We start from the raw sequence: 115,076 nt of genomic DNA, 5'->3' as shown, positions 1-115,076 counted from the left end.
GCGGCCCATGCCGAAATCGGCATAAGCCTTGGCGCCCTCGGCGAGGATGAAGGGGATGGCCGCGAACGACAGCACGTTGTTGATGACGGTGGGCTTGCCGAACAGGCCGTGATGGGCCGGCAGCGGCGGCTTGGCGCGCACGATGCCGCGGCGGCCTTCGAGGCTTTCCAGCAACGAGGTCTCCTCGCCGCAGACATAGGCGCCCGCGCCGACCCGCACCTCGAGATCGAAGGTTTGCTTGGAGCCGCCGATCTTGTCGCCGAGATAGCCGCCGCGCTTCGCGGCCTGGATCGCGACATTCATGGCTTCCACAGCGTGCGGATATTCGCTGCGGATGTAGATGTAGCCCTTGGTCGCGCCGACGGTGAGGCCGGCGATGGTCATGCCTTCGATCACCAGGAAGGGATCGCCTTCCATGATCATGCGGTCGGCAAAGGTGCCGCTGTCGCCCTCGTCGGCGTTGCAGACGATAAACTTGCGGTCGGCCTTCGCCTGCGCGACGGTCTTCCACTTGATCCCGGTCGGGAAGCCGGCACCGCCGCGGCCGCGCAGGCCCGATGCGGTGACTTCGGTGAGGATCGCATCCGAGCCAAGCGACAGAGCCCGTGCGAGGCCCTTGTAGCCGCCATGGCCGCGGTAGTCGTCGAGTGAGCGCGGATCGATCACGCCGCAACGGGCGAAGGTGAGGCGGGTCTGGCGCTTCAGCCAGGGGATCTCGTCGGTGGCCCCTAACCGCAAGAGATGCGGCGTGTTGTTTGCGAGTGCGTTGAGCAGGGAGGGCACATCTGCTTCCGCCACCGGGCCGAAGGCGATGCGTCCCTGCGGCGTTGCGACCTCGACCAGCGGCTCCAGCCAGTACATTCCGCGCGAGCCGGTCCTGACGATCTCGATGGCAACGCCGCGCCTGGCGGCGGCCTGCTCCAGCGCCAGGGCGACCTCGTCGGCACCGACGGCGACCGCGCCGGCGTCACGTGAGACGTAGAAACGCATGCTCATCGCTGCGCCTCCGCAACCAGCGCATCGAGGCGTTTCTGGTCGAGCCGGCCGATCAGGCGGCCGTCGAGCATGGCGGATGGCGCGGTCGCGCACAGGCCGAGGCAGTAGATCGGCTCCAGCGTGACGCGCTCGTCGGGCGTCGTGTTGCCGAACGACACGCCGAGCTTCGCCTCGGCCCGCGCAGCCAGCGTATCGCCGCCGGCAGCCTGGCAGGCCTCGGCGCGGCACAGCTTCAGCACATGGCGGCCGGCGGGCTTGTGGCGGAAATCATGGTAGAAGGTGAAAACGCCGTGCACTTCGGCGCGCGACAAATTGAGCGCCTGCGCCACCATGGGAATCGCCGCCTCCGGCACGTAGCCGAACGCCTCTTGAAGCGCATGCAGGATGACGAGCGTCGCGCCTTCCTGCCCGGCATGTTCGGCGATGATCTCGGCGCCGCGCGTCTCGTTCCAAGGCTCATAAACCGCTGTCATTCCTCGTTCTCAACCAGAGCGTTTCCTTCGCCGCAAACTAGTTGGAATCATTCGCAGATCAATAAAGCTGTCCCGTGCTGCGATTGCGGATTCTGATCGATTTGCAACCGCGATTGATCGATATGGATTGGTAATGAAAGTTGGACCGGCTGCGGGTTTTTACGTGTTGGTGCAGGTCCGGCGTGCTAACTTGCATGCCAAGATAGAATCCGAGGGGACGACCGGTTGATCGACAAGCTTGAACTATTGCTGGCGCTGGCGAAGGAGCGGCATTTCGGCCGCGCGGCCGAGGCCTGCGGCGTGACGCAACCGACGATGTCGACCGGGCTCAAGCAGCTCGAGGAAATTCTCGGCGTGATGCTGGTCCAACGCGGCTCGCGCTTTCAGGGTTTTACGCCGGAAGGCGAGCGGGCGCTCGACTGGGCGCGGCGGATCGTGGGCGATGCCCGCGCGATGCGCGACGAGATCAACGGGCTGAAGCATCAGCTCTCCGGCGAGATCCGCATCGCGGCGGTCCCGACCGTGCTCGGCATGGTCGCCGCGCTGACCACGCCGTTCCGTGCGAAGCATCCGGAGGTGCGCTTCCGCATCCAGTCCACCACCTCGTCCGAGGTGCTGGGCCTGCTCGAAAATCTCGAGGTCGATGCGGGGCTGACCTATATCGAGAACGAGCCGATCGGCAAGGTGCGCACCATCCCGCTCTACAACGAGAGCTATCGCCTGCTCACCGCGCCGGACGCGATGTTCGGCGACCGCGAGACGGTGACCTGGACCGAGGTCGGGCAGGTGCCGCTGTGCCTCTTGACCCCCGACATGCAGAACCGCCGCATCATCGACCGCGCATTGCGATCGGTCGGCGCGGAGGCGACGCCGACGTTGACGTCGAACTCGCTGCTGGTGCTGTTCACGCACGTCAAGACCGGGCGCTGGGCCAGCGTGATGCCGGCCAAGCTCGCCGAGACGCTCGGCCTGTCCGACACCGTCCGCTCGATCCCGATCGTCGACCCCGAAGTCAATTACAGCATCGGCCTGGTGATCCCGCAGCGCGATCCCATGACGCCGCTGATTGCAGCTTTGGTCAATGTCGCGCGCGAAGTCGCGCCCTCGCTGCAGCTGTAGGGGCCTGAGCAAGCGCCTCGTCCTTCGAGACGCCCGCTTCGCGGGCTCCTCAGGATGAGGCTCCATTGCATCGGTGTTTCGTTGAAACTGCTGCCCCGCATTCCGCCCTCATCCTGAGGGCCCGCCGGAGGCGGGCGTCGCGCAGGATGGCCGCAAGCGAGCTTCCCGCCGTGCGTTAGGCCGCAGCCGATATCCCCGATCCCGCCTTCACCGCATCCCGCGGCAGGGTCACGCGCACGACGGTGCCGACCTCGATCTTCGAGCGCAGGCGCATCGAGCCGCCGTGGAGCTGCGCCAGCGAGCGGGCGATGGCAAGGCCGAGGCCCGAGCCGTGATAGGTTTTGGTGAGCTGGCTCTCGACCTGCTCGAAGGGGCGCCCGAGCCGCGCCAGCGAATGCGGTGCGATGCCGATGCCGGTGTCGGCGATCATCAGCACGATCCTGTCGTCGAGCTGCCGGCTGCGCACCACGACGCGTCCGCCGTCCGGCGTGAACTTCACGGCGTTGGAGAGCAGGTTGACGATGATCTGCTTGGTGGCGCGGCGGTCGGCGACGACCGAGATGGATTTTGCGATGTCGGCATCCAGCGTCAGGTGCTTGTCCTGCGCACGGCCGGTGACGACCCGCAAGGATTCGGCGAGCGTCTGCGCGAGGTCGAGCTGTTCCATGTCGAGCTTCATGCGGCCGGCCTCGATTTTGGACATGTCGAGGATGTCGTTGATGACCTCGAGCAGATAATGACCGCTGGTCAGGATGTCCTGGCAATATTCCTGGTACTTCTCGCTGCCGAGCTCGCCGAACATGCCCGACCCCATGATCTCGGAGAAGCCGATGATGGCATTGAGCGGCGTGCGCAGCTCGTGGCTCATATTGGCGAGGAATTTCGACTTGGTCTGGTTGGCTTCCTCGGCGCGGGTCTTCTCGCGCTGGTACTTTTCGGCGAGGTCGGCGAGCTCGACCGCCTGGCGCTCCAGCGCGGCCTGCGAGCGCTTGAGGTCGATGACGGTGGCGCGCAGGCGCAGATCATTGTCGACCAGCTTCTGCTCGTGCTCCTTGATGCGGGTGATGTCGGTGCCGACCGAGACGTAGCCGCCGTCCTTGGTGCGGCGCTCGCTGATGTGCAGCCAGCTGCCGTCATCGAGCTGCGCCTCGAAGGTGCGCGCGCCCGGGCCCTGGGCCGCGGTCTCGTTGTGGCGGGTGCGCACCTCCGGCATGCGGCCGACCTCGAGCACGGTCTCGTAGGAGGTGCCGGGGATGACCGCGGTGTCGGGCAGCTTGTGCAGGCGCTGGAAGTGCGAGTTGCAGAGCACCAGACGGTCGCTCGCATCCCACAGCACGAAGGCCTCCGGAATGGTCTCGATCGCGTCGCGCAGGCGGAGGTCGGCTTCCACGGTCTTTTCGGCGAGGCTCTTCTGCTCGGTGATGTCGACGGCGATCCCGATCAGGTGGACGCTGGAATCGGTCGCCCCGCGGGTCTTCTCGCAGCGGACGCGGAGCCAGATCCAGTGGCCATCGACATGCTGCATGCGGAAGGTCTGGTCGATGTGGTCGATCTTCTCGGAGATGAGCTGGTCGGCGATCGCGAACAGATCGATGTCGTCGGACTTCACCAGCGCGTTGACCTCGCCGAAGGTGAGGAGCTCGTGGCGGCCGTCGAGGCCGAGCATCGAGAACATCGATTGCGACCAGAAGATCCTGCCGCGCGACAGGTCCCAGTCCCACAGCCCGCAACGGCCGCGGTTGAGCGCGGTGTCGATGCGGCCGCGCACCGCGTCGTTGATGAGATCGCCTTCGCGGGCGCGGGTGGACTGCCAGTGGAAGGCGAAGCCCAGGATCAGGACGACGAAGCCTGTGGTCGCCGACAGCGTCACCGAAAGCGCGGCGTCCGAGCCCCAGATCGGCTCGTTGCGCTCCTGGATCACGGTGACGAAGCCGGGCAATGACTTGATCTGCCGCGAGGTCGCCATCGCCGCGTTGCCGCTCGGCAGCGTCATGTCGGCGACGTTGGCGTCGCGCGGCGGTGCCGCGACCAGCTGCGCGGTCGTGATCGCATCGAGCAGGCGGTCGTTGCCGATCGGGTCGCTGTCGACCGGAATGCGAGCGAGGATGCGGCGGTCGATGCCGGCGGAGGTGACGATGACGTGGCGGCCCGAGGCCGTGGCCCAGGACGGAATGAGATCGGGCAGCAGCGTCGGCAGGCTCTCGATGTTCTTGAGCCGCTCCTGCCGAACCGAGGTGAGGCGATCGATGCGCTCGGCGAGTAGGTCGGCGAGGGCCGATATGTCGTGGCGGATCACCAGCCGCTTCTGGCGCGTCTGATCGACCACCTGCACGAAGGCACCAAGGCAGATCGTGATCAGGAAGGCGATGATGAGCGTCGGCACGGCGCGACGAAGCGCTGGCTCCGCGATCAGGAGCCGGTGATAGGCAGGTTTCGCGATCGATTGCGCCAATCCCTTGATCGAATCGGATTGGACGCACGCGCTCGCGGCGTCTGCACGCGACATGCCTTCGGCCCCCTGAAAACCAGCTTGCAACTGAAGTCCGGAAGCAGCCCCACGTCACTTCCGAATCACACCGATTTGAATCCAGTTTTCGCGGGCTGTCGAGAGTCAACGAATCGTTAACGCGAAATTATTCTTATCCAACACGCAGTTTGTGCATCGCGCGTCCGCAAACGCACGGGTGCAACGAGTCCGAAACGAGAACGTGTGACTCGCCGCGCATTCTTCGTCACGCCCGCGGCGGCTCGGCGTGGCTGATGACGCGCTTCACGCTCGGGAACGCGCGCCGCAACGCACGCTCGATCGCGTCGACATGCTCGTGCACCTTGATCACGCTCATCGACGCTGTTGCGCGGCAGTGGAAGTTGACGATCTCGCCGGCGTCGGTGTTGCGGACCCGCACATTGTGGATGTCGTGGATCTCGCTGCCGGCGGCATATTCCGTCAGCGCGGCGGCGATGGTCCGCACCCGGTCCGGCGTGGCATCGACCCCGAACGGAAGTTCCGGTTCCAGCGGCTCGATGTGCACGTCGACCTCGACGTCCTCGCCGAACTCCTCCTGGATGTTGCGCTCCAGCGTGTTGGCGATGTCGTGCGCGGCCTCGAGCTGCATGTTGGCATCGACCTCGAGGTCGATGCTGACGATCAGCTTGACGCCGAGATCGTGCACCGTGACGTGGTGGACGGCGAGGGCGGAATTGCGCGCGATCACCATGATGCGGTCGCGCACGGTCTCGTTGTCGCGCGCGACGGGCACTGCGGCGAAGGTAAGGTCGGCATCGCCGAAAGCCTTGGCGACGGCGGCCTGCGCGTTGCGCTTGATGTCCTCGACCCGGTCGATCGGATAGGTCCGCGGCACCTTCGCGATGGTGTCGATGAACGTGGTCGCTCCGACCATGCGCACGCGCAAGCGTTCGACGTCGATCACGCCGGGCACGCTGCGGATCGCCGCTTTGGCCTTCTCCTGCGCGCCTTCGGGAGCGCGATCGACCAGCGTCTGCACGGTCGAGCCGGCCATGCGCAGGCCGAGCGCTGCGATCATCACGGCAACCGCTGCGGCCGCCGCGGCGTCACCCCACCAGAAGCCGAGCCCAGCCAGGATCAGGCCCACGATCACGGCGCAGGAGCCCATCACGTCCGAGGCGAAATGCAGCGCGTCGGCCGCCAAGGCCTGGCTTCTGGTCTCCCGCGCGGCACGGTGCAGGGCGCGGGCGCGCCAGAGATTGACGGCGATATCGATCACCAGCACCACGAACGGCACGGCCGAGATGGTCGGCGGCGGGGTTCCTTCGCGCAGCCTGCTATAGGCCTCGACCAGGATGCCGCCGGCCAGCACGTAGAGCAGGGCGGTGACGCCGAGCGCGGAGATGCTTTCCAGCTTGCCGTGGCCGTAATGGTGCTCCTCGTCCGCGGGCTTGTCGGACACCCGCACCACCGCCCAGGTGATGATGGTCGCAACCAGGTCGATCAGGGAATGCAGGGCTTCCGAGATCAGCGCCAGCGAGCCGATCGCGATCCCGACCGCGAACTTGGCCGCCGCCATGCCGCCGCTGGCGAAGATCGAGATCGCCGCGACCGAGGTTTTGTCATGCTGGGAGGTCATGGGCGGGGATTTAGCAGCCCCGTGTGGGACATCAAGCGATGATCCACAGGATGTAGTCGCTAGTGAGTTGCAGGAGCGAAGTGATTGCGAATGCTTCTGAATTGAATGCTCGCTCATGCACTCGCTCCGTCATGCCCGGGCTTGTCCCGGGCATCCACGTCTTTCGTGCCATGTCCCAAAGACGTGGATGGCCGGGTCAAGCCCGGCCATGACGTGTGGAGGGAGGCGGGGCATGTTGTTCCGCCCGCGCGCGTCCCCTACACCGTCACCACGATCTTCCCCAGATGCTTGTTCGCTTCCATGTGCTCGAACGCCTGGTCGATGTCGTCGAACGCGAACACCTTGTCGATCGGCAGTTGCAGCTTGCGCGATTCCACCGCGCCCCAGATGTCCCTGCGGACCTCGGCAAAGATCTCGCGGACCTCCTCGATGGTACGGGTACGGAAGGTGACGCCGACATAGTCGATGCGGCGGGCCGCGTGCAGGTCGAAATTGAAGTCGGCATGGGTGCCGCCGAGGCGGCCGACATTGACGATGCGGCCCTTGATCTTCGTCGCGGCTAGGTTCTGATTGGCGACCTTGCCCGAGACCTGGTCGACGACGAGGTCGACGCCTTCGCCGTTCGTCGCCTTCAGCGCCTCGTCGACCCATTTCGGATCCGAGCTGTCGACGGCGAGGTCGGCGCCATACTCCTTCAGCCGGCCGCGGCGATACGCGTCGGTGGACGAGCCGATCACCAGCTTCGCGCCCTTGAGCCGGGCGATCTGCATCGCCATCAGCCCGACGCCGGAGCTCGCGCCCTGCACCAGCACGCTCTGGCCAGCCTGCACCCCGCCGATCGTGACGACGGCGTTGTGCATGGTCGCGAGCGCGACGGGGAGGGTGGCGGCCTCCTCGAAATTCATGTTCGAGGGCGTGTGGAGCAGCCGGCCGTGATCGGCCAGCGTATACTCGGCGAACGCCGCGCCGCCCGATCCCATGATACGGTCGCCGATCTTCACGCCCTTCGCATCGGGCCCGAGCTCGGCGATCTCGCCGGCCCATTCCATGCCCAGCACGGTGCCGACGCCGCCGGCCGCGCCATGGGCGTGGCCCTTGCGCATGCCGGTGTCGGCCCGGTTGAGGCCGCAGGCGCGAACGCGGACGAGCACCTGCGTGCCTTTGGGCTTTGGTTGAGCGACGTCGGAAATCCTCGCGCCTTCAGGGCCGTAGACGTAGGCTTTCATGCAATACTCTCACGTCTTGCAGTGATTATTCCGCCGCTTCGCGTTGTGGCTGAACGATCATCCCCTCGAGCCGGCTGCGAATGATCGCCTCCGCCTCGCGCACGATGCGGGAGACGAGCTCGGCACAGCTCGGGATGTCCTGGATCAGGCCCTGCACCTGGCCGGCCGACCAGATGCCTTCGTCGGAATTGCCGGTGGCATAGACCATCTTGCCGCGGGCACCGGCGACGAGCTCGCGGATGTCCTCGAACTTGGCGCCTTCCTTCTCCATCGCGACGACCTTGGTCGAGACGGCATTCTTGGCCACGCGCGAGGTGTTGCGCATGGTGCGGAAGATCAGCTCGGTCTCGCGCTCGTCATTGGCGACGATCTTCTCCTTGATGAGCTGATGGATCGGACTCTCCTTGGTGGCCATGAAACGGGTGCCCATGTTGATGCCCTCGGCTCCCAGCGCCAGCGCTGCGACGAGGCCGCGGCCATCGGCAAAGCCGCCCGAGGCGATCATCGGGATCTTGATCTTGTTGGCGGCGGCGGGAATCAGGATCAGGCCGGGCGTGTCGTCCTCGCCGGGGTGGCCGGCGCATTCGAAGCCGTCGATCGAGATGGCGTCGACGCCCATGCGTTCGGCCGAGAGCGCGTGGCGGACGCTGGTGCATTTGTGCACGACCTTGACGCCGTGCTTCCTGAACTCGTCGACATGCTCCTGCGGCTTGTTGCCGGCGGTCTCGACCACCTTGATGCCGCTCTCGATGATCGCGGCGCGGTATTCGGCATAGGGCGGCGGTTTGATCGCCGGCAGGATCGTAAGGTTGACGCCGAACGGCTTGTCGGTGAGGTCACGGCAGCGCGCGATCTCCTTGGTCAGGTCCTCCGGCGTCGGCTGGGTCAGCGCGGTGATGAAACCGAGCGCGCCGGCATTGGCAACGCCGGCGACCAGCTCGGCGCGTCCGACCCATTGCATGCCGCCCTGAACGATCGGGTGCTGGACGCCGACGAGCTTGGTGAACCGTGTCTGCAACATGATCTGTTTCCCCCGCGCCCCGCGTGGCGCCCTGTTATCCATTGGCTGGCGGGAGGATGCCGCTGGGGGTGGGAAAAGTCTATTGCGCGGCGGGGCGGGGCGACCATGCAGGAGGCGAGGAGATTCCGCGGGGCGGATAATTGGGGTGCGCTGCTGCCTGACGAGGGCAAGCTCTTTCCTCAAACTCCGCCGTCATACCCCGCGAAGGCGGGGTATCCAGTACGCCGCGACCTCTCGGCTCTACCCTCGCAGTCTCTGGAATACTGGATTGCCCGCCTCCGCGGGCAATGACACCGAGTATGGGGCGAAGAGCTACTTCGTCGACAACCGCACCATCTGGCGCCCGCCGTTCATTTCCTTGAGGCTGTTGACGAAGTTTTCCGGGCGCTGCCAGCGATGGGGGACCTTCAATCCCATGAACTCCGCGATGTCGCCGATGAAGCCGGTACAGTTTATGGTCTCGGCATTCCAGACCGGAGAGCTGGCCTGCAACTCCTTGATGTAGGCGAATACGCGCTTGGCGTCGGCTTCGTTGAGATAGACCCGATAGCTCGCGGTCAGATATTCCGGATCGAGATCGCCATAGCTGGCACCGGTCTCGGATGGCACAAAGGTGATGTGACCGAGCACGTAAGCGAGCGTGTCGCCGGCCGGTGTCAGGCCCGCAACCTCGACGGCCTTCTCGCTGGTCTTGCCGTACCAGACGAAGGCATGGCCCCAGCTCGCGGCCGTGCGGGCGCGGAAGTCGACGTAATAAGGGCCTTTCTCCGCACGCGCGACCGAGCGCCGCGTCGATTGCGGCTGAGGCCGCGAGGCGGTGTCGGTCGTAGCAAGCGCGTTCGCATCGGCAACGCGCCTGTCGGTCTGCTTGTCGGTCTCATGGGCCGAGGCCGAGGGCGTTGTGCATGAGAGCATAGCCGCAAGAGCGAAGCCCGCGAGGATGCAGGATCCCGATCGACCAGCTTTGTTCGTCACGCTATTCCCCCTCGACCATGGGCCGCAAATGTGGCGCGTCCTTTGCCGCGCGTCAGTAGCGCGCGGCGACCGGGCCCGGCGCCTTGCCGATCGGGGCCTTTCCAATCGGGCTCTTGCCGATCGGCATCTTGCCGATTGGCGCCTGCTCGCCCGGATAGGCTGGCACCGGCTGCCGGCGCGGCAGATCCGCAGCGTTCGCGGCCGTCGCAAAAGCAAGCGTGGCACCCAGAGCAAATACAATCTTCTTCACAGCGATACCCCTAGAAGGTTTGGTCCAAACACGGTCATGCCGTGCCCCCAGACACGCCTTCCAAAAGGGCGGCCGAATGCGTCCAAGTTGCGGCGCGCACGGGACATGTTGGCGGCATTGCTCGGGCGCGCGAAGATGTGATGTGACTGGATGTTTCGGAGCGCGACCAACCTTGGTGCCGACAGGGGCCCGCTGGCTTGCCGGGAGAGCGCAGCACCGGGATTTCGTCAACGCCAGGCGCTGCGGGAAGATGCGAGGTGGCGCGCACGTCCCTGTGCCGGCCCGCGTGCACCCAGGCCAGCCGCCAGCGCCAGGACGAAGCAACGTGCCCTGGGGCTATCGCTTGCCGAGCAAGTTCGACCGGATCTTGTCGGCGAACCAGACCACGAAGATCGCGGCGAACGAGAGAGCGAAGTACAGCACGGTCCACAGCAGTGCGTTGCCGGCATTCGTCATTGCGTCCTCCCTTGCATCAGAAATCAATCTTTTGCCGGGGAGGGTAGCCTTGGCCGCGACGGCGCGATTTGCGCCAGATCAATTTTGCTGCTCTGCGGCGGCGAAAAAGTCTACAGCCGAAACTCGTTGGTGAGTTCGCCAATGCCGTCGATCGCGACGGTCACCGTGTTGACGGGCTCCTTCATCACGCCGACGCCGACCGAGGTGCCGACCGCGATGAGGTCGCCGGGCAAGAGGGTCATGTCGTGGGAGATCCTGCTCACCAGCTCCTGTGCGCTGAAGATCATGTCCGAGATCGGGTAGCTCTGCCGCTCAGCGCCGTTGAGGATGGTGCGCACGGTGAGTTTTGCCGGATCGAGACCGGTCGCGATCACAGGGCCGAACGGACCGTAATCGTCAATGCCCTTGGCGCGGGCCCATTGGGCGAAGGTGGGGTCGCGCGTCAGGATGTCGTTGGCGGTAATGTCGTTGACGCAGGTGTAGCCGAAGATGCAGCCGTCGGCCTCATCTGGCGAGACACGGGCGCAGGTCCTGCCGATGACAATGCCGAGTTCGCCCTCATAGGTGGTCTTGCCGTCGTAATAGGACGGGCGGCGGATCACGGCGCCGGGTGTGGCGATGCTGGTGGTGGCCTTGAGCAGGTACAGCGGCTCCGGCGGTTCGGGCTGGTTCAGCTTGGCCGCGAGCGCGTGGAAATTATTCCAGAGCGCGACGATCTTGCTGGGCACGCAGGGCGCAAGCAGCTCGACCTCCGAGAGCGCCAAAATCTTGCCCGTTGCGGCGTTGCGACCGAACATGTCGCCCTCGTGCACGGTGATGCCGGAGGACGTCAGCGTGCCGAAGCCCGTCGTTCCGGCATGGCGGAAGCGCAGCCATTTGGTCACGCTCGTCATCACGCCACCGCCAGTGCGCGCGGATCAGCCGGTGTCGAGACGCCGTCATAGAGGCCGGCGATGCGGGCGCGCTGCGTCACCATGGCCAGCACCGAATCGAGCGCGGGCGTGGCAATGCCGGTGAGCCGGCCCATCTCCTGCACCACGGTGACGAGCGGATCGATCTCCATCGGGCGACCGCGCTCGAGATCCTGCAGCATCGAGGTCTTGTGCGCGCCAACCTTGCGCGCCCCCTCGATGCGGCGCTCGACGTCGACGCGAAACTTGACGCCGAAGCTCTCGGCGATGGCTTGCGTCTCCACCATGATCGCGCGAGACAGCGCGCGCGTGGCGGGATCGGTGCAGATCACGTCGAGCGTGGCGTGGGTCAGCGCGCTGATCGGGTTGAAGCAGACATTGCCCCAGAGCTTCAGCCAGATCTCGTCGCGGATGCGGTCGAGCACGGGAGCTTTCAGGCCGGCGGCGACGAAGAGATCGGCGAGGCGCAGCACGTCGGAGGTGATCTCGCCCGAGGGCTCGCCGAGCGGAAAGTTGTTGCCGTAGACGTGGCGGATCACGCCGGGCGCCTCGATCTCGGTGGCGGGATAGACGATGCAGCCGATGGCGCGCTCGGCCCCCAGCTCACCCCACTGCCGGCCGCCGGGATCGATGCTCTCCAGCGTCGAGTTCTCATATTGGCCGCCGTGCTTGTAGAAGTACCAGTAGGGAATGCCGTTGACGGCGGTGACGATGCGGGTGTGAGGCCCGAGCAGCGGCTGCATCTTTTCGATTACGCCGGTGATCGAATGGGCCTTCAGCGTGATGATGATGAAGTCCTGCACGCCGAGTTCAGTGGGGTCATCGGTGCAGCGCGGATGAACGGTGTGCTTTTCCTCGCCCGCGAGCAGTGTCAGGCCGCGCTCGCGCATGGCGGCAAGGTGCGCGCCGCGTGCGATCAGGCTGACGTCAGCGCCCGCGCGCGCGAACTGAACCCCGAGGTATCCGCCGATCGCGCCGGCGCCGTAGATGCAGATCTTCATGAAATCCTCGCGAGCAGAGACGGATTTTGGGACGAAAGATCCGGTCCGGCTCGGAAGGATCCGAGCCGGGGCCGGCAGTCGCAGGGGGAAGTTTTGCCGCTCTAAAGCGCGCTGCGCTTTAGTCTATTGTTTGAGCATTGATCTTGTCGGAAAACCGCTGCGCACTTTTCCGGATCATGCTTTTAAGCCGCCGCTTGCGGCGTGCCGTTGAGCGCCTCGTCCATCGCCGCGGCGATGTCGCGCATGCTGATGACGGAGACGAGGCTGTAATCGTCGATCACGGGCAGATGGCGGATATGATGACGGTTCATCAGATGCCGGACGTGCTCGATCGTGTCGGTGGAGGTGCAGGACACCAGCTGCTGCACCGAGACCAGCTGGGAGACCTTGACGTTGACGGCGCCCGCACCGTGCTCGGCGACGGCGCGCACCACGTCGCGCTCGGTGAACATGCCAACCGCGGTGTTGCCCTCGGAGCGGACCACATCCTTGACCACCAGCGCGCTGATATTGTTGGCGCGCATCAGCTTGGCCGCGATCCCCACCGTTTCGTTCATACGCACCGTGACAACGCGCGGCGTCTTCTTGCGCAGAATGTCTCCGACCAGCATTGCATCCTCCTGGGTGAGTGGTGAGGAAGTGTGGTATACATAATGCCAATCGTCAAGCGCTGGATTTGGCGGATCCGAAAAATCTTGCGACAGGCGTACTGACATTATCGCCGTGCCAAAAAGAAAGGGCCGCATCGCTGCGCCCCTTCGCAAGCCGGCAAGGTTCAGCCGCTCACGCCGTCTTGGTCTTGGCAGTGCCGGTCGCCTTGTCCGTGCGCTCGGCTTCCTGGCCGTGGATGAAGGCGCGGCGCATCGGCTTGATCACGAGCAGCGCCATCAGCGCCGCCATGGCGTTCAGTCCCACCGCCAGCACGAACACGGCCTTCCAGCCATAGGCGGTCGAGATCACGCTCGCGAGCGGGACGAGCAGGGAAGCCGTGCCCTTCGCAGTGTAGAGCATGCCGTTGTTGGTGGTTGCGAACTTCGCACCGAAGGTGTCGCCGCAGGTTGCGGGGAACAGCGAATAGATCTCGCCGAACACGCCGAAATACACCGCGGTCGCCAGCACGAAAACGACAGGCACCCGGCCATAGGCCGAGAGCGTCAGCAGCATCAAGGCGGCGGTGCCGAAGGCGATGAACATGGTGGGCTCGCGGCCGATCGTGTCGGAGACCCAGCCGAAGAAGGGTCGCCCGAATCCGTCGAAGATGCGGTCGAGCGAGATCGCGAAGGTCAGCGCCGCCATCTGAAAGCCGGCGAGCGTCACCGGTGTGTCGGCAATCCCGTAGTCGTGCGCGATCGGGGCGATCTGCGCCGCCGTCATCAGCCCGCCGGAAGCGACGATGACGAAGACGAGATACATCGCCCAGAAAACTGGGCTGCGCAGCACTTGCGGCGGGGTGAAATCGATCCTGGTCTGCGGCAGGTTGAGCTGCTTCTTCTTCGGCGGAATGGAGAGGCGCGGCGGCTGGATGAAGAAGGCGAGCACGAACACGACGAGGCCCTGGGCGATGCCGAAGGTGAGGAAGGCGTGCTGATAGCCGCTCGAGGCGATCATGCTCGCGATCGGCACGATGGTGATCGCGGCCCCTGCGCCGAAGCCGGCGGCGGTCGCGCCCGCCGCGAGGCCGCGGCGGTCGGGAAACCATTTCAGCGCGTTGCCGACGCAGGTGCCGTACACGGCACCCGCGCCCATGCCGCCGACGATCGCCGCCGCATAGAGCACGGTGAGGCTGTCGGCGGAGGCGTTGAGGATCCAGGACAGTGCGATCATCACGCCGCCGAACATGATGACGATGCGCGGGCCGTATTTGTCGACGAACCAGGCCTCGACCGGCACCAGCCAGGTCTCGGTAACGACGAAGATGGTGAAGGCGAGCTGGATCGCGGTGCGCCCCCAGTGGTGGGCGGCATCGATCGGATCGACGAACAGCGTCCAGCCATATTGCAGATTGGCGATCATCGCCATGCAGACGATGCCCATGCCGAGCTGGAGCCAGCGGAAACCGGAGCGAAGCGGCGCGGCGGTGGCGGCGCCGCCCGGGCTGGAAATCATCGAGAACCTCCCAAACCGCCTGATTGTCTGTGACACAGGATCGCAAGACGACCTGATGTCGCGAGTATTGTGGCTTATCGTCGCAGGCGTGGCGCGGAGATTGGTATACGATATTCCAGATTGCAAGCCCTAACTTGTCACTTCTTGGTGGCTCGCCCGCGCCCCGGCGAGACGATGCGGCGATCGCCAAAGAAAAACGCCCGGCCGTGAGGCCGGGCGTCGTGCTTGCTGAATTGTACCGCCGGTCAGATCGTCGATTTCGCGACCACGATCTTGCGCCAGGGCTTGAGCACCGCGATCGCCAGCACCGAAGCCAGGATGTTGGCGCCGGCCGCGATGATGAACACGCTGTCCCAGGTCCCCGATGTCTGCTGCATGTAGTTGGCGATCGGCACCAACAGCGCGGCGGTGCCCTTCGCGGTGTAGAGCAGGCCGGCATTGGTGGTCGCGAACTTGGTGCCGAACGTGTCGGTGCAGGTCGAGGGGAATAGCGAGTAGATCTCACCCCAGGCGAAGAACACGAAGCCCGAGAGCAGCACGAACCAGACCGGATCGTGGCCCCAGAGGTAGAGCATCCAGATGCCGAACCCTTCCATGCCGAAGGCGATGAACATCGTGTTCTCGCGGCCGATCATGTCGGAGATCCAGCCGAAGAACGGACGCGTCAGGCCGTTGAGCACGCGGTCGATCGTGGCCGCGAAGGTCACCGCCGTCATCGTCACCGCCATCAGCGTCACCGGGACGCTGTCGACCTTCCAGTCAACCGCGATCGGCTTCAGGTTCGCGGTGACCATCAGTCCACCCGCGCCAACGATCACGAACATGAAGTACATCAGCCAGAAGATCGGCTGGCGCAGCACTTCGGTCGGCTGATAGTTGCGCCGGGTCTGGATGATATTGGCATTCGCCACCACGTTCGGCACTTGACCCGCTTTCGGCGCGAGCAGGAAGAAGGCGAGGAGGCAGATGATGATGCCTTGTCCGAGGCCGAAATAGAGGAAGGTGGTCTGGAATCCGCTGTCCTTGATCATGGCCTGGATCGGCGCCACGGTCAGCGCGGAGCCTGCCCCGAAGCCGGCCGCCGTGATGCCGGCCGCAAGACCGCGCTTGTCCGGAAACCATTTCAGCGCGTTGCCGACGCAGGTGCCGTAGACGCCCCCGGCGCCGATGCCTGCGATGATCATGCCGAGATAGTAGCCGTTCAGCGAGGTCGCCTGCGCGTTGATCGCCCAGCCGATGGCGCAGAGCACGCCGCCGACCAGCACTACGATGCGCGGGCCGTATTTGTCGACGAACCATCCTTCAACCGGCACCAGCCAGGTCTCGAACAACACGAAGAGCGTGAAGGCCCATTGGATCGAGGCGCGATCCCAGCCGAACGTCTTCTGGATGTCGGGGACGAAGAACGTCCAGCCATATTGGTAGTTGGCGATCATCACCATCGCCGCCACACCGATCGCCAATTGCGCCCAGCGATAGGCATCGCTTACGCGCGCGGCACTCGGGGCCGCTGCTGCCGACTGCACCATGTCCGTCATCAAAAACCCTCCCAAACGCGCCCATCATTGTTATGCATGCGCTGGCGCGCACTCTGGTATGCAATATGCCAAGATTCAAGCGATCGAGGGGAGAGTGCGGCGAAATAGCGCAGGCTTGTTCACATGCGCCATGGTCGCGGGCTTGTAAAGCCCGAATTGTTGCCAGTGCCGGCGCCAGCTCGAGCTTTGCCCATGCAATGTATTGATTTTACGATATTTATTCTGTCAGGGCGTGTGGCCGAGATCTCTGCTGGCAGTTGCGCTCTCGGAGGTTTCTCTACCTGCGCGCTGGCTCGCGGGCAAAGGCGCGGGGCGTCTACCGACGCGCCACTCCCTGGAATTCTATATTCCAGAAGTCTGGAGTGCGGCAATTTGGCGTCGGTAGCGATGCGGATTGCGCAGATCCCGCCTCACGCCATCGACGTGCGCAGCCGGCTGTAGCCTTCCTGGATCGCGGACCAGAACAGGGCGACCAAGCCGAGCGCCATGATGGTGCTGACGAGGCCGTTGGAGAAGAACACCCCGAGCGAGCCTTGCGAGCCCAGCAGCGATTGCCGGAAGGCTTCCTCGGCCTTGTCGCCGAGCACGATGGCGAGCACCAGGGGCGCGAGCGGGTAATTGCACTTCTTCAAGAGATAGCCGAGCACCCCGAACACCAGCATCAGCATCACGTCGAAGGTGCTGTTGTGCACCGAGTAGGCGCCGATCGCGCAGAGCACCAGGATCAGCGGCGCGATGATGCCGAACGGCACGCGCAGGATCGCGGCGAAGATCGGCACGCAGGTGAGCACGACGATGAGGCCGGCGAGATTGCCGAGATACATCGAGGCGATCAGGCCCCAGACGAATTCCTTCTGCTCGACGAACAACATGGGCCCGGGCTGCAGGCCCCAGATCAGCAATCCGCCGAGCAGCACGGCGGCGGTCGGCGAGCCGGGCACGCCAAGCGACAGCATCGGCAGCAGCGCCGAGGTGCCGGCGGCATGTGCGGCCGTCTCCGGCGCGATCACGCCTTCGATCTCGCCCTTGCCGAAATTGTTGCCGCGCCGCGCCAGGCGCTTGGCGATGCCGTAGCTCATGAAGGAGGCCGGCGTCGCGCCGGCCGGCGTGACGCCCATCCAGCAGCCGATCAGGCAGGACCGCAGCGAGGTCATCCAATAGGCGGGCAGCTCGCGCCAGGTCTGGAGCACGACACGAAGGTTGATGCTGGCCTTGCCGCCGCGGAAGGCGAGCCCTTCCTCCATGGTCAGCAGGATCTCGCCGATGCCGAACAGGCCGATCACGGCAATCAGGAAGTCGAATCCGTTGAGCAATTCGGTGACACCGAAGGTCAGCCGCAATTGCCCGGTGATCGAGTCCAGTCCGACGGCCGCGAGCGCAAAGCCTATCATCATCGCGGCGATGGTCTTGAACGGCGGCTCCTTGCTGAGGCCGACGAAGGAGCAGAAGGCGAGGAAATACACCGCGAACTTCTCCGCCGGACCAAATCGCAGCGCAAAGCCCGCGACGAGCGGCGCGACCAGCGTGATCATGATGACGGCAAACAGCGCGCCGATGAAGGAGGAGGTGAAGGCCGCCGTCAGGGCTTCGCCGGGCTTGCCCTGTTGCGCCATCGGATAGCCGTCGAAGGTGGTCGCTACCGACCATGGCTCGCCGGGAATGTTGAACAGGATCGAGGTGATGGCGCCGCCGAACAATGCGCCCCAATAGATGCAGGACAGCATGATGATCGCCGATGTCGGCGGCATGCTGAAGGTCAGCGGAAGCAGGATCGCGACGCCGTTGGCTCCCCCTAGCCCCGGCAGCACGCCGATGATGACGCCGAGCGTGATGCCGATCACCATCAGCATGATGTTGTAGGGCTGCAGGGCGACCGCGAAGCCGTGAAACAGATTGGCCAACTCTTCCATGTCAAAACGTCCTGCAGCTGCAATTGAACGAATGCGTGGCTCTCACAGACCGAGCCATTCCTCGAGCGGACCCTTGGGCAGCGGCACCAGGAACCAGCGTTCGAAAACCAGATAGGTGACGACCGGCATGCCGATCGCGATCGCGGCCACCGTCAGCCAGCGATAGCCGCCGAGCCAGCGCATGAACCAGGCGATGAAGACCATCGAGGCGACGTAGAGTCCGATGAACGGCATCGAACCGACATAGATCGCGGTCGGCACCACGACGCTCAAGACCTGGCGCAGCTGCCCCCATTCTGCGAACAGCCGGCCATCGTCGTCGCGCTGCGCATGCCAGAGATTGAGGGCGCTCGCACCGACGATTGCGGCGCCGACGTAAAAGGGAAAGAAGCCGGCGCGCGGCCCCTCTGCGCCCCAGTTGATGCCGGCCTTCAGGCTGCCGAAGATCACGATGAGGCCGAACACGCCGATCAGCAGCGCCATGCCGATTTCCAGCGTCTTGTGTGCGGGGCCGGATTCGGATCGGGATCGTTCAGTCATGAAGCCTCCAGGCGGAAATGCAGTCTTTCGCAGTCGCTGCCGGCGCGAGGACGCGCAGCATCCTCGGCCGTCATCGATGCCAGGCTCAATTCGATGCGAGGAAGCCGGCTTCCTTCATCAGGCTTTCGTGCCGCTTCTCCTCCGCCTCGATCCACTTGGCGTAATCGGCGCCGGTCAGGAAGGTCGTGTTGAAGGCGCCGCTCTTCATGAACTCCTGCCATTCCGGCGTGGCGCGCACCTTCTTGAACAGCTCGATGTAATATTCGACCTGGTCCTTCGTGGCCTTGGGCGACATGAAGATGCCGCGCAGCATGAGATATTCCATCGCAAGGCCCTGCGACTTGCAGGTCGGAATGTCCTTCCAGGCCTTGCCGTCGGCGATCGGCTCGTCATAGGCCATCGGCTGGGCGTCGAACACGCAGAGCGGACGGAGCTTGCCGCCGCGCCATTGCGCGACCGCCTCGATCGGGTTGTTGACGGTCGAATCGACGTGGTTGCCGACGAGCTGCACCGCGACTTCGCCGCCGCCCTTGTAGGGAATGTAGGTGAACTTGGCGTCGATCGCCTTCTCGATGCCGACCGTGATGATCTGGTCTTCCTGCTTGGATCCAGTGCCGCCCATCTTGAACGTGCCGCTCGGCGCCTTCTTCGCGGCCTCGACATAGTCCTTGACGGAATTGTACGGCTTCTCGGCATTGACCCAGAGCACGAACTCGTCGAGCGCCAGCATCGCGACCGGAGTCAAATCCTTCCAGTTGAAGGGGATGCCCGTCGCCAGCGGCGTCGTGAACAGGTTCGACAGCGTGATGATGATCTTGTGCGGATTGTTCGCCGACGTCTTCACATCGAGGAAGCCTTCACCGCCTGCGCCGCCGGCCTTGTTGATGACGACCAGCGGCTGCTTCATCAGATTGTGCTTGGTGACGATGCCCTGGATGGTGCGCGCCATCTGATCGGCGCCGCCGCCAGTGCCCGCGGGCACGATGAACTCGACCGGACGGACCGGCTCCCAGGCGGCACGGCTTGCGGTGCTGCTCGCGCACGACATCACCATTGCCGCCAACGCGACATTCAGAACGAATGGCTTCATCTTGTTCACTCCCTGTCGAACCCTCAACGCAGCCGCTCTTTGTCGGCTTGCGTCAGCCCATCCCGAGTCACATGCCCCGGGATTACCCTTGCGGTCTAGCACCCATGGCAGTCCCGATAGAAACTGTATGAGCAGGGATAACGCGCGGCATCCGCATCTTTCGGCTAAGGCTTCGCCAAGGGCGCGGCAAACTTGCCACTCGGCCTTCCGTCCTGCGTTACGCTTCCCCGTCCTTACACTTTTGAATCGTGCAACCATTCTTGTTTGAATGGATGGTATGCGAAATGCCAGTAGACAAACAACCGGAATCGTCGGTTGGCCTCGGCGGACTAATCGTCGCAGTTCCGCTCGCCTGCGAGGGAGGGCGCTGCCAAACAGAAATGGCCCCGACAGGCGGGGCCATTTGGTCAAACAACGTGTTTTTGGCTTCTGTGCCGTCGCCCGTTCGGTGAGGCAGCGAAGGCCTTCTTACAGGCCGAAACGTGGCAAGTCCCCGTTGCGATTGGAGATTTCGGCACTCGCCAGCAGCAAGCCGTCGATCGCGGCCATCAGGCGGGCGAACAGCGAGGCGGAGGGGGCGAGAGCAACGGACGCGGTCTTGGACATCGGAAATCCCTTTCTTGAGAACAGTCAGTCTTGCTGCCTCATTTCTGGGAACACATTATGTATGCCAGATGCCAGCGTCCATGGTCTTGTTTGCATAGCAGCATTCTTTCTTCCGCATTGCGGCATAGGCGGTGAACCCCTGGGCGGGCCGAGCGCCTTGACACGGTCAGTCGAATAAAGAATGTAATGTTATAACATTACATAGTGAGATGCCGTGTCTCGTCGTCCTCGACCCATTCCCCTCAAGAGGCTGTTCGATCTCCATGCCCAAACTCCCCGTCACCGTCTTGTCCGGCTTCCTCGGGGCTGGAAAGACCACTTTGCTGAATCACGTCCTGAACAATCGGCACGGCTTGAAAGTGGCGGTAATCGTGAACGACATGAGCGAGGTGAACATCGATGCGGATCTGGTCCGCGATGGTGGTGCCAACCTCTCGCGGACTGATGAGAAACTGGTGGAGATGACCAACGGTTGCATCTGCTGCACCCTGCGCGACGATCTCCTGAGGGAAGTACGTGCGCTCGCCGAAAGCGGGCGCTTCGATTATCTGCTGATCGAATCGACGGGCATTTCGGAGCCGCTCCCGGTCGCAGCGACGTTCGATTTCCGCTCGGAAGAGGGCGAAAGCCTCTCCGACATCGCCCACCTGGACACGATGGTGACGGTGGTCGACGCCGCCAACCTGCTGAAGGACTATTCCTCGACCGAGTTCCTCGGCGAGCGCGGCGAGGCGCTGGACGGCGACAAGCGGACGCTGGTCGATCTCCTCGTGGAGCAGATCGAGTTCGCCGACGTGATCGTCCTCAACAAGGTGGACGATGCCTCGCCGCAACAGCGCGAGGCGGCACGGCAGATCATCCGCTCGTTGAATCCCGAAGCCGACATCATCGAGGCCAATCACAGCCGCGTGCCGTTCGACCGCGTGCTCAACACCGGCCGGTTCGACTTCGAGAAGGCCCAGCAGCATCCGCTCTGGTACAAGGAGCTCTATGGTTTCGCCGACCACGTGCCTGAAACGCAGGAATATGGCGTGAAGAACTTCGTCTACCGCGCCCGCCGGCCGTTCGATCCGGCGAAGTTCGACAAGTTCGTCAAGGCATCCTGGCCAGGCGTGATCCGGGCGAAGGGTCACTTCTGGCTGGCGACGAGGCCGCAATGGCTCGGCGAGATCAGCCAGGCGGGAGCGATCGTGAGGACCGAAGCGCTGGGGTTCTGGTGGGCGAGCGTTCCAAAGGAGCGGTGGCCGAACGATGAGGCCTGGCGCAAGCGGCTCCGCCAGTATTGGGACAAGCTGTACGGCGATCGTCGCCAGGAGATCGTGTTCATCGGCACCGGCATGGACGAAGCCGAGATCCGTGGCAGGCTGGACGCATGCCTTGTCCCTGATACGTCCACCATGGACATCGCCGCATGGTCCGCTCTCGCCGATCCGTTTCCGGCCTGGCGTCGAGGCGATCAGTCCAACTGATCGACGTGCCTGCCAGCCACCCGGCGTGAGGTCCGGGCTTGACCATCTCGGACCAGGTCTTGCAAGGGGACGGCAAAGCCGTTAGTGCTCTGCCCCCTTTCCAAGCATCATTCAGAGTGGTTCATGTCGAGCGCCTCGCCCGCCGTCTCGATCGGCATCGATTTTGGCACCAGCAACACGGTCGTTGCGCTGGCGGCGGACGACCGTCGGGTCGAGGCCATTCGCTTCGACCATGGCGGGCAACGCCACAGCGTCTACGTGTCGGCCCTGTGCTTCTGGGAGGACCGGCCGGGCGCCGGTGCCCAGGCCGAGGGCGGGCCATGGGCGATCGAGCAGTTTCTCGAAGGACGCCACGTCTACCGCTTCCTGCAATCGTTCAAGACCTTCGCAGCGAGCTCCAGCTTCAGCACCACGCAAGTCTTCCGGCAGCGCTACAAATTCGAGGACATCCTGGCGGCATTCCTGCGCACGCTGGCGCGCCACGGCGGGGACAAGTTCGGCTTCGAGGCGGCGAACATCACGGTCGGCCGCCCGGTCCGCTTTGCCGGCGGCAATCCCGACGAGGCGCTGGCGATGCAGCGCTACCGCGCCGCGTTCGAGCGCTTGGGCGCCGGCCACGCGCGCTATGTCTACGAGCCCGTCGGCGCGGCGTTCTCGTTTGCGCGCAGGCTGGAGCGCGATGCCACCGTGCTGGTAGCCGATTTCGGCGGCGGCACCAGCGACTTTTCCGTGATGCGTTTCTCGCGTGCGGGCGGCGTTCTTCGCGCCGAGCCGCTCGGCCACGCTGGTATCGGCGTTGCCGGCGACACCTTCGACTATCGCATCGTCGACCACATCGTCTCGCCGCGGCTCGGCAAGGGCTCCAGCTTTCGCTCGTTCGACAAGGTGCTGCCGGTCCCGACCGGGCACTACACGAACCTGGCGCGCTGGCATCAGCTCGCGATGATGAAGAGCAACGGCGATCTGCGCGAGCTCCGCGAGCTCCAGCGCACCGCGCTGAAGCCCGAGCTGCTCGAGGACTTCATCACTATCGTCGATCTCGACCTCGGCTTTGCGCTTTACCGCGCGGTGTCCGACGCCAAGGTGGCGCTCTCGGCGCAGGACGAGGTGGACTTCCGCTTTAGGGGCGGCGGCGTCGAGATCGGCGCGGCCATCACGCGGAAGAAATTCGAAGCCTGGATTGCCGACGACATCGCCCGGTTAGGTGCCACCGTCGACAAGGTGTTGGCCGAGGCCCGCATCGCCTCGCGCGAGGTGGAGAAGGTGTTTCTGACCGGCGGCACCTCGTTTGTGCCTGCGGTCCGAAAATTGTTCGCCGACCGCTTCGGCAACGAGCGGCTGATGTCCGGCGACCAGTTCGAGTCGATCGCCTATGGCCTGGCGCTGATCGGGCACAGTCCGGATCCCGACCGCTGGACGGCAGGCGGGGGGCCTGCTCCTCGCAATGGCGACGTGGGGAGATCTGTCAATCGAATCGAATAGTGCCGTAGGGTGGGCAAAGGCGCGGAGCGCCGTGCCCACCATCCTGCAAGCTCGAGAGAGCATCGGTGGGCACGCTGCGCTTTGCCCACCCTACGATAGTGATGTTGTCGCTACTGGTTGATCTCCGGCTCGACGAGCTTGGCCAGATTGCGCAGCGATTCCTGCCAGCCGAGATAGCACGCCTCCGGTGGAATGACGTCGGGGATACCGGCCTGCGTGATGTCGATCTCGGTACCAACAGAGACCTTCTTCAGGTTCACCGTCACCTCGATCAGGCCCGGCAGGTTGGGGTCGTCGAACCTGTCGGTGTAGCGGAGACGTTCGCCCGGCACGAGCTCGAGATATTCGCCGCCGAACGAATGGCTGTTGCCCGTGGTGAAGTTCCGGAACGACATCTTGAACGTGCCGCCGACCTTGGGCTCGAAATGATGAACGGTGCAGGTAAAGCCGTTCGGCGGAAGCCATTTCGCCATCGCGTCGGCTTCCAGGAAGGCGCGATAGACCTTCTCCGGGCTGGTGGCGAGAACGCGGTGCAGGCGGACAGTATTGGGCATGGTTGTTATCCTTCGATGATTGATGGGCCCGAGCTGGCCTCTATGGCCCATTCATGTCACGAGGACGACGGGCAAGCCGCCGATCCGACAGGGGTCTTGCAGATTATTTGTCGCAGGGGCGGTCAACCTCGCGAGCCCGCCAATCGCCTGACTCGTCCGCCCTTGCTCTAAGGGCCTGATCCCTTCTGCGCAAAGGGGTATCGCATTTGCACATTCACCAGAGGTCGTCATGCGGGACAAGCCCCGCCATGACGACGTGGAGACTCCAGGTTTAACCACTGCAGGTGAGGAACACGGAGCGTTGCGACGTGTTGTTCGCGATCAGAACAGGAGACAGTCAGATGATCAAGAAGCTCATGCTGGGCGCAGTGATCGCCTCGATCATGGGATCCACCGCAATGGCGCAACCCAGTCAGCAACAAGGAGGCGCGCAATCCGGGGTGGGCGGAACAAGCGACACCACGAAGAACAATGACAAAACCAAAGGCGGCATGACGACCGGGACCTCGTCGACCGGCACCACGGACGGCTCAGGCAGCAGCACCCCTGGCGGACAATCTACCAAGAAGAGCTCGACGCCCAAATGAATTCAGGAGGCGCTCATTGTTCGGTCTACGACCAAACGATGGGCGCAAACTTCAAGCCGCGGCAAAGAAGTTCTTCGCGAAGCAGCGGCGCGCTCCTTGATCGGCTCCGGCCTATGCCGCAACGTCATTCGGTGTCATTGAGAACGCCAACTTGTAACGACCGAGCGTCGGACCATCCTGCGCGCCCGCTCTTTGAAGCGATGGCGGCGAGAGCTGTCCGGCGATGACAGCGTCAACCGCATCGCTATCGTAACCTGACACCAGAATGATCCAGTCGGCGGCACCATCATTGCCGCGGATCTGCTGTTCAGTCGTGGGCGAACTCGTCTTGGGCGTATCGGTCAGCAGGAGGTGGGCTCCCGTCAGCCCCGGCTTCGAGGCAAGGGTGCCGAGCGTATCGAGAAGGTGGGCCTGCAGCTCGGCGGCGCGTCCGACGTGGGGCGACAGCCTGATGGTGGCGAGCGCGCCTGCGATGCCGCCGCCAAAGCTCGCGGCAATCCGGCACTGGCTGCGCACCATGCCGAGATGATGTGGCATCATCTTCGTCGACCACGGCGTCGGCGCATTGAGCCGGTCGAGATAGCCCTTCGACGTGAGGACGTCGTAGTGCTCGAGTTCGTAGAGCACGAAGAAGCCCTCGGCGTCCGTCGTGCTGGTCCAGCGTGACCCCCGCCGAAAGCCGGGAATGCTCATCCGCTCGGGAAAGTGCTCGTGCGAATGCCAGTCGCCGAACTCGCTGCGCTGCTCCGGGCGGACGCTCCACCACATCGCAACGGCGGCCTTGCCGAGCAGTGACATGTTGACCTCCCTGCCTTGCGCGGGGCTATCGCATTTGAAAGCTTCTCCTTGCGGCCATCCTTCGAGACGCCCCGCTTTAGGCGGGCTCTCAGGATGAGGGCGGAGTGCGCGCAGGCCGCCACTAGTCATATGCGATAGCCCTGACTTTCTTGCGGACACTTTGCCTCAACACCAACAGCGGCGGCAAGGTGTCTCCGCCTGGCAAGCCGCAGCCACGACGCGATCGAAGGCTATCATGGTGCAGGTAAACGCGAGCCAGCGGATCGCCTGACTGCGCGTCCGATCACATCGGCTCGCCGACATCGCTGCGATAATGCCTCGGCGAAGTTCCGAAGCGGCGGCGGAAACAGCGGTTGAAGTACGACACCTCGTTGAATCCGCAGGCATAGGCGATATCGCTGATCTTCGATCGGTTGTAGCGCGAGTCGAGCAGCATCTTCCGTGCCTTCTGCAGCCGCAGCTCAGTGACACGTTCGGTAAAGCTCGATCCGGTCTCCTGGAGCAGTTCCTGAACGTAACGCGGCGAAAGCCCTAAATGGCGCGCAAGCTCGCTCGGCGAAAACGACGGATCAGCGAAACGCCCCCTGATATCTGCGATCACGTCCTGCAGCCGCGCGGCACGCAACCCGCGGCGCGTCGCAAGTTCGGCTGAATCGCCGCGGGCGCCGAGGACCAGCGCGACCAGATCGATGAGATGCGTACTGATGTTCTCCTTCAGCACAAGGTCGGCATCGATATCGGAGTCGATGACGATGGCGAGATAGCGCTCCAGGTGACGCAAGGCCGGCGATGCAGCCAACGGCTTCACGGCAAGGTCCTCGAAATTCGGCAGCCGCTCGGCCAGCAGCGCGCGCGGCACCGTGACGCAGCGAATAGCGACCGGCCCGTCGTGCTGCGCCGCGATCGGCGCTGCGTTGGTATAGAGCATCGCCTGCCCGACGCCGCGAATGGCTTCGCGGCCCTCCTGCCTGATCAGCGAACTCGTACCGTTGAGCATGGTGCCGATGATGTAGTCGCCGCGGCTGTCAGCTTCGACGTGACGCTGGGTACGCACTGCCGTCTGAATATTGGAGTCGAGCTGGCTGACCGCGATATCGCCGAATTTCAGGAATTCGGACCGCGAATAAAACGGCGCATCGGGAAAGAACGAAATGTCCGCCGCGCACAAATGATCGGTGAACAGGTCGAGCCACAGCCGTTGGCGCGAACGTTCGTCAAGATGCGCGGGAAGCTGATCCGAAGCGAATACGACCTTGGACATCGTTGCACGGCAAAGCTGTGGATGTAGCGCGATACCGCGGCAGAGTTGGTCGCGGCGCAAGCGTTACAGATGCGGTAAAGCGCCGCACGCTCTGCCGGAACTGATTGGCTGTTCGCCCCAGTCCTAGTCAGGCGCCGTTGTCCAACTTCGTCATGCGCTGAGCCCCGCAAATGTGTCCGCCGAGCAACATGGGCGTCCGAAAAGACGAGACGATGCGGGATCGTCCAACTCGGGTGCAGGCCAGGACAAGAAGCCTATGCTATTTCGTGTCAGTAACTTAGCCGTGAAACGAAGGCGGCAAAGGCGTGGTGCACTACGCCTTGCGACCGGAGGCGCTCCTGTAGTTTGGAGCAGCTTCCTTGGAATTGGAATTGGGGGTTGGAGTGAAAAAGCTGACACTGACGGGCGCTTCATTGGCTGGCGCCTCGATCATGGTTTCTGCAGGAGCTCTGGCCGCCGACCTGCCGATCAAGGCGCCGCCCCGACCGGCTTGGATCGATAGCTGGGCAGGGCCGTATATCGGCGCTTATTTCGGCGCGGGTGCCGGACGTGTGACGGAATCCTCGACCGGCAGTTTCGGTAGCAGTTCTGTCTCGACCAACGCCGGCGTGGTGACGTCGAGCTCGACCTTGGTCGGAACGACTGCGAGCAATCTTTCGGGCGACGTGACCGGTTCGATGGTCGACCTGTTCGCGGGATATAATTGGCAGGCCGGGAATATCGTGGCGGGCGGGCAGGTCGAAGGCACGGTCTTTTCCGATGTCGCGATGAAGCCGTTCGGCAACCAGACGCTCAACAGCGTCAGCACCAACGTGCTGCTCGGGGCGGTGACCTCGACGACTGCCGGCACGGCAATCGTGCAGAGCAACCAGCAGCTGCGCTCGCGGGTCGGGCTGATCGGCCGGGTCGGTTTTCTCGCTCGTCCGGATCTGCTGCTGTATGGCCTCGGCGGCCTCGAGCTCGGTCACTTTACCTTTGCCGACGGCGCCGATCCTTTCGGCGGTGACAACAACAAATGGGTGGCCGGCTACACGGTCGGCGCCGGCGGCGAGTTGAAGCTGACCGGCAATTGGTCGCTGCGCGGCGAGTATCGGTATCTGAACTTTGGCTTCAACCGGAGCGCAGCCAGCAGCGCAACATCCAGCTCGGCGACGGGCGCAACCACTTTTGTGTCGACCAGCAGCGAAGCCTCTTCGTCACGTACAGATGCCGATTTCCACCTGGCCAAGATCGGTCTGGTCTACCAATTCGGTGATCCCGGACCGCTGTCCGCAATGGCGGCGATACCGCCGGCAGCACGCGGGTCTTCATTCGCAAGCGCCTGGGGTGACAGCTGGGCCGGCCCCTATATCGGTGCTTACTTCGGCGCCGGCGTCGGGCGCGCAAGGCAGACCTCCACGAGAATCGACGACGAAGGCAGTGTCAGCACTCTCGGGGGGACGTCTGCGTTCACGCAATCAGGATTCGGCAATCTCGCCGGCGACATGACCGGTTCGATGGTCGATCTGTTCGCGGGCTACAATTGGCGAACCGGCAATGTCGTGGTCGGCGGGCAGATCGAAGGCACCCTGTTCAGCGACGTCACCACGAAGACGGTCGGTAACGAGGCATACAGCTCGGTTTCGAGCGACAACGGCGTCGTCACCTCGACAAGATCGGGGACGAACAGCATCGAGGACCGGCAGCAATTGCGCTCGAACGTCGGCGTGATCGGCCGGGCCGGTTATCTGGTGACACCGAATGTGCTGCTGTATGGCCTCGGCGGCCTGGCGCTGGGGCACCTGACCTATCCCGACAGTTTTCCCGATTCGGAAGCGCAGGTCGGCGGCAAGAACGGCAAATGGGTGGCCGGTTATGTCGCGGGCGCCGGCGGCGAGGTCAAGCTGACGGACAGCTGGTCGCTGCGCGGCGAATACCGCTACATGCATTTCGGATATGACCGCAACGAACCGTGGGGCAACTCGCAGACGTCCGTATCGGGTGGCGGCACCACCACGTCCACCAACAGCACTGTCAACCGGCGGCATATCGATGCCGATTTCCACGTCGGCAAGGTTGGACTGGTTTACCAATTCGGCGCGTCAGGAGCGCGGTCGGCGGTGGCGGCACTGCCGGGCCCGGCCTGGAGCGACGGCTGGGCGGGACCCTATATCGGTGCCTATTTCGGTGCCGGTGCCGGACGTGCCGCGGAAACCATCGCGGGCACCAGCAGCAGCACGAGCACTTCCACCTTCGTCGGGACCACGACGTCCACCGGCACCCAATCGACGGCCGGCCGTCCCGTCGGCGACGTGACCGGCTCGATGGTCGATCTTTTCGCGGGCTACAATTGGCGCGCCGGCAATGTCGTGGCCGGAGGTCAGATCGAAGGCTCGGTCTTTTCCGACGTTACGTTCAAGACCATCGGCCCTCACTCATTCTCCTCCGTCGATACCACGAATGGCGTCGTCACCACGACAACCACAGGTTCGCAAACCGCCGGCAACCAAATCCAGCAGCAGTTGCGTTCGAACGTCGGCCTGATCGGCCGGGCCGGTTATCTGGTGACGCCGGACGTGCTGCTCTACGGCCTCGGTGGCCTGGCGCTGGGCCATTTCACCTACCCTGATGGCGACTTCAGCCGCAGCGACGCCAACGGCAAGTGGGTGGCCGGCTATACGTTAGGCGCCGGCGGTGAGGTGAAGCTCGCAGGCAACTGGTCGCTGCGCGGCGAATATCGCTATACGCATTACGGCTTCAGCCGTAACGAGACCAGCAGCTTCTCATCGAGCTCGCAATCGACGGGATCCTCCAGCGCCTCTTCGTCCGTCGACAGCACCAACCGTCAGATCAATGCCGACTTCCACACCGGAAGGATCGGTATGGTCTACCGGTTCGGTGAAGGAGGACCTCGCTCGGCCATGGCGGCGCTGCCCGGCGCCCCCAGCGATCACTGGGCTGGCCCTTATCTCGGCGCCTATTTTGCCGCCGGCGCAGGCCGCGCGCGGCAAATCCTCGCTTCGACTGCTGACTCTGCCCAGCAGAACTTCAACGGCGCGGTGCTGACGACGGATTTTGTCAGCAACACGACGAGCCGTGGCAGTGCCGTCGGTGACACGACGGGCTCGATGGTCGATCTGTTCGCAGGCTACAATTGGCGGGCCGGCAATATCGTGGCCGGCGGTCAGATCGAAGGCACGCTGTTCTCGGATGTTGCCTTCAAGATGACCGGCGAGCAAACGAGCAACACCCGTCAAGTTCTCAACGGTGTCGTGACCACAAGGGTCAATCCGAGCACGATGCAAGCCAGTGAGCAGCTGCGTTCGAACGTCGGGGTGATCGGCCGGGCCGGCTATCTCGTGACCCCGAAGCTGATGCTCTACGGTCTCGGCGGCCTGGCGCTGGGTCATTTCACCTTTCCCGACCCCGGCGGCGTCAACGGGCCGAACGGCAAGTGGGTGGCGGGCTATACAGCTGGCGCGGGCGGCGAATTCAAGCTCACTCAACGATGGTCACTGCGCGGCGAATATCGCTACATGCATTTCGACATCGACCGCAACGAGACACGGACCAGCTCGAGCACGCAGATCCAGGGCGCCACGACCATTCTCAGGTCGAACGCAGACACCACGTCGCGAAAGACCAGTGCAGATATTCACATTGCGAAGATCGGCGCGGTTTATGGCTTCTGCTATTGCGACTAGGTGCACGGTGGCAAACGCGCATGCAGACGGTGGTTGCGATCACCTCTATGAAATAGGCCGGCGAAAAGCCGCTACTGAGTCGTTCCATGGGTGCGCCGCCTCTCGGCGCGATTTGAGGGAAGTCATGAAATCCATCGTCTCCGGTACTCTCCTGGTCTCGGCTCTCTGTCTCTCCCACGCCGCCTTCGCGGCCGATCTCGGCAGGGCTTACACCAAGGCGCCGCCCGCGCCGGTCGCATTCAGCTGGACCGGTTTTTATGCTGGCGTGCATGGTGGTTATGGCTGGAGCGATCCGACCGCGACCTTCGATCCCGGCGCGCTCGCAACCGGGACGGTGCCCGGCTATGTCGTCACGGGCGGGACTGGGCCGTTCACCCTGGATGTGAGCCCCAAGGGCGGATTCGGCGGCGGCCAAATCGGCTATAACTGGCAGTCCGGCGCGTTCGTGTACGGTCTGGAAGCGGATGTCAGCGGCGCTGCCATCAGGGAAACGGCGAGCCGCCCCTTCAGCGTCACCGGAACGATCGGCGGCGACAATGGCGCCTTCACCGGCGTATTCAATCTCAAGCAGGAAATCGATGTGTTCGGCACGGTCCGCGGACGTCTCGGATACGCGGCGAACAATGTGCTGATCTACGGTACCGGTGGCTTCGCCTGGGGCTACGTCAAGAACAGCATCTTCACCTCAAATCTCGCCACGCCGAACATTGCCAATTTCAACGGCTTCTTCCCGGCGCTGACGCGAAGCGCGTCCTCGTCCGACGTCCAGGTCGGTTTCTCCGCGGGCGGCGGCCTGGAATGGGCTTTCGACCCGCGCTGGACCTTCAAGGCCGAGTACATCTACATCAATCTCGGAAAGTCGAACGGCAATGCTCTTGCATTCCCCGGAGCGTCGTTCACGGACACCGAGGTTCAGCTTCATACGGCCAAGGGCGGCATCAACTATCGGTTTTGACTGAATGGATTTGGTGGTGCTAGTGGTGGTAACGCAGGCGCGCCTAGTAGCGAACCACGGGCAGGGCAGAGCAAGTCTGCTCTGCCCTGAACTCAGACGTCAACTTGTTCGGCTATCGCGAGAGCGTCATCGAATCCGATGTCGAAATAATCGAACGGTACTCTCGGTCTTCCGAGTCTAGCCGCTGAGCAAAAGAGGAGTCCGAGTCAATCGGTGGTGCCGGATGAACGAGTTATCAAGCACTTTCGACGGCCTCTTCAAAAGCGAATTTTCGATCAATCAAGCGGTTGGACGGAGCGTCACGTATGTGCGCCGGGGCAAGTTGCTGGGCGGTAATTCCGGGTTTGCTCATATTGGGAATTACCATGTCGAAGGGGACTCAATCCGTGTCGAAGTGACCAGCCGACGACACAATTTTGGTGCCGATCATCAGTCTCTACTCGGTTCCGACGTCTCGTCAATTTCAGTCGTTGGAAGAGCCGTTGGTAAGGCGTTTCACTTCGAGGGCAGTTCCCCGCAGGTGCCCGGCGCCGTCTTTCGATCCATCATGACACCCCTGGATGAAAGCGATCTTCCGGCGCCCGGGATGATTGGTGAAGGTGGCATTTCCAACGGATTGTACTCCATCCATTTGAAAATCTTGGACGGCGTCCCCGGCGGCCTGACTGGGGTGATGCTATTGAACAACGGCCGCATCTTGGGTGGCGATGCTTTCTTCTACTATCTGGGGTCATATTCCTCCTCCAGCGGTCGATGGAGAGGGCAGATGGTCAATCAAGAGCATACGCCAGCGCGAGGGGAAGACCCGGTATTCGGCGGACACGAGATTGGAATTGGTTTTTCCGGGACGTGCGATGCCAAGGGCGGTTTCCTCGAGGGCACGGCGCTTGCGGGCAAGCGCAGCATCAGGTTCGAAGCTGATCTGAAATTGATCTGCGCTGCTTAAGGGGCGCGAAAGCTGATGCGCGCAGCTGCCGGGCGACGCTAGAAGATCGATTTCGCTCGGAGTTGGTCCGTCGGCGTCAATATGCTTAGCACTGAGCGTTGCAAGGGAGGCGAGAAGTGCTCTCGAAGGAAAAAACGAGCACTACTCTATTGAAGGTGATCTTAGGGCTCATCTCAGTCTGGGGGGGTCGGCTGGATTGAGGAGAAGCTGTTCGGCCACTGGACCAACCTAGGCATCTTTATCGGGTGGATTGTCGGAGTGATGATCGCCTATGGCATAGATCACTTCCGAAATTCGAAACGGGACGCCATTGAGGGGGAGCGCCGCGGAGCCGGAGAGCAGTGAACGTCAGCCTGAAGGCAATGCATCAGCTCCCTCGAGAGGAGTGACGGCGAGTGAAAGTTGCGTATTGGCTCGTCGCTGACGTCCTTGCGCCTCGCGAGCCTGCGATGCCGCCGCCAAAGCTCGCGGCGATCCGGCACTGGCTGCGCACCATGCCGAGACGATGCGGCATCATCTTTGTCGACCACGGTGTCGGCGCATTGAGCTGGTCGAGATAGCCAACGAGCACTGACGCCGATGAGCCTCATCCTGAGGAGGCGCGTGAGCGCCGTCTCGAAGGACGAGGCGTGCGCGCGGGCCGGCACCAGTCAATGCGATAGCGCTTATCTTCGTGCGGACACTTTGCTTCAACACCGACAGCGGCGGCAAGGTGTCCCTGCTCGACAAGGCCGATACGGGATGTGCGCATTCGCGCCGCCGTCATCGTTGATCCTGCACCGGCCACCCTGACGCGGGAGAATCTCGCTCTCGTCAAAGTGCCTTTCCAGTTCTGGCGCTCGCAGTTCGGCGGGCCTGGAGTTGGCGATGGCTCGGGCAACGCACGCGTCGCCGAGGGCTTGCCGGGCAAGCCTGACATGCACGTCGTGCCGGCCGGCCACTATGCGTTCCTCGCTCCATGCTCGGCCGCTCTCGCCGCAGCCGTCCCGCGCATCTGCACCGACGTGCCCGCAGGGTTCGACCGGGCAGGGTTTCATCGCGAGCTCAACGCGGCGGTGGTGAAGTATTTTCGCGAACAATTGGCGGTGGGAGATCGCTGAGGGTCTTCGAAGTACGGTGTGACAGTGTTGGACTGCACCCCTGAAGTGAGACACGATATTTTATAGTGACAGTGCGGTTGCCATGATGCGTTATCGTGCCTTGTTTTGCGCGAACGCGGTTTCGAACTCAAGAGGCGATTGGTAGCCGAGCGCCGAATGCAAGCGCTCCTTGTTGTAGACCTCGATAGCAGCCCTTAGCGGAGTCCAGCGGCTGTCGAGCGGGCCACCCTAAAGGTCCACTTCTGGCCAATGAGACATCAGGACGACTTGCTTTCCTTGGTAGTTTCGTCAATATCGTACTCATGACTGTCGTCGTGATCACTTTCGCGAACTTGTGGTGGCGCTCCACTTAGGAGCGGCACGGCTTTGTCATTACCCAACCGTCGCCGCCGTTCATCGGCTTGCGAGGTTACTTTCATCAAAAGTCCGATTGACCGGCGGCTCCTAATTTGGAGAACCGCGATGCAAGATTCGTCAGCTACCCTCCCTGTTATCTTGACCGGCGACAGAACAACCGGACCGTTGCACCTAGGGCACTATGTCGGTTCGTTGAAGAACCGCGTCGCCTTACAGACAACGCACCGGCAGTACCTGCTGCTGGCGGATACCCAGGCACTCACCGACGCGCGCAATCCCAGTCGGGTGCGTGACAATGTCCTTGAGATCGCGACAGACTACCTCGCTGTCGGCATCGACCCGGACCAGAGCACGATCTGTCTTCAATCACATCTTCCGGCATTGGCCGATTTGACCCTGCTGTACATGAACTTTGTCACGGTGGCGCGGCTTGAGCGCAACCCAACCATCAAGGACGAAATTCAGGCGCGAGGTTTCGGCAGAGATATTCTTGCAGGCTTTCTCTGCTATCCCGTCGCCCAGGCCGCAGACATCACCGGTTTCAAAGCGACGATTGTCCCGGTTGGACAAGATCAAGCGCCATTGGTTGAGCTAACGAATGAGGTTGTTCGCCGCATCAATCGCCAAGCTGGTGTTGACGTGTTGCCAGAAGCCCACGCCCTTATTCCTCGCGTCGCACGTCTTCCTGGCATCGACGGCAAAGCCAAGATGAGCAAGTCGCAGGGAAATACGGTTCAGCTATCAGCAACGGCTGATGAGATACGTGAGGCCGTACGGCGTATGTTCACTGATCCAAACCATCTAAAGGCGTCCGATCCCGGTTGCGTCCAAGGCAACGTGGTGTTTACGTACTTGGATGCGTTCGACGAAGATCACCTCACGGTTGAGGATTTGAAGGCACGCTATATCCGCGGCGGTTTGGGCGACAGCGTTGTCAAGAGACGTCTGGAGGACGTGCTGCAGGCTCTTCTCGCGCCAATCCGAGACCGTCGCTGCGCACTGGCTCGTGATCCTGGCTATGTGCTGCAAGTCGTCAAGCGCGGCACCGCGCGAGCGCGTGAGATAACAGAAACCACTTTGCGCGATGTTCGCGCTGCGCTTGGTCTATTCGCCCTGAATTAATCGGATTGGAGGACAAGCCAAGCCATGTCCGGATTCAGCCCTTGCAGACCAAGCTGCCGGGGCTCTCGACGGTCAGTTCATGACCCACCGCAGGATGTCCCGAGCGGCCACACACGCCATTGCGGTGGATCATTCTTAGCGTGTAACCCCGACGTTTCCATCTTAATCCATCGACCTAAAAATTAATGCCGGGACGAAGTGACGAATTCTGACCGGCGGCGTGCTCCCCACGGATTATCCTGTTGCCTCACCAGAGGAGGTGACCATGGTACGATTTATTCCGACTTCCATCACACGACGAAGCATGGTCGCAGGAATGGCGCTGACCGCCGCCCCGACGACTGTATTGCAGGGAGCGAATAAGGCATACGCGCAGGCCCAGCAAACCTCGCCTGAGAAGAGTCTGTATGAGCGGCTGGGCGGCGTTTTTGCTATTGCGGCCGTCGTGGATCACTTCAGCGACGCTGTCGTGAAGAATCCCGTCGTGGGCCAGAAGTCCAAGAATCCGCAACTACGAGAATGGCACACCAAGAACCTGACAAGGTTGCCGGGCCTCAAGTTCATGCGGACGCTGTGGGTCTGCGACGTTTCGGGCGGGCCCCTTAAGTTCGCGGCCACCAAGCCTGGCGCGACGCCGCTCGGACTTGAGGAAGCGCACCGCAATCTCAGAATATCTCCGGCAGAGTTCGATGAGGTCGCGGCGGAACTCGGGCGGAGCCTCGACTTTGCCAAGGTCCCTAAGCGCGAGAAAGCCGAGGTGCTGGCTGCGTTTGCCGCGCATAAGGACGAGGTTACCGCCGGGTCTGCGACCGTCGGCAAGCGCGGCTGAAGGGTGATCTCCCGGTCTTCGCTAGCACCGACTGGCTCCGGCTGGGCGGGCACGTTGGATCGCGCCGCCAATCCGTCCGGTTGTGGGCCCATTGCTGACGTTCCTCGCGCTGACGTCCGATAAGCGCCCTTGGACTCCAGATCTCTGCGGCCGGAGATCCGTCCGATGTGCAGCAGCGAGCGCCCGATGTGCGCTCCCGGCATGATATCCACGATGGCATAATACCCCTGTTTTGCCCGACGGGTCAGAATTTTTTCGTCGAATCAGAAATATCGTTGCGGACCAATGGGATGGCTACTGTGCATGGGGTTGTTTTCCAGTTTTGATCTTGAGCCTGCGATTGCAGCCTTCACAAGCAAAAGGGGCCGCCCCTTCGGACAGCCCCTTGGTCTCGTGAAATGTGGCCCGCTTACTCCGCGGCCTGCTTCTGCGGCGGGTCGAGCGCGCCGGACTTGTGGATCTCGGCGACCTGGTGATCGCTGAAGCCGAGCACCGAGCGCAGGATCTCGTCGGTGTGCTCGCCAAGCAGCGGGGAGCGCTGCACGTCGCTCGGGCTATCCGACAGCTTGATCGGGTTGCCGACCGAGACGTACTTGCCGCGGGTGGGGTGGTCGACCTCGACGACGGTGCCGGTCGCGCGCAGCGATTGGTCTTCCGCGATCTCCTTCATCGACAGGATCGGGCCGCACGGGATGTCGTCCTTGTTGAGGATCTCCATCGCCTCGAACTTGGTCTTCGTCATCGTCCACTGCTCGATGCGGGCGAATATCTCGTTCAGGCGCGGCAGGCGCGCGGCCGGCTTGGCGTAGTTCGGATCGGTCTTCCAGGTGGGCTCGCCGATGACGTCGCATATCTTCTCCCAGACGGGAGCCTGGGTGATGAAGTAGATGTAGGCGTTGGGATCGGTCTCCCATCCCTTGCACTTCAGGATGCGGCCGGGCTGGCCGCCGCCGGAATCGTTGCCGGCGCGCGGCACGGCATCGCCGAACGGCACGCCTTCGCCGAACTGGCTGTATTCCTTGAGCGGGCCGTGCGCGAGGCGCTGCTGGTCGCGCAACTTGACGCGGCAGAGGTTGAGCACGCCGTCCTGCATCGCCGCGGTGACGCGCTGGCCCTTGCCGGTGTGGGTGCGCTGGTAGAGCGCGGTGACGATACCGAGCGCGAGATGCAGGCCGGTGCCGCTGTCGCCGATCTGCGCGCCGGTGACGAGCGGCACGCCGTCGCGGAAGCCGGTGGTGGAGGCGGCGCCGCCGGTGCACTGGGCGACGTTCTCATAGACCTTGCAGTCTTCGTACGGTCCAGGGCCAAAACCCTTGATCGAGGCGACGATCATCTTCGGGTTGATCGACTGGATCTTCTCCCAGGGAAAGCCCATGCGGTCGAGCACGCCGGGGCCGAAATTCTCCACCAGCACGTCGCACTTCTTGATCAGCTCGGTGAGGACTTCCTTGCCCTTGGGGTTCTTGGTGTCGAGCGTGATCGAGCGCTTGTTGTGGTTGAGCATGGTGAAATACAGGCTGTCCACGTTCGGGATGTCCTGCAGCTGGCCGCGGGTGATGTCACCCACGCCCGGGCGTTCCACCTTGATCACGTCGGCGCCGAACCATGCCAGCAACTGCGTGCAGGTCGGTCCTGACTGGACGTGGGTGAAGTCGAGAATGCGAACGCCCTCGAGCGCTTTGGTCATCGTGTTTGCTCCGTACTCTGTCTGCCCCTGCACCCGGCAGGGCGTAATGGGTTTAAGGGGTGGACTTACTTCTTCTTCTGCAGAACGCTCTGCGGATTGAGGTTGCCGATGCGGCCGCTCTCCGAGCCCGCGGCCGGATCGATCACCGCGTTGATGAGCGTCGGCTTGCCGGACTTCATGGCGTCGTTGACGGCGCGCTTCAGCTCGTCCGGCGAGGTCGCGTTGACGCCGACGCCGCCGAAGGCTTCCATCATCTTGTCGTAGCGCGCGCCCTTGACGAACACGGTGGTCGCCGGATCGGAGTTGGCGCCGTTGACGTCGGTGCCGCGATAGATGCCGTCATTGTTGAAGATAACGACGCAGATCGGAAGGTTGTAGCGGCAGATGGTCTCGACCTCCATGCCGGAGAAGCCGAACGCGGAGTCGCCTTCAACAGCGAGCACGGGGTGGCCGGTCTCGAGCGCGGCCGCGATCGCCTGGCCCATGCCGATGCCCATCACGCCCCAGGTGCCGACGTCGAGACGCTTGCGCGGGCGGTACATGTCGATGACGCCGCGGGCGAGGTCGAGCGTGTTGGCGCCTTCGTTGACGAGGATCGCCTCGGGATAGTCCTTGATGACGTTCTTCAGCACGCCGAGCGCGCCGTGATAGTCCATCGGCGATTTGTTGTTCATGAGCTTCGGCGCCATCTTGGCGACGTTCTCTTCGCGCTTGGTCGAAACGGCCTTGGTCCATTCGGCGGGCGGCGCGGTCCAGGATGATCCCATCGCCTGGTTGAAGGCGGATACCACCGAGCCGATGTCGCCGACGACTGGCGCGACGATCTCGACGTTGGAATCCATCTCCTTCGGCTCGATGTCGACCTGGATGAATTTCTTCGGTGCCTCGCCCCAGCTCTTGCCCTTGCCGTGCGAGAGCAGCCAGTTCAGCCGCGCGCCGATCAGCATGACGACGTCGGACTCCTTCAGCACGGTCGAGCGGGCCGCACCGGCGCATTGCGGATGCGTGTCGGGGAGCAGGCCCTTGGCCATGCTCATGGGCAGGAACGGCACGCCACTCTTCTCGACGAAGCTCTTGATCTCCTCGTCGGCCTGCGCATAGGCCGCGCCCTTGCCGAGGATGATGAGCGGACGCTTGGCGCTCTTGAGCACGTCGAGCGCGCGCTTCACGGATGCGGGCGAGGGGATCTGCGCGGGCGCAGCATCAATCACCTTGACCAGCGACTTCTGGCCAGCCTCGGCGTTCATGACCTGGCCGAACAGCTTGGCCGGTAGGTCGAGATAGACGCCGCCCGGACGGCCTGAGACCGCAGCGCGGATGGCGCGGGCGAAGCCGATACCGATGTCCTGGGCGTGCAGCACGCGATAGGCCGCCTTGCACAGCGGCTTTGCGATCGCGAGCTGGTCCATCTCCTCGTAGTCGCCCTGCTGGAGGTCGACGATCTCGCGCTCGGAAGAGCCGGAGACGAGGATCATCGGGTAGCAATTGGTGGTGGCATGGGCGAGGGCGGTGAGACCATTGAGGAAGCCGGGCGCCGACACCGTGAGACAGACGCCGGGCTTCTTGGTGAGATAGCCAGCGATGCCGGCGGCGTAGCCGGCGTTCTGCTCGTGGCGGAAGGAGATCACGCGGATACCCGCGGCCTGCGCCATGCGGCCCAAATCCGTGATCGGGATGCCCGGCACATTATAGATGGTGTTGATGCCGTTCAGCTTGAGCGCGTCGATGACGAGATGGAAGCCATCCGTCAGTTCCTGCTCGGTGCCCGGTGCTTCGGACTTGGTCGCGGTATTCAGCATGGGCCTTGTCTCCCTGGTCTCAAGGTCGTTGGGGCGAATTGTTCGCCCTTCTGGTGAACGTTGCTTAAGTGAACAGTTACGTAAACAGTTCTTGGCCGTGCGCTTCGACGTAAGCGGCAAGGCCGAGGGTGTGATCGCGGGCGCGCTTCTCGGCAAGCTCGGTGTCGCGCGCTTCCAGCGCTTCGATGATGCCGAGATGCTCGGGCAGTGACGTGGCGGTGCGGTCCTTGCGTCCGATGGTCAGCTGGCGATAGCCGCGCACGTGCAAGAGGAGGTCGTTGGTGAGATCGACCAGCACGGGGGATTCCGACAGCGAGATCAGCGCCTGGTGGAAGGCGATGTTGGCGCGCGAATATTCCTCGACGTGATCCTCGGGCAGTCGGTCCTTGCCGAAATCCTTGAAATAGTCGCGCAGCGCCGTGATGTCCTTCTTGCGCGCGGTGGTGGTGATGAGGCGGGCGGCCATGCTCTCCAGCGCCGCCCAGGCGCGGATCATGTCGACGATCTCGCTCTTGGTCCTGCGCACCACCATGATGCCGCGGCGGGGAACGGTCTTCACGAAACCGTCCTGCTCCAGCATCGCGATCGCTTCGCGGATCGGCGTGCGGCTGACGCCGAGCCGTTCGGACAGCGCGCGCTCGTCGAGCATCACCGGCTCGGGCGTCGAGTAGATGTCCATCTTGAGGATGGCTTCCTTCAAGGCGTCATACGCCTTGTTCTTGAAGCTGCTCTCCGGGGCAATACGAACGATTGCGATGTCTGCCTCGGCCATGTTCGGCAACGCCTTGGTTGGTTTCCGTAGTGACACGACGAATCTCCTCCAGTGGGGAGTCGTCTTTTACAGGAATATTAACTGGAAAGTTTTTGGCATACCACATGCCAGAATGTCAAGCTGCCTATTTTTTGCGGCCTTCTAGGCCATGCACCAGCTTGACAAGTTGGCTTCTGGCATACCAAATGCCATCGCCAGCCATTTTTGATCCATGCCGGCGGAGTAGTCTTGAGGCTTATGCCACTCCGTACCGCCGCATGGAACAGAGCGCGGCGAATGGCAAGCATCATGGGCAGCCGCAAACACGCGCGCGCTTTGAAAAGAACGAACTGAGGTCAAGGGAGAAGCCACATGTCCAATTCCAAAGATGCCGTCCGCAAGGTGCTTGACCAGGTCAAGGCGGACAATCGCACCAGCCTGACGGCCCCGGAAGGCAAGCTGGTCTGCGACGCCTACGGCATTCCGGTGCCGAAGGAGGGCGTGGCCAAGTCGGCGGGCGAGGCCGGCAAGATGGCTTCGTCCATGGGCTTCCCCGTCGTGATGAAGATCGTCTCGCCGGACATTCTCCACAAAACCGAAGCCGGCGGCGTCATCGTCGGCCTCAAGACGACCGAGGAGGCCGAGAAGGCCTACGAGACCATCCTCGGCAACGCAAAGAAATATAAGTCCGATGCCAAGATCGAAGGTGTGCAGGTGCAGCAGATGCTGGCCGGCGGAACCGAGGTCATCGTCGGCTCGATCACCGACGGCTCGTTTGGCAAGCTGGTCGCCTTCGGCCTCGGCGGCGTGCTCGTCGAGGTGCTCAAGGACATCACCTTCCGCCTCGCGCCGGCGACCAAGGAAGACGCGCTCTCGATGCTCGACGGCATCCAGGCGCACGAGATCCTGAAAGGCGTGCGCGGCGGCGAGCCGGTGAACCGCAACGCGCTCGCCGACGTCATCGTCAAGGTCTCGCAGCTCGTCACCGATTTCCCTGAGATCGTCGAGCTCGACCTCAACCCGGTGTTCGCGACGCCGAAGGATGCCACGGCCGCAGACGTCCGCATCGTGGTCGACTTCGCCTACAAGCCCAAGCCGAAGCCGCGTCCGACCGATGAGATCGTCGCGGCGATGAACCGCATCATGCAGCCGAAGGCGGTCGCCGTGGTCGGCGCCTCCGCGGAGGACGGCAAGATCGGCAATTCCGTGATGAAGAACCTCATCAACGGCGGCTACAAGGGCGAGATCTATCCGATCCATCCCAAGGCCGCCGAGATCCTCGGCTACAAGGCCTACAAGAGCGTCAAGGACGTGCCGGGTGTGATCGACGTCGCCGTGTTCGCAATCCCCGCGAAATTCGTCGCGGCCGCGCTGACCGAATGCGGCGAGAAGAAGATCCCGGGCGCGGTGCTGATTCCGTCGGGCTTCGCTGAAGCTGGCGCGCCGGAGCTGCAGGCCGAGATCGTCGAGGTCGGCAAGAAGTACGACATCCGTCTGATGGGGCCGAACATCTACGGCTTCTATTATACGCCCGCCAACCTCTGCGCGACCTTCTGCACCGCCTATGACGTCAAGGGCCATGCGGCGCTGTCGTCGCAATCGGGCGGCATCGGCATGGCCATCATCGGCTTCTCGCGCTCGGCCAAGATGGGCGTCTCGGCGATCGTCGGCCTCGGCAACAAGTCCGATATCGACGAGGACGATCTGCTCGCCTTCTTCGAGCAGGACCCGAACACCAATCTGATCGCCCAGCACTGCGAAGATCTCAAGGACGGCCGCGCCTTCGCGGAAGCCGCAAAGCGCGTGTCCAAGAAGAAGCCGGTGGTGGTGCTCAAGGCCGGCCGGACCTCGGCCGGCGCGAAGGCGGCGTCGTCCCACACCGGCGCGCTCGCCGGCAACGATCGCATCTATGAGGACGTGTTCAAGCAGTCCGGCGTGATCCGTGCCCGCTCACTTCGCCAGTTGCTCGAATTCGCCCGCGGCGTACCGGTGCTGCCGACGCCGAAGGGCGAGAACGTTCTCATCATCACCGGTGCCGGCGGCTCGGGCGTGCTGCTGTCGGACTCCTGCGTCGATAACGGCCTGTCGCTGATGTCGATGCCGCCGGATCTCGATGCGGCCTTCCGCAAGTTCATCCCGCCGTTTGGAGCGGCCGGCAATCCCGTGGATATCACCGGCGGCGAGCCGCCGATCACCTACGTCAACACCGTGAAGCTCGGCCTGTCGGATGAGCGCATCCACGCGCTGATCCTCGGCTATTGGCACACCATCGTCACGCCGCCGATGGTGTTCGCCCGCAACATGGTCGAGGTGAAGAAGGAGATGGAGGCCAAGGGCTTCGTGAAGCCGATGGTCGCCTCGCTCGCTGGCGACGTCGAGGTCGAGGAGGCCGCCGAATATCTCTATCAGAACGGCATCCCGGCTTACGCCTATTCGACCGAGCTGCCGGTCGAGGTGCTTGGCGCCAAGTACAAGTGGGCGCGCGGGGCAGGGCTGCTCTGAGCTTGCGTTCACCTCTCCCCGCTTGCGGGGAGAGGCCGAATTGCGAAGCAATTCGGGTGAGGGGACTCTCCACGAATCCGTCTCTCACCGTCTTTGCGGAGACTCCCCTCACCCCGACCCTCTCCCCGCAAGCGGGGCGAGGGAGAACGGTCAGGTCGCGATGAGCAAGAACGTGATCAGGCGCAAATCGCTCGAGCCCAAATCGGCCTCGGAGGCCGATCACGAGAGCCGCGACGGTGGCGTGCAATCGGTCGACCGCGCACTGTCGATCATCGAGACGTTGGCCGAGGACGACGAAGGCTATCGTCTGAGCGATCTCGCGATCCGCACCGGCCTGTCGGCGTCCACCGTGCACCGGCTGCTCGCAACGCTCGAAAGCCGCCGTTTCGTGCAGTTCGACCGTGGCGAATCCAAATGGCACGTCGGCGTGCGCAGCTTCACGGTCGGCGCCAGCTTTGCGCGGCGACGCAATTTCTCCGCACAGGCAATTCCATATTTGCGTAAGCTGCGCGATCTTACCCGCGAGACGGCCAATCTCGCCGTGGTCGACGATGAATTCATCATCGTGCTGACTCGTATGGAAAGCCGCGAGATCATGCGCTCGCTGACCAAGGTCGGTGGCCGCGTCCCCATGGTGACCTCCGGCGTCGGCAAAGCGGTGCTCGCAACCTATTCAGACGAGGACGTCGGCGCCGTCATCCGCCATCACGGCATGCCCCGCCTGACCGAGAAGTCGATCGTGCGGCCGAGCGACCTGTTCAGGGAGCTCGAGAAAATCCGCAAGCAGGGCTTTGCTGTTGACGATGAGGAGGCGCAGATCGGGCTACGCTGCGTCGCCGCGGTGGTATACAACGCACTGGCTGAACCGCTTGCCGCGATCTCCGTATCCGGCATGACCAGCCGCGTTACCGACGAACGGTTGCCGGAGATCGGGCAGATCGTCCGGGAAGTTGCGGCCGAATTGACGGCCGCGCTTGGCGGGGTGATCCCAGCGCCCCGCTAAAGGGGCTCTTGGGGATCTCACTGGACAGCATCGGCCGTTTTGGTTGATATGCGACCAAACGACACAATGCGGCAAACGTCCGCATGAGCCTGGAGATGCCCTCATGTTCCGATTTCCCGCGCGCCTTGTCGGCGCAGCCGTTGCGTTGACCCTGGCGGCAGCCAATCCGGGTTTTGCCCAGCAGCTCGAGCTCAAGCTGATGGCGCCGGCGGCTCCGGGCGGAGGCTGGGACCAGACCGCGCGCTCGATGCAGCAGGCGCTGGTGGCTGCGGGCGTCGCCCGCAGCGTGCAGGTCACCAATGTTCCCGGTGCAGGTGGCAGCGTCGGCATCGCGCAGTTCGTCAACGGCGCCAAGGGCGACGGCAACCAGATGATGGTCAACGGCTTCGTCATGGTCGGCGCGCTCGCCATGAACAAGTCGCCGGTGACGCTGGAGCAGGTGACGCCGATCGCGCGGCTCACCGAGGAAATTCAGGTGATCGTGGTTCCCACGAATTCGCCGATCAAGACCGCGCAGGACCTGGCCGCCGCGGTGAAGGCCGATATCGCGAAGGTCACCTTTGCCGGCGGTTCGGCCGGCGGCGTCGACCATGTGATGGCGGCCTTGTTCGCCGGCGCCGTCGGTGCTGACGCCAAGAAGATCAATTACATCCCGTTCTCCGGCGGCGGCGAGTCGCTGGCGGCGATCCTCGGTGGCAAGGTCACCGCGGGCATTTCGGGGCTGAGCGAATATGAAGGGCAGATCAAGTCCGGCAAGCTGCGCGCGATCGGCGTGACCTCGGAGAAGCGCATCGCAGGAAGCGACATCCCCACCTTCAAGGAGCAGGGCATCGACCTCGTGATCGCCAATTGGCGTTCGGTGGTCGCGCCTCCCGGCATCACACCGGAGCAGCGCAAGACCTTGAACGATGCGGTCGAGAAGATGGCGAAGTCTGACGCCTGGAAGGAGATCCTCAAGCAAAAAGGCTGGGAGGACGCCTATCTCGGCGGCGACGCTTTTGCCGACTTCCTGAAGAAAGAAACGGCCCGGGTCACCGACGTGCTGAAATCGGTCGGCTTGGTCAAGTCATGACCTCGGGCGATCCCGTCCAGCCGCCGCGGCGTGTCGACCGCGCCGGCCTCGTCATCGCGGCATCGCTTGCGGTGCTCGCCGCCGTGCTGGTCTGGGACGCGCGCGGCCTGCAATCCGCCGCGATGTACGGGATGGGACCGGAGGCGATGCCGGTCGTGGTCGCCTGCGGCCTTGCGCTGCTTGCGATCGGCAATTTCATCGACGCGCTGCGCGGCAATTTGCCGGCACGCGAGAGCGCCGATCCCGTTCCTGTGGTTCTGATTCTCGTCGGTCTGGCGCTGCTGATCGCCATCATCGGCTCTGGCGGCGGCTTCATCCTGGCGACCTCGGCCCTGTTCGTGACGACCTCGGCGGCCTTCGGACGCCGTGCCATCCTCATCGACGCCGTCATCGCTCTCGTGATGTCGACCCTCATCTATCTCGCGTTCGACCGGTTGTTGACGCTGAGCCTGCCTGCCGGCCCGCTGGAGCGACTGCTGTGATGGATACCTTTGCCGCGCTGGCTCACGGCATGGCGGTCGCCGTCCAGCCGATGAACCTGCTTTACGCGCTGATCGGCGTGTTCCTCGGCACGGCCGTGGGCGTTCTGCCCGGCATCGGCCCGGCATTGACGGTCGCGCTGCTGCTGCCGGTGACCTACAAGCTCGACCCCGGCGGCTCGCTGATCATGTTCGCCGGCATCTATTATGGCGGCATGTACGGCGGATCGACCACAGCGATCCTCATCAACACGCCCGGCGAGAGCGCCTCGATGGCGACTGCGCTCGAAGGCAACAAAATGGCCAAGGCCGGCCGCGGCGGGCCGGCGCTCGCGACCTCGGCAATCGGTTCCTTCGTCGCCGGCACCATCGCCACCATTGGCTTGGCTTTCCTTGCGCCATGGCTGGTCGATGTCGCCGTGCGCTTCGGCCCCGAGGATTACTTTGCGCTGATGTGCGTCGCCTTCGTCACGGTGTCGGCGACCTTCGGCGATTCCCCAGTCCGCGGCCTGACCAGCCTGTTCATCGGTCTGACACTCGGTCTCGTCGGCATCGACAAGTTGACCGGTCAGGCGCGGCTTGCGTTCGGCGTTCCTGAATTGCTCGACGGCGTTGAAGTCACAACGCTCGCGGTCGGCCTGTTCGCGGTGGGCGAGGCACTCTACGTCGCATCGCGCCGCCACCACACCGAGGAGAAGCTGGAGCCGGTGCGCGGCTCGCTGTGGATGACCAAGGAGGACTGGAAGCGGTCTTGGAAGCCATGGCTGCGCGGGACCATGTTCGGCTTCCCGATCGGTGCGCTGCCGGCCGGCGGCGCGGAGATCCCGACCTTCCTGTCTTATTCGACTGAGAAGCGGCTGACGAAGCATCCCGAAGAATTCGGCAAGGGCGCGATCGAAGGGGTCGCCGGCCCCGAAGCTGCCAACAACGCCTCTGCCGCCGGCACGCTGGTGCCGCTCTTGACGCTGGGCCTGCCGACCTCGGCGACGGCCGCGATGATGCTGGCGGGCTTCCAGCAATATGGTCTCAATCCGGGCCCGCTGCTGTTCGCCGAGCGGCCCGACCTCGTGTGGGGCCTGATCGCCAGCCTGTTCATCGCCAACATGATGCTGCTGGTGCTCAACCTGCCGCTGGTCGGCCTGTGGGTACGGCTGCTCGCGATCCCGCAGCCCTGGCTCTATGCCGGCATCCTCGTGTTCGCGACCATGGGCACCATCGCGGCAAAGCCGTCGGTCGTGGAATTGTCGATGCTGGCCGGTTTCGGCGTGCTCGGCTTCCTGATGCGTCGGTTCGATTTCCCGATCGCGCCCGTCGTCGTCGGCCTCATCCTCGGTCCTATCGCCGAAAGCCAGCTCCGCCGCGCGCTTGCGATCAGCCTCGGCGATCCCATGACGCTGCTGCAGAGCCCGATCTCGGCGACGCTGCTCGGCGTCGCGCTGATCGCACTGGTGGCGCCGTTCGTCTTGAGGGGGCTCGGCCGGTTCAAGGCGAACGAGGATTAGCCGTTCTGACGCACACATGTTCTAATGCTGCGTCTGCCCTGGGGAATTGTCATGCCATCGGAAGTTCGCTCGCCTCGTCTGGCCGTCCTGATCGATGCCGACAATGCCTCCGCCAAAATCGCGGATGGGCTATTCGAGGAGATTGCCAAGATCGGCGAGGCCAGCGTTCGCCGCATTTATGGCGACTTCTCCAATGCCCGTTCCAGGGGCTGGGCCGACATTCTGTCGAAACACGCCATCATTCCGCAGCAGCAGTTCGCCTACACGACCGGCAAGAATGCATCCGACATCACCCTTGTCATCGATGCGATGGACCTGCTTCACAGCGGACGCTTCGATGGCTTTTGCCTGGTGTCGTCCGACAGCGACTTTACGCGCCTTGCCGCACGCATCCGAGAGCAGGGCATCGATGTGTTTGGTTTCGGCGAGCAGAAGACGCCGGAGAGTTTCCGGCAGGCCTGCCGAAGATTCGTCTATACGGAGAATCTGCTTGCCGCGCCGGTGAACAATCAGGATGCCGTCGTAAGGCCGACGTCGCTTCAACCGCCTGATGCCGCCGTGCCCGTGATCAAGAAGGTCATCACCCAGATGGAGAGCGAGGACGGCTGGGTGACGCTCGGAGAGGTCGGCCGGCAACTCGCCAATCTCGCCTCCGATTTCGATCCGAGAACGTATGGTTTCCGCAAGCTGAGCGACCTGGTGCGCAAAACCAATTCGTTCGAGATCGACGAGCCGAAGGGCCGGTCGATGCGGATTCGGGTTAAACCCGCCACTGCGGCGGCGCCGAGAGCGCGGAACCCGCGTCGACGTGCAAGGCCAGCCAGCGCTGCTGCGCCTAAGACGTAAGCAGGACGCGCCGCCATATTTGAGCTTGCCCGGTGTGGCGCGGGGCGTAACCATGGCTTGCCCGTAACGCCATGCGAGGTTCCCATGACCAAGCTCACCCGCTTCACCGTCGCGCCGCTGCACAGCATGACGCGGCGCCTCGCCGACGTCGCTTCAGTTCGTGTCGCGCCGGATCTCGTCGTCACGGGGGCGCGCGTGCTCTCGACCTATTCCGAGCGTATCCATCCGGGGCGCGAGGTCTGGATCACCGGCGGCCGCATCGCGGCGGTGAAGCCGGCCGGTACAGCGAAGAAGGCCTGGAGCGATATTCCGCTTTATGACGCGGCCGGCGGCATCATCGCGCCGGGCCTCGTCGATCCGCACATTCACATCGAATCCTCGATGGTGACGGCCTGCGCCTATGCAGAGGCCGCGCTCCTCAACGGCACCACGACGATCTTCTGCGACAGCCACGAGATCGGCAACGTCATGGATGTCGCCGGTGTCGAGGCGATGCTGGAGGACGCGCGCGAGGCGCCGCTTTCTATCTTCTTGACCGTGCCGAGCACCGTCCCCGCGACTTCGGCGGAACTGGAGACGGCAGGCGGCGACCTCACGCCGGACAAGATAGCCGGCCTGTTCGACCGCTGGCCCGAAGCGGTGGCGCTTGGCGAGAAGATGGATTTCGTGCCTGTCACGATGGGCGACGAGCGCAGCCATGCCATCCTCGCCGCAGCCTTGAAGCGGGGGCGTCCCGTGTCCGGGCATGTCTATGGCCGCGAATTCGTCGCGGCCTATGCGGCATCCGGCGTCACCGACACCCATGAGGCGATCGACCGCGACATCGCCGATGATCTGCTCGATGCCGGCGTCTGGGTGTTTTTGCGCGGCGGGCCGCCGACCACGCCCTGGCATTCGCTGCCGCAAGCAATCCGAACGATCACCGAGCTCGGGGCCTCGCACAAGCGCACCGCCGTGTGCACGGACGATCGTGACGCCGACGATCTCCTGCTGTTCGGTCTCGACTGGGTGGTGCGGGAAGCCGTGAAGGCGGGGATGTCGCCGGAGCAGGCCTGGTCGATGGGCTCGCTGCATGGCGCGACGCGCTTCGGAATGGAAGGCGATATCGGCGGGCTCGGCGGCGGCCGCCGCGCCGATCTCGTGCTGATGGACGATCAGCTCAAGCCGCAATGCACCTGGTACGGCGGCGAGCTCGTGGTCGAGCACGGCAAGATCACGCCGCGTCTCGATCAGGCGCTGTCGCAGCGCTATCAATATCCCACGGTAGCCTATGCGACCGTCAAGCTGCCGAAGACGATGAAGCTCACGCCCGAATTGCCGGCCAAGGCCTGCACCGTGAACGCGATCAAGACCGCGCTGCCTGGCATCACGCTGATCCACGACAAGGTCGCGATCGAACCGGCCAAGGACTGGCCCTCGCTGTTCGCGCGCTATGGCCTCTGCTTCGTCGCGGTGGTCGAGCGTCATGGCAAATCCGCGGGCAACGTCGCCCATGGCCTCTTGAAGGATTTCGGCCTGAAGCGCGGCGCGGTCGCGTCCAGCGTCGGGCACGACAGCCATAATCTCATCGTCGCCGGCACCAACGAGGGCGACATGCAGGTCGCCATCGCCGCCATCAAGGAGCGGCAGGGTGGCGTTTGCGTCGTCGTCGACGGCGAGGTGAGGGCGCTGGTTCCGCTGCCAATCGCCGGCCTCCTCTCCGACAAGCGCGTCACGGTGGTGGCCGAAGAGGTCAAGGCGCTGAAGAAGGAATGGGCCGAGGCCGGCTGCACCATCCCGTACATGGGCTTCAATTTGATTCCGCTATCGGTCATTCCGGAAATTCGCATCACCGATAAGGGCCTCGTGCTGGTGCCGCAGATGCAGTTGGCGCCACTGTTCGAGTGAGGCGCTTTCACGCATCTGTTGATCTAACCGATTGAGACGTCCACGATTTTCTCGTGGTTGCCGCATCGTGGAAAATAAAATCGGTCTCGTTGAGATCGGCTTCCGCGCAGCTGATGATCTCGCTCGCTGATGCAATTAGAGCGAGGTCCGATATGGCGAAGATGCGAGCTGTCGATGCGGCCGTGCGTATCCTGGAGAAGGAAGGCATTTCGACCGCCTTCGGTGTTCCCGGCGCTGCAATCAATCCGCTTTACTCGGCGCTGAAGAAGCGCAGCTCGATCCGCCACATCCTGGCGCGCCATGTCGAGGGCGCTTCGCACATGGCCGAGGGCTATACGCGCGCCAAGGCCGGCAATATCGGGGTCTGTATCGGCACCTCCGGGCCGGCTGGCACCGACATGATCACCGGTCTTTACTCCGCGATCGCCGATTCCATCCCGATCCTCTGCATCACCGGGCAGGCGCCGCGGGCGCGGCTCTACAAGGAGGATTTTCAGGCCGTCGACATCGAGTCGATCGCAAAGCCCGTCACAAAGTGGGCGGTGACCGTGCGTGAGCCGGCGCTGGTGCCGCGGGTGTTCAGCCAGGCCTTTCATGTGATGCGCTCAGGCAGGCCGGGGCCAGTGCTGATCGACATGCCCCTCGACGTACAGCTCGCCGAGATCGAGTTCGATGACGAGACTTACGAGCCGCTGCCGGTCTACAAGCCCGCCGCGACGCGCAAGCAGGTCGAGAAGGCGCTGGAGATGCTCAACGCCGCCGAGCGGCCGCTGATCGTCGCGGGCGGCGGCATCATCAACGCCGACGCCTCGGACCTGCTGGTCGAATTCGCCGAAATCGCCAACGTGCCCGTCGTGCCGACGCTGATGGGATGGGGCGCGATTCCCGATGATCACGTGCTGATGGCCGGCATGGTGGGCCTCCAGACCAGCCACCGCTATGGTAATGCCACGCTGCTGGAATCCGACTTCGTGCTCGGCATCGGCAATCGTTGGGCCAACCGCCACACCGGCTCGGTCGAGACCTATACCAAGGGCCGCAAATTCGTTCACGTCGACATCGAGCCGACCCAGATCGGGCGCGTGTTCAATCCCGATCTCGGCATCGTCTCGGACGCGAAGGCCGCGCTCGAGCTGTTCGTCGCCGTCGCCAGGGAGTGGCGGCGGTCAGGCAGGCTCCGCGAGCGCCAGGCGTGGCCTGCGGCCTGCCGCGACCGCAAGAAGACGATGCTGCGCAAGAGCCATTTCGACAACGTCCCGATCAAGCCGCAACGCGTCTACGAGGAAATGAACAAGGCGTTCGGCCGCGACACCACCTATGTCACCGTGATCGGCCTGTCGCAGATCGCCGGCGCGCAGTTCCTCGGCGTCTACAAGCCCCGCAACTGGATCAATGCCGGGCAGGCGGGGCCGCTCGGCTGGACGCTGCCGGCCGCGCTCGGCGTGCGCGCGGCGTGCCCGGAACGTGAGATCGTCGCGCTCTCCGGCGACTACGACTTCCAGTTCCTGATCGAGGAGCTCGCGGTCGGCGCGCAGTTCAACCTGCCCTACATCCACGTCGTCGTGAACAATTCCTATCTCGGCCTGATCCGCCAGGCCCAGCGCGGTTTCGACATGGACTATCACGTCCAGCTTTCCTTCGAGAACATCAACGCGCCCGAGATCGGCGTCTACGGCGTCGACCACGTCGCGGTCGCTGAAGGCCTCGGCTGCAAGGCCATCCGCGTCACCGACCCGAAGGACACGCAGGCAGCGTTTGCGACCGCCCGCGAATTGATGGCCAAGCACCGCGTGCCTGTGGTGGTCGAGTTCATCCTCGAACGGGTCACCAACATCGCGATGGGCACGGAGATCGACAACATCGTCGAGTTCGAGGAGGTGCTGGACCTTCCGCTCGACGAAGTCGAGACCACGCGCGTGCTGCAGCCGGCGGAATAGGGGAAGAAGCACATGCCGAAATTTGCCGCCAACCTCACCATGCTCTTCAACGAGATGCCGTTCCTCGACCGCTTTGCGGCGGCGAAGGCGGCAGGCTTTGCCGGGGTCGAATATCTCTTCCCCTATGATTTCGACAAGGCGCAGCTGCGCGAGCAGCTCGAGGCGCATGGCCTGACGCAGGTGCTGCACAATCTCCCCGCCGGCAACTGGGCGGGGGGCGAGCGCGGCATTGCGATCATGCCCGACCGCATCGCCGAATTCCGCGACGGCGTGTTCCGCGCGATCGATTATGCCAGGGCGCTCGATTGCGAGCAGATCAACTGCCTCGTCGGCATCGCCCCTGTCGACGCCGATCCGCACGAGCTTCGGGAGACGCTAGTCGGGAATCTGCGTTTTGCAGCTTCGACGCTGGCACGAGAGAACATCAAGCTATTAGTCGAGCCCATCAACACGCTCGATATTCCCGGTTTCTTCCTCAACGGCACCGAGCAGGCGGTGCAGCTGATCTCCGAGGTGAGGTCGAACAACCTCTTCATCCAATACGACATCTACCACATGCAGATCATGGAGGGCGATCTCGCCCGCACCATGCAGGAATATCTGCCTCAGATCGCCCACATCCAGCTTGCCGACAATCCCGGCCGCCATGAGCCCGGCACCGGCGAGATCAACTATCCCTTCCTGTTCCGCCATCTCGACGCGATCGGCTATCGCGGCTGGATCGGCTGCGAATACAAGCCGCGCACCACGACGCTGGAAGGCTTGTCGTGGCACGCGGCGCAGACGTTTGAGACCTGAGATCTAGGGCCAGATGCGGCCGCGCTGACGGTGCGCTCCCTCTCCCGCTTGCGGGAGAGGGTTGGGGAGAGGGTGTCTCCGCGATGGGATCCTTGCGGAACAAATCCCAACGTGGAGAGAACCCTCACCCGGCACGCGGGACGATGCTTCGCATCGCCCGGACGTGCCGACCTCTCCCGCAAGCGGGAGAGGTGCACCGAGCACGTGGATAGACTTACCAACATGTCTTGCAGAGGAAACGACGACAATGACCAACATCGGCTTCATCGGACTCGGCACCATGGGACGGCCGATGGCCGGCCATCTCCTGGCCGCGGGTCATCGCGTTCTCCTGCATGACGTTGCTCCGATCGCGCCGGAGCTGATGTCCGCGGGCGGCATCGCCTGCACATCGGCCAGGGAGGTCGCGGAGCAGGCGGACGCGGTCATCATCATGGTGCCGGATACGCCGCATGTGGAGGTCGTGCTGTTCGGCAAGGAGGGTGTCGCCAGCGGCATCTCCAAGGGCAAGATCGTCGTCGACATGAGCTCGATCTCGCCGCTGGCGACGAAGGAGTTTGCGAAGAAGATCGAGGCGCTCGGCGCTGATTATCTCGATGCGCCGGTGTCGGGCGGGGAGGTCGGCGCAAAGGCGGCGAGCCTCACCATCATGGTCGGCGGGCCGGAGCGGGCTTTTGGCACCATGAAGCCGATCTTCGACAAGATGGGCAAGAACGTCACCCATGTCGGCGGCAACGGCGACGGGCAGACGACAAAGGTTGCCAATCAGATCATCGTCGCACTCACCATCGAAGCCGTGAGCGAGGCCCTGTTGTTCGCATCCAAGGCGGGTGCGAATCCCGCGCTGGTGCGCAAGGCGCTGATGGACGGCTTCGCCTCCTCGCGCATTCTGGAGGTGCATGGCGAGCGCATGGTGAAGCGCAATTTCGATCCTGGCTTCCGCATCGAGCTGCACCAGAAGGATCTCAACCTCGCGCTCGAAGGCGCGCGTGCACTTGGCCTGTCGCTGCCCAGCACGGCCGTGGCGCAGCAATTGTTCTCGTCCTGCACCGCACATGGCGGCAAGGCCTGGGATCACTCCGCCATGGTGCGGGCGTTGGAACTGATGGCGGGGCATGAGATCGCCAGGGCCTGAACTGTTACGCGGTAACACTGTCCAGTGATGCATCTTTCGTCGCAGGGGAACCGGAACAATGCTCCGGCTCCGCGGGTTGAAGGCGCAGGACAATCACTGGAGACATCAGGACATGAAAACCCGTCTTGCGATTACGTTGGCTGCAGCGTCGCTGCTGGCGTCGAGCGCAGCCTTTGCTCAGTCGACGACCGAACAGGGCGCCAGGGACGGCGCGCGTGCAGGTGGCGACATCGGCGGCCCGATCGGTGCAATGGTTGGCGGCACGGTGGGTGCAGCCGTCGGCGCCGGTCTCGAAATTCCGAATGCGGTCCTCGGCGGAATTCCTCGCAGCGACTCCGTCGTGGTCCAGGAGCGCGTCGTGGTGGGCGAGCCGCTGCCTCCGACCGTGGTGCTGCGGCCCGTGCCGAACTACACCGAATATCGCTATGCGGTCGTGAACGATCGCCGTGTGATCGTGGAGCCGCGCACACGCCGCGTCATCAAGATCATCGACTGATCGACGCAATTCTTTGTGCTGAGCAGGGCCCTGCGGAGCATCACTCCGCGGGGCCTTCGCTTGTCATGGCGGAGCTGGTGCGAAAGCGCGAGAGTAGCCGGTCTGCCGCGGCGGCGAGTGCAAAGCCGAGGCACGCGGTGGCAGCATCGACCAGAAAATCCACCAGCCGCGCGTGACGGCCGGGTGCCCAAAATTGCATCAGCTCGAGAACGCCGATCAGGACGACCGCGGCCGCTGCGCTCAGTAGGCGCCGGCGTGGATAGGCGAGACCGAAGGCCAATCCCACCATGACGAAGGCAAGCGCATGTTCGCCGTCCTGACCGAGGTCGGAATGGGGGCGAAGGCCGGGAGGACCGAGCGTGGCGAACGTAACGGCAGCGGCGAGCAGCCAGGCAAAGGTACGAATGAACATCCGGGTCGCTTAGCACGAATTTGGTCGGGTTGTCGCGAGGCTCGCATCAGATCGCCGTGTAGTTAATGACAAAATGTTAAAGGGGATCGCGCACGCCGAGGCCATGCATGAAGCGTTCCCGGATCTGCACGGGGTCGCGCCGGGTGGTGCCCACGCCGGGCTTGTCGTCGATCCTGACCGCGATCAGGCTCGGTTCGGAAGCAGCCATGGCGTCGTCGACCAGCCGCTCGAAATCCTCCTCGTCGGCGGCCCACGCACTGCTCGCGAGACCAGAGCCGATGGCGATGGCGACGATGTCGGCGACACCAGCTGCCGGCGTCGGCTGCGCGCCGGTGATTTGGTAGATGCCGTTGTCCATCACGATCATCGTGAGGTTCTTCGGCTTCAAGGCTGCAATCGTCGAGAGCGCACCGAGCTGCATCAGGAGCGAGCCGTCGCCTTCGAGCGCGAAGACGCGGCGGTCGGGCTGCGCCAGCGCCACGCCGAGCGCGATCGGGAAGGCGAGTCCCATGCTGCCCAGCATGTAGAAGTTCTGCGGGCGGTGGCCGGCGGCCCACAGATCGAAATTGGTGTTGCCGATGCCGCCGATCACGGCTTCCTCGTGCTTCAGCTTCGTGATCAGCCGCGAGGTGACGTCGAAGCGGTTCATCACCTTGGTATTGCCAGTGTTCATCGCCGGCCTCACTTGTCGAAGACCTTGCCGCCCGTCAGCAGCGGGTTGAGGATCAACGCCACCGGCGCCTGCGTGGTAACGGCCTGCTTGATCGAGCGGTCGGTGATGAATTCGAGCTCGTCGAGCCGGGTGATGGTGTGATGCTCCAGCGCCAGCGAATCCAGCACCGGTCGCATGGTGCGGCAGACCAGGGACTGGCCGTAGTTGAATTCGCCGAGCGTGCCGCGCTCGGACACGAACATGATCAGCGGAATCTGGTAGGGCACTGCGAGCGAGGCCAGCACGTTTGCGAGCGTCGCAAAGCCGGAGGTCTGCATCAGCACCGCGCCGCGCCGGCCGCCCATCCAGGCGCCGGCGACGATGCCGAGGGCCTCTTCCTCACGGGCGGTCGCGAAAGTGGTGAAGAAGGGATCGGCGTGCAGGTTCTTGATCAGCGGCGTCAGCACGCGGTCCGGCACGTAAGGGATCAGGCTGATCTCGTTCCGCTTCAAGGTTTGCAGGACGATGCCGTGCCAGCTTCCGTCGCGGCTCCCCTGCGTCTGCTGTTCCGCAATTGCCATTGCGCTCTCCCTCGGGCCGCGCATGCTTCTTGGTTCTGGCCGTCGCGGCGGTCTGCCGAACTTGACGCGGGCAGCGGGATTGTCAACATGTCGGTGCCGGCACCATGATCTGCGCCAGCAGGCCTGCCGTGGCCGGCACCGCCATGGCATAAGCGGCGACAACCAGAACACGGGAGGGGCATCGGAGGGGGCGCGTCGCGCTGACCTTGCGGCTCTCCCGCGAACGAGCCGGAAGGTCCTGATGTCCGTCAACAACAAGCGCGTCGTCTACTCCAATTATTTGGCCAATCCGATCTATATCGACATCCTGAAGGCGCGGCCCGACGTGCGGGTCGATCGCATCGAAAACCGAAGCCCCGAGGATGTCTATCGCCCGCTCCTCGGCGCGGCCCACGTCTACCAGGTCGGCGCCGCCCGCGACGAGCTCGCCCCGCATTTCCATGTCGATGCCGCCTTCCTGAAGCGGACGCCGAATTTGCTGCTGGTCTCCAGCAACGGTGCCGGCTTCGATCCCGTCGACGTCGAGGCCTGCACGGAGGCAGGCGTCGTAGTCGTCAACCAGTCCGGCGGCAACGCCCATTCGGTCGCCGAGCACGCGCTGGCGATGATGCTGACGCTGTCCAAGCGCATCATCCAGTCGGATCGCCGGCTGCGCCGCGAGCGCGACGTGAACCGCAACGATCTCGTTGGCAACGAGGTCGAGGGCAAGACCGTCGGCATCATCGGCCTCGGCAATGTCGGCCGGCGCATCGCCGCCTTGTGCAAGGGCCTGCTCGGCATGACAGTGCTTGCCTACGATCCGTATTTGTCGGCCGAGGTGATGGCCGAGCGGGGCGGGGAGAAGGTCGAGCTGGACGAGCTGTTGCGCCGCGCCGATTTCGTCTCGATCTCATGCCCGCTCAACAAGGGCAGCCGCAACTTGATCAGCACACGCGAATTCGCGCTGATGCAGCCGCATGCCTATTTTATCACCACCGCACGCGGCTTCATCCACGACGAGGACGCGCTGCTGCAGGCGCTGCGCGACAAGCGCATCGCCGGTGCCGGCCTCGACGTCTGGTCCAAGGAGCCGCCGCCGCCGGAGCATCCGCTGCTCCAGTTCGACAACGTGCTGGCGAGCCCGCACACGGCAGGCGTCACCATCGAGGCGCGTCAGAACATGGGCCGGATCGCCGCCGAGCAGGTGCTGGATGTGCTCGACGGCAAGCGCCCGCCGCGCATCATCAATCCCGAAGCCTGGCCGCGCTATGCCGAGCGCTTCAAGCAGGCTTTTGGCGTGACGCCGGGGTAAGACGCGCGAAGCCCAGTTGCGCGCCGATCCTTGGTTATCAGGATGAAAACAGAGAGCGGTGGATTTTACTGATGGCGTGAATGAACGCGTATGACCTCTCCTGTAGATCAGGGAGCATGAGCATACTTTCGATTGCGACATCCGGACTTTCTGCAGCGAGTTTGCGCGTGAACGTGGCCGCGAGCAATATCGCCAACATCAGAACGACCGGCCCACTACCCGCGTCAGGCGGGTCGAGCGCATCGGCCGGTGCGGGCATTGCTCCAACGTTTCCTGCAGCTTACGTGCCCTTGCGAGTCGATCAGGTCTCCCAGTCGAGCGGTTCGACACCAGGCGGTACGGTCGCGACCGTATCGACGGTATCGCCGAGCTATACCGCGCGTTTCGACCCAAGCGCTCCCTTCGCAAACCAGGACGGCCTGGTCGCAGCGCCGAATGTCGATCTTGCTAGCGAATTCGCTCAGCTGGTGACCGCAAGGTACAGCTTCGTTGCCAATGCGAAGGTCATTCAGGCCTACGCCGAAACGCAAGACACGCTCCTCGACATCAAGGCGTGAGGGCTGACGGTCGGCCGTGTCTCGCCAGCCTGGGCCACTACCCCAGCTTTGCGCCGAGCTGCTGGAACACGGCCTCGCAGGTCATGAGGTCGAGATGGCCGCCGCCCGCGTTCTTGAAGAACGTGATGTCGGACGGTGACGTTCGCCCCTGCACAAGGCCGCCGACGAGGTCGTAGAGGTCGCCGAGGACGTCCGCCTCGCTGATCGCGCCGCTCGCGATCGGCTGCAGGATGTCGCCGACGCCGTGGAAGGCGGATTCCCGCCGGTCCACGAAGACGCGGGAGCGCTTGGCCGCCTCGTCATCAGCCTCCCGGGTTTGCGGTGTGTAGCCGCCGACGAGGTCCAGATGCGTGCCCGGCCGCAGATTGCGGCCCTTGATCAGCGGCTGATGCGCGCGGGTGCAGGTGGTAATGACGTCGGCCTCGCGCGTCGCGGCGTCGAGATCCGTGATTGCTTCCGCCTTGATGCCGGCCTTCGCCAAGCGCTGAGCGAGATCCACGCCCCGGTCCGGACTGCGATTCCAAATCAGCACGCGCTCCAGTGACGGCCGCACGGCTCGATGACCCCGGATCAGCCATTCAGACATCTCGCCGGCCCCGACGCAGAGCAGTGTCTCGGGATTGGGCGGGGCGAGCAGCTTCGTGGCCAACGCGGAGTCGGCTGCGGTGCGCCAATGCGTGATCTCGGTCCCGTCCATCGTCGCCAGCGGCCGCCCATTGGTGCCGTCGAACAGCACGCACACGGCCTGCACCGCCGGTATCCTGCCTTCGGCCAGATTGGCCGGAAAGCTGGTGAACATCTTGCTGGCCATGTATCGGCCGGGATCGACGGCGCTGCGGATTGCCCCCTCTCGTCTCCAAGGAAGGCGTCCAGCACCTCCATCTTCGGCCGGCGATGCGCTTCCTCGAGGGCCGTAATCAGGATCGGAAAGGTCAGAGCTTTCGTGACTTCGGTATCGGAGACAAAGTGCAAGGCAAGTTCCTTATTGGCGACCGGCATTTGCCCATAAACCCGCGCGGCAGGTTCCGCAACGAATCTTCCGCCGGGACTGGACAAGCCTTGATCCGCGTCAAAATCTCCTTTCCCCGTCCGGCCTAAATGGGACTAGAGTGCCGGCGGGCAGGCAGGGAGGTCCCATGTCAACTTATGTCGTCAGGTTCATGAAGGACGTGCTCGGCGAATACGGCCGGCAACGCGAGGTCTGCCAGGGCACGCTCGAGATCGACGCCGCCGACGAGGACGAGGCCAGGGAACGGGCGAAAGCGAGGTTCTGCAAGGACCAGGCGTTGCATCACTGGTCACTGCATGCCGACCGCATCCACGTCAGACCGGCCGACTACCCATCCTAGGGCTTAACGCCCGGGTGCCGTGACGGGCGGGGGCGTCGTCGTCCCCGCGCCGAGCGAGCGTTGCACCATGACGGTGTCGGACCAGCGGCCGTGGCGGAAGGCAACGCCGCTGAGCAGGCCGGCGCGCGCGAAGCCGAACCGCTCGTGCAGCTTCAGCGAGGGCGCGTTATCGGCATCGATATAGCCGATCATCTGGCGAAAGCCGGCCGCCGCGCAGGCATCGATCAATTCCTGCAGCAACAGCCGTCCGACCCCGCGGCCGAGATGGGCGTGATGGACGTAGATCGAGTGCTTGGCGGTGTATCGATAGGCGGGCCTTTTGCGGAACAGCACGGCATAGGCATAGCCGACGACCTCGCCGCGCCAAGTCGCCACCAGATGCGGCAGGCGGGTCTGCTTCAGGTTCTTGCGCCGGTCGCGCAGATCGTCCGGGTCCGGCGCACCGGTTCCTTCGACATCGCGCGGCACGCCGTTGCGGACGTGATGGCGGTAGATCGACAGCATCGCCTCGACGTCGCTTTCGCGTGATGGCCGAACCAGGACGGGTTCATCGCTCGCGCGCGCAGCTGCTTCGTTCATCGGCACCTACTCGGTCACGACATAAGTGTAGAGCCCGATGCGCCCATTCGCATCGACCTCCTTGTAGACGCCCTGGATCTCGACGTCGAAGCCCGGAAATGTGTTGAAGCAGGTCTCGAACATCTTGAGATAATCAATCATGGGCTTGGCTCGTTCCGTCAGCCGCTCGCCGGGCACGATGGTGGCGATGCCGGGCGGGTAGACCACGAATGGCGTGGTCGCGATGCGGCCGGCGATCGCCTCGATCGGGAGGTAGTCGACGTCGTTCTTGAACAGATAGCGCGCGGCATCGCGCGGCGACATCGCGATCTCGGGCATGTGCTCGGGCATGAACTGCCTGGCCTGGAGCGCGCTGACGTCGGCGGTGCGGAAGAAACGGTGCATCTCGCCGCAGAGGTCGCGCAGCCGCGCACCGGCGTAGCGCGCCTGCCGCTTTTGATAGAATTCGGGGATGACATCGGCCAGCAGCGCATTGTCGTCGTGCAGCCTCTTGAATGCGACGAGGCCGGAGATCAGCGTGCCCGCCTTGCTCGCCTCGACGCCGGGCGTGAGCAGGAAGAGCAGGGAGTTGAGGTCGTTCTTCTCGGGGACGATGCGGTTCTCGCGCAGATATTGCGCGACGACCGGCGCGGGAATGCCGTGCTCGGCATAGGCGCCGGTCGCACGATCGAACCCGGGCGTGAGCAGCGTTAGCTTGTTCGGATCGGTCATGGCAAAGCCTTCCGCGAGATCGGGAAAGCCGTGCCAGTTGGTATCCGGGGAGAGCTGCCACAGCGCGGGATTGGTGGCGAGTTCGTCGGTGGAAAGGGTCTCCCAGGCGACATTGTGCGCCGCGCCGGGGCGGCTGACGTCGGCAATGGCGATGCGATCGGGAACGAACGGCTCGAAGAACCAGCGGCGGTCCGAATTTTGCTCCTTCTCCTCGAACTCCCGGCGCATCGCGCGGATCTTCTTGCGCAGCTCGATGCCGAGCCGGATCGTGTCGTCCCACAGCACTTCGCCGGAGCGGCCCTTCATCATCTGTGCGCCGACGTCGAGCGAGGCGAACAGCGGATAGAACGGCGAGGTCGAGGCGTGCTGCATGAAGCTCTCGTTGAAGCGGCGGTGCTCGACGCGGCGCTTCTGGCCGCGGATATGTCGGTCCTTGATGTGGATCTGCGAGGCCTGCGAGAAGCTTGCCAGCTGCTTGTGGGTCGACTGCGTCGCGATGATGCCGGGGGCGTCGGGCGGAAGATTTGCCAGCCCCATGGCGAAGCGGCCGGCATAAAGGGGGTGGAATTTCATGAAGCCGGCCCAAGCTTCGTCGAACAGGATGTAGTCGCAGAGATGGCCAACGCGCTTCAGGATCATCTCGGCGCTGTGAATCGTGCCGTCATAAGTGCATTGTTCGACGACGGCGACGCGGAATGGCCGTTCCTTGCGCCAGGCGTCCCTGTCCGTGACAAGCGGATGATTGCGGATCCCCTCGCGCAGGGCCTTCTCGTCGAGCCTGTCCCAGCGCATCGGGCCGATCAGCCCCCAGGCGTTGCGAACGGTCGGCACATAGACCGGGATGCCGCCATTGATCATCAGCGCGCCGTGATGGGCGGCCTTGTGGTTGTTGCGGTCGAACAGCACGAGATCGCCGTCGGTGACGAGGGCGCCCAGCGCGACCTTGTTCGAGGTCGAGGTGCCGTTGAGCACGAAATAGGTCTTTTCCGCACCGAAGATTTGCGCGGCCTCCTTCTGCGCCCTCAGCGCGGGGCCCTCATGGGTGAGGAGGTCGCCGAGGTCGAGCACGGAATTGTCGAGGTCGTCGCGGAACACGGATTCGCCGAGATGCTCGACGAACACGCGCCCGATCGGGCTGCGATTGTAGAACACGCCGCCATTGTGGCCCGGGCAGGTCCAGAGCTGGTTGCCTTCCTCGGCATAGTCGACCAGCGCGCCGAAGAATGGCGTTTTCAGCGTCTCCGCATATTGCTTCAGACGGCTGATCAGGTTCTTGGCGATGAAGGTTGGCGTCTCCTCGGACAGGAAGACATAGCCGTCGATGAAATCGAGCACCTCGACCGGCAAATCCTCGAACCGCTTGCGGCGGATCAGGAGAATGATCGGGAAGTCGAGGCCACGGCGGCGCATCAGGTTGATCAGCGCCGAGGTCTTGCCCTCCAGCCCTTTCTTGCCCCAGTCCACCACCATGCAGCCGATCGCGGCGTCGGTCTGCACCGCCATCTCGGCATCCTCCAGCTTGCGGGCCCGGACCACCTCGAAGCCGGAGCGCTGGATCTCCTCGATGATCTGGTTGAAGCGGACGCCCTCGAGGTCGTCGGCGTCGAACACAGGTGCGGCGAACAGGAAGTTGAAGCGCTTGAAATAATCCATGGCGGGTCCCGAATGTGCAGGAAGATACAGCTCTCTGCACATTCGATGACATCTGGATGACATGCCCGAGTGCTGTGGCAAGGTTGGCCTGCCGCTTCACTCCAGTAGCTTATCCAGCGTGATCGGGAAGCGCCGGATGCGCTTGCCGGTGGCGTGATAGACGGCGTTCGCAATTGCGGCCGGGACGCCGACGATGCCGATTTCGCCGAGACCCTTGATGCCCAACAGGTTGATGCGGTCGTCGGGCTCGTCGACGAAAATCACGTTGATGTCGTGGACGTCGGCGTTCACGGGAATGTGGTATTCGGCGATGTTCGCGTTCATGATGCGGCCGAAGCGGTGATCCATCACCGTCTCCTCGTGCAGCGCCATCCCGATCCCCCAGACCACGCCGCCCATGATCTGGCTGCGGCCGGTCTTGGTGTTCAGGATGCGCCCGGCTGCGACCGCGCTCACGACCCGCGTGACGCGAATGACGCCGAGCTCTTCATCCACCTTGACCTCGGCAAAGACCGCAGAATGCGTGTTGCGCGCGTGGGACTTATCCTCGGCGAACTCGTTCAGCTTCTCCTTCTCGATCCGTTCAAGCTTGCTGTGGCGCATGACATCCGCAATCGAGACGGCGCGATTGCGGTCGGCGGCCTTGGCAACCGTGCCGTCGAGGAGAACGATGTCCGGCGCATCGACGGCGGCGAGTGGCGAGGCAGGCATCGCCTTGGCATATCGCGCGAGCTCGCGGCGAATCTCCTCGGCTGCTCCAAGCACGGCGTGCGCGCTCGAGGCGGCCATCCATGAGCCACCTTCCACAGGTGCCTGCGGCAGGCTCGAATCCGCAAGCTTGACGCTGACGTTCTCGATCGGCAGCCCGAGGGCATCGGCCGCGACCTGCGCCACGATGGTGTACGTGCCGGTGCCGATATCGGACGCGGCGCAGGAGACCTCGGCATGGCCGTTGGCCGTCAGCACGATGCGGACGGCGACCGGCATCTGCAGCGCTTCCCACACCCCAGTCGCCATGCCCCAGCCGACCAGTTCCTTGCCGTCGCGCATCGAGCGAGGTGCGGGATTGCGGCGGCTCCAGCCGAAAGCTTCCGCTCCGCGCGCATAACATACGCGCAACTGCTTGCTGGTGTAGGGCAGGTCTCCGGTCTGGTCGCGATCCGAGTAGCACTTCAGGCGCAGTTCGACCGGGTCGAGCTTGAGCGCGACGGCCAGTTCGTCCATGGCGCATTCGAGCGCGCAGACGCCCGTTGCGGCTCCGGGGGCGCGCATGTCGCAGGGCGTCGAAACATCGAGTTCGATCAATTTGTGTGAAAAGTTGCTGTTGGGGGTCTTGTAAAGCTGCTCGGCCCAGCCCGTATCGTTGCGCGAAAAATCCTCATAAACTGAGGTCACGGCAACGGCTTCGTGGGTGATCGCATCGAGCGTGCCGTCCGGCTTTGCACCGAGCGCAACGCGCTCGATGGTCATGGGACGATAGCCGAGGCCGTACATCTGCTGCCGCGTCAGCACGACGCGGACGGAGCGCTTCAGTGCGAGCGCGGCAAGGGTTGCCAGCACCACCTGGTGCTGCGGTCGCAGGCCCGAGCCGAAGGCGCCACCGACATAGGGCGAGATCACGCGGATGTCGTCCGGTTTCTTGCCGAAAACACTGCAGAGAAACTTCTGGACGTTCTGGACGCCCTGCGTCTTGTCGTAGACCGTGAGCCCGCCACTGCCGTTCCAGACGGCCGTCGTCGCGAAGAGCTCCATCGGGTTGTGGTGCTCGGTCGGGATGACGTAATCCGCCTCGTGGCGCACGGCCGCGCGCGCCAGGGCTGCTGCGGCATCACCACGCGGCTTGTGCGGTTGATCCACTTTTTCGGCCTTGCCGCGTTCGGATTCGAGATCGGTCGCAAACGCCTCCTGCTCATATTCGACGCGAACGCGGGTTGCGGCGAACTTGGCGGTCTCCCAATCCTCCGCGACGACCAGTGCGATCGGCTGGCCGTTGAACTTGATCCTCTCGTCATAGAGCGGACGGAACGGCGAGCCCTTCTCCGGCGCCACCTCATCCTTCCAGGCTTCGTCCTTGTCGGCGAGGGGCGGTCGATGTTCATGCGTGAGCACGTCGACCACGCCCTTCACCTTCAGCGCCTCGCTGGTGTCGAGACGAACGATGCGCCCACGCGTGATGCTGGCCTCGACGACGAAGCCGTGAAGAAGACCGTCTGCTGCGAACTCGCCAGCATATTTGGCGGCCCCGGTGACCTTGGCCCGGCCGTCGACGCGCGACGTTGGTGTTCCGACATAGGCGTTCATCGGGCCCTCATGCGATTTTCTTGTGAGCTTGTGATTGCGGTGTGGCGCTTGCGGCCTGGATCAGCGCCCGCACGACGGCTCGGCGCGCCAAGTCGATCTTGAACCCGTTGTGGGAGCGTGCCGTCGCTCCCTGCAGCAGCAGGTCGGCGGCGCGCCCGAAATGATCCGGTGTTGCCGCCTGACCGCGCAATGCGGCTTCGGCCTCGAGGCTTCGCCAGGGCTTGTGGGCCACGCCACCAAGCGCAAGGCGCGCTTCGCCGATCGCGTTGCCCTCCAGGTCGAGCGTGGCCGCGACGGAGACCAGAGCAAAGGCGTAGGACAGCCGGTCGCGGATCTTCAGATAGCTGTAGTTCCGGGCAAAGCCGTGCGGCGGCAGCTCGATGGCGATAATGATCTCGCCGCTGCCGAGATTGGTATCGAGGTGAGGCTTGTCCTCGGGAAGCCGATGGAAATCCGTCAGCGCGATGGTGCGCTGACCAGAGGGGCGTGCGATATGCACGAGCGCGCCGAGCGCGGCCAGCGCCACGCTCATGTCGGACGGATTGGTCGCAATGCAGGATGTGCTGGTGCCGAGGATGGCATGGTTGCGGTTGAGGCCATCGAGGGCCGAGCAGCCCGCGCCGGGGCTTCGCTTGTTGCAGGGTGTCGTGGTGTCATAGAAATAGGGGCAACGTGTTCGTTGCATCAGATTACCGCCGACCGAGGCCATATTGCGCAATTGCGCGGAGGCGCCGGCCAGGATGGCGCTGGCAAGCAGGGGATAGCGCTGCTCGATCAACGGATGGTAGGCGAGGTCTGAGTTCGGCACCAAGGCGCCGATGCGCAGACCGCCGTCCGCTGTCTCCTCGACGTCGTGGAGCGGCAGGCGAGAGATGTCGATCAGCCGGGAGGGGCGTTCGACGTTCTCCTTCATCAGATCGATGAGGTTGGTGCCGCCGGCGATCAACTTCGCACCGGGATCGGCGGCGAGCAGGCGGATGGCGTCGGCAACATCGCTTGCGCGGGAATATTGGAAGTTGTTCATGACCGGCTCATTGCCTGCTCGATCGCAGCCACGATGTTGGGGTAGGCACCGCAGCGACAGAGGTTTCCGCTCATCAGCTCCCGGATCTCATCCGCATCGCGCGCACGGCCTTCGGCCAACAGGCCCGCGGCAGAGCAAATCTGTCCCGGCGTGCAATAACCGCACTGAAAGGCATCGTGGTCGATGAAGGCCTGTTGCAGGGGATGCAGCGCGCCGTCCCTGGCCAAGCCTTCGATAGTCGTGATCTCGGCGCCATCCCTCATGACGGCCAGGGTCAGACAGGAATTGACCCGTCTTCCGTCTATCAGCACGGTACAGGCACCGCATTGGCCGTGATCGCAGCCTTTCTTGGTGCCGGTCAGCTCCAGACGGTCGCGCAGCGCATCCAGTAGCGTGGTCCATGGCACGACCTCGAGCGCGCGCCTTTCGCCATTGACGACGAGGTTGATCGGAATGCGTTCGGGGATCGTAAGGTCGGCCATGGTGTATTTCCCTGCGGAAAGGCCGAGCCGGGCAAATTGTGCAAATAACGCGAGACTGCGTTGCCGCCGCTGGCCGATAGCGCCCAACGGATGACGGGTTGCTTGGTTCCCGACCGGTTCTCCCGATTGAATTTACGAGATCAGCGCTTCGTCTCGCTGAACACCACAGTCGGTACCGCGCGGTTGACGATCTCGCGCAGCGCGAAGCTCGATTGCACCCGCGCGACGCGCGGCAGGCGGGACAGCTCGGTGCGGTGGATGCGCTCGAAATCCTGGATGTCGCGGGCGAGCACGATCAGGATGTAGTCGTCCGTCCCCGACATCAGGAAGCAGCGCACGACGGAGGGACATTTCGTCACCTCTGCCTCGAACGCCTTCAGTGCCTCGTCGCTCTGGCTCTCCAGCGCGATGCGAACCAGCACCGTGGTGGTGAGGCCGAACTGGCCGAGGTCGAGCGCGGCCTGGTAGGCCTGGATGTAGCCGTCATCCTCCAGCGCCTTCTGCCGCCGCGCCAGCGCCGTGCTCGACAAGCCGATCTTGTTGGCAAGCTCGGTGTGGCTGGCTCGCGCATTGGTCGTGAGTTCCGCGAGGATGGCGAGGTCTTTCCGGTCGAGGGCCAAGGTTTCGTTTCCAGCGTCAAAGGACGATTTCGCGCCGGAAACCGGCGCGGGCGCCGCCAAGGTAGCGGATATTTGCACGAAACCAAACCGACCCTCTCGCTACGATCAACAATGGAATCAAAGCATTGGCGAGGGAGATCAAGATGCGCGTCGGAGTGCCCAAGGAGATCAAGCTGCAGGAATATCGCGTCGGGCTCACCCCAGGTGCGGTCCGCGAATACGTTGCCGCCGGGCACCAGGTGACGGTCGAGAGCGGCGCCGGCAGCGGCATCGGTGCGTCCGACGAGGTGTACCGGCGGGCAGGGGCGTCCATCGCCGAGACCGCTCGCGAGATCTTTGCAAAGTCCGACATGATCGTGAAGGTGAAGGAGCCGCAGAAGAGCGAATGGGCTCAGCTTCGCGAAGGCCAGATCCTCTTTACTTACCTTCATCTTGCACCGGATCCCGAGCAGGCCAAGGGCCTTCTTGCTTCGGGCTGCACCGCAATCGCCTATGAAACTGTCACGGACGCGAGCGGTCACCTCCCGCTGCTCGCCCCGATGAGCGAAGTCGCCGGCCGCCTTGCCGTCGAGGCCGCCGGCGCCGCGCTCAAGCGTTCCAGCGGCGGCCGCGGCCTGCTGCTCGGCGGCGTGCCCGGCGTGCAGCCGGCACGCGTCGTCGTGCTCGGCGGCGGCGTGGTCGGAACGCAGGCGGCGCGCATGGCCGCCGGCTTAGGTGCCGAAGTCACCGTGATCGACCGCTCGATCCCGCGCCTGCGCGAACTGGACGATCTGTTTGTTGGACGCGTGCGCACCCGTTTCTCCACCATCGAGGCGGTCGAGGACGAGGTGTTCGCCGCCGACGTCGTGATCGGTGCCGTGCTGGTGCCCGGCGCCAGCGCGCCGAAGCTCGTCACGCGCGCGATGCTGAAATCGATGCGGCCGGGAGCCGTGCTGGTCGACGTCGCGATCGACCAGGGCGGCTGCTTTGAGACCTCGCACCCGACCACCCACGCGGAGCCGACCTACGAGGTCGATGGCGTCGTTCACTATTGCGTCGCCAACATGCCGGGAGCGGTGCCGGTGACCTCGAGCCAGGCCCTGAACAACGCGACGCTGCCGTTCGGCCTGATGCTGGCGAACAAGGGCTTTGCGGCGGTCTTGGAGAATCCGCATCTGCGCAATGGGCTCAACGTGCATCGCGGCCGGGTGACGAACAAGGCGGTGGCGGAGAGTCTGGGGCTGGAGTTTGCGCCGGTAGGGAGCGGACTGGCGGCGTAGCGAGATGGGCCATCGTCGGTGCGGCGCCATCAACCGACTGGAAGATGGCGCTGCCGCCGTGCTCCCGAGCCCCCGGGGAATCCCGACGCGGTGAAGGCGTTGTGACCGGAGCGGCGGTGTCCAAATAGGCGGAAAGAAGAAAACTATTGCCGCGGTCCTGTCAGGAGGAAGGAGTTTCCCCTTCCGAGGGCAAAAACGCCAATCGCTTCCATTGCTGTTTGGAGCCGAAACGACGACATTTCCGCCAGAAACTGGTGGATCGGCAGCCATGGAACGCACTGGATTTGAGCCCTTCGGCGAGCAACTGGCGTCCGCAACGGACACCCAGCCGAAGTCGCGTGCCTCCAAGCTCCTGCTGCGCGCCGGCACCACCCTGTTCTGGTCGCTGGTCGCGGGCATCGTGCTGGCCCGCGCGGCCTTCTTCGAGCCGGGCATCTATGACGGCTTCAGCCGCGTCGCCTCGCTGGCCAAGAACCTCATCTTCTGAGGCCGTTTATTCCGGGCTGAGGACAGAACTTCTCTCGGTCCTGATATGTCGAAAACATATTCCCCAATTGAATTGCGCTGCGTATAAATCTTTCTCCTCCGGGAGAGATTTGTGTCGCAGAATCAAGCATCCAGCCCGGCCGATTCCAAGCCGGCCACCGCCGCGGGCCGTATTGCGGCGCTGATTCCGGGCATCCTCCTCTGCGTTCTCGTGGCCGGTGTGTCGGCCCTGCTCGAGCGGGCCGAACTGGGCATGTTCGAGCACCCCTATGTCGAGGCGCTGGTCATGGCGATCCTGCTCGGCATGGCGGTGCGCAGCTTCTGGAAGCCGGCCCCACGGTGGCAGGCCGGCATCGCCTTCAGCGCCAAGCAACTGCTGGAAGTCGCGGTGATGCTGCTCGGGGCCTCCATCAGCTTTGCCGCGATCGCGGCTTCCGGCATTGCGCTGCTCGCCTCCATCGCCGCGGTCGTCGTGGTCGCGCTCTGCGTCTCCTTCGGCCTCAGCCGGCTACTCGGCCTGTCGACGCGGCTGTCGATCCTGATCGCCTGCGGCAACTCGATCTGCGGCAATTCCGCGATCGCTGCGGTGGCGCCCATCATCGGCGCCAGCAACGACGAGATTGCATCCTCGATCTCCTTTACGGCGATCCTTGGCGTGATGATGGTGCTGGGCCTGCCGCTGCTGATCCCGCTGCTGCAATTGTCCGCAACGCAGTACGGCATTCTCGCCGGGCTCACCGTCTACGCGGTGCCGCAGGTGCTCGCCGCGACGGTGCCGGCAGGTCTCGTCTCAACCCAGATCGGCACGCTGGTGAAGCTGATGCGTGTCCTGATGCTCGGCCCGGTCGTCGTCGGCCTGTCGCTGGTCGCTTCGCGCTGGCAGAGCGATGCCAAGAAAACCAGCGTCGGCTTCTTCCGCCTGGTCCCCTGGTTCATCCTCGGCTTCCTTGCGCTTGCGACCCTGCGCTCGCTGGAGATCGTGCCGGCGACAGTGGTTGGCCCCGTGACGACGATCACGGGCTTTCTGACGGTGGTCTCGATGGCCGCCCTCGGCCTTGGCGTCGACGTGCGCGTGCTCGCCAATGTCGGCGGCCGGGTGACGGCGGCCGTGACGCTGTCGCTGATCCTGCTGCTGGGGATCAGCATCGCGCTGGTGCACTGGTTCAAGTGATAACGGTTGTTGCCGCGAGGGCGAAGCCGCGACGCCTCTGAGAGCCGTCCACAGGTCCTAGCGCGCAAAATACCTCATCAGTTGTCCCTTCTTGTGCTCGACGTATCCGTCCTGCCAGTCGGCGTCCGTTTCCAGGAAGCCCGACCAGCCCTTCTTACCCTTACGTTTGCGCTCGCTCTCGATGGCCCGGAAGCGGTAGTGGTCGTAAACATCGAGGATATGGACTGCATAAGCCTCAGCCAGAGCGCGGTTGCCGCTGACGATCAGCATGTTCTCGTCGTTTGAATAGGAGGCCTTGTAGCCCAGATTGTGGCTGCCGAGGATGACATGACAGTCATCCCGACGGGGATCAATGACGGCCAGCTTGTCATGGATGATTGCTCCAATGGCTCCCTTGGCCGTCAACTGTTCGGCCCCGAAGTCGCCGAGCAGATTGTGGTCGTCAATGCGTGAGGCGCGAACTATCGATATGTTCTTGTCATCAAATGTCGCCGGCGATTCGCCTTCTTCCACGACTTCACCATCCTCGTCCTTCTTCTTGCCGACATAGTTCGGCATCGCCATCGGGCTCGAAACGGCACCACAGATCAGCAGCGAACGATCGTGTAACCCGATGTTGATGACTTCACCGATGATGCAGTCTTTGCCTTTCTGCCCGGGGTAGAAAGCAAGGAATAGAATCGCCTCCTTGGCGCTCCGCATTAACTTGTAGGCATCGGTTAGGTCGGGTGGTGTAGGGGCCGGTTTCGTCTTGGACGTCGGTTTCTTGCGTTGTGGCATATTGGGAGAGAACCAAGCGCGGAGTGTCGTGCCGTTCCCTGCGTCGATCTCTTCGGGTGTAGCATTGTCCTCCCGGAACTTGTCGCCCTGTTGGTTGTCTTTCATCGCCTTTCCGAACGGCCTTGGAAGCTTCAGTTGATCCTTCTTCATACGCTTCCAGTAGTTTAGGTATGACCCGGCGATGGCGTCGTCCTCGATCAGCAGCGCGTTATTCGTCTGTCCGGCGATGCCGGTGGAGGTCCAGTTGGTACTGCCGGTCAGCACGGAACGGTTTCCGCCTCCCGGCGGGACGTGGACGACGAACTTGTTGTGGCCGATGTGAATGGAATTGTTGAACATCCGGTGCTGTACATCGACACCTTCATCAATGAGACGCTTCCGCGCCGGCCTGTTGCGCTCATCCCATTTCTTGTCCTTTCCCGCCGACGTGTTCGATAGGATGACGTGTATACGAGACTTGTTGGCGACGAGAATGTCTTCGAGTTCACGATCTTCCAGTTCATACAGCCCGAGATAGAACCTTCCCTCGCGGTCGAAGAGTTCGCGGATCAGCGGGATGACGTCGCCCGCGAGATATTTGCGATGCGGATCATTGGGGTTTTCCAGCTTGTCTATTAGCTCGTTTGGCTTGATGACGCCGTCATCGAGCAGCACGTTGCGCAACCACTGCGCAGCCAGGATGCCGTTGGTGAAGGTCGAGCGGAATGGACCACGCCTGCTGGTGACATGGATATCATTCGATTCTACCGCGTCCGCGAGATAGCCGAGCGGACGCTTCGGTCCTTCATATGCTTTGACGCGGATCTTGACGGGCTTGCCGTCGGGACCTTTCACCGGGCGGCCCTTCTTGTCCCGCTTGACGATGTCGGCAAAGTCGATCCCGTTCGGCGGAACGGGTTGGAGGCCGGGGCGCAGGTCACCGACAGGCCGAATCTCGTAACGCACCCGAACCTCGTCAGGCCTGCGTGTCGCACCGTCGCGCTTCTTGCGGAGGGTAAGGTCCCTCCAGGCGAGCTTCTGTACCGGCCAGACGCCGGTGTCCTGCGGGATCCAATGGGGATTGCGTTGCCCCTTGAAAGAAACCCAAGCCGCGCATTTGACCCGATCTTCCTTGCCATCGGCGCGTCGCTTCACAACACCGTTTTCGTCCACATAAACACGAGTGACTTCGAAGCCGAGACAATCCTTAATCTTGCCGTCGATGTTCCACGCAACGTAAGCGACCTCGTTGTTCGCGTAGCCGCGAACGGAAATGATTTTGCCCATGGCGCAATTCCCTCAACCCGCAAGATACGAAAAGCGTATCTATGGACAAGAATAACCAAAGGTTGTGTGACTTGGGGAGGTTTCCTGTCCTCGTGCGGCAAATTGCCACTTGGTCCTTGCGAAGAGGGCGCCGGCCCGTGAAACGAAGCGGTCGGCGAGTTCAAGTCCGCGTCACATTCCGCCCGAGGCGGTCGCTTCCTCCGGGCAGCGTGGGGGGAAGCAGGAGCGAACCTGCTAAATCACGTCCGCGAGCGAGTGGCCGTGCAGCTCGATGTTCAGCCCCTGCATGCCCAAGTCGTTGATCTCGCCGCCCATCGCCTTCAGGCTCTCTTCGCGGATCAGCGACATCAGCCCGCGGCGGAGCGCCAAGAATTCCGACGACATCATCATCGATTGCTGCCGCGGCCGCTCCAGCGGGATCGGGATCTCCGCCTTGATCGAGCCCGGCCGCGCGGTCATGCAATAGACGCGGTCGGACAGGAAGATGGCTTCGTCAATGTCGTGGGTGACGAACAGCACCGAGATCTTCAGCCGCTGCCACATATTGGTGAGGATCTGCTGCATGATGACGCGCGTCTGCGCGTCGAGCGCGCCGAAGGGCTCGTCCAGCAACAGCACTTTCGGTCCCGTCGCGAGCGCGCGGACGATGCCGACACGCTGCTTCATGCCGCCGGAGAGCTTTTCCGGATAATGCTTTTCGAACGCTTCGAGTCCCGCAAGCCCCAACAGCGTGCGCGCGGCGCGTTCGCGCTGCGAGCGCGGCATGCCGCGCATCTTCAGGCCGAACTCGACGTTCTCGCGCACGGTCTTCCACGGAAAAAGAGAATATTGCTGAAACACCATGCCGCGTTCGGCGCTCGGACCGTTTACCCGCTCGCCGTCGACGGTAACTACACCGGTCGTCGGCCTGAGGAAGCCTGCGACCGCATTGAGCAGCGTCGACTTTCCGCAGCCGGACGGGCCGACGATCGACACGAACTCGCCGGGCCGCACATGTATCTGCGTGTCGGTGACGGCCTGCACCGCGCCCTCGATGGTCTCGTAGGCGAGGGAGAAGTTCCTGACTTCGATGTGGCCTTTTGGGCTGTTCGCTAGCACCTCGCTCATGTCGATCTCCACGGCATCACCAATTGCCCCGCGCCCCGGATCAGCAGGCTCGACCCGAGGCCGAGCACCCCGATTGCGATCATGCCGAGCGCGATGTCGGCATATTGGACCAGCGAATAAGCTTCCCAGGTGAAGTAACCGATGCCGTACTGACCGGAGATCATCTCGGCCGCGATCAGCGACACCCAGGCGACGCCCATGCCGACGGTGAGGCCGGTGAAGATGTGCGGCAGCGAGGCTGGGAAATAGACCTCCCGGAAGATCGAGCGTTCGCGCGCGCCGAGACATTGCGCGGCGCGTACCAGCACGGGGTCGACCAGCGACATGCCGTGCAGGGTGTTGACGAGAATCGGGAAGAACGAACCGAGGAAGGTGATATAGACGATGCTCTGCTCGTTGGTCGGCCACAGCATGATCGCCATCGGCACCCAGGCGATTGCCGGGATCGGCCGCAGCACTTCGGCGACCGGGAAAATCACCTCATGCACCAGCTTGAAGCGCCCCATGATCAGGCCGAGCGGCACGCCGACGATCGCCGCGAGCGAGAATCCGATGAAGATGCGCCGGCAGCTGAGCAGGATGTGCATCAGGAATTTAGGATCGTGAATCGCCTTTATGAAGCTGTCATAGACCGCGAGCGGCGAGGGCACGTTGGTGAAGCGCACGAAGAACACGACCCGATAGGTCGTGAGCAGATGCCAGACCAGCAGAAAGGCGAGCAGCGAAATCACGCCGATTGCCGCCGCGCGCAGACCTGCCCGATTGAGCCGGTACCAACGCAACCCCAGTGTGGCGAAGGAAGGCGGCGTCGAAGGCCGGATGATGGCGGCGGGCGCGGAGCCCGCCTCAGCAAGTGCTGTTGCCGGCATGCTGTCCTCAGGCTGTCTGACGAGGGCGGGGCTGCTCACGTCTTGCCTCCGCCGACGGCGGCCTTCATCGCTTCATCGAAGCCGAGCACCTTGCCGCTGATCTTGGCGGCGTAGGCTTCGGCATCCTTCTTCAGCAGGAACGGGGCGACCTCGCTATTGCCGACCGCGAAGAAGGCCTGATCGGCGAACAGCTTGATGCCCCGAGTGGTATCGAAGACATAGGCGACGTTGATCTTCTGGCCCTTGGCCTTGTAGTCGGCATAGGCGCTGAGCGTGCAGCTGGCGGACGAGAAGGGCATGATGCCGGCACCGTCGACCCAGACTTCGCCCGCCTTGCGCGGATCGGTGATGGGCTTCTTGCAGAAGCTGTCCTCGCCCGAGATCTCATAGTTGTTGGTGCTCGCGAGCTGGGCGTCGTAGTCGAGCTTCATTTCAGCATAGGCCTTGCGGATGTATTTGTCGTCGACCCATTTCTTCGGATCGAACTCCTTCATGCGGCCGAGATTCTGCAGCACCTTGACGTCGGTCGTGGCCGCATCGATCAGCGCCGGCTTGATCGTCGGATCGGTCGTCATATTGCCGCTGGGCCCTAAGAAGATGTAGACGACCTCCTTGTTGATGCCGGTCCATTCCTGGATCTTCTCGGCGGCCAGCTTGGGATCCGCGCGTAGCCACTGATTGGCGGCGATTAGCGCCTTGAAATAGGCGACGACGACCTCGGGATATTTTTCGGCGAAGTCGGTGCGGACCACGATGCCATGGAAGGTCGGCAGGTTCGTTTCGACGCCGTCGAAGATCTTTCGCGCGAAGCCGCGGAACGGCAACAGCTCGGCGAAGGGGACGAAATCGGCGTGCCCGTCGATCTTCTTCTCCTGCAGATTGGTCGAGCCGACCTCCGGGCTCTGGCTGACGAGCTGGAAGAAATCGGACGAATAGCCGCGATCCTGCATCGCTTTCAGCACCATGCCATGCGCGGCGGAGCCGAAAGGCACGCTGACGAGCTTACCCTTGAGATCGGCGAGGTCGAAATAGGGTGAGTCCTTGTGGACGACGAGGCCGTTGCCCGAGCCGGACAGGCTGTAGGCGGCGATGCCGACGAGGCGGCTCTTGCTCTCCGGATTGCTCTCGAAGGTGAATCCGTTCACGATGAGCGGATAGTCGCCCATCATGCCGATCTGCAGCTTGTTCGCCATCATCGCGTTGGTGACGGGCGGACCGGAGGTGAAGTTCTGCCATTCGAGCTCGAACTTGATGTTGGCGTATTTGCCGTCCTTCGGCAGGTACTTCTCGAGCAGTTGCAATTGGCGGATGACGACGCCTGCGGTGACCGTGTTGGTCGTGGTATCCTGCGTTCCGATCCCGAGCTTGACGGTTTCCGCAGAAGCCGGCTGCGAGACGAGCAGCGCCAGAGACGACATCGCGATCGAGAGCGTGGGAAGATGGCGGACCATTCTCATCCTCATTCGGTTGGATGTGCTGTGGGTGCCATGATTGGGGGAGGGCGCAGGCAGGGCAAATCCGGAGTGGCCGCCGCAGTCGATTAGTTGCCGGGAAAAGCTGATTGCATACTCCTTGGGCAGTCCTGCATTATAAAGCCGCTTGGCTGTGCACCGGCCATGGTCGCGGGCCCCTTCAATCCCCCGCCTGGCCGCGCATCTCCTCCAGAATGTCGGTCCGGCAGACCACGATCTGCGAGCGTTTGGTCAGCACGATTCCCTTCTCCTGCATCCGCTTCAGGCTGATCGTGACCCATTGCCTGGTGGCGCCGACCATGTGGGCGATGTCGGCGTGGGTGAAGGCCGCGGCGATCACGGTGCCGTCGGGATCCGCGACGCCGTAGAGCTCGACGAGATGCAGCAAGAGATGGGCGAGGCGCTGCGTGATCGAGCGCGTCCCCAGCATCTGGGCCAGCGCCGAATAGCATTTGCCCTTGAACGTCAGGCCTTCGATCAGGCCAATCGCGAGGTTCGGGATCTCTGTAGCAAGGGACCGCAGTTCCTTTCCCGGCAGGTGCACGACGCTGCAATTACTGGAGGCAACGCCGGACCATTGATGCACGGTGCCTTCGAACACTTCGGGACCGCCGACGAAGTTGCCAACATGCCAATAGGCCAGCGTGATCTCGCGTCCGAGTGGCGAGGTGTAGAACACACGGATGCGGCCGCTCTCGATCAGCCAGATGCCGTCATGCTTGCCGCCCTGGCTAAAGAGCGTCTGGCCGCGGTTGAGCACCTTGCGGCGGCCCTGCTTCAGCACCAACTCCCGCTCGCGCGGTGAGAGCTTGTCCATCAACGGTGGTGGACCGCCGATCCATTGCTGGTTCTCGGTGAGCAGGAGCGAGGAGCTGCCGGCAGGCCGTATCGCTGCGGGAACAGCCCCGCGCACCGCATTCGCCGCCTGCAACATCGCCTGCCTCCCGAACGTTCAAATCGTTCTAAAGAGGAGCAATGTCTGTGCCAGATGGGGGCAGTCGCCTCGCGCGGGGAAAATGACAGCGAAGACCGGGTCAACGCCCCGCCAGGTTCAACAGATACGACTTGGGATATATTCCCCGGTTGTGCCCATCCGAAAACGAGATGTTCAGCCCATAGCCGAGATCGCCGATGTCGGTGATCGCAATCCCCGGAAACGCTTTGGGGAAGCGGCCGTCGAAGCGGGCGCGGGTGCAATGGGCGCATTTGCAGGAGAGGCGGAGTGTTTCGGCGGAAACGTTGAGCGCGTCGTCCTGCGTGGTGCGGACCAGGAGCGAAGCGAGATCGGCGCTGGCTTCGTAGCCGGCCACGGTCGGTGCCACCAATGTCATCGTCATGAGGAACCTCTGACTTCATTCTACGTCGAGGCAGGAACGCACGAATAGCAACTAATTGCCGGTGCGGGCGGGATCGCGAGCCTGCTCTTCGAGCAACCCACGCGAAAATGTGAAACTAATCCACCGGGAATTTCACTTCCGAATTGCCGGACTCTCCTCTCTCCGAAACCTTGCGCGTCATCGATGACCAAGGAGAGACGATGAGTGCATTTCAAAAGGAAACGGTTCTGTCGGTCAGGCACTGGACCGATTCCCTGTTCAGCTTCACCGCGACGCGCGATCCCGGCTTCCGCTTCCAGAACGGCCAGTTCGCAATGATTGGTCTGGAGGTCGGGGGTAAGCCGTTGATGCGGGCCTACAGCATGGCCAGTGCCAATCACGAGGAGGCGCTCGAATTCTTCTCGATCAAGGTGCACGACGGCCCGCTGACCTCGCGCCTTCAGAAGATCAGGGAAGGCGATATCATTCTGGTCGGGCGCAAGGCGACTGGCACGCTGATCACCGGCAACCTCATTCCGGGAAAACGCCTGCTGCTGCTCTCAACCGGAACGGGCCTGGCGCCCTTCGCCAGCCTGATCAAGGACCCCGACGTCTATGAGAATTATGAGACCATCGTGCTCGCCCATGGCTGCCGCCAGGTCTCGGAACTCGCCTATGGCGAGCACCTCGTCGAGGGCCTCCGCAATCACGAATTCTTCGGCCCCTTGATCGGCGACAAGCTCGTCTACTACCCGACCGTCACCCGCGAGCCGTTCCGGAATCGCGGCCGCATCACCGACCTGATCGTCTCGAACCAGGTCTTCGAGGATATCGGACAAGCGAGCCTCGACATCGAAACGGACCGCATCATGCTGTGCGGCAGCCCGGCGATGCTCGAGGAACTCCACGCGATGTTCGCGGCGCGCGGCTTCGTCGAGGGCAATCATAGCCAGCCCGGTCATTTCGTCATCGAAAAAGCCTTCGTCGAGCGCTGAGCTACAAATCGCGTCCTAGCGACAACTAATTGCTATCGCGGCGACGCCCCCTGAACAAATCTGACGCAAAGGCGCCGGCTACCGGCGAACCAGGAGCAAGCGATGGCACTAGATCAGATCGTCGACGGACTTTCGGAGGTTTCCTGCGATGTGCTGGTGATCGGCGGCGGCACGGCCGGCCCGATGGCGGCACTGAAGGCGAAGTTGAAGAACCCGAAGGCCAATGTCGTCCTGCTCGAGAAGGCGAACGTCAAGCGCTCCGGCGCGATCTCGATGGGCATGGACGGGCTCAACAACGCCGTCATCCCCGGTTACGCGACGCCGGAGCAGTACACCAAGGAAATCACCATCGCCAATGACGGCATCGTCGACCAGAAGGCGGTCTACAAGTACGCCCAGAACTGCTACAACATCATCGAGGAACTGGACAGCTTCGGCATCCGCTTTCTGAAGAACGAGAACGGTGACTACGCCGTCAAGAAGGTGCACCACATCGGCACCTATGTGCTGCCAATGCCGAACGGCGAGACCGTGAAGAAGGCGCTGTATCGTCAACTCCGCCGCGCCCGCATCCTGATCTCCAACCGCTACATGGCGACGCGGCTGCTCAAGTCGACCGACGGCCGCATCGCCGGTGCAATCTCCGTCAACACCCGCACGGCCGAGATGCTGGTGATCAAGGCCAAGGCCGTGATCCTCTGCATGGGCGCCGCCGGTCGCCTCGGCCTGCCGACCTCCGGCTATATGTTCGGCACCTACGAGAATGCCGCCAATTCCGGCGACGGCTACGCCATGGCCTATCACGCCGGCGCAGCGCTCGCGAACCTCGAATGCTTCCAGATCAACCCGCTGATCAAGGACTATAACGGCCCGGCCTGCGCCTATGTCGCCGGCCCGTTCGGCGCATATACGGCAAACAACGAAGGCTCGCGCTTCATCGAATGCGACTACTGGTCCGGCCAGATGATGCTGGAGTTCTACAACGAGCTCCTCTCCGGCAAGGGTCCGGTGTTCCTCCAGCTCAAGCATCTCCACCCCGACACGATTTCCGAGATCGAATCCACGCTGCACAAGGTTGAGCGCCCGACGCGCGGCCTGTTCCAGCAGGGGCGCGGGGTCGACTACCGCAGCGAGTCCATCGAGATGCATATCTCCGAGATCGGCTTCTGCTCCGGCCACAGCGCGTCAGGCGTGTTCGTCGACGACAATGCCCGCACCACCGTACCCGGCCTCTATGCCGCCGGCGACATGGCGAGCGTCCCGCACAATTACATGCTCGGCGCCTTCACTAACGGCTCGGTCGCCGGCATCGACGCGATGGAGTTCGCCGACAACCATGATTTCGCGGAATTCGACGCGGCCGACGTCGCCATGGAACGCCACCGCGTGATGGCGCCGACCAAGCGCGAGGACGGCATTCCGCCGAACCAGATCGAGTACAAGACCCGCCGCCTGGTCAACGACTACCTCCAGCCGCCGAAGGTCACGCGCAAATATGAGCTCGGCATGCGGCGGCTCGCCGAAACGCGTGAGGATATGCAGGAGCGCATGATCGCGCGCAACGCGCACGAATTGCTGCGCGCGCTCGAAGTGCAGTCGATCATGGACTGTGCCGACATGGCCGCACACGCTTCGCTCTACCGCGAAGAGAGCCGCTGGGGTCTCTATCACTGGCGGACGGACTTCCCGGAGAAGGACAACGAGAACTGGTTCTGCCACACGCTGCTGTCCAAGCAGGACGGCAGGATGACCAGCGAGAAGCGCGCAGTCGAGCCCTATGTCGTGCCGATCGCGGACGACGAGAAGGATCTCTACGACAAGCAGCGCATTCGCGCCTCGGCATGACCCACCAAAACATAACCAACAGGAGACATCACATGCCTCTCGCGTCCTATCAGACATCGGTTCCGGTGGTGGTCGACGACGCCAAATGCATCGCGGACAAGGGCTGCACGGTGTGCGTCGATGTCTGCCCGCTCGACGTGCTGCGGATCAGCGACATGACCAACAAGGCCTACATGGCTTATGACGAGTGCTGGTATTGCATGCCCTGCGAAGCGGATTGTCCGACCGGCGCCGTCACCGTCAACATTCCCTATCTGTTGAGGTGATCATGTCGAGCCCGTTCGAATCATATGACGATCTCGAGGACGCCGACGAGCGGCTGCAGGCGGCCGATCCCGCCGAACGCCGCGTCGCCATCATTGCACTCGGCCATTCCGGCGATCCCGCCGCGGTCGCACATCTCGCCAACATGGTCGCCGATCCCGATGCCGGTGTGCGCCAGCAGGTCGCGATGGCGCTCGGCGAGTTCGACGGACCGGAGGCAGCAAGCGCGCTGGTGAAGCTGTTGGTTGATCCCGAGAGGATTGTCGCGGCGGCTGCGGCCGACAGCATGGCTGAATTCAAGGATCCCGCCTGCGCCGACGCGATCCTGCCGCTGGTCAGGCATACCCACGCTTTCGTCCGCATGGGTGCTCTGCGCGCGCTCAAGGAACTGCGCCGCAGGGATACACTCAAACCCGCGCTGGAAGCGCTCCAGGACCCTGACGCCGCCGTGCGTGTGCAGGCGATCGGCGTGATCGGCTTCCTCAAGCTGGAGGAATCCATTCCGGCGCTGACCGCGCTGATCAACGATCCCGATGCCCATGTGCGCCGCGCCGCCGTAAGCGCATTGGCCTTTTCGCAGATGAAGCCGGCGGCGGAGACCATCACCCGCGCGCTGAAGGATGCCGACTGGATGGTCCGCGAGATGGCCGCGGAGACGCTGGGTCTCAACGTGAATGGTGCAATCGCGGCTGATCAGCTCGTCGCTTGCCTCGCGGACGAGTTCTGGCAGGTGCGGCTGAAGGCGATCCGCAGCCTTGGCAAGATGAAGATCGAACGCGCGGTGCGGCCGATCGGCAATTGCGTCAATCACGACCAGGCGAATTTGCGCAAAGAGGCCGCCGCCGCGCTAGGCGAGATCGGCCATCCAGACGGCGAGGCATTCCTGGCCGTGATCGCCGACGATCCTGATCCTGATGTCCGCAAGAATGCGCGCTGGGCGCTGCATCAGATTGCGGCGCGAAAGGCGCGTGCAGGGGCATAATTGCACGGCGCACCGCCGCTCTGGACTTCCAGCGCCAGACGTTTATTGGTCTTCGCTAACGGGAACGGCCGCTGCGAATGCGGCCGTTCCTTAGAACAGCGAGGACGCGGCCATGACGACATTGACTGTAAAGGACCTTCTCCCCGAGGACGGCACGAAGGGGACGCTGGTCGGCCGCGTCTGGCTGCCGCAGGTCAACGGTCCGGCCGTCGTCGCCGTGCGCGGTGATGGCGTGTATGACGTCACAGCAAAATATCCGACCATCAGCGCGCTCTGCGAGACGGACGATCCCGCCAAGGCGCTTGCCGCCACCAAGGGCGAGCGCATCGGTGATCTCGAGGCGATCGTGGCCAACACCCCACCGGACGGGCGCGATCCCCAAAAGCCCTGGCTGCTCGCGCCCGTCGATCTCCAGACGTTGAAGGCCGCCGGCGTCACCTTCGCGATCTCGATGCTGGAACGCGTCATCGAAGAGCGCGCCAAGGGCAACCCGGCTTCGGCCGAAGCGATCCGGAAAGAAGTGACGCGCCTGATTGGCGACGATCTGTCAAAGCTCAAGCCGGGCTCGGATCAGGCGATGCACCTGAAACAGGTGCTGATCGATCAGAACGCCTGGAGCCAATATCTCGAGGTCGGCATCGGTCCGGATGCCGAGGTCTTCACCAAGGCGCCCACCTTGTCGTCGGTCGGCACCGGCATGGATGCCGGCCTGCATCCGAAGTCGACCTGGAACAATCCCGAGCCCGAGCTCGTGCTGTTCGTGTCGAGCCGTGGCAAGATCGTTGGCGGCGCGCTGGGCAACGACGTGAACCTTCGCGACTTCGAGGGCCGCTCGGCGCTGCTGTTGTCGAAGGCCAAGGACAACAACGCGTCCTGCTCGATCGGCCCGCTGCTGCGCCTGTTCGACGACAGTTTCACACTCGACGACGCGCGTAGGCTAGACATCAGCCTGAACGTCACGGGCACGGACGGTTTCGTTCTCGACGGCCATTCCTCGATCAGCAAGATCAGCCGCGATCCGACCGATCTCGTCGCGCAGACCATCGGCAAGGTGCATCAATATCCTGACGGCTTCGTGCTGTTCCTCGGCACCATGTTCGCACCCGTCAAGGATCGCGATGCGCCGGGGCAGGGGTTTACGCACAAGCGCGACGACATTGTCACCATCGCAGCGCCTCAGCTCGGCAAGCTCGTCAACCGCATGCGCACCAGCGACGAGTGCGAGCCCTGGACGTTCGGCATCGGCGCACTGATGAAGAACCTGGCGCAGCGGAAGCTGATTTAACGCTGCCGTCCTTCGCCTCCAGCAAGCGGGGCGGGGGCGCCCCTTTCGCCCGCCGAAAGCTGAGGCTCCGTCGCGCAGCCTGTTTTTTCATCTCCTCGTTGCAAGGGCGGAACAATATCGCGCTGAGCGTGTCCTAATTTAGCCGGCCCCGCCCACCCGCGTTTGCTTCAAATAGTCAAATAATATGACTAGTCGGAACTCAACTTCCGTGAAATAGTGCCCGCCGCTGGCGCGAAGGCCGGCCTATGGGTGCCGTGCTACCAATCGGCGCCCCGGTAAAAACATCTTGGGAGACGCGCCTGATGCCCCCTAAAGCTCTCTGTGCTGCCAGCGCCATGGCCGCCTTGTTGCTCGCGACGCCGGCCAGCGCCCGCCAGCTCACGATCGGCTTCTCGCAGATTGGATCGGAATCCGGCTGGCGCGCGGCCGAGACGTCCGTCTCAACGTGAAGTCGATCTCCTGCACCGCGCCAATGCTCTTGCTGATCCCCCACACCTTGAGCGTGCTTCTGTTCGCCTTCATCGCCCTCCAGCAGGGGCTGGTCGCGCTCGCGCGCCGGCCGGTGGCGAAGCATGCGGGAGCGGCGTCATGACCTCGCGGATCGTCGTCATCCCGACGCGGCGGGCCCATTCCAACCATGCGGAGGTGGCGCGTTCGATCGGCGTCGACATCATCGCCGGCCGCTATGCGGAAGGCACGCGCCTGCCGGGGGATGCCGAGATGATCGCGATGTTCGGTGTGTCGCGGCCGGTGCTGCGCGAGAGCGTCAAGACGCTGGTCGCCAAGGGCCTGCTCACCACCAAGGCGCGGGTCGGCACCGTCGTGCGCGAGCGCGGCGCCTGGAACATGTTCGACGCGGACGTGCTGGCGTGGCACCTCGACGCCGGCATCGACAAGCGCTTCCTCAACGACCTCGCCGAGATCCGTCTCGCCGTCGAGCCGCGCGCGGCGATGCTGGCGGCAACGCAGCGATCCGAGCAGGACATCAGCGAGCTGCGCCGCTGCATGGATCGCATGCGGCAGGAAGCGTCCGACTCGGTCGGATTTGCCGATGCCGATCTCGCGCTTCATGTGGCCGTGGCGCGTGCCTCGGGCAATCTGTTCATGCGCTCGATCGGGCATGTCATTGAAGCAGCGCTGCGCGCCTCTTTCCTGCTCAGCGCTCCGGTCGAGTCGGAGGACCGCGAAACCGTGCTGCTCTGGCATCAGAAGATCGTCGATGCCATCGTCGCGCGCGATGCCCACGCCGCATCCGAGGCCATGGTCTATGTCATTCACAACGGCATGCGCCGCCATGACAGTACGGTGATCGAGACCGCCCCGGCCGAGCCGCTGCGGTCGGCCGACACTGGAGAACAAGCGTGACAGACCTTCGCATCGCCATCGTCGGCTTCGGCAAGATCGCGCGGGACCAGCATGTGGGGGCGATCGCCGCCACACCGGGTGGAACGCTCGCCGCCGTGGCGAGCCGCAACGCCTCGCTGCCGGGGCTACCGCATTTTGCGACCGTCGAGGAATTGCTTCAGAAGGGGCCGCCGATCGACGCGGTCTCGCTCTGCACGCCGCCACAGGTGCGGCGGGCCCAGGCCGCGGCGGCGCTCGCCGCCGGCAAGCATGTCATGCTGGAGAAGCCGCCGGGCACCGGCGTTGCTGAGCTTGATCCGTTGATCACGATGGCGGCGGGTGCGAAGCGGACATTGTTTGCGACCTGGCATTCGCGCTATGCGCCGGCGGTGGAGCCGGCCCGGCAATGGCTCACTGATCGGCACATCAAATCCGTTCACATCAGCTGGAAGGAAGACGTGCGTGTCTGGCATCCCGGACAGGGCTGGATCTGGGAGCCCGGCGGCCTCGGCGTGTTCGATCCGGGCATCAATGCGCTGTCGATCCTGACCAGGATTCTGCCGAAGCCCGTGTTCGTCACCGCGGCCGAGCTGGCCTTTCCAGCCAATTGCCAGGCGCCGATCGCGGCGAACCTGAACCTGACGGATATCAGCGGCCTGCCCGTGACCGCCGAGTTCGACTTCCGCCAGACCGGGCCGCAGAGCTGGGATATCCTCGTCGATACCGATCAGGGCCGGCTGACACTGTCCAGCGGTGGCGCGCGCATGGCCGTCGACGGCAAGGTGCTTGCCGAAGGGCCCGATGAGGAATATCGCGGACTCTACCGACGCTTCGTCGCGCTCACAGCGACCGGCGCAAGTGACGTCGATCTGACGCCGCTCCGTCTCGTCGCCGACGCCTTCCTGCTCGGCAAGCGCACGATCGTCGAACCGTTTGTGGATTGAGCATGGCCGCATCAACAATCACAAGAGACGTGTTCGGGACCCTGCCCGACGCCCGCAAGGTCGAGCGCGTCGTGCTGCGCGGGCAGGGCGGCTTCGAGGCGCGCATCATCAGCTACGGCGCGGTGATGCAGGCGCTGATCGCGCCGGATGCCAACGGCGGATACGACGACGTCGTGCTTGGCCATGATGCCTTCGCCGGCTATCTCGCCGAACGAAAGTTTCTGGGCGCCACCGTCGGCCGCTATGCCAACCGCATTGCCAAGGGACAGTTTTCGCTTCAAGGCGAGACGGTGCGGCTTGCCGTCAACAACGGTCCGAATGCGCTGCACGGCGGGCTCGAGGGTTTTGATCGCAAGCTCTGGGAGATCGCTGATATCGACGAGGGCGCCGAGCCCGCCGTGACGCTCACCTATGTCAGCCCGCACGGCGAGGAGAATTATCCGGGCAGGCTCGAGGTCCGCGTGACCTATCGCATCACAGGCCCGACCGAGCTGTCGCTGCTGATGGAAGCGCGGACCGACCGGCCGACCATCGTCAATTTGACCAACCACAGCTTCTTCAACCTCGAGGGCGCGACGTCAGAGACGTCCATTCTCGATCACCGCTTGATGGTCGCCGCCGAGCAGTTCCTCGCCATCGATCCCACCGCCATTCCGCTGCCGGAGCCGCCGCGCAGCGTGGCCGGCACGCCGTTCGATTTCCGCAAACCGCGGCCGGTGGGCGAGTGCATCCGCGAAGGCGATCCGCAATTGCGAAATGGCAGGGGCTACGACCACACCTACTGCCTCGGCCGCGACGGCAAGCTTGCGCTCGCGGCCCGGCTGGAGGCGCCGCGCTCCGGGCGCATCATGGAGCTGCTCACCGATCAGCCCGGACTTCAGGTCTATTCCGGCAATTATCTCGACGGTACGATGTCCGGCAAGGGCGGCAAGCTGATCCGGCAATCGGACGCCATGTGCCTGGAGCCGCACATCTGGCCCGACGCGCCGAACCGGCCGGATTTCCCGAGCCCGCGCCTCGATCCCGGCGGGGTCTATCGCCATCACACGGTCTATCGCTTTTCGGTGAGGTCGCTATGATGGAGCAGGTGCCGACGACTGTCCTCTCGGACCATCCTTGCCATCTCGGCGAAGGTCCGACCTATGACGTGACCACGGATACGGCCTGGTGGTTCGACATTCGCGAAGGCAAGCTGTTCGAGGCGCAACTCGGCACCGGCTCTGTCCGCAGCCACGCGCTCGGTCGGATGGCGAGCGCGCTGGGGCGCATCGACGCCGAGCGGCAGCTGATCGTCGCCGAAGATGGTCTCTACATCCGCAAGCTCGCTGATGGTGCGATGACGCTGTTCTGTCCGCTCGAAGCGGACAATCCGATGACGCGCTCAAACGATTGCCGCGTGCATCAATCGGGTACGTTCTGGATCGGTACTATGGGCAAGAAAGCCGAGCCGAAGGCGGGCGCGATCTACGCGCTTCATCGCGGCAAGATCTCGACGCTGTTTCCCGGCATCAGCATTCCCAATTCGATCTGCTTCTCGCCCGACGGCGCAACCGGCTACTTCACCGACACGCCGCGCGCGGTGCTCTATGCCGTGCCGCTCAACCCCGCGACCGGCCTGCCGCGTGGCGAGCCCGAGGTGCTGTTGCGCCACAGCGGCATCGGCGGTCTCGACGGTTCGGTATGCGACGCCGACGGGCAGATCTGGAATGCGTGCTGGGGCGCGAGCCGGATCGACGTCTACTCGCCGCAAGGCGAGCGTCTGCGTTCGCTCAGTGTGCCGGCGAAGCAGGCGAGCTGCTCCGCCTTCGTCGGCCCCGACCTGTCGCGCCTGCTCGTCACGTCGGCCTGGCAGGATATGGACCCGGCGGCACGCGCTGCCGATCCGCAAGCCGGCTGCACCTTTCTGCTCGAAGCAACCGCGCGCGGCCGCGCGGAACCCGACGTCAAGCTCGCATAGGAGGCCGAAGCCGTATACGACCCGTCGTTCTCGACACTACGAAGAATGTCCGACACCCAAAGGGAGTGAAACATGCTGAAACTGAAGACAACATTTCTCGCGCTGGCGTTGGCCAGTGCCGCCACGATGGCCACAGGCGTCGCTGCCTTCGCCCAGAAGGCGACGGTCGGCATCGCCATGCCGACGAAATCCTCGGCGCGCTGGATCGACGACGGCAACAACATGGTCAAGGTGCTGAAGGAGCGCGGCTACAACACCGACCTGCAATATGCCGAGGACGACATCCCGAACCAGCTCTCCCAGGTCGAGAACATGGTGACCAAGGGCGCCAAGGCGCTGGTGATCGCCGCGATCGACGGTACCACCTTGTCCGACGTGCTTAAGCAGGCGAAAGCAAAAGGCATCACCGTGATCGCCTATGACCGCCTGATCCGCGGAACGCCGAACGTCGACTATTACGCGACCTTCGACAACTTCCAGGTCGGCGTGCTCCAGGCGGAATCGATCGTGCAAGGTCTCGGTTTGAAGGACGGCAAGGGCCCCTTCAACATCGAGCTGTTCGGCGGCTCGCCCGACGACAACAATGCCTACTTCTTCTACAACGGCGCCATGAGCGTGCTGAAGCCGTATATCGACAGCGGCAAGCTCGTCGTCGTGTCCGGCCAGATGGGCATGGACAAGGTCGCGACCCTGCGCTGGGACGGTGCCACTGCGCAGGCCCGCATGGACAACCTGCTCAGCGCCTACTACGGCAACAAGAAGGTCAACGCCGTGCTGTCGCCCTATGACGGCCTCTCGATCGGCATCATCTCCTCGCTGAAGGGCGTCGGCTACGGCAGTGCCGGCCAGCCGATGCCCATCATCTCGGGCCAGGATGCCGAAGTGCCTTCGATCAAGGCCATGCTGCGCGGCGACCAGTACTCGACCATCTTCAAGGACACCCGCGACCTCGCCAAGGTGACCGCCGACATGGTCGACGCCGCGCTCGCCGGCAAGCAGGTCACCGTCAACGACACCAAGACCTACGAGAACGGCGTCAAGACCGTGCCGTCCTATCTGCTCAAGCCGGTTGTGGTCTACAAGGACAATTGGGAGAAGGTGCTGGTCGATAGCGGCTACTACAAGAAGTCGCAGTTCCAGTAAGACTCTCTCTTTTTCCCCTCTCCCCGCTTGCGGGGAGAGGGTTAGGGTGAGGGGCCCCTTTCCATACGGGCAGTGGTTGGTATGCACTCCGTCATTGCGAGCGCAGCGAAGCAATCCAGTCTGCCACCGCGGAAATGGTCTGGATTGCTTCGCTGCGCTCGCAATGAGGCTGTGGATGCAGCGATATCAGTCAACCTCTCCCCGCACGCGGGGAGAGGCGAAGTAACGCAAGGGACACCAAAGCCATGACCGCCATGCTGGAGATGCGCAACGTCAGCAAGAGCTTTGCCGGCGTGCAGGCGCTTCGCGACGTCAACTTCTCGGTTCGCGCCGGGCAGATCCATGCGCTCGTCGGCGAGAACGGCGCCGGCAAGTCGACGCTGATGAAGGTGCTGAGCGGCGTCTATCCGCACGGCAGCTACGAGGGCACCATCATCTTCGAGGGCGAGGAGCGCCGCTTTCGCGACATCAATGATTCCGAGGCGCTGGGCATCATCATCATCCATCAGGAGCTGGCGCTGATCCCGCTGATGTCGATCGCGGAGAACATCTTCCTGTCGCATCCGCCGTCGACGTTGGGGGTGATCGACCGCGACGAGGTCTACCGGCGCACGCGCGAGCTGCTGGCGCAGGTCGGTCTGAAGGAATCGCCGGATACGCTGATCACCGATCTCGGCGTCGGCAAGCAGCAGCTTGTCGAGATCGCGAAGGCGCTGTCTAAGCGGGTGCGGATGCTGATCCTGGACGAGCCGACCGCGAGCCTCAACGAGGCCGACAGCGCCGCGCTGCTCGAGCGGCTGATGACGTTCCGCGAGCAGGGCATCGGCTCGATCCTGATCTCGCACAAGCTGAACGAGGTCGCCAAGGTTGCCGACCACATCACCGTGCTGCGCGATGGCCGCACGGTGGACAGCATCGACTGCCACGCCGAGCAGATCCAGGAAGACCGCATCATCCGCAGCATGGTCAACCGCGACATGGCGCACCGCTTCCCGGAGCGCAACGTGAAGATCGGCGAGCCGGTGCTCGACGTCGAGAATTGGTCTGTCTATCACCCCATCCATCCCGAGCGGCAGGTGATCAAGAACGTCAGTTTCGGTGTCAAGCGCGGCGAGGTCGTGGGCATTGCCGGGCTGATGGGGGCTGGGCGCACCGAGTTCGCCATGAGCCTGTTCGGCCGCTCCTGGGGCACCAATATCAGCGGCACTATCCGGCTCGAAGGCCGTGAGATCGCGCTGCCGAGCGTCGCCGCCGCGATCGATGCCGGCCTTGCCTACGTCACCGAGGACCGTAAGCAGCTCGGCCTGATCCTTGCCGACGACGTCCGCAAGAACATCACGCTCGCGAGCCTCGACCAGGTCGCACCCGGCAGGGTGATCGACGATATCGCCGAGCTCAAGGTCGCCAGCGACTACCGCAACCGGATGCGCATTCGCTGCTCCGACGTCTACCAGGAGACCGGCCAGCTCTCCGGCGGCAACCAGCAAAAGGTCGTGCTGTCGAAATGGCTGATGACCGACCCGAAGGTCCTGATCCTGGACGAGCCGACCAGGGGTATCGACGTCGGTGCCAAATATGAGATTTACTGTATCATCAACGAGCTTGCGGAAGCCGGCCGCGGCGTCGTGGTGATCTCCTCCGAGATGCCCGAGCTGCTCGGCATCTGCGACCGCATTTGCGTCATGAACGACGGCGCCTTCGTCGGCGAGTTCAAAGGCTCAGAGGCGACACAGGAAAAGATCATGCGCGCCATCATGCGCAACGAACGAAGCATTGGGAACGCCGCGCCCGCGGCCGCGGAGATGGGAGGATTGCAGCCATGACCGACAAGACGGTTTCGCTGCCCGAGGAGCGCCGGCACGGCAGCTTCATCAAGAACAATTTGCGCAATTACGGCATGTTGATGTCGCTGGTTGCGATCATGCTGTTCTTCCAGGTCGTGACCGGCGGCACGTTGCTGCAGCCGCTCAACCTCACCAACCTGGTGCTGCAGAACAGCTACATCGTCATCATGGCGCTGGGCATGCTGCTGGTCATCGTCACCGGCCATATCGACCTTTCGGTCGGCTCGGTCGCAGGCTTCATCGGCGCCGTGGCGGCCTTGCTGATGGTGACCTACAAGGTCGACTACACGCTCGCCTTCCTCGCCTGCCTCGCGCTCGGCGGCGCGATCGGTGCGGCGCAGGGCTATTGGGTAGCCTATTTCAAGATTCCGTCCTTCATCGTGACGTTGGCGGGGATGCTGGTGTTCAAGGGCCTGGCACTCGCGGTGCTGCAGGGCCAGTCGCTCGGGCCGTTCCCGGCGACCTTCCAGAAGCTGTCCTCGGGCTTCATTCCGGAACTGCTGCCCGAGGCCGGCACGCTGCATCCGACCTCGATGCTGATCGGCGCCGTTCTCGCGCTCGGGCTCGTCTATGCCAGTGCCAAGGGAAGGTCGCGCGAGCAGTCGCACGGCATCGAGGTCGAGCCCTATGCGTTCTTCCTCGGCAAAAGCATCCTGCTCGCCTGCGCCGTGCTCTATTTCACCTATCTGATCGCCTCGCATCGCGGCCTGCCCAACGTGCTGGTGATCATGACCGCGCTGATCGCGCTCTATGGCTTCGTCACCCGCCGCACCGTGATCGGCCGGCAGATCTACGCCGTCGGCGGCAACGCCAAGGCGGCGAGCCTGTCGGGCATCAAGACCGAGCGGCTGACCTTCCTCACCTTCGTCAACATGGGCGTGCTCGCCGCACTTGCCGGCCTCGTCTTCGCCGCGCGGCTCAACACCGCAACGCCCAAGGCCGGCCTCGGCTTCGAGCTCGACGTCATCGCCGCCTGCTTCATCGGCGGCGCCTCGGCCTATGGCGGCGTCGGACGGGTCGGCGGTGCCGTGGTCGGCGCCATGATCATGGGCGTGATGAACAATGGCATGTCCATCCTCGGCATCGGCATCGACTATCAGCAGGTCATCAAGGGTCTGGTGCTGCTGGGCGCGGTGTGTATCGACGTGTACAATCAGCGGCGATAGGTCGGGTAGGGTGGGTTAGCCGAAGGCGTAACCCACCAGCGCCTGTACCGCGGATGCAGAAGTGGTGGATCACGCCTCCGGCTAATCCATCTCCTACGCGCGCATCCGACGCTCGCGAGCTGAGCTATTGCTCACAGCCTGGGTATATGATCGAATGCCCGGATGGAGCAAGGCCGGCCAAATCCCGATCTGATCATCTTCGACTGTGATGGTGTGCTCGTCGACAGCGAGCTCTTGAGCTGCCGCTGCCTGTCTGAGGTTCTGGCGGAATTCGGCCTCGTGCTCAGCGAGGAGCAGGCGCTCGAGCTGTTTCTCGGACGCAGCACCAAGGCCGTCGAGCAGCATTATCGTGATCTCGGCCACTCGCTGACGGACGCCTTCATGTCCCGACTGAAGTCGCGTGTGCTGGAGAATTTTGCCGCCTCGCTCGCGCCGATCCCCGGGGTGGAGGCGGCGATCTCCGGACTGACCGTGCCGTTCTGCGTGGCTTCATCCAGCGACCTCGACCGCGTTTCGCTTTCGCTCGACGTCACCGGTCTTCGGGCATATTTCGGCGATCGGATCTACACTGCGCAGATGGTCAGGCACGGCAAGCCGGCGCCCGATCTCTTTCTCCATGCCGCCGAGAGCATGCGCGCGTCGCCATCGCGCACGCTGGTGATCGAGGATAGCGTCAGCGGCGTGCAGGCGGGCAAGGCGGCCGGTATGACCGTCTGGGGATTTGTCGGCGGCGGCCATTATCGCAACCGCGATGGCCGGGCTATATTATCCGCCGCCGGGGCCGATCGGGTCTTTGCGCATATGAGCGATTTCTGGGAGGTGTGAGCGCGCATGGCCGCCGAGAACGACAAGTCGAGACTCGACGACGCCGCGCGCGCCGGCTGGCTCTATTTCATTGCCGGCCATACCCAGGACGAGATCGCGAAGATGCTCCAGGTGTCGCGGGCCTCGGCGCAGCGGCTGGTCTCGCTGTGCCTCGCCGAGCGGCTCATCACCTTCCGGCTCGAACATCCCATCGCGGCCTGCATGGAGCTGGCGGCGCGCCTGAAGCAACGGTTCGACCTCGTCCATTGCGAGGTGGTGCCGGCCGATCCGGCCGCGCCGCAGGCGGTGGCTGGAATCGCCGAGCGCTGCGCCAATTTGCTCGATTCCACGCTGCGTTCGGAGACGCCCGTGATCGTCGCGCTCGGCACGGGGCGGGCGGTGCGCGCCGCGGTCGAGCGCGTCACGCCGATCGAGCGGCCCAATCACCAGATCGTCTCGCTGGTCGGCAACATTTCCGCCGACGGCTCGGCGAGCTTCTACGACACCGTCGGCCGGCTCGCCGACCGCACCGGCGCGCGGCACTATCCTATGCCGCTGCCGTTCCTGATGTCGTCGGAGGACGAGCGCAACAAGATGGTGCGCATCGAGCCGATCGCGAAGGTGAAAGCGGTCGCAGCCAAAGCGGATTTGCGCCTTGTCGGCATCGGCCAGATGGACCAGAAGGCGCAGGTGCACATCGACGGCTTCGTCACCCGCGACGAATTGTTTGAGATGATGCGGCTGGGCGCCATCGGGGAGATTACCGGCTGGGCCTATGACGCCAAGGGCCGCCTGCTCAAGGCCGGCACCAACAAGCGCCTCACCAGCATTCCGCCGGAAGTGCCGGCGAAGACCACGACCATCGGTGCGGCGGTAGGCGCGGCCAAGGTGGCTGCAATTGCAGCCGCGTTGAGCGGCGGGCTGATCAACGGATTGATCACGGACGAGGCGACGGCAAGAGCGATTCTGGAGCGGTAAAAGCGCTTACGCTTCGCGTGCCTACCACTGGATGCTCCGCGTTCGCGGAGCACGACAGCCGTGGGTGAAGCAAAACCTTCCCGTCCTTCCCGCACCGCAGCACTCATAAGTTGCGCAAACACCCGCGCGCGTGCTTGACAACTGCCGTTCGCCCGTCGAACATACGCCCAACGCGTGGGCATATGCCCAGAACGCGAATTGAGGGGAGGTCACCGTGAAACATGTCCTGGGCGCCGTCTGCGGCGCGTCTTGCCTGCTGCTGGCCGTCCCGGCGATGGCCGAAACGACCCTGACGATCGCCACCGTCAATAATGGCGACATGATCCGCATGCAGGGGCTGACGGGTGAGTTCACCAAGAAGAACCCTGATATTTCGGTCAAATGGGTGACGCTGGAGGAGAACGTGCTGCGCCAGCGCGTCACCACCGATATCGCCACCAAGGGCGGCCAGTTCGACGTTCTCACCATCGGCACGTACGAGGTGCCGATCTGGGCCAAGAAGGGCTGGCTGGTACCGCTCGCCAACCTCGGCGCCGACTATGACGTCGCCGACCTCTTGCCCAAGATCAAGGACGCGGTCTCCGCCGACGGCAAGCTCTACGCCGCGCCGTTCTACGGCGAGAGCTCGATGGTAATGTATCGCACCGATCTCTTCGAGAAGGCCGGCTTGAAGATGCCGGAAAAGCCGAGCTGGGATTTCGTGATCGACGCCGCCAAGAAGCTGACCGACAAGAGCGCCGGCACCTACGGCATCTGCCTGCGCGGCAAGGCAGGCTGGGGCGAGAACATGGCGTTCCTCTCGGCCATGGCCAATTCCTATGGCGCGCGCTGGTTCGACGAAAAGTGGCAGCCGCAGTTCAACACGCCGGAATGGAAGACGACACTCACCACCTACGTCAACCTGATGAAGGAAGCCGGCCCTCCCGGCGCCAGCTCCAACGGCTTCAACGAGAATCTGGCGCTATTCAACGCCGGCAAATGCGCGATGTGGATCGACGCCACGGTCGCGGCGTCCTTCGTCACCAACCCCAAGGAGTCCAAGGTCGCCGACAAGGTCGGCTTCGCGCTCGCGCCCAACACCGGGCTCGGCAAGAATGCCAACTGGCTGTGGGCCTGGAATCTCGCAATCCCTGCCGGCTCCAAGAAGACGGAAGCCGCCGAGAAGTTCATCGCCTGGGCAACCAGCAAGGACTACACCAAGCTGGTGGCGTCGAAGGAGGGCTGGGCCAACGTGCCGCCGGGCACGCGCACCTCGCTTTACCAGAACGATGAGTACCTGAAGGTCGCGCCGTTCGCGAAATTGACGCTGGCCTCGATCGACGCCGCCGATCCCAACAAGCCGACGGTGAAGCCCGTTCCCTACGTCGGCGTGCAATACGCCGCCATCCCTGAATTCCAGGGCATCGGCACGCAGGTGGGCCAGCAGTTCTCGGCGGCGCTTGCGGGATCGATGACGGTCGATGCGGCGCTCACGGCTGCGCAGTCTGCTACCGAGCGCGAGATGAAGCGCGCCGGCTACATCAAGTGAACCCGAGCTCTCCCTGAGCTCAAACTTGCGGCCATCCATCCTTGCTGGATGGCCGCCCTTCTTCCTCCGAGCGGAGCGCCAAGAATGGCAACCCGGCAGACGCAGTTTCTTGCGCGGTCGCTCCTGACCCCGGCCGTCGGGCTGCTGTTCATCTGGATGATCGTCCCGCTGGCGCTGACGATCTACTTCTCGACGCTGCACTACAGCCTGCTCGATCCCGGTTCGGAATCGTTCGTCGGCCTGGAAAACTTCCGCTACTTCCTCACCGATCCTGCCTTCCTCGCCTCGCTCCAGAACACGCTGGTGCTGGTCGGCTCGGTGCTGGCGCTGACCATCCTGCTGGGCATCCCCCTGGCGCTGCTGATGGACCAACCCGTGATCGGCCGCAATTTCGTGCGGCTGATGGTGATTGCGCCGTTCTTCGTGATGCCGACGGTGAGTGCGCTGGTCTGGAAGAACCTGTTGATGCATCCGGTGTCGGGATTGTTCGCCTGGCTCGCCTCGCTGTTTGGCCTGACGCCGATCGATTGGTTCAACGATGTGCCGCTGTTTGCGGTGATTTTGATCGTGACCTGGCAATGGCTGCCGTTCGCGACCCTGATCCTGCTCACCGCGCTGCAATCGCTCGACGAGGAGCAGAAGGAGGCCGCCGAGATGGACGGCGCCAGCGCCGTCTCGACCTTCATCTACATCACGCTGCCGCACCTCGCGCGTCCCATCACGGTGGTGATCCTGATCGAGACCATCTTCCTGCTCACGGTATTTGCCGAGATCTTTGTCACCACCGGCGGTGGGCCCGGCCTGCAGACCACCAACATCGCCTTCCTGATCTATTCGCAGGCGCTGATCCAGTTCGACGTCGGCAGCGCCTCGGCGGGCGGGCTCGTCGCGGTGGTCATTGCTAACATCGTCGCCTTCTTCCTGGTCCGCATCGTCGGCCGCAACCTGGAGGCCTGACATGGCACGGATGGCGACGACGCGGCGGGTGATGATATCGACGGCGGCGGCCTGGCTGTTCGGCTTCCTGATCTTCTTCCCGATCCTGTGGATGGCGCTGGCGAGCTTCAAGACCGAGCTGGAGGCCTTCGCGATCCCGCCATCCTTCCTGTTCTTCCACTGGACCACGGAAAATTACGCGACCGTGCAGGAGCGCAGCGACTACCTGCACCACGCGATGAACTCGATCATCATCGCCGGCGGCTCGACGCTCATTGCGCTATTGATCGCAATTCCGGCGGCCTGGTCGATGGCGTTCTCGCCGACCAAGCGCACCAAGGACATCCTGCTCTGGATGCTCTCGACCAAGATGATGCCGCCGGTCGGCGTGTTGGTGCCGATCTACCTGATCTACAAGAGCCTCGGGCTGCTCGATTCCCGCATCGGCCTCATCTTCATCCTGTGCCTCGGAAATTTGCCGATCGTGATCTGGATGCTCTTCACCTATTTCAAGGAGATCCCACGCGACATCCTTGAAGCCGCGCGCATGGACGGGGCCACCATCGGCCGCGAGCTGGTCTACGTCCTGACGCCGATGGCGATCCCGGGACTGGCCTCGACGATGCTGCTCAATTTGATCCTCGCCTGGAACGAGGCGTTCTGGACGCTCAACCTGTCGACTTCGAACGCTGCGCCGCTCACCACATTCATCGCCTCGTATTCGAGCCCGGAAGGGCTGTTCTGGGCAAAGCTGTCGGCGGCCTCGACGCTGGCGATCGCGCCCATTCTCGTCCTCGGTTGGTTCAGCCAGAAGCAGCTCGTACGCGGGCTCACCTTTGGCGCGGTGAAGTAAAGGGGCTGCCGGATCATGGGTCAGATCACACTTCAGGGCGTGCAGAAATCATTCGGCCCCGTGCACATCATCAAGGGCGCCGACCTCGACATCGCCGACGGCTCCTTCGTCGTGTTCGTCGGTCCGTCCGGCTGCGGCAAGACCACGCTGCTGCGGCTGATCGCGGGGCTCGAGGACGTCAGCGGCGGCAAGATCTTGATCGACGGCAAGAACGTCGTCGATACGCCGCCTGCCAAGCGCGGACTGTCGATGGTGTTCCAGTCCTACGCGCTCTATCCGCATATGAGCGTGCGCGGCAATATCGGCTTCGGCCTCAAGATGGCGGGCTTGCCGAAGGACGAGATCAACCGCAAGGTCGAGGCGGCCGCCGCGACGCTGAACCTCACGCCCTACCTCGACCGCAAGCCGCGCGAGCTCTCCGGCGGCCAGCGCCAGCGCGTCGCGATCGGCCGCGCCATCGTCCGCGAGCCCAAGGCATTCCTGTTCGACGAGCCGCTCTCCAACCTCGACGCCGCGCTGCGCGTGCAGATGCGTATCGAGGTGACGCGACTTCAGAAGCAGCTCGGCACCACCGCGATCTACGTCACTCACGACCAGGTCGAGGCCATGACCATGGCCGACAAGATCGTCGTGCTCAACGGCGGCAAGCTCGAGCAATATGGCTCGCCGCTGGACCTTTACGAGCGACCCGCCAATCTCTTCGTCGCCGGCTTCATCGGCTCGCCCAAGATGAACTTCGTCACCGGCGAGCCCGCTCTGCAGAAAGGAGCAGCGACGATCGGCGTCCGGCCGGAGCATCTGAAGATCGAGCGCGACGGCGGTGGCGGCTGGCAGGGCACCATTGCGGTGGCCGAGCATCTCGGCAGTGACACCTTCCTCTACGTCGATGCTGGCGCGCTCGGCATGCTGACGGCGCGCTACATCGGCGAATTGAGCCTGCATGCCGGCGACCGGGTGTCACTGATGCCCGACCCTGCGCGCATTCACCGGTTCGATGAGAGCGGCAACGCTCTTCGGGGCTGACAAGAAACGGCAAGAAGACGGAAAGACGACCATGTATTTGGAAAAATTCAGGCTGAGCGGCAAGACCGCGTTCATCACCGGCGGCGGCCAGGGCATCGGCCTCGCCTGCGCGGAGGCGCTGGCCGAGGCCGGTGCGAAGGTCATCATCGGCGACCGCGACGGCAAGGTCGCCGACGGCGCCAAGGCCAGCCTGAGGGCGAAGGGCTACGACATCGAGACCGCAATCATGGACGTCACCAACACCACACGCGTGGCGGAGGTGGCAAGTGATCTCGTCGCCCGCCATGGCAAGGTCGACATCCTCGTCAACAATGCCGGCATCGCGCGGAGCGAGACGCCGGCCGAGACCGTTACCGACGAGCACTGGCTCAACGTCATCGATGTCAATCTCAACGGCACCTTCTGGTGCTGCCGCGAGTTCGGCAAGCACATGTTGAAGGCCGGAAGCGGCGCCATCGTCAATGTCGGCTCGATGAGCGGCTTCATCGTCAACAAGCCGCAGGAGCAGTGCTTCTACAATGCCTCCAAGGCCGCCGTGCACCATCTGACCAAGTCGCTGGCCGCCGAATGGGGCGCGCGCGGCATCCGCGTCAACGCGGTGGCGCCGACCTATATCGAGACGCCGCTCAACGCCTTCGTGAAGAGCAATCCAAGAATGTATGACGCCTGGATCGGTGGAACTCCGATGGCGCGCATGGGGCAGGTCGAGGAGATCGCCTCCGTCGTGCTGTTCCTCTCGTCCGAGGCCGCGAGCCTGATGACCGGCAGTATCGTGCTGGTGGATGGCGGCTACACTTGCTGGTAGGCTCACCGTCAAAACGGACGGACCGGGAGATACCATGCCGCGAGCGTATATCGGCGTCGACGTCGGGACCACGAGCACGCGGGCAGGGGTGTTTGACGAGGCCGGCACGCTGCTCGCGACGGCCCGGCATCCGATCAGGATCTGGCACGAGGCCGGCGACATCGTCGAGCAGTCGTCGGAGGACATCTGGCAGGCCTGCGCCAAATCGGTGCGCGCGGCGATGGCGGAAGCGGCGATTGCGCCCGGCAGCATCGGCGGCATCGGTTTCGACGCGACCTGTTCCCTCGTGGTGCTCGATCCGCAAGGCGAGCCGCTCACCGTCAGCACCTCCGGCGAGGCGCAGCGCAACGTCATCGTCTGGATGGACCATCGCGCCACGGCCGAAGCGCGGCTGATCAACGAGACCGAGGATGCCGTGCTGCGCTATGTCGGCGGCTCGATCTCGCCGGAGATGGAGATGCCGAAGCTGCTGTGGCTGAAGCGGCATCTGCGCGCGAGTTTCGATGCCGCCGGTCACTTCTTCGATCTGGCCGATTATCTGACCTGGCGGGCGACCGGCGCGCTGCAGCGCTCGACCTGCACGGTCACCTGCAAGTGGAACTATCTCGCTCATGACGGCGGCGGCTGGAGCGCGCCGTTCTTCAAGCGCATCGGCCTCTCCGACTTCGTCGCCGAAAAATACGCGCGCATCGGCACCGAAATCGTTGCGCCCGGTACGCGCCTCGGCGAAGGTCTCACGCCGGCAGCAGCCGTCGAGCTCGGCCTTCCCCAGGGCACCCCGGTCGGCGCCTCGCTGATCGACGCCCATGCCGGCGGCATCGGTGCGATCGGTGGCCGTGACGGGGCGGGCGGTACGAGCGATGTCAGCGATCGTCTCGCCTACATCATGGGAACGTCGGCCTGCATCATGGCGACGACGAAGGAGCCGTGCTTTGTGCCGGGCGTATGGGGGCCCTATTATTCCGGCATGGTGCCGGAGTTCTGGCTCAATGAAGGCGGGCAGTCCGCCGCGGGCGCTGCGATCGATCACCTCCTCAAGTCGCATCCCGGCCATGGCGAGGCGAGCGCGGCGGCACGCAGCGAAGGCCTCGATCTCATCGATTTCCTCGAGCGCCGCATCATCGCGCGCTCCGGTGATGCCAGCCGTGCCGCGCTGCTGGCGCGCGACATCCACGTGCTGCCGGAATTCATTGGCAACCGCTCGCCCTATGCCGATCCCGACACGCGCGCGGTGATCGCGGGCCTTGATCTCGACACCGACATCGCCGCGATGGAACGGCTGTTCGTCGCCGGCCTCTGCGGTCTTGCCTACGGGCTTGCGGAGGTCATCGAGGCTTTTGCGGCGCACGGGGTCCGCTCCAGCATCATGATCATGGGCGGCGGTGCCAGCCGCAGTCCTTTGGTGCGGCAGATCATGGCCGACACCACCGGTCTCACGGTCGCGCTGCCGCAGACCAAGGAGCCGGTGCTCCTGGGGGCCGCGATGCTCGGGGCGGTCGCCGGTGGCGCTTACGCCTCGATCGGCGAGACCATGGCCAAGATGTCGGCACTGGGGCGCAAGAGCGAGCCGACCGCGCCTGATATGGCCGCGTTTCACGCCCGCAAGCGCGAGGTCTACAAGCTGCTGCGCGATCTCGATCGCGGCAGCCGTGCCGCGATGCGCAGCGTCGCGAGAGGTTGAAGGACATGCTGATTGCCTGCGGCGACGCGCTGATCGATTTCGTGCCGACGCGAAACGTCGAAGGGCGCGAAGCGGTGATGCCCGCGGTGGGCGGCTCCTGCCTCAACGTCGCGATCGGCATGGCGCGGCTGGGCGCGCCAACTGGTTTCGTCGGCGGCATCTCGACCGACCTGTTCGGGCGCATGATCGCCGATCATGCCTCCGCATCGAAGGTTGCACTCGATCTCGCCACCCGCAGCGACCACCAGACCACGCTCGCCTTTGTCCGCATTGTCGAAGGCGAGTCGCACTACGCCTTCTACGATGCCGAGACCGCGACGCGGAGCTGGACGTACCGGCGCGGGTCCATTCCATTCGATACGATCGAGGCCGTCCATGTCGGCTCGACCACGCTGGTCAACGACCAGGGTGCGGCCGAGACCAAGACGCTGATCGCAGACGCGCGGGCGTCGTCCACGATCTCCTTCGATCCGAACTGCCGACCGAATCTCGTCAAGGACAAGCCGGGCTATCTCGCCCGCATGGCCGAGTTCGCCGGAAGTGCCGATCTCATCAAGATGTCGGATGTCGATTTCGCCTATCTCTTCGGCGAGGAGCCGTATCAGCAGCGCGCGAGCACATTGCTGGGGCAGGGCACCAGCCTCGTCGTCATCACCCGCGGCAACAACGGCGCCATCGCCTGGCATGCGCAGGCAGGGCAGATCGAAGTGCAAGCACCAAAGGTCGAGGTAGCCGACACCATTGGCGCCGGCGATAGCTTTCAGGCGGCGCTGCTGTTCGCCCTGTACAAGCAGGGTCGAATCGCCCGGCCGAGATTGCAGGACATCGGCGCGGACGAACTCCGCCGTGCGCTGTCCTTCGCCGCCAATTGTGCCGGCCTGACCTGCACCCGTCCGGGCGCCGATCCGCCCTGGAGCCACGAGATCAGTTGGGACTGGTAGTCCACGTCACATCCGCGCGACGGCCTTCTCGGCACATTTGAGGAAGGTTCCGATCAGCGGACTGTGGGAGTCCCGCCGCCAACAGACTGCGATGTCGAGGGCGTCAGCGACGTCACGCAGGGGTCTGAACACGACTCCGCGTGGCGCGCCGAGCTGTGCGCAGGCCGGCAGGATGGCGAGACCTTCGCCGGCCAAAACCAGGCTCATCGCAGAATGCACCGTCTCCACCCGGCTGGCGATCGGCATCACCACCTGGTGCCGACGCAATAAAGGGACGACCGCGGAGGAGGCGGGCCCATGGTCCGGATGCGGGAGTGCGATCAGCGGACGGCCCTGCAGCCGGGCCATCGGCACGGAGCTCAAGCGGGCGAGCGGCGAGCGGATCGGCATGGCCAGCATGAAGGGCTGTGCACCGATCTTTGCCACCTGGATCTCGGGATGATTGATTGCGGGCATACACAGCGCGACCGTGACGCTGCGGTCGAGCACGCGGGCCTCGCGCGTCGATGCGCTGAGCTCAACGAAGCTGAGGTCGACGCCGGGAACCGCATGACGCAGTTCGGGGATGAGCCGCGGCAGCATCGCATTCGCCAGCACGAACATGTAACCCACCGCCAGCCGGCCGCGCCGTCCCGAAGCAACCGCGCGCGCGGCTTCGGCGCCGTCGGCCGCCAGCGCCAGCGCTTCGCTGGCGCGCGCCAGCAACGCCTGGCCCGCCTCGGTCAGATCCATGCCGCGGGTGCCGCGGCGGAACAGTGGCGCGCCGATCTCGGCCTCGAGCTTGCGGATCTGGACGGAGAGCGGCGGCTGCGCCATCCGGAGCTGGTCGGCCGCCTTGCCGATGCTGCGCGCCTCGGCGACGGCGACGAAATAGCGGAGCCGACGAAGATCCATTGGCATACCGAAAGCGTATGGGTTGGCGATAAAAATCGTATTGGACGGCGAGTTAACAAAACTGTCATTCTCGCTGTCAATGTCTTCGGGCCAATGGCGGCCCTGCTTCGGAGCGTGATGTGACGATGAACGGCGATCCCTGTCTGTTGTCCGCGACCGAGCTGCGCGGCCTTATTGCGGGCAAGCGAATCTCGCCAGTCGAGCTCACTCGCGCAGTGCTTGCCCGCGCCGAGGCCCTCCAGCCCGAATTGAACTGCTTCATCACGTTGTGCGGCGACGAGGCGATCACAGCGGCGCGCGAAGCCGAGCGCAAGGTGATGGCGGGTGAACCGCTCGGCCTGCTGCACGGCATCCCCGTATCCGTCAAGGACATCGTCAATACCAAGGGGGTCAAGACCACCTTCGGCGCCGTTCCCTACAAGGATAATGTGCCGGCCGAGGATGCCGTCGCCGTCGCGCGGTTGCGCAGCGAAGGCGCGATCCTGGTCGGCAAGACCACGACGCCGGAGTTCGGCAGCAAGTGCCTCACCGATTCACCTTTGTTCGGTCGGACCCGCAATGCGTGGGACGCCCGCCGATCCTCCGGCGGCTCGAGCGGCGGCGCGGCGGTCGCTGTGGCGAGCGGCATCGCGCCGCTCGCGATTGCGACCGACGGCGGCGGCTCGACACGAATTCCGGCCGCTTGCAACGGCGTGGTGGGCCTGAAGCAGAGCAACGGCGTGATCCCGCACAGCCAGGCCCTCGACGTGTTCGGCAACCAGACCTATGTCACGCCGACCACCCGCACCGTCGCCGATACTGCGGTGATGATGCAGGCGATGGCGGGCGAAGATCCTATCGATCCCTGGTCGATCGGCGTGCCCGTGCCCGACTTCATCGGCACCGCCGCCCCGCATGGTGATTTGCGCGGTCTGAGGATTCTGTACTGCCTGACGCCGCCGGGCCGTCCGGTGTCGGCCGAAGTCGCCGCCAATTTCAAGGTGAGCCTCGACCGGCTGGCCGGGTTAGGGGCCGAGCTCGAGGAATTCTCCGGCGAGGGTTTCGACATCGAGCCGATCTGGCGCGCCATCAACCACACCGTCTGGCGCACGCGCTTTGCCAAGCTTGCGGCCGAGCATCGGGACGAGCTGAGCGAAGCCTTCCTCAAGCAGCTCGCGCTCGCCAGCGAAGTCAGCGGCATCGACTATCAGGAGGCGATGTTCGCGCGCACCGCGTTGTTCCGCCGCGTGCAATCGCTGCTTGCGCGCGGTCACCTGCTGGCGATGCCGACCCTGACGCGTACCGCGCTGCCGATCAAGCAGGATCTGTTCGGCAGCATCGAGATCGACGGCAGGCATTTCGACAGCGTCCGGCCGCATTGGTTCCCCTGGACCATGCCGTTCAACATGACCGGCCATCCCGCCGTCAGCCTTCCCTCGGGCTTTGCCCGCGACGGGCTGCCGATCGGGCTCCAACTGGTCGGCCGTTTCCGGGCCGACGCGGAATTGCTGCGCGTGAGCGCTCTGTTCGAGGCGTCAAGCGACCTTCTGTCCCGCTGGCCGTCTTGAGGAGATGGAGATGCAGCAAAGAGCTTGCTTAAGGCGTCCGGACATGTTGATCGTGGCCTGGGTGAGCCCTGAAGCCGAGCGCGCATGAGCGTCTTTGTACTCCGACGTCTGTTGACTCTGCTGGCGACGCTGGTCGGCGCATCGCTGATCATCTTCCTGGTGCTGGACGCGCTGCCTGGCAACGCAGCGCAGATGCTGATGGGCGCCGACGCTTCGCCGGACGCGGTGCGCGCGCTCACCGTCAAGCTCGGGCTCGACCAGCCGCTGGCCGTTCGCTACGTGCAATGGATCAAGGGCCTCCTCGTCGGCGATCTCGGCAATTCCTACGTCTACGGCACCCCGGTCGGCAGCCTGATCGCCGAGCGGCTCGTGCTGACCATTCCGCTCGCGATCATGGCCATGACGATCACGGTGACGCTGGCGCTCTCGGCCGGCATCTACACCGCCGCCAACCACAACAAGCTCGGCGATGTCGGCGTGATGTCGTTGACGCAAGTGGGCATCGCGCTGCCGAATTTCTGGTTCGCGATCCTCCTGGTGCTGCTGTTCTCGGTGCGGCTGCAATGGCTCTCGGCCGGTGGCTTTGCCGGCTGGGAGGACGGCATCTGGCCGGGGATCAAGTCGCTGCTGTTGCCCGCGATCTCGCTCGCGGTGGTGCAGGCCGCGATCCTTGCGCGCGTCACGCGCTCGGCCGTGCTCGAAGTGCTGCGCGAGGATTTCGTCCGCACCGCCCGCGCGAAGGGCCTCGGCAAGCGCGAGGTGCTGTGGAGCCACGTGCTGCGCAATGCCATGATCCCGGTGATGACCGTGATGGGGCTGCAATTCGCCAATCTGCTCGCCGGCACCATCGTGATCGAGAACGTGTTCTACCTGCCGGGCCTCGGCCGCCTGATCTTCCAGTCGATCGCCAACCGCGACCTGATCGTGGTGCGCAATTGCGTGATGCTGCTCGCCGCGATGGTGGTGATCGTCAACTTCGTGGTCGATGTGCTCTATGCCTTCATCGATCCTCGCATCAAGGTGCACGACCTGTGAGCGCGCCCATCGCCATCGACGCGCCCGTCGCAACGCGTCCGCTGCCGGCGCGCACGTTCTGGCGCCGCGCGCTGCGCCACCGCAGCTTCGTCCTCGGTGGCACGCTGAGCCTTCTGGTGCTGGCTTCGGCGCTATTGTCGCTGGTATGGACGCCGTGGTCGCCTTACGAGATCGACATCGCCGCAAAGCTCCGGCCGCCCTCGGCATCGCATTGGCTCGGCACCGATTCCTTCGGCCGCGACATCGTCTCGCTGCTGCTTGCGGGCGCCCGGTCCACCATCATGGTCGGTGTGATCGCTGTCAGCATCGGTCTTACCTTCGGCGTCACGCTGGGCCTGATCGCCTCGGCCCGGCGCGGCTGGACGGAGGAGATCATCATGCGCTTTTCCGATTTCACCTTCGCCTTTCCGGCCGTGCTGTCCGCGATCATGCTCGCCGCCGTGGTGGGGCCGGGCATGGTGACCTCGATCGTCGCGATCGGCATCTTCCAGATCCCGACCTTGACCCGGTTGACGCGCGGCTCCGCCAATGCGATCTGGGCGCGTGAATTCGTGCTCGCGGCACGCGCGGCGGGCAAGGGGCGCTTCCGCATCACCATCGAGCATGTGCTGCCGAACATCCTGTCGATCCTGATCGTGCAGGTCACCATCCAGTTCGCGCTCGCCATTCTCGCCGAGGCCGCGCTGTCCTATCTCGGCCTCGGCACCCAGCCGCCGCAGCCGTCCTGGGGGCGGATGCTCAACGACGCGCAGACGCTGCTGTTTCAATCGCCGATGCTCGCGGTCTATCCGGGCGTTGCGATCGCAATCTCGGTGCTCGGCCTCAACCTGCTCGGTGACGGACTGCGCGACTTGCTCGATCCCCGGCTGGCGCGGGAGCGATGACGATGGCCGAGCGCTCCGACACGCCGCTGATCGAGGTCGAAAATCTCGGCGTCCGCCTTAACACCAGCCGTGGGCCGGCGCACGCCGTGCGCGGTGTCAGCTTTGCGCTGAGGCGCGGCGAGACGCTCGGGCTCGTCGGCGAGTCCGGCTGCGGCAAGTCGGTCACGGCGTTGTCGTTGATGGGGCTGCTGCCGGACAGTGCCGTCGTCACCGGCAGCATCAAGCTGGACGGCGACGAGCTCGTCGGACTTGCGGATGCGGATTATTGCCGCCTGCGCGGCAACCGCATCAGCATGATCTTCCAGGAGCCGATGACTGCGCTCAATCCGATGCATACGATCGGCAACCAGGTCGCCGAGCCGCTGCGCCGTCACAAGAATTATTCGGCGGCGCAGGCACGTCGGGAAGCAATCGCTTTGCTCGACCGCGTCGGGCTGCCCGACCCCGCGCGTCGTGTCGATGCCTATCCGCACCAGTTCTCCGGCGGCCAGCGCCAGCGCGTCACCATCGCGATGGCGCTTGCCTGCGAGCCGGAATTGTTGATCGCGGACGAGCCGACCACCGCGCTCGACGTCACTATCCAGGGCCAGATCCTCGACCTCATCGCCGACCTCGTCGAGGAGCGCGGCATGTCGATGATCCTGATCTCGCACGATCTCGGCGTCATTGCAGAGAACGTCCAGCGCATGATGGTGATGTATGGCGGCACCGTCGTCGAGAGCGGCCCGACCGACGAGGTGTTCCGTCGCATGGGCCATCCCTACACGCAGGGCCTGTTCCGTGCCCGGCCCAAGCTCGGCGCGCGCAAGGGGACGCGGCTGAAGACGATCTCCGGCACGGTGCCGGAGCTCGCCGATCTGCCGTCCGGCTGCACCTTCTCGGATCGCTGTCCACTCGTGATCGACCAGTGCCGTGCCGCGCTGCCGCCGATGGTGGATGTCGGCCCCGGCCATTTTGCGCGTTGCATCAGAACGGACGTGTCGATGGCCGAGCGCGTCGGAGCGCTGACCGCATGAGCATCGCCCCGCTTCTCGACGTCAGGGATCTCGAGCAGCGCTACACGCTGCCGCGCGAGAGTTTGTTCCGTCCGCCGGGGCAGGTGCGCGCGCTTAACGGCGTCAGCGTGCAGGTCCGGGCCGGCAAGAGCCTCGGCATCGTCGGCGAGTCCGGCTCCGGCAAGTCCACCTTCGCGCGCGTCGTGATGGCGCTGGAGCGGCCGACCGCAGGACAGGTCGCGCTGCTCGGGCGCGATCTCAACCGCTTGCCGGCCGACGAGCTGCGCCGGGCCCGGCGCGATTTCCAGATGGTGTTTCAGGATCCCTACGGCTCGCTCGATCCGCGGCAGACCATCGCGCGGATCGTCGCCGAGCCGCTGACCGTGCTGGAAGGTGCCGACCGCACCACGTTCCGCGACCGCGTCGCCGCGGTGCTGCGCCAGGTCGGCTTGCGCGATGCGGACATGGAAAAATATCCGCACGAATTCTCCGGCGGCCAGCGCCAGCGCATCGCGATTGCGCGTGCCCTGATTACCCAGCCGAAGCTGATCGTCGCCGACGAGCCGGTCTCGGCCCTCGACGTCTCCGTGCAGGCCCAGGTGCTGAACCTGATGCAGGACCTCCAGGAGCAGTTCAGCCTGAGCTACATCCTGATTAGCCACGACCTCGCCGTGGTCGACTATCTCTGCGATGAGGTCGCGGTGATGTATCTCGGCCGCATCGTCGAGCAGGGCCGGCCAGAGGATCTGTTCGAGCGCTGCGCCCATCCCTATACGCGGGCACTACTGGATGCGGTACCGCGGGCGCGCGCCGGAGGTGGCCGGCGCCGCCGCGGAGCCCAGGCGATCGCCTCGCAATCGGCGGCGACGGCCGGATGCCCCTATGCATCGCGCTGCGCTCTTGCCGACCAGCATTGTCGCGAGGTTCCGCCTGAGTTACGCAAGGTGGGCGAGGGGCACCTTGCCGCCTGCCACAAGGCCGAGGCCGTGATGGCGTTGCCGCAGGCGGCCATGGAAGGTTAGTGTTCGGGGCAGGATTGGCGTTAAGCTGGGAACAGGATTGGCCGGGGAGTTCGCGCATGTTCAGGAAATTATCGATCGTCGCCTTTGCCGCTGCGCTCGTCGCGGCGCCTTTGCCGGTGCTGGCTCAGAGCAAGAAGGACAGCGTCGTCATGGGGATGACGCTGGAGCCGCCGGGGCTCGACCCCACCAATGCCGCCGCGGCCGCGATCGCAGAGGTCACGCTCTACAACATCTATGAGACGCTGACCAAGATCAACGAGGACGGCTCCACCTCGCCGCTGCTCGCCGAGAGCTGGACCGCTTCGCCCGATCTGAAGACCTATACGTTCAAGCTGCGCAAGGGCGTCAAATTCCACAATGGCGAAACGTTCGATTCCGCTGCGGTGAAGTTCTCGTTCGAGCGCAACGCGGCGCCGACCAGCACCAACAAGGACAAGAGCCTGTACCAGGCCTTCGAGAAGGTCGAGACGCCCGACGCCGACACCGTCGTGATCACCGTGAAATATTCCGAGCCGAACCTGCCGTTCCTGCTCGGGCAGGCGGGCGGCTCGATCGTCGAGCCGAAGAGCGCTGGCACCAATGTCACGCAGCCGGTCGGCACCGGACCGTACCAGCTTGGCGCCTGGGCCAAGGGCTCTTCGATCACGCTGAACAAATGGGCCGGCTACCGCAACGCCTCCGCGATCAAGCTGTCGAAGGTGACGATCCGCTTCATCTCCGATCCGGCGGCGCAGGCCGCGGCGCTGCTCTCGAACGATGTCGACGCGTTCCCGCGCATCGCAACCCGCGTGGTTGCTCAGTTCAAGTCTGATCCGCGCTTCACGGTGCTGATCGGCGGCTCCAGGGCCAAGACCATCGTGGCCATCAACCATCGCAAGAAGCCGCTCGACGACGTCCGCGTTCGCCGCGCCATCCTTGCCGCGATCGACCGCAAGGCCTTGATCGACGGCGCGGTCGAGGGTTACGGCACGCCCATCGGCAGCTTCTACACGCCGGGATCGCTCGGCTATGTCGACACCACCGGCATCAACCCGTACGATCCCGAGAAGGCCAAGAAGCTGCTGACTGAAGCCGGCGTCACCACGCCGCTCGAACTGTCATTGAAGCTGCCGCCGCCGCCGTATGCGCGGCAAGGCGGCGAGATCGTCGCGGCCCAGCTCGCCAAGGTCGGCATCACCGCCAAGATCGAAAACGTCGAATGGGCGCAATGGCTGTCGCAGGTTTTCGCCGGCAATGGCCCGCACAATTTCGATCTCACCATCGTCAGCCATGTCGAACCGTTCGACCTCGTCAAGATCACGGAGCCGGACTACTACCTCGGTTACAACAACGAGAAGTTCAACGCGCTCTACAAGCAGATCGTCTCGACGCCGGACGAAGCCGGCCGCGCCAAGCTGCTCGGTGACGCCCAGCGCATGCTGGCGACCGATGCAGTCTCGGCTTACCTGTTCCAGCCGCAATGGCCCACCGTCATCAACAAGAAGCTGAAGGGCGTCTGGAAAGAAGTCCCGCAGTTCGAGAACGACTTCTCCGCCTGGTATTGGGAATAGGCGGCGTCTGCTGTGTCCTCTCCACGCGTTGGAGAGGGCAGCTCCAAACAAAACCTGAAAAACAACCCCATGCACAGTAGCCGGGGTCAGTCATTTCAATGGCTTGCACGTTGCGCCTGTGTGATCGACGCGATGCGCCCGAAAGTTGACCCGTCGGGCAAAACACTGGCATGATGGCATGCTCGAGTCTCGTGGTGGAGACGCGCGCCGTCGGTCGAGGCAGCCGTGCAGAAATCATCCCGCCGCAATGCCGGCATTGCCGCGGCGGCCGTCAGCGCCGAGGCGCCGATCTCCCCAAAGCTTGATCATGCGAGGCTCGATCATGCGTCGATGAGCGATATCGCTCATGCTTTGGCTGACGGACATGTCACTGCCACGGCGCTGCTCAAAGCCTATCTCGCGCGCATCGCAGCCTACGACCGCGACGGGCCCAAGCTCAATGCGGTCCGCGCGCTCAATCCCGACGCACTCGCGATCGCGAGCAGGCTCGACGGCGTCAAGCCGTCGGCCGAGCGGCCGCTGGCCGGCATCCCGATCCTGGTGAAGGACAACATCGCGACCGGCGACGCGCAGCCGACCACGGCGGGATCGTTGGCGCTAGAAGGCGCGCGCGCACGGGACGATGCAACGCTCGTCAAGCTGCTGCGCGAGGCCGGCGCGGTGATCCTCGGCAAGGCGAATCTGACCGAGTTCTCCAACATGCTCGCGGTCGACATGCCCTACGGCTATTCGTCGCTGGGCGGTCAGGTCAAGAATCCCTATGCGCCGGCGCTGGCCGACGATCACGGCATCCCCGTCGTGTCCCCGGGCGGCTCGAGCGCGGGTTCGGCGGTCGCGGTGGCGGCAGGCTTGTGTGCGGCTTCGATCGGCACGGAGACCTCGGGCTCGCTGCTCTTTCCCGCCAGCCAGAATGGCCTCGTCACCGTGAAGCCGACGGTCGGGCTGATCAGCCGAGCCGGCATCGTGCCGATCTCGCACAGCCAGGACACCGCGGGGCCAATGACGCGGACCGTGCGCGACGCGGCGCTGCTGCTCAACGTGCTCGCGGCCAACGACCCGCTCGATCCGGCGACGCAAAAGCAGCGGCGGCCGGCCGATTACACCGCCGGTCTGACGCGCGATGCGATGAAAGGTGTGCGCATTGGCGTGCCGAGCGACCATGTCGACCCGCTGAACGACTGCTATTACGGCAAGCTGCCACCGAAGTCGGCCAAGCTGATGACTGAGGCGATCCAGGTGCTGGAGGATCTCGGAGCCGTCGTCGTGCGTGCCAGCATGCCGACATCAGGCTGGATCGGCGGGCCGGGCACGACCATGGCCGTGCTTAACCGCAATCCGCTGAGCGCCCACAAAGGCACGATTGCCCGACCGCCGGTCGTCTTCCTCTACGAACTGAAGCACGACCTCAATCTCTATCTGAAGGAATGGGCGACCAACACGGACATCAAGACCATGGCCGACATCGTCGCCTTCAACGAGGCGAATGCGGGCAGGGCGCTGCGTTTCGGCCAGGACCACTTTCTCGCCGCGGAGATGACCAGGGGCGATCTCAGCGAGCGCGAGTACAAATCGGCGCGCGCCATGGACCTGCTCTCGGCCAAGACGCGCGGCATGGATGCCTATATGAGCCGGCACAAGCTCGACGCCGTCCTGTTCCCCGGCGCATACGGCGCCGCAATCGCCGCCAGGGCCGGCTATCCCAGCGTCATGGTGCCGGGCGGGTTCGTTTCGGGGACAGACGACGGCAAGGAAACGCCCGATTATCCGTTCGGCGTCACCTTCGCAGGCCTTGCCTGGAGCGAGCACAAGCTACTTCGCCTGGCCTACGCGTATGAGCAAGCCTCCGCCAAGCGCAAGTCGCCGCCCGGCTTGCCGGCGCTTTAGAGTGCGCTATGCGTGCGCCGGATGATGGCGGTGGCATGTGCTGACAAGGCCGCTGTCTGTTCTCACTGATGCAGCGGATGCGCCGTCCTGTCCTGGGGAGGGCGCTTTGTGACCCGAAGGCGACATCGACCAGACGTCTAATCGGCCCTTCAACTCACCTGCGTGCGCTTGTGTTATTGTATGCCTTCCGGGAACTCGATGGAGGGAAGGATGGACATTCGATCGAAATTGACGGCGCTGTGTGAAGCGTTCAACGCGCACGACTTGGATTCCATCATGGAGTTCTTTGCTGACGATTGTGTCTTGGAGATGCCGAGGGGAAGCAAGCCTTGGGGCTCCCGCTTCGAGGGCAAACGCAACGTACGAGACGGGCTCGCGACGCGCTTTGAAGGCTTACCCGATGTTCACTACGGCGACGCCGAGCATTTTGTGGATACGATGGCAAACACGGGCATTTCAAAATGGACGCTAACGGGCACTACAGGCGAAGGAAAAAAGATCGAGGTCCGAGGATGTGACTTTTACACTTTTCGCGCGGACGAGGTGATCCGCAAGGACTCATATTGGAAGATTGTTGAAGGACCTTCGTCAGCTTAACGACGCACATGTCCGAATGTGGCCCAGAGGTGCAGGTCCGTGCAGCGTCTCTGTTGTCGGCTCATCGGGGGAAATCGGAAGTAACCCGCCGTGCCGACAATTGGCGCTCATGACCCAAACCGGAAGCTGCGCCCGTTGGCCTATTCGACAGCGTAAGGGTTGAGCTTCGGAACGCCCTGCTTCCACTGTACCCATTCTTGCGCGTCACGGAGTGACACAAAGTCGGCAACAGGGATGTCCGTGAGATCAGCGCGACGCTCTGTAATGCGCCAGCCACCCGCGTCTAAGCGCTCTATGATAAAGCTCTCGATAGGCATGCCAAGGTTAGTCATTTTGTTCCTGATCAGTCTGGTCGAGTGGAAGCGTAGGAGTGGTGAACGCCGATGTATAGAGAACTATCTATCTGGAAGCGAATTGACGCTGAAAGAGCAGTGCACTTCCGATGCTTTGAGGACCTTGCGTCGCATCTTTTTTGCGTCCAGAGCGCCGACTTCTATACTCTGCCGATAGCGAGCGACGCACGATCCGGCTTCGATCGCCAATTTGCTGAGCTTTTTATCGAAGTCGAGCCGATTGAACGCAGTGAATGGTTCGAGACTGTTGAGGAGGCCATTGCTGCACATGAGGAGAAGTTTTTCTCGATGGGGCGGCTTGCCGAGCGAGAAAAGAAGCAATGATTTGACGTCCGGAAATGGCCCATCGCATCCGTTGGCGCGGTGCAGCGGTAGGTCTGTAGTCGGGGCCACAGCAGAAGTCATCGCCTCCTGTGCGGACCGCTGACTTTGACCCATAACGGACAATCGATGAGCATCTCGTCGAGAGTCGGCACTCGACCCCTCGGTTGGCTAGTTTCATTCTAGCAGCGGCTTAAGCTCCATTTCCGCCGCCGCCCATCCCCGGCAGATCGCTGCCACCGTTGTCTGTCCGATCTCGTGACGTCTTTGTGCCCTGCCGAACCGCAAAGCTAATAAACCCGACAAGAGCTATGAGGACGAGGAGTGGTCCTATCCAATTTGGCATCAGCTTCTCCCGTTAGACCGCCTCAGTTGGCGACCTCTTTCATATCATCCTAAGCGTGCAATGTCGCCTGTTCGCCCTGAGCTGAACACCACGAGAACCATTGCCATGTCTGCTGTCTGAGGGAAGCCGGACGTCGCCCGACCGAGGGGCTGACCGCTGCCTTTGACCCACAGCGGTCATCCTTGACGGCATGTAAAAACCGCATTCGAAATCGTCCGGGTTTGATTTCCTGTCCGTTTTGTTTTCTGAGTTCACTTTTGGCGTCGGCACACCGCGAGCAGCGAATAACCTACGATGCGCAAGATTTGGATAGTCACGCTGGCATTAGTGCTCGTCGGCACCGGCGGCTTGGCGTCGCCGCCTGTTGGCGCAGGATGGAGGTCATGACGATTGTGCGGGCAAGCTCGTGACGTTCGTCCGGGAACTCGATGGCCTTCTTTCTAAGCATCCCCGCGACCTGAACGTAATCCTTGCGCTTGTTCAACGTCACATTCCTGTCCGGGGTTGCACGGCCGATGTTGCTTCGCGAGTGATGAAGACTTCGGCCTATTTCAAGGGAGAGGAGCGCGTCAGCCGCGGCATCCAATTCTCAATTTTCAACGGAAACGCATCTTCGCGAGGAGCGGCGATATTGCTCGTGCTTAATGACGCTGGAGATTGGAATTCGCCGTTTGCAATATGGTACCCGCCTTACCTGTGACGGCGGCGATATGCTTTTATGGTCCGCGGCCCCCGTTCGCAATCATCAATCATGCGGCGGAAATCGCATGTTTGCCTTTGATCGCCATCGGTCGGGCCATTCCGACCCTCAATGCGCCACTTGTCGGGGCCTATTGGCCCGTTGCAGACATTCGGTCTCGACCCGCTGAGGACCGCTCGTGACCCTGGCTGTGTGAAAACACTGGACTGCTGTTATGATTCTCCTGTGATTCTTTGGGGGAATCGATGAGGCGCTTCGTTGAAGAGGCGGATCGTGGGCAGCGGACGCTGTTGCCCGAATGCCTCGATGACTTCATTGACGAGAGCAACCCAGTTCGCGTGATCGACGTATTTGTCGATGCGCTCGGTTTGGCTGAGATGGGCTTTGAGGGTGTGGAGCCGGCGGCCACGGGTCGGCCGTCGTACCATCCCTCGGTGCTCCTTAAGCTTTACATCTATGGCTATCTGAACCGGGTACAGCCGAGTCGGCGGCTGGAACGAGAGGCCGGGCGCAATGTCGAGGTGATGTGGCTGCTGGGTCGGCTCGCTCCCGATCACAAGACGATTGCGGACTTCCGGAACGACAACGGCCTGGCGCTGCGCAAGGTATGTGCGCGCTTCGTCGAACTCTGCCGAGACATTGGTCTGCTGGCGACGGCGAGCGTCGCCATCGATGGCAGCAAGTTCAAGGCCGTGAACAACCGGGACAGGAACTTCACGCGCGCGAAGATGGAGCGACGGCGTGCTCAGTTGGAGGAGAGCGTCGCGCGCTATCTCAGCCAACTTGACACGGCCGACCGCCAGGAGCCGACGGAGGCGCTGGCCACGAAGGTGACGAGGCTTACCGAGAAGCTGACAAAGCTGAAGGAGGAAATGGGCAAGCTTGCCGTCTACGAGAAGCAAATGCTTGCTTCGCTTGACCAGCAAATCTCGCTGACCGACCCCGACAGCCGCTCGATGGCAACGAGCGGCCGCGGCTCTGGCGTTGTTGGCTACAACGTACAGGTCGCCGTAGACACCGAGCACCATCTGATTGTGACGCATGAGGTGACGAACAGCGGCTCGGATCGGGCACAACTTGCCAATATGGCCAAGCAGGCGAAGGCTGTTCTCAAGACCGAGACGCTCGAAGCGGTAGCCGATCGCGGCTACTTCAACAGCCCAGAGATCCTCGCGTGCCACGAAGCAGGCATCACAGTAACTCTGCCCAAACCGCTAACGTCCGGCGCTAAGGCAGACGGACGCTTCGGTAAACAGGACTTTGCCTATTTGCCAGAGGAGGACGCCTATCGCTGCCCGGCCGGGGAGCGGCTGTCATATCGCTTTACGAATGAAGAAGACGGCAAGGTGCTGCGGCGCTAGCGGCGATTGGCGGCTATTCTGGCGGCGGATGTCGCGGGCTCTTGCCGTTTGATCGGGATCGACGAAGAAGGCACGCTGGCGCAACTGAAAGCTATTCGAAAAAAGCTTTTCGATCCCAAGATCACTGATTATCGCGGACGCATCGTCAAGAATACCGGGGACGGCGCTCTCGTTGAGTTCGCCAGCGTGATAGACGCCTTACGATGTGCCCGCGAAATCCAATGCGGCATGGAAGAACAAAATACCGATGTGCCGCAGGACAAACGGATCGAATTTCGCATCGGGATTCACGTCGGTGATGTTATCATCGAAGAGAACGATATCTTTGGTGACGGCGTCAATATTGCGGCGCGTCTCGAAGGCATCGCGGAGCCGGGCGGGATTTGCATCTCGTCTTCGGCCCACGATCAAGTCCGGGACAGGCTCGAACTCCGGTTCATCGATCTGGGTGAGCAGATACTCAAGAACATAGCCCGTCCGATACATGCCTATGCTGTGGTCCGGGGTGGACTTGGCGCACGGGTTAGTAGCATTACCCCAAGCTCAGCTGGGGCACCCCATCTTTCCATTGTGGTGTTGCCGTTCGCGAACATGGGTGACGATAGGGAGCAAGACTATTTCGTCGATGGCGTGACCGAGAGCCTCACCACGGACTTGTCGCGCATCAGCGGGGCGTTCGTGATTGCACGCAACACAGCGTTCACCTTCAAGGGCAAACCCATTGATGTAAAGAAGCTGGGGCGTGAGTTGAACGTCCGGTATGTGCTCGAAGGCTCGATACAGCGCGCTGGCAATCGCCTTCGGGTGAATGCGCAATTGGTCGACGCCGAAACTGGCAACCACCTCTGGGCGGAGCGTTTTGACAAGCCCGTCGCCGACCTCTTTGATATGCAGGACGAAATCGTATCGAGGCTAGCCAATACGCTGGACGCCGAACTCATTTCCGCCGAGGCGCGCCGAGCGGAGCGCTCACCGCACCCAGACGCAATGGACCTGGTTTTCCAAGGTTACAGTTGGTTCAACAAGGGGCTGACCCCCAATTGGGTGGCACAAGCGCGCGGTTTCTTCGAGAGAGCCATTGCGCTCGATCCTGAAAATGTCGAGGCCATGGTCGGTTTGGCGCGGGTCGATATTGCACTTGGGTCTGCCGTCATGACTGACGACTATTCAGCGCGGCTTGCGGCGGCAGAGACAACCATAACAAAGGTTTTATCCCTTTCACCGAACCATGCTTCTGCTCACGCGATTTTAGGCACTGTGCAAATATTTACGAGACGCGCATCTCAGGGCATCGCTGAGTGTGACCACGCGGTGACGCTGGATCGCAATTTGGCCCGCGCCCACGCTATGATCGGTCTCGCCAAGTATTTTCTTGGTCGGGGCGCAGAAACCGAATCTCACATCAACGAGGCATTCCGCCTTTCTCCCCGCGACACCATGGTTCATCGATGGTTAGTTTGGGTCGGCCTTGCCAAGGCGCAGCTCAACGCTGATGCCGAAGCTGTGGTCTGGCTGCGTCGGGGCATCGAGGTAAACCGGAATTATTCCGTCACCCATTTCGATCTTGCGGCCTTACTCGCGCGGCTCGGTAAGTTGGACGAAGCACAGGCTACAGTGAATGCGGGGCTTGCGCTCGATCCACGTTTCACCATACGCCGCTACCGTGATGTCACCCATGCAAACAGCGACAATCCTGTTTACCGAGCCGGGCGCGAACGCATCATTGAGGGCATGCGCTTAGCCGGAGTTCCGGAAGCATAGTTCCGCTCGCGCGGCCTCTAATGATGAATTTCTCTATGCTGCCGTGCAAGGGTCCGGTTTTGGCCCATCTGCGAAGTTGCGCCTTGCCAGTTGGAAGTCCGCTCGTTGAGCCGGAGCGGACCAGATTTGCTCAACCTGAGTTCTTCGCATTTTGACCCATTGCGGTCATCGCGCAATGCCGGCAAGGTCGATTGCGATGAGTGGGCGGTAGCCAACTTCTGGCTCAACTGGCGTGAGGAACGAGATGGTGCAAGAACGGATTGCGGCAGCAGGCAATACCGACGTTCCGGCATATCTCACGCTGACGAAACTCGGATATCTCGTTGAACGTACCAATAGCGATGGCCAGGAGCATTGGGCCGCGAAGAAAGGAACGCTCGAACTTGTTCGCAAATGGCCCTTTAGAACTGCTCGGCCTCTGTCTCTTGACAAACGAGCGTGGCCCATGTTGGCAAGCGGGCGATAGCGAGATCGATGAGTTTCTGAAACGGTTTTACCGATCGGCCGGATGACTGGGATCGTCATCGTTCCGTTTGGCGATGTCGGGTTGTGGCTCCGAGCCGACCTCGCCGCTGTTGCTGAATCTCTCACTTCGTCTATTGAAGGCTTTGATCGGAGCGTGTGATATGGGTGCGGACACCGATCTGCAAACATTCGCAGACTATTTCCAGGTTTACCTCTCTGATCTCAAAGCGGACGTTGATTGGTCGGATGCCTGGAAGGCGCCGAGCGCGCTGGCAGACCGCTTCATCGCGTGCGAACACATCTTGGGTTTCGCCACCGAACGAAACACAACAGTGCCGCTGCGCGTGGTCTTGCACGACGTTGCTCCCGCTTTGACGCATCAAGTTGCGCGCGCGGACCACGCCGTGAAGGCCGGACTGTTCACAACGGATCGTCGGCTGATGGTCGCAGGCTGCTCTGACTATTGGCCGGAAGCCTATTCAATTCCCGTTTTACCCGGATTTTATGGTGCAGCCTTCCTCTCGTTTGGGCTTGCAAGTGTGAATGGGGTTCAGGGGAAAGATCGATATGAGCTGCACATCTGGCCGGTCGGTGAAACGCCGAAACCCGAGGTCCTGGTCCGTTGGCAGCCAAAGTAGTTGTCCGCTGCGGCGATGTCTGGACATGGCCGATTTTGTTGAAAAACGCGGCAGTTGCGACTCAAGGATAGCAGTGATTCAGTCTGTCTAATTGGCAGGACTGAAG

102 protein-coding genes and 2 pseudogenes (1 of these 104 running past the window's edge) are annotated in these 115,076 nt (G+C 63.5%); 63 read left to right on the top strand and 41 right to left on the bottom strand.

Annotated features, from left to right (window positions below):
* Both ACM43_RS30395 and ACM43_RS30390 read right to left on the bottom strand, forming a co-directional pair.
* Positions 1-996 carry the 5' portion of a formate dehydrogenase beta subunit gene (locus ACM43_RS30395; RefSeq protein ID WP_271545186.1) on the bottom strand. The gene continues 561 nt to the left of window position 1, outside the view, so only the first 996 of its 1,557 coding nucleotides appear in the window; its start codon is at positions 994-996; its stop codon lies off the left edge, out of view.
* Positions 993-1,469, bottom strand: coding sequence for a formate dehydrogenase subunit gamma (locus tag ACM43_RS30390; RefSeq protein WP_271545185.1), 477 nt, complete (start codon positions 1,467-1,469; stop codon positions 993-995). The genes ACM43_RS30395 and ACM43_RS30390 overlap by 4 nt, the downstream gene beginning before the upstream one ends.
* Positions 1,470-1,694: 225 nt before the next feature.
* Here ACM43_RS30390 and ACM43_RS30385 point away from each other — a divergent pair, with 225 nt between their 5' ends.
* Positions 1,695-2,588 (top strand): LysR family transcriptional regulator, encoded by an 894-nt coding sequence (locus ACM43_RS30385; protein WP_157282484.1) that lies wholly within the window; start codon positions 1,695-1,697, stop codon positions 2,586-2,588.
* A gap of 175 nt (positions 2,589-2,763) precedes the next feature.
* On the opposite strand, the gene ACM43_RS30380 is transcribed toward ACM43_RS30385, so the two are convergent.
* From ACM43_RS30380 to ACM43_RS30310, 15 genes are all read right to left on the bottom strand, one after another.
* A complete protein-coding gene (locus tag ACM43_RS30380; RefSeq protein ID WP_271545184.1) occupies positions 2,764-5,094 on the bottom strand; it encodes a PAS domain-containing sensor histidine kinase in 2,331 nt (776 codons plus the stop codon).
* A gap of 226 nt (positions 5,095-5,320) precedes the next feature.
* Complete coding sequence (locus tag ACM43_RS30375; protein WP_271545183.1) at positions 5,321-6,694, bottom strand: cation-efflux pump; 1,374 nt, start codon at positions 6,692-6,694, stop codon at positions 5,321-5,323.
* Positions 6,695-6,951: 257 nt separating this feature from the next.
* Positions 6,952-7,920: a zinc-binding dehydrogenase gene (locus ACM43_RS30370; protein ID WP_271545182.1), complete on the bottom strand. Its 969-nt coding sequence runs from the start codon at positions 7,918-7,920 to the stop codon at positions 6,952-6,954.
* A 25-nt stretch (positions 7,921-7,945) separates the two neighbouring features.
* Positions 7,946-8,941 (bottom strand): NAD(P)H-dependent flavin oxidoreductase, encoded by a 996-nt coding sequence (locus tag ACM43_RS30365; RefSeq protein WP_271545181.1) that lies wholly within the window; start codon positions 8,939-8,941, stop codon positions 7,946-7,948.
* 312 nt (positions 8,942-9,253) lie between these two features.
* On the bottom strand, positions 9,254-9,916 hold the full coding sequence (locus ACM43_RS30360) for a hypothetical protein (RefSeq protein WP_271545180.1): 663 nt from the start codon (positions 9,914-9,916) through the stop codon (positions 9,254-9,256).
* A gap of 52 nt (positions 9,917-9,968) precedes the next feature.
* Positions 9,969-10,166, bottom strand: coding sequence for a hypothetical protein (locus ACM43_RS30355; protein WP_198399686.1), 198 nt, complete (start codon positions 10,164-10,166; stop codon positions 9,969-9,971).
* 566 nt (positions 10,167-10,732) lie between these two features.
* A complete protein-coding gene (locus tag ACM43_RS30350) occupies positions 10,733-11,515 on the bottom strand; it encodes a fumarylacetoacetate hydrolase family protein (protein ID WP_157282489.1) in 783 nt (260 codons plus the stop codon).
* Positions 11,515-12,534, bottom strand: a complete 1,020-nt coding sequence (locus ACM43_RS30345) for a 2-dehydropantoate 2-reductase (protein WP_271545179.1) — start codon at positions 12,532-12,534, stop codon at positions 11,515-11,517. Before ACM43_RS30345 ends, ACM43_RS30350 begins: the two co-directional genes overlap by 1 nt.
* Before the next feature lie 182 nt (positions 12,535-12,716).
* Entirely contained in the window at positions 12,717-13,145 is a 429-nt protein-coding gene (locus ACM43_RS30340) for a CBS domain-containing protein (protein ID WP_036005729.1), read from the bottom strand.
* 172 nt (positions 13,146-13,317) lie between these two features.
* The gene (oxlT, locus tag ACM43_RS30335; RefSeq protein ID WP_271545178.1) at positions 13,318-14,640 is read right to left on the bottom strand and encodes an oxalate/formate MFS antiporter; all 1,323 of its coding nucleotides are present in this window, start codon (positions 14,638-14,640) and stop codon (positions 13,318-13,320) included.
* A gap of 245 nt (positions 14,641-14,885) precedes the next feature.
* Positions 14,886-16,178 carry an oxalate/formate MFS antiporter gene (gene oxlT / locus ACM43_RS30330; RefSeq protein WP_271545177.1) on the bottom strand — a complete coding sequence of 431 codons (1,293 nt, stop codon included), beginning with the start codon at positions 16,176-16,178 and terminating at the stop codon, positions 14,886-14,888.
* A gap of 410 nt (positions 16,179-16,588) precedes the next feature.
* Positions 16,589-18,088, bottom strand: coding sequence for a tripartite tricarboxylate transporter permease (locus ACM43_RS30325; protein WP_157282492.1), 1,500 nt, complete (start codon positions 18,086-18,088; stop codon positions 16,589-16,591).
* Positions 18,089-18,130: 42 nt separating this feature from the next.
* A complete protein-coding gene (locus ACM43_RS30320) occupies positions 18,131-18,628 on the bottom strand; it encodes a tripartite tricarboxylate transporter TctB family protein (protein WP_128262567.1) in 498 nt (165 codons plus the stop codon).
* Positions 18,629-18,713: 85 nt separating this feature from the next.
* Positions 18,714-19,718 carry a Bug family tripartite tricarboxylate transporter substrate binding protein gene (locus ACM43_RS30315; RefSeq protein WP_271545176.1) on the bottom strand — a complete coding sequence of 335 codons (1,005 nt, stop codon included), beginning with the start codon at positions 19,716-19,718 and terminating at the stop codon, positions 18,714-18,716.
* A 468-nt stretch (positions 19,719-20,186) separates the two neighbouring features.
* The gene (locus ACM43_RS30310; RefSeq protein ID WP_271545175.1) at positions 20,187-20,324 is read right to left on the bottom strand and encodes a hypothetical protein; all 138 of its coding nucleotides are present in this window, start codon (positions 20,322-20,324) and stop codon (positions 20,187-20,189) included.
* A gap of 263 nt (positions 20,325-20,587) precedes the next feature.
* Between ACM43_RS30310 and zigA the strand changes: the two genes are divergently transcribed.
* Both zigA and ACM43_RS30300 read left to right on the top strand, forming a co-directional pair.
* Positions 20,588-21,793 (top strand): zinc metallochaperone GTPase ZigA, encoded by a 1,206-nt coding sequence (zigA, locus tag ACM43_RS30305; protein WP_271545174.1) that lies wholly within the window; start codon positions 20,588-20,590, stop codon positions 21,791-21,793.
* A 123-nt stretch (positions 21,794-21,916) separates the two neighbouring features.
* Positions 21,917-23,275 carry an Hsp70 family protein gene (locus ACM43_RS30300; RefSeq protein ID WP_271545173.1) on the top strand — a complete coding sequence of 453 codons (1,359 nt, stop codon included), beginning with the start codon at positions 21,917-21,919 and terminating at the stop codon, positions 23,273-23,275.
* Positions 23,276-23,385: 110 nt separating this feature from the next.
* Here the strand turns inward: ACM43_RS30300 and ACM43_RS30295 are convergent, their stop codons facing one another.
* Complete coding sequence (locus tag ACM43_RS30295) at positions 23,386-23,829, bottom strand: SRPBCC family protein (protein WP_157282497.1); 444 nt, start codon at positions 23,827-23,829, stop codon at positions 23,386-23,388.
* A gap of 341 nt (positions 23,830-24,170) precedes the next feature.
* On the opposite strand from ACM43_RS30295, the gene ACM43_RS30290 reads away from it, so the two are divergent.
* Positions 24,171-24,416, top strand: a complete 246-nt coding sequence (locus ACM43_RS30290) for a hypothetical protein (protein ID WP_271545172.1) — start codon at positions 24,171-24,173, stop codon at positions 24,414-24,416.
* A gap of 111 nt (positions 24,417-24,527) precedes the next feature.
* Here ACM43_RS30290 and ACM43_RS30285 read toward each other — a convergent pair whose 3' ends face one another.
* The gene (locus tag ACM43_RS30285) at positions 24,528-25,214 is read right to left on the bottom strand and encodes a hypothetical protein (RefSeq protein WP_271545171.1); all 687 of its coding nucleotides are present in this window, start codon (positions 25,212-25,214) and stop codon (positions 24,528-24,530) included.
* A 283-nt stretch (positions 25,215-25,497) separates the two neighbouring features.
* Positions 25,498-26,475: an AraC family transcriptional regulator gene (locus ACM43_RS30280; protein WP_271545170.1), complete on the bottom strand. Its 978-nt coding sequence runs from the start codon at positions 26,473-26,475 to the stop codon at positions 25,498-25,500.
* Between the two features lie 383 nt (positions 26,476-26,858).
* Between ACM43_RS30280 and ACM43_RS30275 the strand changes: the two genes are divergently transcribed.
* The 7 genes from ACM43_RS30275 to ACM43_RS30245 all read left to right on the top strand — a co-directional run bounded on the left by ACM43_RS30275 (position 26,859) and on the right by ACM43_RS30245 (position 35,467).
* Positions 26,859-30,158 carry an outer membrane protein gene (locus ACM43_RS30275; RefSeq protein ID WP_271545169.1) on the top strand — a complete coding sequence of 1,100 codons (3,300 nt, stop codon included), beginning with the start codon at positions 26,859-26,861 and terminating at the stop codon, positions 30,156-30,158.
* Between the two features lie 124 nt (positions 30,159-30,282).
* Entirely contained in the window at positions 30,283-31,113 is an 831-nt protein-coding gene (locus ACM43_RS30270; RefSeq protein ID WP_271545168.1) for an outer membrane protein, read from the top strand.
* Between the two features lie 223 nt (positions 31,114-31,336).
* Positions 31,337-32,059, top strand: coding sequence for a GrlR family regulatory protein (locus tag ACM43_RS30265; RefSeq protein ID WP_271545167.1), 723 nt, complete (start codon positions 31,337-31,339; stop codon positions 32,057-32,059).
* Positions 32,060-32,454: 395 nt separating this feature from the next.
* On the top strand, positions 32,455-32,619 hold the full coding sequence (locus ACM43_RS30260) for a hypothetical protein (RefSeq protein WP_271545166.1): 165 nt from the start codon (positions 32,455-32,457) through the stop codon (positions 32,617-32,619).
* 183 nt (positions 32,620-32,802) lie between these two features.
* The gene (locus ACM43_RS30255; protein WP_271545165.1) at positions 32,803-33,159 is read left to right on the top strand and encodes a hypothetical protein; all 357 of its coding nucleotides are present in this window, start codon (positions 32,803-32,805) and stop codon (positions 33,157-33,159) included.
* Positions 33,160-33,621: 462 nt separating this feature from the next.
* Entirely contained in the window at positions 33,622-34,638 is a 1,017-nt protein-coding gene (trpS, locus tag ACM43_RS30250; RefSeq protein WP_271545164.1) for a tryptophan--tRNA ligase, read from the top strand.
* A gap of 265 nt (positions 34,639-34,903) precedes the next feature.
* Positions 34,904-35,467, top strand: coding sequence for a group I truncated hemoglobin (locus ACM43_RS30245; RefSeq protein WP_271545163.1), 564 nt, complete (start codon positions 34,904-34,906; stop codon positions 35,465-35,467).
* Positions 35,468-35,876: 409 nt separating this feature from the next.
* Here ACM43_RS30245 and frc read toward each other — a convergent pair whose 3' ends face one another.
* The 3 genes from frc to ACM43_RS30230 form a co-directional block, all read right to left on the bottom strand.
* The gene (gene frc / locus ACM43_RS30240; protein WP_271545162.1) at positions 35,877-37,154 is read right to left on the bottom strand and encodes a formyl-CoA transferase; all 1,278 of its coding nucleotides are present in this window, start codon (positions 37,152-37,154) and stop codon (positions 35,877-35,879) included.
* Between the two features lie 65 nt (positions 37,155-37,219).
* Positions 37,220-38,953 carry an oxalyl-CoA decarboxylase gene (gene oxc, locus ACM43_RS30235; RefSeq protein ID WP_271545161.1) on the bottom strand — a complete coding sequence of 578 codons (1,734 nt, stop codon included), beginning with the start codon at positions 38,951-38,953 and terminating at the stop codon, positions 37,220-37,222.
* A 76-nt stretch (positions 38,954-39,029) separates the two neighbouring features.
* Complete coding sequence (locus ACM43_RS30230) at positions 39,030-39,725, bottom strand: GntR family transcriptional regulator (protein ID WP_157282741.1); 696 nt, start codon at positions 39,723-39,725, stop codon at positions 39,030-39,032.
* Positions 39,726-40,076: 351 nt separating this feature from the next.
* Here ACM43_RS30230 and ACM43_RS30225 point away from each other — a divergent pair, with 351 nt between their 5' ends.
* The 11 genes from ACM43_RS30225 (at position 40,077) to ACM43_RS30175 (ending at position 53,361) form a co-directional block, all read left to right on the top strand.
* Positions 40,077-42,206, top strand: a complete 2,130-nt coding sequence (locus ACM43_RS30225; protein WP_036005664.1) for an acetate--CoA ligase family protein — start codon at positions 40,077-40,079, stop codon at positions 42,204-42,206.
* A 160-nt stretch (positions 42,207-42,366) separates the two neighbouring features.
* Positions 42,367-43,209, top strand: coding sequence for an IclR family transcriptional regulator (locus ACM43_RS30220; protein WP_271545160.1), 843 nt, complete (start codon positions 42,367-42,369; stop codon positions 43,207-43,209).
* A gap of 103 nt (positions 43,210-43,312) precedes the next feature.
* Entirely contained in the window at positions 43,313-44,281 is a 969-nt protein-coding gene (locus tag ACM43_RS30215) for a Bug family tripartite tricarboxylate transporter substrate binding protein (protein WP_271545159.1), read from the top strand.
* Positions 44,278-44,763, top strand: coding sequence for a tripartite tricarboxylate transporter TctB family protein (locus tag ACM43_RS30210; RefSeq protein ID WP_271545158.1), 486 nt, complete (start codon positions 44,278-44,280; stop codon positions 44,761-44,763). Before ACM43_RS30215 ends, ACM43_RS30210 begins: the two co-directional genes overlap by 4 nt.
* Complete coding sequence (locus ACM43_RS30205; protein ID WP_271545157.1) at positions 44,763-46,262, top strand: tripartite tricarboxylate transporter permease; 1,500 nt, start codon at positions 44,763-44,765, stop codon at positions 46,260-46,262. The genes ACM43_RS30210 and ACM43_RS30205 overlap by 1 nt, the downstream gene beginning before the upstream one ends.
* Before the next feature lie 51 nt (positions 46,263-46,313).
* Positions 46,314-47,108: an NYN domain-containing protein gene (locus ACM43_RS30200; RefSeq protein WP_271545156.1), complete on the top strand. Its 795-nt coding sequence runs from the start codon at positions 46,314-46,316 to the stop codon at positions 47,106-47,108.
* Between the two features lie 84 nt (positions 47,109-47,192).
* Positions 47,193-48,995 carry an adenine deaminase C-terminal domain-containing protein gene (locus ACM43_RS30195; protein ID WP_271545155.1) on the top strand — a complete coding sequence of 601 codons (1,803 nt, stop codon included), beginning with the start codon at positions 47,193-47,195 and terminating at the stop codon, positions 48,993-48,995.
* 152 nt (positions 48,996-49,147) lie between these two features.
* Positions 49,148-50,932: a glyoxylate carboligase gene (gcl, locus tag ACM43_RS30190; protein ID WP_157282517.1), complete on the top strand. Its 1,785-nt coding sequence runs from the start codon at positions 49,148-49,150 to the stop codon at positions 50,930-50,932.
* 12 nt (positions 50,933-50,944) lie between these two features.
* Complete coding sequence (gene hyi / locus ACM43_RS30185) at positions 50,945-51,730, top strand: hydroxypyruvate isomerase (RefSeq protein WP_271545154.1); 786 nt, start codon at positions 50,945-50,947, stop codon at positions 51,728-51,730.
* A gap of 247 nt (positions 51,731-51,977) precedes the next feature.
* Entirely contained in the window at positions 51,978-52,865 is an 888-nt protein-coding gene (locus ACM43_RS30180; protein ID WP_271545153.1) for a 2-hydroxy-3-oxopropionate reductase, read from the top strand.
* Positions 52,866-52,977: 112 nt separating this feature from the next.
* On the top strand, positions 52,978-53,361 hold the full coding sequence (locus tag ACM43_RS30175; protein ID WP_198399671.1) for a DUF1236 domain-containing protein: 384 nt from the start codon (positions 52,978-52,980) through the stop codon (positions 53,359-53,361).
* 40 nt (positions 53,362-53,401) lie between these two features.
* Here ACM43_RS30175 and ACM43_RS30170 read toward each other — a convergent pair whose 3' ends face one another.
* The 3 genes from ACM43_RS30170 to ACM43_RS30160 all read right to left on the bottom strand — a co-directional run bounded on the left by ACM43_RS30170 (position 53,402) and on the right by ACM43_RS30160 (position 55,006).
* Positions 53,402-53,773, bottom strand: coding sequence for an antibiotic resistance protein VanZ (locus ACM43_RS30170; RefSeq protein ID WP_036005619.1), 372 nt, complete (start codon positions 53,771-53,773; stop codon positions 53,402-53,404).
* A gap of 76 nt (positions 53,774-53,849) precedes the next feature.
* Positions 53,850-54,446: a thiamine pyrophosphate-dependent enzyme gene (locus ACM43_RS30165; RefSeq protein WP_271545152.1), complete on the bottom strand. Its 597-nt coding sequence runs from the start codon at positions 54,444-54,446 to the stop codon at positions 53,850-53,852.
* An 8-nt stretch (positions 54,447-54,454) separates the two neighbouring features.
* Positions 54,455-55,006 (bottom strand): thiamine pyrophosphate-binding protein, encoded by a 552-nt coding sequence (locus ACM43_RS30160; protein WP_271545151.1) that lies wholly within the window; start codon positions 55,004-55,006, stop codon positions 54,455-54,457.
* 241 nt (positions 55,007-55,247) lie between these two features.
* On the opposite strand from ACM43_RS30160, the gene ACM43_RS30155 reads away from it, so the two are divergent.
* Positions 55,248-56,297, top strand: a complete 1,050-nt coding sequence (locus tag ACM43_RS30155; RefSeq protein WP_271545150.1) for a hydroxyacid dehydrogenase — start codon at positions 55,248-55,250, stop codon at positions 56,295-56,297.
* A gap of 116 nt (positions 56,298-56,413) precedes the next feature.
* The gene (locus tag ACM43_RS30150) at positions 56,414-56,854 is read left to right on the top strand and encodes a flagellar basal body rod protein FlgC (protein ID WP_271545149.1); all 441 of its coding nucleotides are present in this window, start codon (positions 56,414-56,416) and stop codon (positions 56,852-56,854) included.
* Positions 56,855-56,891: 37 nt separating this feature from the next.
* On the opposite strand, the gene ACM43_RS30145 is transcribed toward ACM43_RS30150, so the two are convergent.
* Positions 56,892-57,665 carry an ornithine cyclodeaminase family protein gene (locus ACM43_RS30145; protein ID WP_271545148.1) on the bottom strand — a complete coding sequence of 258 codons (774 nt, stop codon included), beginning with the start codon at positions 57,663-57,665 and terminating at the stop codon, positions 56,892-56,894.
* Between the two features lie 325 nt (positions 57,666-57,990).
* On the opposite strand from ACM43_RS30145, the gene ACM43_RS30140 reads away from it, so the two are divergent.
* Positions 57,991-58,203: a hypothetical protein gene (locus tag ACM43_RS30140; protein WP_198399673.1), complete on the top strand. Its 213-nt coding sequence runs from the start codon at positions 57,991-57,993 to the stop codon at positions 58,201-58,203.
* A gap of 3 nt (positions 58,204-58,206) precedes the next feature.
* On the opposite strand, the gene ACM43_RS30135 is transcribed toward ACM43_RS30140, so the two are convergent.
* From ACM43_RS30135 to ACM43_RS30110, 6 genes are all read right to left on the bottom strand, one after another.
* On the bottom strand, positions 58,207-58,782 hold the full coding sequence (locus ACM43_RS30135) for a GNAT family N-acetyltransferase (protein WP_271545147.1): 576 nt from the start codon (positions 58,780-58,782) through the stop codon (positions 58,207-58,209).
* Between the two features lie 6 nt (positions 58,783-58,788).
* The gene (locus tag ACM43_RS30130; RefSeq protein WP_271545146.1) at positions 58,789-61,146 is read right to left on the bottom strand and encodes an Orn/Lys/Arg decarboxylase N-terminal domain-containing protein; all 2,358 of its coding nucleotides are present in this window, start codon (positions 61,144-61,146) and stop codon (positions 58,789-58,791) included.
* A gap of 96 nt (positions 61,147-61,242) precedes the next feature.
* A complete protein-coding gene (locus tag ACM43_RS30125) occupies positions 61,243-63,447 on the bottom strand; it encodes a xanthine dehydrogenase family protein molybdopterin-binding subunit (RefSeq protein WP_271545145.1) in 2,205 nt (734 codons plus the stop codon).
* Positions 63,448-63,454: 7 nt separating this feature from the next.
* Positions 63,455-64,471 (bottom strand): FAD binding domain-containing protein, encoded by a 1,017-nt coding sequence (locus ACM43_RS30120; RefSeq protein ID WP_271545144.1) that lies wholly within the window; start codon positions 64,469-64,471, stop codon positions 63,455-63,457.
* Positions 64,468-64,953, bottom strand: coding sequence for a (2Fe-2S)-binding protein (locus ACM43_RS30115; RefSeq protein ID WP_157282531.1), 486 nt, complete (start codon positions 64,951-64,953; stop codon positions 64,468-64,470). Before ACM43_RS30115 ends, ACM43_RS30120 begins: the two co-directional genes overlap by 4 nt.
* 140 nt (positions 64,954-65,093) lie before the next feature.
* On the bottom strand, positions 65,094-65,573 hold the full coding sequence (locus ACM43_RS30110; protein WP_198399674.1) for an Lrp/AsnC family transcriptional regulator: 480 nt from the start codon (positions 65,571-65,573) through the stop codon (positions 65,094-65,096).
* Positions 65,574-65,716: 143 nt separating this feature from the next.
* Between ACM43_RS30110 and ald the strand changes: the two genes are divergently transcribed.
* The 3 genes from ald to ACM43_RS30095 all read left to right on the top strand — a co-directional run bounded on the left by ald (position 65,717) and on the right by ACM43_RS30095 (position 68,489).
* Entirely contained in the window at positions 65,717-66,832 is a 1,116-nt protein-coding gene (gene ald, locus ACM43_RS30105) for an alanine dehydrogenase (protein WP_157282532.1), read from the top strand.
* Between the two features lie 268 nt (positions 66,833-67,100).
* Positions 67,101-67,319, top strand: coding sequence for a hypothetical protein (locus ACM43_RS30100; protein ID WP_157282533.1), 219 nt, complete (start codon positions 67,101-67,103; stop codon positions 67,317-67,319).
* A 111-nt stretch (positions 67,320-67,430) separates the two neighbouring features.
* Positions 67,431-68,489 (top strand): YeiH family protein, encoded by a 1,059-nt coding sequence (locus ACM43_RS30095; RefSeq protein WP_271545143.1) that lies wholly within the window; start codon positions 67,431-67,433, stop codon positions 68,487-68,489.
* Positions 68,490-68,546: 57 nt separating this feature from the next.
* Here ACM43_RS30095 and ACM43_RS30090 read toward each other — a convergent pair whose 3' ends face one another.
* The 6 genes from ACM43_RS30090 to ACM43_RS30065 all read right to left on the bottom strand — a co-directional run bounded on the left by ACM43_RS30090 (position 68,547) and on the right by ACM43_RS30065 (position 75,314).
* Complete coding sequence (locus ACM43_RS30090; RefSeq protein WP_271545142.1) at positions 68,547-70,535, bottom strand: phospholipase D-like domain-containing protein; 1,989 nt, start codon at positions 70,533-70,535, stop codon at positions 68,547-68,549.
* Positions 70,536-70,769: 234 nt separating this feature from the next.
* A complete protein-coding gene (locus ACM43_RS30085; protein WP_271545141.1) occupies positions 70,770-71,642 on the bottom strand; it encodes an ABC transporter ATP-binding protein in 873 nt (290 codons plus the stop codon).
* Positions 71,639-72,550, bottom strand: a complete 912-nt coding sequence (locus tag ACM43_RS30080; RefSeq protein WP_036005583.1) for an ABC transporter permease — start codon at positions 72,548-72,550, stop codon at positions 71,639-71,641. Before ACM43_RS30080 ends, ACM43_RS30085 begins: the two co-directional genes overlap by 4 nt.
* Positions 72,547-73,962, bottom strand: a complete 1,416-nt coding sequence (locus ACM43_RS30075; protein WP_271545140.1) for an ABC transporter substrate-binding protein — start codon at positions 73,960-73,962, stop codon at positions 72,547-72,549. The genes ACM43_RS30080 and ACM43_RS30075 overlap by 4 nt, the downstream gene beginning before the upstream one ends.
* A 181-nt stretch (positions 73,963-74,143) precedes the next feature.
* Positions 74,144-74,917, bottom strand: a complete 774-nt coding sequence (locus tag ACM43_RS30070; protein WP_271545139.1) for a Crp/Fnr family transcriptional regulator — start codon at positions 74,915-74,917, stop codon at positions 74,144-74,146.
* Positions 74,918-75,017: 100 nt separating this feature from the next.
* A complete protein-coding gene (locus tag ACM43_RS30065; RefSeq protein WP_271545651.1) occupies positions 75,018-75,314 on the bottom strand; it encodes a gamma-butyrobetaine hydroxylase-like domain-containing protein in 297 nt (98 codons plus the stop codon).
* Between the two features lie 206 nt (positions 75,315-75,520).
* On the opposite strand from ACM43_RS30065, the gene ACM43_RS30060 reads away from it, so the two are divergent.
* From ACM43_RS30060 to ACM43_RS29950, 23 genes and pseudogenes are all read left to right on the top strand, one after another.
* Complete coding sequence (locus ACM43_RS30060) at positions 75,521-76,294, top strand: ferredoxin--NADP reductase (protein ID WP_271545138.1); 774 nt, start codon at positions 75,521-75,523, stop codon at positions 76,292-76,294.
* 102 nt (positions 76,295-76,396) lie between these two features.
* Entirely contained in the window at positions 76,397-78,139 is a 1,743-nt protein-coding gene (locus ACM43_RS30055; protein ID WP_271545137.1) for a fumarate reductase/succinate dehydrogenase flavoprotein subunit, read from the top strand.
* 32 nt (positions 78,140-78,171) lie between these two features.
* The gene (locus ACM43_RS30050; protein ID WP_007593252.1) at positions 78,172-78,405 is read left to right on the top strand and encodes a 4Fe-4S dicluster domain-containing protein; all 234 of its coding nucleotides are present in this window, start codon (positions 78,172-78,174) and stop codon (positions 78,403-78,405) included.
* 2 nt (positions 78,406-78,407) lie between these two features.
* Positions 78,408-79,385: a HEAT repeat domain-containing protein gene (locus ACM43_RS30045; protein ID WP_271545136.1), complete on the top strand. Its 978-nt coding sequence runs from the start codon at positions 78,408-78,410 to the stop codon at positions 79,383-79,385.
* A 112-nt stretch (positions 79,386-79,497) separates the two neighbouring features.
* A complete protein-coding gene (locus ACM43_RS30040) occupies positions 79,498-80,670 on the top strand; it encodes a fumarylacetoacetate hydrolase family protein (protein WP_271545135.1) in 1,173 nt (390 codons plus the stop codon).
* A gap of 302 nt (positions 80,671-80,972) precedes the next feature.
* A pseudogene (locus ACM43_RS30035) lies at positions 80,973-81,113 on the top strand (sugar ABC transporter substrate-binding protein); the annotation flags it as partial.
* 2 nt (positions 81,114-81,115) lie between these two features.
* Positions 81,116-81,262, top strand: coding sequence for a hypothetical protein (locus ACM43_RS30030; protein ID WP_271545134.1), 147 nt, complete (start codon positions 81,116-81,118; stop codon positions 81,260-81,262).
* Positions 81,259-82,035 carry a FadR/GntR family transcriptional regulator gene (locus ACM43_RS30025; protein ID WP_157282541.1) on the top strand — a complete coding sequence of 259 codons (777 nt, stop codon included), beginning with the start codon at positions 81,259-81,261 and terminating at the stop codon, positions 82,033-82,035. Before ACM43_RS30030 ends, ACM43_RS30025 begins: the two co-directional genes overlap by 4 nt.
* Entirely contained in the window at positions 82,032-82,958 is a 927-nt protein-coding gene (locus ACM43_RS30020) for a Gfo/Idh/MocA family protein (protein WP_271545133.1), read from the top strand. Before ACM43_RS30025 ends, ACM43_RS30020 begins: the two co-directional genes overlap by 4 nt.
* A gap of 2 nt (positions 82,959-82,960) precedes the next feature.
* Entirely contained in the window at positions 82,961-84,037 is a 1,077-nt protein-coding gene (locus ACM43_RS30015; RefSeq protein WP_271545132.1) for an aldose epimerase family protein, read from the top strand.
* Positions 84,037-84,915: an SMP-30/gluconolactonase/LRE family protein gene (locus ACM43_RS30010; protein WP_271545648.1), complete on the top strand. Its 879-nt coding sequence runs from the start codon at positions 84,037-84,039 to the stop codon at positions 84,913-84,915. Before ACM43_RS30015 ends, ACM43_RS30010 begins: the two co-directional genes overlap by 1 nt.
* 72 nt (positions 84,916-84,987) lie before the next feature.
* Positions 84,988-86,058, top strand: a complete 1,071-nt coding sequence (gene chvE / locus ACM43_RS30005) for a multiple monosaccharide ABC transporter substrate-binding protein (RefSeq protein WP_157282544.1) — start codon at positions 84,988-84,990, stop codon at positions 86,056-86,058.
* Positions 86,059-86,303: 245 nt separating this feature from the next.
* On the top strand, positions 86,304-87,881 hold the full coding sequence (gene mmsA / locus ACM43_RS30000) for a multiple monosaccharide ABC transporter ATP-binding protein (protein WP_157282545.1): 1,578 nt from the start codon (positions 86,304-86,306) through the stop codon (positions 87,879-87,881).
* On the top strand, positions 87,878-89,068 hold the full coding sequence (gene mmsB / locus ACM43_RS29995) for a multiple monosaccharide ABC transporter permease (RefSeq protein ID WP_157282546.1): 1,191 nt from the start codon (positions 87,878-87,880) through the stop codon (positions 89,066-89,068). Before mmsA ends, mmsB begins: the two co-directional genes overlap by 4 nt.
* 162 nt (positions 89,069-89,230) lie before the next feature.
* Positions 89,231-89,893: an HAD family hydrolase gene (locus tag ACM43_RS29990; RefSeq protein WP_271545131.1), complete on the top strand. Its 663-nt coding sequence runs from the start codon at positions 89,231-89,233 to the stop codon at positions 89,891-89,893.
* Between the two features lie 6 nt (positions 89,894-89,899).
* The gene (locus ACM43_RS29985) at positions 89,900-90,850 is read left to right on the top strand and encodes a sugar-binding transcriptional regulator (RefSeq protein ID WP_157282548.1); all 951 of its coding nucleotides are present in this window, start codon (positions 89,900-89,902) and stop codon (positions 90,848-90,850) included.
* A gap of 214 nt (positions 90,851-91,064) precedes the next feature.
* Positions 91,065-92,378, top strand: coding sequence for an ABC transporter substrate-binding protein (locus ACM43_RS29980; RefSeq protein ID WP_271545130.1), 1,314 nt, complete (start codon positions 91,065-91,067; stop codon positions 92,376-92,378).
* Between the two features lie 84 nt (positions 92,379-92,462).
* Positions 92,463-93,335, top strand: coding sequence for a carbohydrate ABC transporter permease (locus tag ACM43_RS29975; RefSeq protein WP_027571861.1), 873 nt, complete (start codon positions 92,463-92,465; stop codon positions 93,333-93,335).
* A gap of 1 nt (position 93,336) precedes the next feature.
* Entirely contained in the window at positions 93,337-94,167 is an 831-nt protein-coding gene (locus ACM43_RS29970; protein WP_271545129.1) for a carbohydrate ABC transporter permease, read from the top strand.
* Between the two features lie 15 nt (positions 94,168-94,182).
* Positions 94,183-95,190: an ABC transporter ATP-binding protein gene (locus ACM43_RS29965; RefSeq protein WP_271545128.1), complete on the top strand. Its 1,008-nt coding sequence runs from the start codon at positions 94,183-94,185 to the stop codon at positions 95,188-95,190.
* A gap of 31 nt (positions 95,191-95,221) precedes the next feature.
* The gene (locus ACM43_RS29960; protein ID WP_271545127.1) at positions 95,222-95,995 is read left to right on the top strand and encodes an SDR family NAD(P)-dependent oxidoreductase; all 774 of its coding nucleotides are present in this window, start codon (positions 95,222-95,224) and stop codon (positions 95,993-95,995) included.
* Between the two features lie 34 nt (positions 95,996-96,029).
* Entirely contained in the window at positions 96,030-97,676 is a 1,647-nt protein-coding gene (locus tag ACM43_RS29955; protein ID WP_271545126.1) for an FGGY-family carbohydrate kinase, read from the top strand.
* Between the two features lie 5 nt (positions 97,677-97,681).
* The gene (locus ACM43_RS29950; RefSeq protein ID WP_271545125.1) at positions 97,682-98,617 is read left to right on the top strand and encodes a carbohydrate kinase family protein; all 936 of its coding nucleotides are present in this window, start codon (positions 97,682-97,684) and stop codon (positions 98,615-98,617) included.
* A gap of 6 nt (positions 98,618-98,623) precedes the next feature.
* On the opposite strand, the gene ACM43_RS29945 is transcribed toward ACM43_RS29950, so the two are convergent.
* The gene (locus ACM43_RS29945; RefSeq protein ID WP_271545124.1) at positions 98,624-99,511 is read right to left on the bottom strand and encodes a LysR family transcriptional regulator; all 888 of its coding nucleotides are present in this window, start codon (positions 99,509-99,511) and stop codon (positions 98,624-98,626) included.
* A 125-nt stretch (positions 99,512-99,636) separates the two neighbouring features.
* On the opposite strand from ACM43_RS29945, the gene ACM43_RS29940 reads away from it, so the two are divergent.
* From ACM43_RS29940 to ACM43_RS29900, 9 genes are all read left to right on the top strand, one after another.
* Complete coding sequence (locus tag ACM43_RS29940; RefSeq protein ID WP_271545646.1) at positions 99,637-101,058, top strand: amidase; 1,422 nt, start codon at positions 99,637-99,639, stop codon at positions 101,056-101,058.
* 84 nt (positions 101,059-101,142) lie between these two features.
* A complete protein-coding gene (locus tag ACM43_RS29935; RefSeq protein WP_271545123.1) occupies positions 101,143-102,093 on the top strand; it encodes an ABC transporter permease in 951 nt (316 codons plus the stop codon).
* On the top strand, positions 102,090-102,977 hold the full coding sequence (locus ACM43_RS29930; protein WP_271545122.1) for an ABC transporter permease: 888 nt from the start codon (positions 102,090-102,092) through the stop codon (positions 102,975-102,977). The genes ACM43_RS29935 and ACM43_RS29930 overlap by 4 nt, the downstream gene beginning before the upstream one ends.
* Before the next feature lie 2 nt (positions 102,978-102,979).
* Positions 102,980-103,993, top strand: coding sequence for an ABC transporter ATP-binding protein (locus tag ACM43_RS29925; protein ID WP_271545121.1), 1,014 nt, complete (start codon positions 102,980-102,982; stop codon positions 103,991-103,993).
* A complete protein-coding gene (locus ACM43_RS29920) occupies positions 103,990-104,994 on the top strand; it encodes an ABC transporter ATP-binding protein (protein ID WP_271545120.1) in 1,005 nt (334 codons plus the stop codon). The genes ACM43_RS29925 and ACM43_RS29920 overlap by 4 nt, the downstream gene beginning before the upstream one ends.
* A 56-nt stretch (positions 104,995-105,050) precedes the next feature.
* A complete protein-coding gene (locus tag ACM43_RS29915) occupies positions 105,051-106,544 on the top strand; it encodes an ABC transporter substrate-binding protein (RefSeq protein WP_271545119.1) in 1,494 nt (497 codons plus the stop codon).
* Positions 106,545-106,769: 225 nt separating this feature from the next.
* Positions 106,770-108,428 carry an amidase family protein gene (locus ACM43_RS29910; protein WP_271545118.1) on the top strand — a complete coding sequence of 553 codons (1,659 nt, stop codon included), beginning with the start codon at positions 106,770-106,772 and terminating at the stop codon, positions 108,426-108,428.
* 210 nt (positions 108,429-108,638) lie between these two features.
* On the top strand, positions 108,639-109,025 hold the full coding sequence (locus ACM43_RS29905) for a nuclear transport factor 2 family protein (RefSeq protein ID WP_036035076.1): 387 nt from the start codon (positions 108,639-108,641) through the stop codon (positions 109,023-109,025).
* 383 nt (positions 109,026-109,408) lie between these two features.
* Complete coding sequence (locus ACM43_RS29900) at positions 109,409-109,702, top strand: hypothetical protein (protein ID WP_271545117.1); 294 nt, start codon at positions 109,409-109,411, stop codon at positions 109,700-109,702.
* A 656-nt stretch (positions 109,703-110,358) separates the two neighbouring features.
* Here ACM43_RS29900 and ACM43_RS29895 read toward each other — a convergent pair.
* Positions 110,359-110,529 (bottom strand): hypothetical protein, encoded by a 171-nt coding sequence (locus tag ACM43_RS29895; protein WP_271545116.1) that lies wholly within the window; start codon positions 110,527-110,529, stop codon positions 110,359-110,361.
* Positions 110,530-110,990: 461 nt separating this feature from the next.
* Between ACM43_RS29895 and ACM43_RS29890 the strand changes: the two are divergent.
* The 3 genes and pseudogenes from ACM43_RS29890 to ACM43_RS29880 form a co-directional block, all read left to right on the top strand.
* Positions 110,991-112,103, top strand: a pseudogene (locus ACM43_RS29890) (IS1182 family transposase); the annotation flags it as partial.
* A gap of 9 nt (positions 112,104-112,112) precedes the next feature.
* On the top strand, positions 112,113-113,867 hold the full coding sequence (locus ACM43_RS29885; RefSeq protein ID WP_271545115.1) for an adenylate/guanylate cyclase domain-containing protein: 1,755 nt from the start codon (positions 112,113-112,115) through the stop codon (positions 113,865-113,867).
* Between the two features lie 626 nt (positions 113,868-114,493).
* Positions 114,494-114,970, top strand: a complete 477-nt coding sequence (locus ACM43_RS29880) for a hypothetical protein (protein WP_271545114.1) — start codon at positions 114,494-114,496, stop codon at positions 114,968-114,970.
* Positions 114,971-115,076 lie beyond the last annotated feature (106 nt).

The sequence above is a fragment of the Bradyrhizobium sp. CCBAU 45321 genome, from assembly GCF_028128975.1.
In the GTDB taxonomy this organism is placed as follows: Bacteria; Pseudomonadota; Alphaproteobacteria; order Rhizobiales; family Xanthobacteraceae; genus Bradyrhizobium; species Bradyrhizobium yuanmingense.
The sequence above is the reverse complement of the archived record's forward strand: the minus strand, read 5'-3'. Positions and strand labels throughout refer to the sequence as shown.

Excerpts from the sequence above, each read along its gene's own strand:
- ACM43_RS30390 (WP_271545185.1), bottom strand. The coding sequence starts at position 1,469 with ATGACAGCGGTTTATGAGCCTTGGAACGAGACGCGCGGCGCCGAGATC.
- ACM43_RS30380 (WP_271545184.1), bottom strand. The coding sequence starts at position 5,094 with ATGTCGCGTGCAGACGCCGCGAGCGCGTGCGTCCAATCCGATTCGATC.
- ACM43_RS30375 (WP_271545183.1), bottom strand. The coding sequence starts at position 6,694 with ATGACCTCCCAGCATGACAAAACCTCGGTCGCGGCGATCTCGATCTTC.
- ACM43_RS30370 (WP_271545182.1), bottom strand. The coding sequence starts at position 7,920 with ATGAAAGCCTACGTCTACGGCCCTGAAGGCGCGAGGATTTCCGACGTC.
- ACM43_RS30365 (WP_271545181.1), bottom strand. The coding sequence starts at position 8,941 with ATGTTGCAGACACGGTTCACCAAGCTCGTCGGCGTCCAGCACCCGATC.
- ACM43_RS30350 (WP_157282489.1), bottom strand. The coding sequence starts at position 11,515 with ATGACGAGCGTGACCAAATGGCTGCGCTTCCGCCATGCCGGAACGACG.
- ACM43_RS30345 (WP_271545179.1), bottom strand. The coding sequence starts at position 12,534 with ATGAAGATCTGCATCTACGGCGCCGGCGCGATCGGCGGATACCTCGGG.
- ACM43_RS30340 (WP_036005729.1), bottom strand. The coding sequence starts at position 13,145 with ATGCTGGTCGGAGACATTCTGCGCAAGAAGACGCCGCGCGTTGTCACG.
- oxlT (WP_271545178.1), bottom strand. The coding sequence starts at position 14,640 with ATGATTTCCAGCCCGGGCGGCGCCGCCACCGCCGCGCCGCTTCGCTCC.
- oxlT (WP_271545177.1), bottom strand. The coding sequence starts at position 16,178 with ATGACGGACATGGTGCAGTCGGCAGCAGCGGCCCCGAGTGCCGCGCGC.
- ACM43_RS30325 (WP_157282492.1), bottom strand. The coding sequence starts at position 18,088 with ATGGAAGAGTTGGCCAATCTGTTTCACGGCTTCGCGGTCGCCCTGCAG.
- ACM43_RS30320 (WP_128262567.1), bottom strand. The coding sequence starts at position 18,628 with ATGACTGAACGATCCCGATCCGAATCCGGCCCCGCACACAAGACGCTG.
- ACM43_RS30315 (WP_271545176.1), bottom strand. The coding sequence starts at position 19,718 with ATGAAGCCATTCGTTCTGAATGTCGCGTTGGCGGCAATGGTGATGTCG.
- ACM43_RS30310 (WP_271545175.1), bottom strand. The coding sequence starts at position 20,324 with ATGTCCAAGACCGCGTCCGTTGCTCTCGCCCCCTCCGCCTCGCTGTTC.
- zigA (WP_271545174.1), top strand. The coding sequence starts at position 20,588 with ATGCCCAAACTCCCCGTCACCGTCTTGTCCGGCTTCCTCGGGGCTGGA.
- ACM43_RS30300 (WP_271545173.1), top strand. The coding sequence starts at position 21,917 with ATGTCGAGCGCCTCGCCCGCCGTCTCGATCGGCATCGATTTTGGCACC.
- ACM43_RS30295 (WP_157282497.1), bottom strand. The coding sequence starts at position 23,829 with ATGCCCAATACTGTCCGCCTGCACCGCGTTCTCGCCACCAGCCCGGAG.
- ACM43_RS30290 (WP_271545172.1), top strand. The coding sequence starts at position 24,171 with ATGATCAAGAAGCTCATGCTGGGCGCAGTGATCGCCTCGATCATGGGA.
- ACM43_RS30285 (WP_271545171.1), bottom strand. The coding sequence starts at position 25,214 with ATGTCACTGCTCGGCAAGGCCGCCGTTGCGATGTGGTGGAGCGTCCGC.
- ACM43_RS30280 (WP_271545170.1), bottom strand. The coding sequence starts at position 26,475 with ATGTCCAAGGTCGTATTCGCTTCGGATCAGCTTCCCGCGCATCTTGAC.
- ACM43_RS30270 (WP_271545168.1), top strand. The coding sequence starts at position 30,283 with ATGAAATCCATCGTCTCCGGTACTCTCCTGGTCTCGGCTCTCTGTCTC.
- ACM43_RS30265 (WP_271545167.1), top strand. The coding sequence starts at position 31,337 with ATGAACGAGTTATCAAGCACTTTCGACGGCCTCTTCAAAAGCGAATTT.
- trpS (WP_271545164.1), top strand. The coding sequence starts at position 33,622 with ATGCAAGATTCGTCAGCTACCCTCCCTGTTATCTTGACCGGCGACAGA.
- ACM43_RS30245 (WP_271545163.1), top strand. The coding sequence starts at position 34,904 with ATGGTACGATTTATTCCGACTTCCATCACACGACGAAGCATGGTCGCA.
- frc (WP_271545162.1), bottom strand. The coding sequence starts at position 37,154 with ATGACCAAAGCGCTCGAGGGCGTTCGCATTCTCGACTTCACCCACGTC.
- oxc (WP_271545161.1), bottom strand. The coding sequence starts at position 38,953 with ATGCTGAATACCGCGACCAAGTCCGAAGCACCGGGCACCGAGCAGGAA.
- ACM43_RS30230 (WP_157282741.1), bottom strand. The coding sequence starts at position 39,725 with ATGGCCGAGGCAGACATCGCAATCGTTCGTATTGCCCCGGAGAGCAGC.
- ACM43_RS30225 (WP_036005664.1), top strand. The coding sequence starts at position 40,077 with ATGTCCAATTCCAAAGATGCCGTCCGCAAGGTGCTTGACCAGGTCAAG.
- ACM43_RS30220 (WP_271545160.1), top strand. The coding sequence starts at position 42,367 with ATGAGCAAGAACGTGATCAGGCGCAAATCGCTCGAGCCCAAATCGGCC.
- ACM43_RS30215 (WP_271545159.1), top strand. The coding sequence starts at position 43,313 with ATGTTCCGATTTCCCGCGCGCCTTGTCGGCGCAGCCGTTGCGTTGACC.
- ACM43_RS30210 (WP_271545158.1), top strand. The coding sequence starts at position 44,278 with ATGACCTCGGGCGATCCCGTCCAGCCGCCGCGGCGTGTCGACCGCGCC.
- ACM43_RS30205 (WP_271545157.1), top strand. The coding sequence starts at position 44,763 with ATGGATACCTTTGCCGCGCTGGCTCACGGCATGGCGGTCGCCGTCCAG.
- ACM43_RS30200 (WP_271545156.1), top strand. The coding sequence starts at position 46,314 with ATGCCATCGGAAGTTCGCTCGCCTCGTCTGGCCGTCCTGATCGATGCC.
- ACM43_RS30195 (WP_271545155.1), top strand. The coding sequence starts at position 47,193 with ATGACCAAGCTCACCCGCTTCACCGTCGCGCCGCTGCACAGCATGACG.
- gcl (WP_157282517.1), top strand. The coding sequence starts at position 49,148 with ATGGCGAAGATGCGAGCTGTCGATGCGGCCGTGCGTATCCTGGAGAAG.
- hyi (WP_271545154.1), top strand. The coding sequence starts at position 50,945 with ATGCCGAAATTTGCCGCCAACCTCACCATGCTCTTCAACGAGATGCCG.
- ACM43_RS30180 (WP_271545153.1), top strand. The coding sequence starts at position 51,978 with ATGACCAACATCGGCTTCATCGGACTCGGCACCATGGGACGGCCGATG.
- ACM43_RS30175 (WP_198399671.1), top strand. The coding sequence starts at position 52,978 with ATGAAAACCCGTCTTGCGATTACGTTGGCTGCAGCGTCGCTGCTGGCG.
- ACM43_RS30170 (WP_036005619.1), bottom strand. The coding sequence starts at position 53,773 with ATGTTCATTCGTACCTTTGCCTGGCTGCTCGCCGCTGCCGTTACGTTC.
- ACM43_RS30165 (WP_271545152.1), bottom strand. The coding sequence starts at position 54,446 with ATGAACACTGGCAATACCAAGGTGATGAACCGCTTCGACGTCACCTCG.
- ACM43_RS30160 (WP_271545151.1), bottom strand. The coding sequence starts at position 55,006 with ATGGCAATTGCGGAACAGCAGACGCAGGGGAGCCGCGACGGAAGCTGG.
- ACM43_RS30155 (WP_271545150.1), top strand. The coding sequence starts at position 55,248 with ATGTCCGTCAACAACAAGCGCGTCGTCTACTCCAATTATTTGGCCAAT.
- ACM43_RS30150 (WP_271545149.1), top strand. The coding sequence starts at position 56,414 with ATGAGCATACTTTCGATTGCGACATCCGGACTTTCTGCAGCGAGTTTG.
- ACM43_RS30145 (WP_271545148.1), bottom strand. The coding sequence starts at position 57,665 with ATGGCCAGCAAGATGTTCACCAGCTTTCCGGCCAATCTGGCCGAAGGC.
- ACM43_RS30140 (WP_198399673.1), top strand. The coding sequence starts at position 57,991 with ATGTCAACTTATGTCGTCAGGTTCATGAAGGACGTGCTCGGCGAATAC.
- ACM43_RS30135 (WP_271545147.1), bottom strand. The coding sequence starts at position 58,782 with ATGAACGAAGCAGCTGCGCGCGCGAGCGATGAACCCGTCCTGGTTCGG.
- ACM43_RS30130 (WP_271545146.1), bottom strand. The coding sequence starts at position 61,146 with ATGGATTATTTCAAGCGCTTCAACTTCCTGTTCGCCGCACCTGTGTTC.
- ACM43_RS30125 (WP_271545145.1), bottom strand. The coding sequence starts at position 63,447 with ATGAACGCCTATGTCGGAACACCAACGTCGCGCGTCGACGGCCGGGCC.
- ACM43_RS30120 (WP_271545144.1), bottom strand. The coding sequence starts at position 64,471 with ATGAACAACTTCCAATATTCCCGCGCAAGCGATGTTGCCGACGCCATC.
- ACM43_RS30115 (WP_157282531.1), bottom strand. The coding sequence starts at position 64,953 with ATGGCCGACCTTACGATCCCCGAACGCATTCCGATCAACCTCGTCGTC.
- ald (WP_157282532.1), top strand. The coding sequence starts at position 65,717 with ATGCGCGTCGGAGTGCCCAAGGAGATCAAGCTGCAGGAATATCGCGTC.
- ACM43_RS30100 (WP_157282533.1), top strand. The coding sequence starts at position 67,101 with ATGGAACGCACTGGATTTGAGCCCTTCGGCGAGCAACTGGCGTCCGCA.
- ACM43_RS30090 (WP_271545142.1), bottom strand. The coding sequence starts at position 70,535 with ATGGGCAAAATCATTTCCGTTCGCGGCTACGCGAACAACGAGGTCGCT.
- ACM43_RS30085 (WP_271545141.1), bottom strand. The coding sequence starts at position 71,642 with ATGAGCGAGGTGCTAGCGAACAGCCCAAAAGGCCACATCGAAGTCAGG.
- ACM43_RS30075 (WP_271545140.1), bottom strand. The coding sequence starts at position 73,962 with ATGGTCCGCCATCTTCCCACGCTCTCGATCGCGATGTCGTCTCTGGCG.
- ACM43_RS30070 (WP_271545139.1), bottom strand. The coding sequence starts at position 74,917 with ATGTTGCAGGCGGCGAATGCGGTGCGCGGGGCTGTTCCCGCAGCGATA.
- ACM43_RS30065 (WP_271545651.1), bottom strand. The coding sequence starts at position 75,314 with ATGACATTGGTGGCACCGACCGTGGCCGGCTACGAAGCCAGCGCCGAT.
- ACM43_RS30060 (WP_271545138.1), top strand. The coding sequence starts at position 75,521 with ATGAGTGCATTTCAAAAGGAAACGGTTCTGTCGGTCAGGCACTGGACC.
- ACM43_RS30055 (WP_271545137.1), top strand. The coding sequence starts at position 76,397 with ATGGCACTAGATCAGATCGTCGACGGACTTTCGGAGGTTTCCTGCGAT.
- ACM43_RS30050 (WP_007593252.1), top strand. The coding sequence starts at position 78,172 with ATGCCTCTCGCGTCCTATCAGACATCGGTTCCGGTGGTGGTCGACGAC.
- ACM43_RS30045 (WP_271545136.1), top strand. The coding sequence starts at position 78,408 with ATGTCGAGCCCGTTCGAATCATATGACGATCTCGAGGACGCCGACGAG.
- ACM43_RS30040 (WP_271545135.1), top strand. The coding sequence starts at position 79,498 with ATGACGACATTGACTGTAAAGGACCTTCTCCCCGAGGACGGCACGAAG.
- ACM43_RS30025 (WP_157282541.1), top strand. The coding sequence starts at position 81,259 with ATGACCTCGCGGATCGTCGTCATCCCGACGCGGCGGGCCCATTCCAAC.
- ACM43_RS30015 (WP_271545132.1), top strand. The coding sequence starts at position 82,961 with ATGGCCGCATCAACAATCACAAGAGACGTGTTCGGGACCCTGCCCGAC.
- ACM43_RS30010 (WP_271545648.1), top strand. The coding sequence starts at position 84,037 with ATGGAGCAGGTGCCGACGACTGTCCTCTCGGACCATCCTTGCCATCTC.
- chvE (WP_157282544.1), top strand. The coding sequence starts at position 84,988 with ATGCTGAAACTGAAGACAACATTTCTCGCGCTGGCGTTGGCCAGTGCC.
- mmsA (WP_157282545.1), top strand. The coding sequence starts at position 86,304 with ATGACCGCCATGCTGGAGATGCGCAACGTCAGCAAGAGCTTTGCCGGC.
- mmsB (WP_157282546.1), top strand. The coding sequence starts at position 87,878 with ATGACCGACAAGACGGTTTCGCTGCCCGAGGAGCGCCGGCACGGCAGC.
- ACM43_RS29990 (WP_271545131.1), top strand. The coding sequence starts at position 89,231 with ATGGAGCAAGGCCGGCCAAATCCCGATCTGATCATCTTCGACTGTGAT.
- ACM43_RS29985 (WP_157282548.1), top strand. The coding sequence starts at position 89,900 with ATGGCCGCCGAGAACGACAAGTCGAGACTCGACGACGCCGCGCGCGCC.
- ACM43_RS29975 (WP_027571861.1), top strand. The coding sequence starts at position 92,463 with ATGGCAACCCGGCAGACGCAGTTTCTTGCGCGGTCGCTCCTGACCCCG.
- ACM43_RS29970 (WP_271545129.1), top strand. The coding sequence starts at position 93,337 with ATGGCACGGATGGCGACGACGCGGCGGGTGATGATATCGACGGCGGCG.
- ACM43_RS29965 (WP_271545128.1), top strand. The coding sequence starts at position 94,183 with ATGGGTCAGATCACACTTCAGGGCGTGCAGAAATCATTCGGCCCCGTG.
- ACM43_RS29960 (WP_271545127.1), top strand. The coding sequence starts at position 95,222 with ATGTATTTGGAAAAATTCAGGCTGAGCGGCAAGACCGCGTTCATCACC.
- ACM43_RS29955 (WP_271545126.1), top strand. The coding sequence starts at position 96,030 with ATGCCGCGAGCGTATATCGGCGTCGACGTCGGGACCACGAGCACGCGG.
- ACM43_RS29950 (WP_271545125.1), top strand. The coding sequence starts at position 97,682 with ATGCTGATTGCCTGCGGCGACGCGCTGATCGATTTCGTGCCGACGCGA.
- ACM43_RS29945 (WP_271545124.1), bottom strand. The coding sequence starts at position 99,511 with ATGGATCTTCGTCGGCTCCGCTATTTCGTCGCCGTCGCCGAGGCGCGC.
- ACM43_RS29940 (WP_271545646.1), top strand. The coding sequence starts at position 99,637 with ATGAACGGCGATCCCTGTCTGTTGTCCGCGACCGAGCTGCGCGGCCTT.
- ACM43_RS29935 (WP_271545123.1), top strand. The coding sequence starts at position 101,143 with ATGAGCGTCTTTGTACTCCGACGTCTGTTGACTCTGCTGGCGACGCTG.
- ACM43_RS29925 (WP_271545121.1), top strand. The coding sequence starts at position 102,980 with ATGGCCGAGCGCTCCGACACGCCGCTGATCGAGGTCGAAAATCTCGGC.
- ACM43_RS29920 (WP_271545120.1), top strand. The coding sequence starts at position 103,990 with ATGAGCATCGCCCCGCTTCTCGACGTCAGGGATCTCGAGCAGCGCTAC.
- ACM43_RS29915 (WP_271545119.1), top strand. The coding sequence starts at position 105,051 with ATGTTCAGGAAATTATCGATCGTCGCCTTTGCCGCTGCGCTCGTCGCG.
- ACM43_RS29905 (WP_036035076.1), top strand. The coding sequence starts at position 108,639 with ATGGACATTCGATCGAAATTGACGGCGCTGTGTGAAGCGTTCAACGCG.
- ACM43_RS29900 (WP_271545117.1), top strand. The coding sequence starts at position 109,409 with ATGTATAGAGAACTATCTATCTGGAAGCGAATTGACGCTGAAAGAGCA.
- ACM43_RS29880 (WP_271545114.1), top strand. The coding sequence starts at position 114,494 with ATGGGTGCGGACACCGATCTGCAAACATTCGCAGACTATTTCCAGGTT.